102 protein-coding genes (1 of these 102 running past the window's edge) are annotated in these 113,833 nt (G+C 68.7%); 49 read left to right on the top strand and 53 right to left on the bottom strand.

Going from position 1 to position 113,833, the window contains the following annotated elements; translation table 11 throughout:
* The 4 genes in view from EV662_RS08770 to EV662_RS08755 are tightly spaced (at most 23 nt apart) and all read left to right on the top strand, a layout consistent with a single transcriptional unit that may run on beyond the window.
* Nucleotides 1-1,486, top strand: the 3' portion of a protein-coding gene (locus EV662_RS08770; protein ID WP_132461787.1) for a putative baseplate assembly protein. The gene continues 1,322 nt to the left of window position 1, outside the view; only the last 1,486 of its 2,808 coding nucleotides appear in the window; its start codon lies beyond the left edge, outside the window; its stop codon occupies nt 1,484-1,486.
* Nucleotides 1,483-3,657: a hypothetical protein gene (locus EV662_RS08765; protein WP_132461786.1), complete on the top strand. Its 2,175-nt coding sequence runs from the start codon at nt 1,483-1,485 to the stop codon at nt 3,655-3,657. The genes EV662_RS08770 and EV662_RS08765 overlap by 4 nt, the downstream gene beginning before the upstream one ends.
* Nucleotides 3,658-3,676: 19 nt before the next feature.
* The gene (locus EV662_RS08760; protein WP_132461785.1) at nt 3,677-7,057 is read left to right on the top strand and encodes a DUF6519 domain-containing protein; all 3,381 of its coding nucleotides are present in this window, start codon (nt 3,677-3,679) and stop codon (nt 7,055-7,057) included.
* 23 nt (nt 7,058-7,080) lie between these two features.
* On the top strand, nt 7,081-7,620 hold the full coding sequence (locus tag EV662_RS08755; protein ID WP_132461784.1) for a hypothetical protein: 540 nt from the start codon (nt 7,081-7,083) through the stop codon (nt 7,618-7,620).
* Nucleotides 7,621-7,656: 36 nt separating this feature from the next.
* Here the strand turns inward: EV662_RS08755 and EV662_RS08750 are convergent, their stop codons facing one another.
* Genes EV662_RS08750 through puuE form a run of 4 tightly spaced genes read right to left on the bottom strand, consistent with a single transcriptional unit; the run spans nt 7,657 to nt 11,841 of the window.
* Complete coding sequence (locus EV662_RS08750; protein ID WP_132461783.1) at nt 7,657-9,090, bottom strand: uracil-xanthine permease family protein; 1,434 nt, start codon at nt 9,088-9,090, stop codon at nt 7,657-7,659.
* A gap of 29 nt (nt 9,091-9,119) precedes the next feature.
* Nucleotides 9,120-9,599, bottom strand: coding sequence for an ureidoglycolate lyase (locus EV662_RS08745; RefSeq protein WP_132461782.1), 480 nt, complete (start codon nt 9,597-9,599; stop codon nt 9,120-9,122).
* Nucleotides 9,596-10,426, bottom strand: coding sequence for a bifunctional allantoicase/(S)-ureidoglycine aminohydrolase (locus EV662_RS08740; RefSeq protein WP_132461781.1), 831 nt, complete (start codon nt 10,424-10,426; stop codon nt 9,596-9,598). The genes EV662_RS08745 and EV662_RS08740 overlap by 4 nt, the downstream gene beginning before the upstream one ends.
* Nucleotides 10,423-11,841, bottom strand: a complete 1,419-nt coding sequence (gene puuE, locus EV662_RS08735; protein ID WP_132461780.1) for an allantoinase PuuE — start codon at nt 11,839-11,841, stop codon at nt 10,423-10,425. The genes EV662_RS08740 and puuE overlap by 4 nt, the downstream gene beginning before the upstream one ends.
* 145 nt (nt 11,842-11,986) lie before the next feature.
* On the opposite strand from puuE, the gene uraH reads away from it, so the two are divergent.
* Nucleotides 11,987-12,331 (top strand): hydroxyisourate hydrolase, encoded by a 345-nt coding sequence (gene uraH / locus EV662_RS08730; RefSeq protein WP_132461779.1) that lies wholly within the window; start codon nt 11,987-11,989, stop codon nt 12,329-12,331.
* Here uraH and EV662_RS08725 read toward each other — a convergent pair.
* The gene (locus tag EV662_RS08725; RefSeq protein WP_132461778.1) at nt 12,316-13,248 is read right to left on the bottom strand and encodes a LysR family transcriptional regulator; all 933 of its coding nucleotides are present in this window, start codon (nt 13,246-13,248) and stop codon (nt 12,316-12,318) included. The genes uraH and EV662_RS08725 overlap by 16 nt on opposite strands.
* 104 nt (nt 13,249-13,352) lie before the next feature.
* Between EV662_RS08725 and EV662_RS08720 the strand changes: the two genes are divergently transcribed.
* A complete protein-coding gene (locus EV662_RS08720; RefSeq protein WP_132461777.1) occupies nt 13,353-14,606 on the top strand; it encodes a urate hydroxylase PuuD in 1,254 nt (417 codons plus the stop codon).
* Between the two features lie 32 nt (nt 14,607-14,638).
* Here the strand turns inward: EV662_RS08720 and EV662_RS08715 are convergent, their stop codons facing one another.
* Both EV662_RS08715 and EV662_RS08710 read right to left on the bottom strand, forming a co-directional pair.
* The gene (locus EV662_RS08715) at nt 14,639-15,466 is read right to left on the bottom strand and encodes a GNAT family N-acetyltransferase (RefSeq protein WP_132461776.1); all 828 of its coding nucleotides are present in this window, start codon (nt 15,464-15,466) and stop codon (nt 14,639-14,641) included.
* Nucleotides 15,463-16,173 (bottom strand): GntR family transcriptional regulator, encoded by a 711-nt coding sequence (locus EV662_RS08710; RefSeq protein ID WP_425057003.1) that lies wholly within the window; start codon nt 16,171-16,173, stop codon nt 15,463-15,465. Before EV662_RS08710 ends, EV662_RS08715 begins: the two co-directional genes overlap by 4 nt.
* A gap of 241 nt (nt 16,174-16,414) precedes the next feature.
* Between EV662_RS08710 and EV662_RS08705 the strand changes: the two genes are divergently transcribed.
* The 5 genes from EV662_RS08705 to EV662_RS08685 all read left to right on the top strand — a co-directional run bounded on the left by EV662_RS08705 (nt 16,415) and on the right by EV662_RS08685 (nt 21,164).
* Nucleotides 16,415-17,398: an ABC transporter ATP-binding protein gene (locus EV662_RS08705; protein ID WP_132461774.1), complete on the top strand. Its 984-nt coding sequence runs from the start codon at nt 16,415-16,417 to the stop codon at nt 17,396-17,398.
* Nucleotides 17,399-17,426: 28 nt separating this feature from the next.
* Entirely contained in the window at nt 17,427-18,701 is a 1,275-nt protein-coding gene (locus EV662_RS08700) for an ABC transporter substrate-binding protein (RefSeq protein WP_132461773.1), read from the top strand.
* A gap of 110 nt (nt 18,702-18,811) precedes the next feature.
* Nucleotides 18,812-19,675, top strand: coding sequence for an ABC transporter permease (locus EV662_RS08695; protein WP_132461772.1), 864 nt, complete (start codon nt 18,812-18,814; stop codon nt 19,673-19,675).
* Between the two features lie 3 nt (nt 19,676-19,678).
* Nucleotides 19,679-20,518 (top strand): ABC transporter permease, encoded by an 840-nt coding sequence (locus tag EV662_RS08690; RefSeq protein ID WP_132461771.1) that lies wholly within the window; start codon nt 19,679-19,681, stop codon nt 20,516-20,518.
* Between the two features lie 7 nt (nt 20,519-20,525).
* On the top strand, nt 20,526-21,164 hold the full coding sequence (locus EV662_RS08685) for an aspartate/glutamate racemase family protein (protein WP_132461770.1): 639 nt from the start codon (nt 20,526-20,528) through the stop codon (nt 21,162-21,164).
* Between the two features lie 7 nt (nt 21,165-21,171).
* Here the strand turns inward: EV662_RS08685 and EV662_RS08680 are convergent, their stop codons facing one another.
* Nucleotides 21,172-22,788 (bottom strand): FAD-dependent oxidoreductase, encoded by a 1,617-nt coding sequence (locus tag EV662_RS08680; RefSeq protein ID WP_132461769.1) that lies wholly within the window; start codon nt 22,786-22,788, stop codon nt 21,172-21,174.
* A gap of 117 nt (nt 22,789-22,905) precedes the next feature.
* Between EV662_RS08680 and EV662_RS08675 the strand changes: the two genes are divergently transcribed.
* Genes EV662_RS08675 through EV662_RS08665 form a run of 3 tightly spaced genes read left to right on the top strand, consistent with a single transcriptional unit; the run spans nt 22,906 to nt 26,026 of the window.
* Complete coding sequence (locus EV662_RS08675) at nt 22,906-23,406, top strand: TRAP transporter small permease subunit (RefSeq protein WP_132461768.1); 501 nt, start codon at nt 22,906-22,908, stop codon at nt 23,404-23,406.
* Nucleotides 23,403-24,944 (top strand): TRAP transporter large permease, encoded by a 1,542-nt coding sequence (locus EV662_RS08670; RefSeq protein WP_243695810.1) that lies wholly within the window; start codon nt 23,403-23,405, stop codon nt 24,942-24,944. Before EV662_RS08675 ends, EV662_RS08670 begins: the two co-directional genes overlap by 4 nt.
* Nucleotides 24,945-24,961: 17 nt before the next feature.
* Nucleotides 24,962-26,026 (top strand): TRAP transporter substrate-binding protein, encoded by a 1,065-nt coding sequence (locus EV662_RS08665; RefSeq protein ID WP_132461767.1) that lies wholly within the window; start codon nt 24,962-24,964, stop codon nt 26,024-26,026.
* Nucleotides 26,027-26,137: 111 nt separating this feature from the next.
* Here EV662_RS08665 and EV662_RS08660 read toward each other — a convergent pair whose 3' ends face one another.
* The 4 genes from EV662_RS08660 to EV662_RS08645 all read right to left on the bottom strand — a co-directional run bounded on the left by EV662_RS08660 (nt 26,138) and on the right by EV662_RS08645 (nt 31,674).
* A complete protein-coding gene (locus EV662_RS08660; RefSeq protein ID WP_132461766.1) occupies nt 26,138-27,682 on the bottom strand; it encodes a tripartite tricarboxylate transporter permease in 1,545 nt (514 codons plus the stop codon).
* 9 nt (nt 27,683-27,691) lie between these two features.
* Entirely contained in the window at nt 27,692-28,123 is a 432-nt protein-coding gene (locus EV662_RS08655; RefSeq protein ID WP_132461765.1) for a tripartite tricarboxylate transporter TctB family protein, read from the bottom strand.
* 52 nt (nt 28,124-28,175) lie between these two features.
* A complete protein-coding gene (locus EV662_RS08650) occupies nt 28,176-29,165 on the bottom strand; it encodes a Bug family tripartite tricarboxylate transporter substrate binding protein (RefSeq protein WP_132461764.1) in 990 nt (329 codons plus the stop codon).
* Nucleotides 29,166-29,310: 145 nt separating this feature from the next.
* A complete protein-coding gene (locus tag EV662_RS08645; protein ID WP_132461763.1) occupies nt 29,311-31,674 on the bottom strand; it encodes a calcium-binding protein in 2,364 nt (787 codons plus the stop codon).
* 227 nt (nt 31,675-31,901) lie between these two features.
* Between EV662_RS08645 and EV662_RS08640 the strand changes: the two genes are divergently transcribed.
* From EV662_RS08640 to EV662_RS08620, 5 genes are all read left to right on the top strand, one after another.
* Nucleotides 31,902-33,413, top strand: a complete 1,512-nt coding sequence (locus EV662_RS08640) for a malonate--CoA ligase (protein WP_132461762.1) — start codon at nt 31,902-31,904, stop codon at nt 33,411-33,413.
* A 117-nt stretch (nt 33,414-33,530) separates the two neighbouring features.
* Nucleotides 33,531-34,190 (top strand): paraquat-inducible protein A, encoded by a 660-nt coding sequence (locus EV662_RS08635; protein WP_132461761.1) that lies wholly within the window; start codon nt 33,531-33,533, stop codon nt 34,188-34,190.
* Nucleotides 34,169-34,822 (top strand): paraquat-inducible protein A, encoded by a 654-nt coding sequence (locus tag EV662_RS08630; protein ID WP_243695809.1) that lies wholly within the window; start codon nt 34,169-34,171, stop codon nt 34,820-34,822. Before EV662_RS08635 ends, EV662_RS08630 begins: the two co-directional genes overlap by 22 nt.
* Nucleotides 34,819-36,903 (top strand): MlaD family protein, encoded by a 2,085-nt coding sequence (locus EV662_RS08625; protein ID WP_132461760.1) that lies wholly within the window; start codon nt 34,819-34,821, stop codon nt 36,901-36,903. The genes EV662_RS08630 and EV662_RS08625 overlap by 4 nt, the downstream gene beginning before the upstream one ends.
* Nucleotides 36,904-36,905: 2 nt before the next feature.
* Nucleotides 36,906-37,463, top strand: a complete 558-nt coding sequence (locus EV662_RS08620; protein ID WP_132461759.1) for a PqiC family protein — start codon at nt 36,906-36,908, stop codon at nt 37,461-37,463.
* A gap of 174 nt (nt 37,464-37,637) precedes the next feature.
* Here the strand turns inward: EV662_RS08620 and EV662_RS08615 are convergent, their stop codons facing one another.
* The 18 genes from EV662_RS08615 to EV662_RS08535 all read right to left on the bottom strand — a co-directional run bounded on the left by EV662_RS08615 (nt 37,638) and on the right by EV662_RS08535 (nt 59,950).
* Nucleotides 37,638-38,291 (bottom strand): nucleoside/nucleotide kinase family protein, encoded by a 654-nt coding sequence (locus tag EV662_RS08615; RefSeq protein ID WP_132461758.1) that lies wholly within the window; start codon nt 38,289-38,291, stop codon nt 37,638-37,640.
* A gap of 91 nt (nt 38,292-38,382) precedes the next feature.
* Nucleotides 38,383-38,823, bottom strand: a complete 441-nt coding sequence (locus tag EV662_RS08610) for a hypothetical protein (protein ID WP_132461757.1) — start codon at nt 38,821-38,823, stop codon at nt 38,383-38,385.
* Nucleotides 38,823-40,904, bottom strand: a complete 2,082-nt coding sequence (locus EV662_RS08605) for a glycosyltransferase (protein WP_132461756.1) — start codon at nt 40,902-40,904, stop codon at nt 38,823-38,825. Before EV662_RS08605 ends, EV662_RS08610 begins: the two co-directional genes overlap by 1 nt.
* Nucleotides 40,901-41,986 (bottom strand): glycosyltransferase, encoded by a 1,086-nt coding sequence (locus tag EV662_RS08600; protein WP_132461755.1) that lies wholly within the window; start codon nt 41,984-41,986, stop codon nt 40,901-40,903. The genes EV662_RS08605 and EV662_RS08600 overlap by 4 nt, the downstream gene beginning before the upstream one ends.
* Before the next feature lie 5 nt (nt 41,987-41,991).
* Nucleotides 41,992-42,327 carry a hypothetical protein gene (locus EV662_RS08595; RefSeq protein ID WP_132461754.1) on the bottom strand — a complete coding sequence of 112 codons (336 nt, stop codon included), beginning with the start codon at nt 42,325-42,327 and terminating at the stop codon, nt 41,992-41,994.
* Between the two features lie 72 nt (nt 42,328-42,399).
* On the bottom strand, nt 42,400-44,646 hold the full coding sequence (locus EV662_RS08590) for a hypothetical protein (protein ID WP_132461753.1): 2,247 nt from the start codon (nt 44,644-44,646) through the stop codon (nt 42,400-42,402).
* A gap of 193 nt (nt 44,647-44,839) precedes the next feature.
* Nucleotides 44,840-46,570, bottom strand: a complete 1,731-nt coding sequence (locus EV662_RS08585; protein ID WP_132461752.1) for an IlvD/Edd family dehydratase — start codon at nt 46,568-46,570, stop codon at nt 44,840-44,842.
* Between the two features lie 9 nt (nt 46,571-46,579).
* A complete protein-coding gene (locus tag EV662_RS08580) occupies nt 46,580-48,022 on the bottom strand; it encodes an NAD-dependent succinate-semialdehyde dehydrogenase (RefSeq protein ID WP_132461751.1) in 1,443 nt (480 codons plus the stop codon).
* Nucleotides 48,023-48,029: 7 nt separating this feature from the next.
* A complete protein-coding gene (locus EV662_RS08575; RefSeq protein ID WP_243695808.1) occupies nt 48,030-49,928 on the bottom strand; it encodes a thiamine pyrophosphate-binding protein in 1,899 nt (632 codons plus the stop codon).
* The gene (locus EV662_RS08570) at nt 49,903-51,435 is read right to left on the bottom strand and encodes a tripartite tricarboxylate transporter permease (protein ID WP_132461750.1); all 1,533 of its coding nucleotides are present in this window, start codon (nt 51,433-51,435) and stop codon (nt 49,903-49,905) included. The genes EV662_RS08575 and EV662_RS08570 overlap by 26 nt, the downstream gene beginning before the upstream one ends.
* Before the next feature lie 58 nt (nt 51,436-51,493).
* Nucleotides 51,494-52,003, bottom strand: a complete 510-nt coding sequence (locus EV662_RS08565; protein ID WP_132461749.1) for a tripartite tricarboxylate transporter TctB family protein — start codon at nt 52,001-52,003, stop codon at nt 51,494-51,496.
* A gap of 4 nt (nt 52,004-52,007) precedes the next feature.
* Nucleotides 52,008-52,970 carry a Bug family tripartite tricarboxylate transporter substrate binding protein gene (locus tag EV662_RS08560; RefSeq protein WP_132461748.1) on the bottom strand — a complete coding sequence of 321 codons (963 nt, stop codon included), beginning with the start codon at nt 52,968-52,970 and terminating at the stop codon, nt 52,008-52,010.
* Nucleotides 52,971-53,082: 112 nt separating this feature from the next.
* Nucleotides 53,083-54,015, bottom strand: a complete 933-nt coding sequence (locus tag EV662_RS08555) for a sugar phosphate isomerase/epimerase family protein (RefSeq protein WP_132461747.1) — start codon at nt 54,013-54,015, stop codon at nt 53,083-53,085.
* Between the two features lie 40 nt (nt 54,016-54,055).
* Nucleotides 54,056-55,072: a xanthine dehydrogenase family protein molybdopterin-binding subunit gene (locus EV662_RS20040; RefSeq protein ID WP_165915561.1), complete on the bottom strand. Its 1,017-nt coding sequence runs from the start codon at nt 55,070-55,072 to the stop codon at nt 54,056-54,058.
* Complete coding sequence (locus EV662_RS20035) at nt 55,072-56,949, bottom strand: molybdopterin-dependent oxidoreductase (RefSeq protein ID WP_165915560.1); 1,878 nt, start codon at nt 56,947-56,949, stop codon at nt 55,072-55,074. Before EV662_RS20035 ends, EV662_RS20040 begins: the two co-directional genes overlap by 1 nt.
* Nucleotides 56,942-57,835, bottom strand: a complete 894-nt coding sequence (locus tag EV662_RS08545) for an FAD binding domain-containing protein (RefSeq protein WP_132461746.1) — start codon at nt 57,833-57,835, stop codon at nt 56,942-56,944. The genes EV662_RS20035 and EV662_RS08545 overlap by 8 nt, the downstream gene beginning before the upstream one ends.
* Nucleotides 57,836-57,895: 60 nt before the next feature.
* On the bottom strand, nt 57,896-59,059 hold the full coding sequence (locus EV662_RS08540) for a zinc-dependent alcohol dehydrogenase (RefSeq protein WP_132461745.1): 1,164 nt from the start codon (nt 59,057-59,059) through the stop codon (nt 57,896-57,898).
* A gap of 54 nt (nt 59,060-59,113) precedes the next feature.
* The gene (locus tag EV662_RS08535) at nt 59,114-59,950 is read right to left on the bottom strand and encodes an IclR family transcriptional regulator (protein WP_165915559.1); all 837 of its coding nucleotides are present in this window, start codon (nt 59,948-59,950) and stop codon (nt 59,114-59,116) included.
* A gap of 183 nt (nt 59,951-60,133) precedes the next feature.
* Here EV662_RS08535 and EV662_RS08530 point away from each other — a divergent pair, with 183 nt between their 5' ends.
* Nucleotides 60,134-60,577, top strand: coding sequence for a BLUF domain-containing protein (locus tag EV662_RS08530; RefSeq protein WP_132461743.1), 444 nt, complete (start codon nt 60,134-60,136; stop codon nt 60,575-60,577).
* 21 nt (nt 60,578-60,598) lie between these two features.
* Here the strand turns inward: EV662_RS08530 and EV662_RS08525 are convergent, their stop codons facing one another.
* The gene (locus tag EV662_RS08525; RefSeq protein ID WP_132461742.1) at nt 60,599-62,008 is read right to left on the bottom strand and encodes a helix-turn-helix domain-containing protein; all 1,410 of its coding nucleotides are present in this window, start codon (nt 62,006-62,008) and stop codon (nt 60,599-60,601) included.
* A gap of 178 nt (nt 62,009-62,186) precedes the next feature.
* On the opposite strand from EV662_RS08525, the gene EV662_RS08520 reads away from it, so the two are divergent.
* The 5 genes from EV662_RS08520 (at nt 62,187) to EV662_RS08500 (ending at nt 67,936) form a co-directional block, all read left to right on the top strand.
* Complete coding sequence (locus EV662_RS08520; RefSeq protein ID WP_132461741.1) at nt 62,187-63,167, top strand: Bug family tripartite tricarboxylate transporter substrate binding protein; 981 nt, start codon at nt 62,187-62,189, stop codon at nt 63,165-63,167.
* Nucleotides 63,168-63,248: 81 nt separating this feature from the next.
* Nucleotides 63,249-63,740 carry a tripartite tricarboxylate transporter TctB family protein gene (locus EV662_RS08515; protein WP_132461740.1) on the top strand — a complete coding sequence of 164 codons (492 nt, stop codon included), beginning with the start codon at nt 63,249-63,251 and terminating at the stop codon, nt 63,738-63,740.
* Nucleotides 63,741-63,752: 12 nt separating this feature from the next.
* Complete coding sequence (locus tag EV662_RS08510) at nt 63,753-65,270, top strand: tripartite tricarboxylate transporter permease (RefSeq protein WP_132461739.1); 1,518 nt, start codon at nt 63,753-63,755, stop codon at nt 65,268-65,270.
* A gap of 46 nt (nt 65,271-65,316) precedes the next feature.
* Nucleotides 65,317-66,849, top strand: a complete 1,533-nt coding sequence (locus tag EV662_RS08505) for an acyl--CoA ligase (protein ID WP_132461738.1) — start codon at nt 65,317-65,319, stop codon at nt 66,847-66,849.
* 106 nt (nt 66,850-66,955) lie between these two features.
* Nucleotides 66,956-67,936: a 2-dehydropantoate 2-reductase gene (locus tag EV662_RS08500; RefSeq protein WP_132461737.1), complete on the top strand. Its 981-nt coding sequence runs from the start codon at nt 66,956-66,958 to the stop codon at nt 67,934-67,936.
* A gap of 75 nt (nt 67,937-68,011) precedes the next feature.
* On the opposite strand, the gene EV662_RS08495 is transcribed toward EV662_RS08500, so the two are convergent.
* The 7 genes from EV662_RS08495 to EV662_RS08465 all read right to left on the bottom strand — a co-directional run bounded on the left by EV662_RS08495 (nt 68,012) and on the right by EV662_RS08465 (nt 75,218).
* A complete protein-coding gene (locus tag EV662_RS08495; RefSeq protein ID WP_132461736.1) occupies nt 68,012-69,493 on the bottom strand; it encodes a DegQ family serine endoprotease in 1,482 nt (493 codons plus the stop codon).
* 159 nt (nt 69,494-69,652) lie between these two features.
* Complete coding sequence (locus EV662_RS08490) at nt 69,653-69,847, bottom strand: DUF2065 domain-containing protein (protein ID WP_132461735.1); 195 nt, start codon at nt 69,845-69,847, stop codon at nt 69,653-69,655.
* Entirely contained in the window at nt 69,844-70,749 is a 906-nt protein-coding gene (gene hflC, locus EV662_RS08485) for a protease modulator HflC (RefSeq protein WP_132461734.1), read from the bottom strand. The genes EV662_RS08490 and hflC overlap by 4 nt, the downstream gene beginning before the upstream one ends.
* A gap of 2 nt (nt 70,750-70,751) precedes the next feature.
* Entirely contained in the window at nt 70,752-71,888 is a 1,137-nt protein-coding gene (hflK, locus tag EV662_RS08480; RefSeq protein ID WP_132461733.1) for an FtsH protease activity modulator HflK, read from the bottom strand.
* An 87-nt stretch (nt 71,889-71,975) separates the two neighbouring features.
* The gene (gene gor / locus EV662_RS08475) at nt 71,976-73,337 is read right to left on the bottom strand and encodes a glutathione-disulfide reductase (RefSeq protein ID WP_132461732.1); all 1,362 of its coding nucleotides are present in this window, start codon (nt 73,335-73,337) and stop codon (nt 71,976-71,978) included.
* A 9-nt stretch (nt 73,338-73,346) separates the two neighbouring features.
* Complete coding sequence (gene rpiA, locus EV662_RS08470) at nt 73,347-74,129, bottom strand: ribose-5-phosphate isomerase RpiA (protein ID WP_132461731.1); 783 nt, start codon at nt 74,127-74,129, stop codon at nt 73,347-73,349.
* A 93-nt stretch (nt 74,130-74,222) separates the two neighbouring features.
* Nucleotides 74,223-75,218 carry a Hint domain-containing protein gene (locus EV662_RS08465; RefSeq protein WP_132461730.1) on the bottom strand — a complete coding sequence of 332 codons (996 nt, stop codon included), beginning with the start codon at nt 75,216-75,218 and terminating at the stop codon, nt 74,223-74,225.
* Between the two features lie 185 nt (nt 75,219-75,403).
* Between EV662_RS08465 and EV662_RS08460 the strand changes: the two genes are divergently transcribed.
* From EV662_RS08460 to EV662_RS08450, 3 genes are read left to right on the top strand one after another with little or no spacing between them, the layout of a single operon-like run.
* Nucleotides 75,404-76,780: an L-serine ammonia-lyase gene (locus tag EV662_RS08460; RefSeq protein ID WP_132461729.1), complete on the top strand. Its 1,377-nt coding sequence runs from the start codon at nt 75,404-75,406 to the stop codon at nt 76,778-76,780.
* A 49-nt stretch (nt 76,781-76,829) separates the two neighbouring features.
* Nucleotides 76,830-77,840 (top strand): asparagine synthase-related protein, encoded by a 1,011-nt coding sequence (locus EV662_RS08455; protein ID WP_165915558.1) that lies wholly within the window; start codon nt 76,830-76,832, stop codon nt 77,838-77,840.
* Nucleotides 77,841-77,845: 5 nt separating this feature from the next.
* On the top strand, nt 77,846-78,760 hold the full coding sequence (locus EV662_RS08450; RefSeq protein ID WP_132461727.1) for a DMT family transporter: 915 nt from the start codon (nt 77,846-77,848) through the stop codon (nt 78,758-78,760).
* Here the strand turns inward: EV662_RS08450 and EV662_RS08445 are convergent.
* Nucleotides 78,732-79,409 (bottom strand): thiamine diphosphokinase, encoded by a 678-nt coding sequence (locus tag EV662_RS08445; protein ID WP_132461726.1) that lies wholly within the window; start codon nt 79,407-79,409, stop codon nt 78,732-78,734. The two genes, EV662_RS08450 and EV662_RS08445, sit on opposite strands and share 29 nt — an antisense overlap.
* A gap of 140 nt (nt 79,410-79,549) precedes the next feature.
* Between EV662_RS08445 and EV662_RS08440 the strand changes: the two genes are divergently transcribed.
* On the top strand, nt 79,550-81,448 hold the full coding sequence (locus tag EV662_RS08440) for a hypothetical protein (RefSeq protein ID WP_132461725.1): 1,899 nt from the start codon (nt 79,550-79,552) through the stop codon (nt 81,446-81,448).
* Nucleotides 81,449-81,479: 31 nt separating this feature from the next.
* Here EV662_RS08440 and EV662_RS08435 read toward each other — a convergent pair whose 3' ends face one another.
* Nucleotides 81,480-81,734, bottom strand: a complete 255-nt coding sequence (locus EV662_RS08435; RefSeq protein WP_132461724.1) for a DUF2842 domain-containing protein — start codon at nt 81,732-81,734, stop codon at nt 81,480-81,482.
* The gene (locus EV662_RS08430) at nt 81,734-83,026 is read right to left on the bottom strand and encodes an adenylosuccinate synthase (protein ID WP_132461723.1); all 1,293 of its coding nucleotides are present in this window, start codon (nt 83,024-83,026) and stop codon (nt 81,734-81,736) included. The genes EV662_RS08435 and EV662_RS08430 overlap by 1 nt, the downstream gene beginning before the upstream one ends.
* Nucleotides 83,027-83,166: 140 nt before the next feature.
* On the opposite strand from EV662_RS08430, the gene EV662_RS08425 reads away from it, so the two are divergent.
* The 15 genes from EV662_RS08425 to EV662_RS08355 all read left to right on the top strand — a co-directional run bounded on the left by EV662_RS08425 (nt 83,167) and on the right by EV662_RS08355 (nt 96,679).
* On the top strand, nt 83,167-83,565 hold the full coding sequence (locus EV662_RS08425) for a DUF6524 family protein (protein ID WP_132461722.1): 399 nt from the start codon (nt 83,167-83,169) through the stop codon (nt 83,563-83,565).
* 114 nt (nt 83,566-83,679) lie between these two features.
* A complete protein-coding gene (locus EV662_RS08420; RefSeq protein ID WP_132461721.1) occupies nt 83,680-84,084 on the top strand; it encodes a DUF6524 family protein in 405 nt (134 codons plus the stop codon).
* A gap of 69 nt (nt 84,085-84,153) precedes the next feature.
* Complete coding sequence (gene secG / locus EV662_RS08415; protein WP_132461720.1) at nt 84,154-84,537, top strand: preprotein translocase subunit SecG; 384 nt, start codon at nt 84,154-84,156, stop codon at nt 84,535-84,537.
* Nucleotides 84,538-84,781: 244 nt separating this feature from the next.
* Nucleotides 84,782-86,425 (top strand): CTP synthase, encoded by a 1,644-nt coding sequence (locus EV662_RS08410; RefSeq protein WP_132461719.1) that lies wholly within the window; start codon nt 84,782-84,784, stop codon nt 86,423-86,425.
* Nucleotides 86,425-87,015 carry a hypothetical protein gene (locus EV662_RS08405; protein ID WP_132461718.1) on the top strand — a complete coding sequence of 197 codons (591 nt, stop codon included), beginning with the start codon at nt 86,425-86,427 and terminating at the stop codon, nt 87,013-87,015. The genes EV662_RS08410 and EV662_RS08405 overlap by 1 nt, the downstream gene beginning before the upstream one ends.
* A complete protein-coding gene (locus tag EV662_RS08400; protein WP_132461717.1) occupies nt 87,009-87,743 on the top strand; it encodes a hypothetical protein in 735 nt (244 codons plus the stop codon). The genes EV662_RS08405 and EV662_RS08400 overlap by 7 nt, the downstream gene beginning before the upstream one ends.
* 69 nt (nt 87,744-87,812) lie before the next feature.
* Nucleotides 87,813-88,259, top strand: a complete 447-nt coding sequence (locus EV662_RS08395) for a tellurite resistance TerB family protein (RefSeq protein WP_132461716.1) — start codon at nt 87,813-87,815, stop codon at nt 88,257-88,259.
* A gap of 175 nt (nt 88,260-88,434) precedes the next feature.
* A complete protein-coding gene (locus EV662_RS08390; protein WP_132461715.1) occupies nt 88,435-89,220 on the top strand; it encodes an ABC transporter ATP-binding protein in 786 nt (261 codons plus the stop codon).
* Between the two features lie 30 nt (nt 89,221-89,250).
* Complete coding sequence (locus EV662_RS08385; RefSeq protein WP_132461714.1) at nt 89,251-89,970, top strand: transporter substrate-binding domain-containing protein; 720 nt, start codon at nt 89,251-89,253, stop codon at nt 89,968-89,970.
* Between the two features lie 41 nt (nt 89,971-90,011).
* Nucleotides 90,012-90,893 carry an ABC transporter permease gene (locus EV662_RS08380; RefSeq protein WP_132461713.1) on the top strand — a complete coding sequence of 294 codons (882 nt, stop codon included), beginning with the start codon at nt 90,012-90,014 and terminating at the stop codon, nt 90,891-90,893.
* The gene (locus EV662_RS08375; RefSeq protein ID WP_132461712.1) at nt 90,890-91,735 is read left to right on the top strand and encodes an ABC transporter permease; all 846 of its coding nucleotides are present in this window, start codon (nt 90,890-90,892) and stop codon (nt 91,733-91,735) included. The genes EV662_RS08380 and EV662_RS08375 overlap by 4 nt, the downstream gene beginning before the upstream one ends.
* Nucleotides 91,732-93,063, top strand: coding sequence for a glutamine synthetase family protein (locus tag EV662_RS08370; RefSeq protein ID WP_132461711.1), 1,332 nt, complete (start codon nt 91,732-91,734; stop codon nt 93,061-93,063). Before EV662_RS08375 ends, EV662_RS08370 begins: the two co-directional genes overlap by 4 nt.
* A 277-nt stretch (nt 93,064-93,340) precedes the next feature.
* Nucleotides 93,341-94,018, top strand: coding sequence for a type 1 glutamine amidotransferase (locus tag EV662_RS08365; RefSeq protein WP_132461710.1), 678 nt, complete (start codon nt 93,341-93,343; stop codon nt 94,016-94,018).
* A 4-nt stretch (nt 94,019-94,022) separates the two neighbouring features.
* Nucleotides 94,023-95,378, top strand: coding sequence for a glutamine synthetase family protein (locus tag EV662_RS08360; protein WP_132461709.1), 1,356 nt, complete (start codon nt 94,023-94,025; stop codon nt 95,376-95,378).
* Complete coding sequence (locus EV662_RS08355; RefSeq protein ID WP_132461708.1) at nt 95,375-96,679, top strand: NAD(P)/FAD-dependent oxidoreductase; 1,305 nt, start codon at nt 95,375-95,377, stop codon at nt 96,677-96,679. The genes EV662_RS08360 and EV662_RS08355 overlap by 4 nt, the downstream gene beginning before the upstream one ends.
* Here the strand turns inward: EV662_RS08355 and phaR are convergent.
* The 3 genes from phaR to EV662_RS08340 form a co-directional block, all read right to left on the bottom strand.
* On the bottom strand, nt 96,676-97,236 hold the full coding sequence (phaR, locus tag EV662_RS08350; RefSeq protein ID WP_132461707.1) for a polyhydroxyalkanoate synthesis repressor PhaR: 561 nt from the start codon (nt 97,234-97,236) through the stop codon (nt 96,676-96,678). The genes EV662_RS08355 and phaR overlap by 4 nt on opposite strands.
* Nucleotides 97,237-97,386: 150 nt before the next feature.
* Nucleotides 97,387-97,839 (bottom strand): phasin family protein, encoded by a 453-nt coding sequence (locus EV662_RS08345; protein ID WP_132461706.1) that lies wholly within the window; start codon nt 97,837-97,839, stop codon nt 97,387-97,389.
* 126 nt (nt 97,840-97,965) lie between these two features.
* Entirely contained in the window at nt 97,966-99,765 is a 1,800-nt protein-coding gene (locus EV662_RS08340; protein WP_425057002.1) for a PHA/PHB synthase family protein, read from the bottom strand.
* Between the two features lie 101 nt (nt 99,766-99,866).
* On the opposite strand from EV662_RS08340, the gene phaZ reads away from it, so the two are divergent.
* Nucleotides 99,867-101,135, top strand: coding sequence for a polyhydroxyalkanoate depolymerase (gene phaZ / locus EV662_RS08335; protein WP_132461705.1), 1,269 nt, complete (start codon nt 99,867-99,869; stop codon nt 101,133-101,135).
* 137 nt (nt 101,136-101,272) lie between these two features.
* On the opposite strand, the gene EV662_RS08330 is transcribed toward phaZ, so the two are convergent.
* Nucleotides 101,273-102,022 (bottom strand): alpha/beta fold hydrolase, encoded by a 750-nt coding sequence (locus EV662_RS08330; protein ID WP_132461704.1) that lies wholly within the window; start codon nt 102,020-102,022, stop codon nt 101,273-101,275.
* 99 nt (nt 102,023-102,121) lie between these two features.
* Here EV662_RS08330 and EV662_RS08325 point away from each other — a divergent pair, with 99 nt between their 5' ends.
* The 3 genes from EV662_RS08325 (at nt 102,122) to EV662_RS08320 (ending at nt 103,927) form a co-directional block, all read left to right on the top strand.
* On the top strand, nt 102,122-103,228 hold the full coding sequence (locus EV662_RS08325) for a pyridoxal phosphate-dependent aminotransferase (protein WP_132461703.1): 1,107 nt from the start codon (nt 102,122-102,124) through the stop codon (nt 103,226-103,228).
* Nucleotides 103,229-103,275: 47 nt separating this feature from the next.
* On the top strand, nt 103,276-103,446 hold the full coding sequence (locus EV662_RS19505; protein WP_165915556.1) for a hypothetical protein: 171 nt from the start codon (nt 103,276-103,278) through the stop codon (nt 103,444-103,446).
* An 88-nt stretch (nt 103,447-103,534) separates the two neighbouring features.
* The gene (locus EV662_RS08320) at nt 103,535-103,927 is read left to right on the top strand and encodes a DUF6858 family protein (RefSeq protein ID WP_132461702.1); all 393 of its coding nucleotides are present in this window, start codon (nt 103,535-103,537) and stop codon (nt 103,925-103,927) included.
* Between the two features lie 267 nt (nt 103,928-104,194).
* Here the strand turns inward: EV662_RS08320 and EV662_RS08315 are convergent, their stop codons facing one another.
* The 7 genes from EV662_RS08315 to EV662_RS08285 form a co-directional block, all read right to left on the bottom strand.
* On the bottom strand, nt 104,195-105,973 hold the full coding sequence (locus EV662_RS08315; protein WP_132461701.1) for an SLC13 family permease: 1,779 nt from the start codon (nt 105,971-105,973) through the stop codon (nt 104,195-104,197).
* Between the two features lie 215 nt (nt 105,974-106,188).
* Nucleotides 106,189-107,001: a TIGR00282 family metallophosphoesterase gene (locus tag EV662_RS08310; RefSeq protein WP_132461700.1), complete on the bottom strand. Its 813-nt coding sequence runs from the start codon at nt 106,999-107,001 to the stop codon at nt 106,189-106,191.
* Between the two features lie 230 nt (nt 107,002-107,231).
* A complete protein-coding gene (locus EV662_RS08305; RefSeq protein WP_132461699.1) occupies nt 107,232-107,789 on the bottom strand; it encodes a 5-formyltetrahydrofolate cyclo-ligase in 558 nt (185 codons plus the stop codon).
* The gene (gene mgtE, locus EV662_RS08300; protein ID WP_132461698.1) at nt 107,786-109,171 is read right to left on the bottom strand and encodes a magnesium transporter; all 1,386 of its coding nucleotides are present in this window, start codon (nt 109,169-109,171) and stop codon (nt 107,786-107,788) included. Before mgtE ends, EV662_RS08305 begins: the two co-directional genes overlap by 4 nt.
* An 89-nt stretch (nt 109,172-109,260) precedes the next feature.
* Entirely contained in the window at nt 109,261-110,601 is a 1,341-nt protein-coding gene (locus tag EV662_RS08295) for an 8-oxoguanine deaminase (protein ID WP_132461697.1), read from the bottom strand.
* 3 nt (nt 110,602-110,604) lie between these two features.
* Nucleotides 110,605-111,405: a histidinol-phosphatase gene (hisN, locus tag EV662_RS08290; protein WP_132461696.1), complete on the bottom strand. Its 801-nt coding sequence runs from the start codon at nt 111,403-111,405 to the stop codon at nt 110,605-110,607.
* Nucleotides 111,406-111,494: 89 nt separating this feature from the next.
* Nucleotides 111,495-111,863 carry a helix-turn-helix domain-containing protein gene (locus EV662_RS08285; RefSeq protein WP_132461695.1) on the bottom strand — a complete coding sequence of 123 codons (369 nt, stop codon included), beginning with the start codon at nt 111,861-111,863 and terminating at the stop codon, nt 111,495-111,497.
* Between the two features lie 329 nt (nt 111,864-112,192).
* Between EV662_RS08285 and EV662_RS08280 the strand changes: the two genes are divergently transcribed.
* Entirely contained in the window at nt 112,193-113,155 is a 963-nt protein-coding gene (locus tag EV662_RS08280) for an NADPH:quinone oxidoreductase family protein (RefSeq protein WP_132461694.1), read from the top strand.
* Between the two features lie 6 nt (nt 113,156-113,161).
* Here EV662_RS08280 and EV662_RS08275 read toward each other — a convergent pair whose 3' ends face one another.
* A complete protein-coding gene (locus tag EV662_RS08275) occupies nt 113,162-113,629 on the bottom strand; it encodes a PaaI family thioesterase (RefSeq protein ID WP_132461693.1) in 468 nt (155 codons plus the stop codon).
* Between the last annotated feature and the right edge of the window lie 204 nt (nt 113,630-113,833).

The raw sequence follows: 113,833 nt of genomic DNA, 5'->3' as shown, positions 1-113,833 counted from the left end.
GATCGAGCTGGACACCAAGGTGCCCGACCTGCCCGAGGACCGTGTGGTCTATCTCAAGGGCCGCCGCGCGCAGGTCGAGGTCGCCATCGCCGAACTGACCGTGCTGCGTGGCGACGTGACGCTCGACACCCTGCCGCGCGGCACGCGGTTGACGGTGCAGGGCGCGCTGTTCTTCCCCGCCGCGCCGATGCTGGGGCTGTGGCTGGTGACCGATCCGGACGGCCAGCTTGCGCTGACATTGGCGTGGCGCGGTTGGCTGCCCGCGGTGGCCGCCGACGGCACCGCCCCCGAGATCAGCCAGCGCAATGAGGTCAAGGAGATCGACCAGACCGACCCGCTGCGCACCACGCTGACCCTGAAATCCGCGATCCTCGCACCGATGGACCGGGCCAGCACAGTGGTTCACGGAAACGTCGCGCGCGCCTCGCATGGCGAGGCGGCCTCGGAAATCCTGGGCGCGGGCGATCCCGCGCAGCCGTTCCAGCGCTTCACCCTGAAACAGGCGCCGGTCACGCACCTTGTGGCCTCGACCGAGAACGGGGTGGCCTCGACGCTGACGCTTCGGATCGACGGGGTGGAATGGACCGAGGTGCCCGACCTTTACCAGCGCGGCGCCACCGCACGGGTCTTCGCCACGACGCTGTCGGATACCGGCGAGACTACGGTGCGCTTCGGCGACGGCATTTCCGGCGCCCGCCCGCCCGCGGGCCGCGACAACATCGAGGCCGAGTATCGCAAGGGCCTGGGCAAGGCCGGCAACGTGCGCGCCGGGCAGCTATCGCTGGCCATCGACCGGCCACTGGGCCTCAAGGACGTGGTGAACCCGATGGCCGCGACGGGCGGTGCGGATGCCGAAACCTCGGACGCGGCGCGGCGGAACGCGCCGATCCATACCCTGACCCTGGGCCGCGTCGTCTCGATCACCGATTACCGCGACTTCGCCCTGGGATATCCGGGGATCGCGCGGGCCGATGCGCGCTGGGTCTGGCAGGGCGAAACCCGGCGGATCGTGGTCACAGTGGCGGGCGATGACGGCGCGGCGGTGCCCGCCACCGGGCCGGTCTTCAAGGCGCTGCGCGATGCCTACCGCACCTATGGCGACCCGCTGGTGGGCTTCGACCTCTTGTCCTTCGCCCCTGCGAGGTTCCACCTCGGGCTCAAGGTCGCAATCGATCCCGCGCATGAGGACGACACCGTCCTGGCGGCCGTCGAGGCGGCCCTGCGCGCGGCCTATGCCTTCGACCGGCGCGACTTTGCACAGCCCGTCGCGCTGTCCGATGTCGCCGCCACGGCCCATGACGTGCCGGGCGTCGTCGCCGTCGATATCGACCGGCTTTATCGCGAGACCGGCCCCCAGACCGAGGCGACGGATCACATGCTGCTGCAATCCCGCCCGGGCCGCACGGATGAGGATGGCGGGTTGCTGGCGGCCGAAATCCTGACGCTCTCACCTGCCCCCTTCGACACGCTGGAGGTGATGGCATGACCCGGATCACGCCCCAGGCACTCTACGAGTTGCTGCCCGCGATCTACCGCATCCGGGACGCCGAGGAAGGCGGACCGCTCCGGGCGCTGGTCGACGTTCTGGCCCGCGAGGGCGCGGTGGTCGAGGAAAGCATCGAGCAGTTGCTGGACGATCTCTTCATCGAGACCTGCGCGCCCTGGGCGGTGCCCTATATCGGCGGCATCGTCGGCTACAAGGCGCTCTACCCGGTCGAGGGGCTGGCCGCGGGCAGCCGCGCCGAGGTCGCCAACACCATCGCCTACCGCCGGCGCAAGGGCACGGCCGCGGTGCTGGAGCAACTCGCCCGCGACGTGACCGGCTGGCCCGCCTCGGCGGTGGAGTATTTCCAGCGCACCGCCACCTGCCAGCACATGAACGTCACCCGCCCCGAGGCGCGGACCACGGCGGACCTGCATGCGCCGCTGGAGCTGGAACGGCTGGGCGGCGCCTTCGACATGGTGATGCGCACGGTGGACGTGCGATCCATCACCCAAGCGCCGGGGCGCAACAGCATCGGCGGGCGGCACCACCTGCCGAACGTGGGCCTCCACCTGTGGCGACTGCAGGCGATGCGCCAGGCAAACGTGCCCGCCACCCGGGTAGACGGGCGGCGCTATCTGTTCGACCCGCTCGGCGCGCCCCGGCAATTGACCAACCGGCAGGAAGCCGAGCGCGACATCACCGCGCTGGCCGGCCCCGTCAACGTCCCCGGCGCGATCACGCGGCGGATGCTGGACGCGACGCCCTCGGCCTGGGTCCGGGGCGGCGCGCCGGGGGGCCTGCGCGCCTTCGAGATCTTCGTGGACGGAACGCCCGTGCCGGTCGACGAGATCGTCGCCTGCGACCTGTCGGACGACGGCGCGGGCTGGAACCACTCGCCCCATGCCGCCGAGCCCCCGGGCAGCAACCGGCCCGTCCGCGTCGACCCCGAACTCGGCCGCCTCACCTTACCCGAGCCCGAAACGGCCGAGGTGCGCGTCAGTTTTCACACCGCCTTTCCCGGCCCCATCGGCGGCGGCGAATACAACCGCGCCGCCAGCCTGCCGCCGCCCGACGGCGCGGGCACGCTGATCCGTTTCCCCGACAGCGGGCATGCCAGCCTGCAGGACGCGCTGAACGCCATCGGCCCGGCGGGCGGGATGGTCGAGATTACAGAAAACGACGTCTACGCCGCGCCCACCACGATCACCGCCGCCGAGGGGGCCGAGATCGGGCTGCGGGCCGCGGACGGGGTGCGGGCGATCCTGCGCGGCAGCGATCCGCTGGAAATCCGCGGTGCGGCGGACAGCCGGGTCACGCTGAACGGCCTCGTGCTCGACGGCTGCCCGGTTCACATCCTGCCCGATGGCGACGGCACCTCGCTCGCCTCGGTGGACCTCGCCCATGTCACGCTGATCCCCGGCCTGTCCTTCACCGAAACGGGCGGCCCGGCCAGCCCCGGCGCGGAAAGCCTGCGGGTCGAGACGAGAGGCGTCGAACTGTCAATCCTTCGGTCGATCCTAGGCCCCGTCCGCATGACCGACACGACCAACCTGCGGTTGGAAGACAGCATCGTGGACGCCGCCACGCCCGCCCCCGCCGACAGTCCCGAAGGGCTGGCCATCGCGGGGCTATCGGGCGAGGACGATCCTGCCGGCGCGCTGACGATCCTGACCTCGACCGTGATCGGCCGCATCCATGCCCGCGCGATGCCGCTGGTTTCCGACACGATCCTCTTCGCCCGCGCAGCCCCCGGGGGCGCGCCCGTGCGGTCGGAACGGCGGCAAGACGGATGCCTGCGGTTCTCCTACGTCCCCGACGGGTCGATCACGCCGCGTCGCTTCCGTTGCCAGCCGCAACTGGCCATCGACGAGGCCATCGCCGCGCGCGCCACGGAGCTCGGCGGCCCGGTGCCGCAGGCCGAAAAACAACTGATCCGGGCCCGCATTCTGCCCTGGCTGATACCTGCCTTCACCTCGCTGTCGGCCCGCGCGCCCGCCTATGCGCAACTGCGCCGCAGCGCGCCCGCGGAGATCCGCAAGGGCGCGTCGGACGAGGGCGAGATGGGCGCCTGGCACCTTAACCACGAGCCCCAGCGCGAAACCAACCTGCGCATAAGGCTCCACGAATACCTGCGGTTCGGCCTCGAGGCCGGGCTGATCTTCGAAACCTGACCCCGGGAGGACCCGAACCATGGGCGGCGATTACAGCAAGGACAGTTTCGATGCGCTGCGCGACTATGCCGGGGTGTTCCTGCAGCAGGGTCGGCCGGTGCTGGATTCGGACTGGAACGAGATGGTGCAGGTGCTGGAACGGCGCATTCGGGCGGGCACTGTCGACACGATCGGCCGCGCGGTGGTCCCGCGCGAGACAGAGAACGCCTTCCACATTCGCCACGGCGGTGGCGGGCTCGAGATCGGGCCGGGGCGGCTTTACCTTGACGGGATGTGCATCGAGAATCACGGCGACGGGGATTTCGCACGCACTGGCGACGGGCCCGCGCCGGTGTTCGACCGCGGCACGGGCGATGCAACCGATCCCCTCGGCGTGCTGGACGAGATGACATCGGCCCCCGAAGGATATCTGTCCTACGACGCGCAACCCTTCTGGCCCGTGCCCGAGACCCTGCCCACCAGCGGCGGGCCGTTCCTCGCCTATCTGGTCGCCTGGCAGCGCGAGGTGACGCCGGTCAAGGACCCGACACTTCTGGATCCCGCGCTGGGCGGGGTGGACAGCGCGACACGTTGGCAGACGGTCTGGCAGGTGCGGCTCCTGGGCGGCATCGGCGAGGGTGCCACCTGCGCCACCCCCGACGAGGACCTGATCGGCTGGCCCGAGACCGTCGCGCCATCGACCGCGCGGCTGACCACAGGCACGGTCGACGTGGACGACCCCGAGGACCCCTGCCTGGTGCCGCCGACCGACGGTTACACGGGGCTCGAAAACCAGTTCTACCGGGTGGAAATACACCAGACCGGCCAGAACGGCGACCAGACCGACGCCTGGTTCAAGTTCTCGCGCGAGAACGCGTCCGTCGCCGCCGCCATCGACAGCTTCGCCAGCCCCGCCGACACGATCACCGTGCGCAGCATCGGGCGCGACGAGATCCTGCGCTTTCGCCCCGGCGATTGGGTCGAGATCACCGACAACCGGCGCGAGTTCGACCACCGCTCGGGCCAGATCCTGCGCGTCTCGGTGGTGAACGAGGACACCCGCGAGATCGAGCTTGAGGGCACGGTCGACCCCGACCTGATCCCCACCGGGGTCGACGGCGATACCGCGCGGGCACGCCAATCCCGCCTGATCCGCTGGGACCAGAAGGGGATCATCCGCAACGCCGCCGACAATTCCGTGTGGTGGGATCTCGACGCCGCGAATCCCGGTTCGCCCGAGGGCGTGATCCCGGTGCCGCCCGCGGGGACCGTGCTGCTGCTGGAATCTGGGATCACGGTGGCGTTCTCCACCGCCGACGGGCCCGGCCGCTACCGCGAGATGGACGCCTGGCGGTTCTGGGCGCGCACCGCCGGCACCCAGATCCAGACCCTGACCCAGGCACCGCCCGACGCGGTGCAGCGCCACTATACGCGGCTCGCCATCCTCTCCTTCCCCGACGCGCCCCCCGACGATTGCCGCACCTTCTGGCCACCCGAGATCGCGCCCGGCGAGGGCTGCGCCTGTTCGGTCTGCGTCACGCCCGAAAGCCACAACTCCGGCGCGCTGACGATCCAGATGGGGATCGAGCGCGTGGCCGAGGCGGGCGGCGGCACGGTCTGCCTGGACCCCGGGCGCTATGAAATCGGCGCGCCGATCCGGATGGAGAACCTCTTCGGCGTCACGCTCAAGGGGCACGGGATCACCACCGTGATCTCCTACCGGGGCGCCACCGCCAGCGCCATCGAGGTCGATACCTGCATCGATATCCGCATCGAGGACCTGTCGATCCTTGTCACGCCAGAAAGCGCGGGCGGCACCGGACGGCTGCCCACACCGGGGCACGGGCTGACCGCGCTGCATACCGCGACACTGGCGCTGCGCCGCCTTGCCATCGTGGTCGGCGCAACCGGCGACACCCGCCGCGACCACGGCATCGCGCTGGAAGGGCTGGTGATCGGCGCCAAGATCGAAGAATGCCTCGTCGCCGCGCCCATCGGCATCGGCTCGCCCTCTGCCATCGCGGCCTATGGCGGCGCCGGCACGGCCGCCGCCGCCGAAGAACCAGAACCGGGCTGGCTGGGTCTGGCCGAGATCAGGCTTTTGGACAATGTCGTGTTCGCCGGCCGCATGGGCATCTGGCTGGGCGGGCTCGCCTTCAGCCTCGCGGGCACCACCATGGCGCGCAACATCATATTCGGGCCGGAATCGGGCGTCGCGCTGGACTGGTTCGAACTGCCCACCGGCGGCACGGGGCTGGACGGCAACACGATCCTGTCGAACGCCAACGCCGCCATCGTCGGGGTCAACGACATCCGGCTGGCCGATAACGAGTTCAGCGGCGGTGCGGCGGCGGGCGACGGGATCATCCTGTTTCCCAATGTAGTGCCCGGCGCCCTGATCACGGCACAGATCGTCGGCAACCGCATCTCGGACCTGGGGGGCGCAGGCATCCGGATCGCGGGCGATTACGACGCGATCCTGGCCAAGCGCAACGTCATCCAACGCTGTGGAATCGCGGGAATCCTGTCGCAACCGGGCTTCAGCGGGCGGCACCTGGCCATCGAGGACAACGTGATCGGCGACATCCGCGGCGGGCCAGACGGCATCGGCGCAGCCGGCATCGGCCTGACCGGCGTGGCCGAGGGGCAGGTCCGCGGCAACTCGATCCGGGGCATCGGCCGCGAGACACCCGAAGGTTCGCAGAACGCCGGGATCGCACTGCAAGGGGTCGTCAGCATGGCGATCGAGGGCAACGCGATCTACGAAATCGGCCCCGACACCCCCAATGCATCGGCCTGGGGCATCCTGGTGCGGCCGATCTGGTTCCAGCTCGATATCTCGGGCAACCGGATCGTCGGCACCACCGACCGCGACGCCGGTGCAAATGCCTGGCGGGCGATCGAGATCGGCCAGGTCGAGGATATCGAGGCGCTTGGCCGGCTGGATGAACCTCTGGGCGATTTCGCGGGCGTGTCGGGCAATATCACCGGCGCCGCCGCCGACGATCTGGGCTTTGCCTCGGTCGAGGGCCGCGTGCTGCGCCTGACCGCACGGCGCGGGATCGAGGTGGTGCCGCTTTTACCGTTGCAGCTGGGCCTGCGCGGCAACCAGGTGATCCACTTCGCCCCGCAGCTTCATCCCGCGATCAGCATCGCCGCCCGGGGCACGGCCATGGTCGATTTCAGCCAGAACCAGGCGGATCTGCTGGGCGGCGCGAACCTGCCCGCGCAGGTCGCCATCGCCGCCCAGCGCATCACCGCCAGCGCCAACAGCCTGCGCCACCTGCGCGATACGGGGTTGTCGCTGCTGATGACGGCGGCGGCGGCGACGCCGATGGGCAACATCACCTCGGGCGGGGTGCAACTGGCACCGGGGGGCCTCCAGCCGCCCTTCGTCGCGCTGAACATCACCGCCGTCTGAGACCGGGAAAAAGGAGACCCCCCATGGCCAACAGGATCGCCAAGCTGGGCCGCGAACGCAGCCTCAAGACGCTCGCCGAACGGCTGTTCGTGATCGAGGGACCGGGCGCGGAACGCAAGTTGCGCCATGCCGAGGCCGCGCTGTTGCGTGCCAATCCCGAACTTGCCACGCCCGAAGGCTTTGCCTCGGGCAAGACGGTGATCATCCCCGGCGATATCGGGTTGATCCCCACCGACCGGGTGATCGCGGCCCGGCAAAGCGCCGATGGCCTGCTCGACGAAACCGGCACCCGGCTGGACCTTGCCGGCAAGACACTGGCCGGCCGCTATGCCGAGGGCCGCAAGCAGGCCGAGGAAACGCTGGCCCGCGTGACCGACCGCCGCCTCGTCCAGCAGATCAAGCGGGTGCTGCCCGAAGGCACCGCGATCCTGTCCAAGGCGCGCGAGACGATCGGAAAGCAGGCCGAAGAGGACAAGACCCGCGAAGAGCGCTTTGCCAAGGCGATGGAGGAGGCGCAGGCGCGGCTTGCCGCGTTGCGCGCGCTGGCCGAACGCCAGCGCTGAACGCGGCCGCCCGCGGCGGGGCGGCCGCGCCCGGGCTCACTCGCCGGGCAGGCTGCCCCGGCCGTGGCCCGCCATGCCGCCGGACACCTCTTCCGTCGCCTCCGAGGCCAGTTCCTCGGGCAGGACAAGGTTCAGCACGATGGCGATCAGGGCCGCGGGCAACAGGCCGCTGGTCATCAGGATGCGGATCGTGTCGGGCAGGTATTGCACCGCCTTGGGGTCGAGCTGCAGCCCCAGCCCCACCGACAGCGCGATCGCAAAGATCACCATGTTGCGCCGGTTCCAGTTCACGTCCGACAGCATCGAGATACCCGCCGCGACCACCATGCCGAACATCACGATCACACCGCCGCCCAGCACCTCGATCGGGATGGTGCGGATCACCGCGCCAACCTTGGGCACCAGCCCGCAGAGGATCAGGAAGATCGCGCCAATGGTCACGACATGGCGGCTCATCACGCCGGTCATGGCGATCAGGCCCACGTTCTGGCTGAAGGACGTGTTGGGCAGCGCCCCGAAAATGCCCGCAACCGCGGTGCCGACCCCATCCGCATAGGTCGCCCCCTGGATTTCCTTGTCCGTCGCCTCGCGCCCGGCGCCGCCCTTGGTGATGCCCGACACGTCGCCCACGGTTTCTACCGCCGAGACAAAGGCCATCAGGCAGAACCCGATCACCGCCGCCAAGCTGAACTCGAACCCGTATTTGAACGGCAGCGGCACCTCGACCAGCGCCGCGCGGCCCCAGCTGGTGGTGATGGCCTCGACCGAAACCATGCCCATCACCAGCGCATAGAGATACCCCGCCAGAATGCCCACCACGACCGCCGAAACCGACAGCAGACCCCGGGCATAGAATTTCAACCCCAGCGTGACAAAGATCACCACCAGCGCCGCCGACCAGTTGAGCAGGCTGCCATATTCCGGCTGGTCGATGGCCGGCACCCCGCCCGCGGCATACTGGATGCCGACCTTGACCAGCGCCAGACCGATCATCGTGACCACAAGGCCGGTGACCAACGGCGGCAGGGCAAAGCGGATCTTGCCGATGAAGGTGCCGAGGAAGGCGTGGAACAACCCGCCCAGCAGCACGCCGCCGAACAGCGCGGGCAGCGCGTCCACACCCTTGCCCGCCACCAGCGGGATCATGATCGGGATAAAGGCGAAACTGGTACCCTGCACGATGGGCAGCCGCGCACCGACCGGGCCCAGGCCGATGGTCTGGAACAGCGTCGCGATACCGGCGAACAGCATCGACATCTGGATCATGTAGGTCATGTCCGGAAAGCCCTGCGCGCCCGCGTCCGAGCCGAAGCCGAACCCCGCCGCGCCCGCGATGATGATTGCGGGCGTCACGTTCGACACGAACATCGCCAGCACATGCTGGATGCCCAGCGGCACCGCCTTGTGCAGCGCGGGCGTATAATTGGGATCGCGGAGCTGTTCCGGCGTCCCGATGGAACTGTCTGCCATCGTCCTTCTCCCTGTTTTTGCGCGCCCCGTCAGGCGGTAACGCGGATGGGCCGGCCCAGGCGGTGCTCTTCCAGGTTTCCTCCCTCCCCGATGCGGTCGATGACCGCGAAGAGGCCGGAGCCGGCAATCGGGCACAGAACGCCATGCCAAGTGTTCCGTGCGATGTTCACGCTTTGGTGATCCTCGGCAACGAAGGCCACGGGCGTTCCCGGCGCCCCGCCCTCATCTGGCGCAACAATGATCAGAAATCGCGCGCCCTGCATCGGAATGAAGCATTGCGAACCCAAGGGGTGCCGCTCCAGCAGCCCACACTCGTAGGGCAGCGCACGAATTTCGGCGGCGAAAAGGCTAAGGCCATGCCGGCCATCAACGATGTCGAAGCGTGCCAGGTCGGTATAACGGCGGCAGGCGCCCTCGTTGATGGTCACAAAGGGGCCGCCCGTTTCGATCACCTCGCCGAAGGGGGCGAAGGCCGCGGCGGTCAGGGGCTGGGCGCGCAGATCGGTCATCCGCCCGGCGCCAGCGCGGGATGCCGGTTCACGTCCTTGTACAGCAGATACCGGAACCGCCCCGGCCCGCCCGCGTAACAGGCCTGTGGACAGAACGCGCGCAGCCACATGTAATCCCCCGCCTCGACCTCGACCCAGTCGCGGTTCAGCCGGTAAACGGCCTTGCCCTCCAGCACGTAGAGCCCGTGTTCCATCACGTGGGTTTCCTCGAACGGGATCGAGGCGCCCGGTTCCAGCGTGACGATGTTCACGTGCATGTCGTGGCGCAGGTCGTCGGGGTCGACAAAGCGGGTGGTGGCCCAGCGGCCATCGGTGCCCGGCATGCCCACCGGCGCCGTCTCGGAATCGCTGGCAAAGACAGGATCGGGGGCGTCGATCCCCTCGACCGCCTGGTAACGCTTGCGCAGCCAGTGGAACCGCGCGGGCGCCTCGCCCAGCGCGCGCAGGCGCCAGCCACAGCCCGGCGGCAGGTAGGCATATCCGCCCGGCTCGACCAGGTGCGCGATCTCGCCCAGCGCGATCTCGATGGCGCCCTCGGTGACGAAGATCACCGCTTGGGCCCCGGGGTCCGGCTCGGGCCGGTCACTGCCGCCGCCCGGCGCCACCTCCATCACGTAATGCGCAAAGGTTTCGGCAAAGCCGGTCATCGGCCGCGCGATGATCCAGGCCCGCGTCTGGTCCCAATGCGGCAGCGCGCTGGTGACGATGTCGCGCATCACGCCCCCCGGGATCACCGCATAGGCCTCGGTGAAGACGGCGCGCCCGGTATGCAGCGCGTCCTGCCCGGGCAGGCCACCCTTGGGCGCAAAATAGGTCGGATGGGTCATTCGGGCAGCATCTCCCTGAGGCGATGAAGGGCGATCCGTTCGACCTGGGCGCAGGCCTCGGCGAACTCGGTCTCGGCGTCGTTCTCCAGCCGCCGTTCAAAGGCCGCCAGGATCGACGCCTTGTCGTGGTCGCGCACCGCGATGATGAAGGGAAAGCCGAAGCGGCCGGTATAGCGGGCGTTCAGGTCCTGGAACCGGGCGCGCTCGGCATCGGTCAGGGCGTCCAGTCCCGCGCTGGCCTGTTCGGCGGTCGACTCGGGCGTCAGGCGGCGGGCCTCGGCCAGCTTGCCGGCAAGATCCGGGTGGGCCTTCAGCACGTCCAACCGCTTTTCGGGCGGCGCCATGCGGAAGATACGGGCCAGCGCATTATGCACCCCCAGAGCGCAATCATGCGCCGGTCCCAGTTCCAGCCCGTGCGCCTCTTCCGCGATCCAGGGCGAATGCTCGAACACGCCGCCGAACCGCGCGACGAAGGCCTCGCAATCCATCTCGGACGGCCGGTCCAAAGCCTGCGGCGGATGGGTCGCCGCCCAATGCCGCGCGATGTCGATGCGCCGCGCCACCCAGACATCCTCATGCCCCGCCACGTAATCCAGGAACCGCTTCAGCGCCTGCGCCCGGCCCGGCCGACCCACCAGCCGGCAATGCAGGCCCACCGACATCATCTTCGGCGCACCGGCGCGCCCCTCCTCCAGCAACAGGTCGAAACTGTCCTTGAGATAGGCGAAGAACTGGTCGCCCGAGTTGAACCCCTGCGGCGTCGCGAACCGCATGTCATTGGCGTCCAACGTGTAGGGCACGACCAGTTGATGCCGGTCGCCGACCCTCATCCAGAACGGCAATTCGTCGGCGTAACTGTCGGCAACGTATTCGAAACCGCCATCCTCGGCCGCCAGCCGCACGGTCTGCATCGAACAGCGCCCGGTGTACCAGCCACGCGGCGCCGCGCCGGTGACGGCCACGTGCAGGCGCTTGGCCTCTTCCATATGCGCCCGCTCGTCGGCCTCGGAATAATCCTTGTACTCGATCCATTTCAGGCCGTGGCTGGCGATCTCCCACCCCGCCGCTTGCATCGCCGCGACCTGTTCCGGCCCGCGCGCCAGCGCGGTGGCGACACCGTAGACCGTGACCGGCATGGCGCGTTCGGTGAACATCCGGTGCAGCCGCCAGAACCCCGCCCGCGCGCCATAATCGTAGATCGTCTCCATGTTCCAGTGGCGCTGGCCCTGCCAGGCCGCGGCACCGACGATTTCCGAAAGGAACGCCTCGGACGCCTCGTCGCCATGCAACAGGCAGTTCTCACCGCCCTCTTCGTAGTTGATGACGAATTGCAGCGCGAGCCGGGCGCCCCCCGGCCATTTCGGATCGGGGGGCGTCGGGCCATACCCCCGAAGGTCGCGCGGATAGCGTTTCATTGGTTCTTCCCTCGCATCACTTTCGCATATTCCAATAAGGCCCCGCCCGTCTTTCAAGGAAATCCTGAAAGTGTTTCGGGGACTGGGGCGTTTATATTGGCGTCAGGCTCGGCCATGACCGGTAAAACGGCAAGGGAGGCATTCGATGCCCGGATATCTGACGACCCATGTTCTGGACACCGCGCGCGGCTGCCCCGCGGCCGGCCTGCGGATCGAGCTGTTCCGGCTCGATGGCGAGACCCGCGCGCGCCTGGCCGAGATGCGCACCAATGCCGATGGCCGCACCGACGCCCCGATCCTGCCCGAAGCGGCGTTCGCCCCAGGCACCTATGAACTGGTCTTCCACGCAGGCGATTACCTGCGCGGGCTGGGGCTTGCCGCCGACTTCCTCGACGTGATCCCGCTGCGGTTCGCCATGGCCGCGGCGGATCACTACCACGTGCCGCTGCTGCTCTCGCCCTACGGTTACTCCACCTATCGTGGCAGCTGATAAACCCGCTCGCGGCGCTTCAGCTCGGCCTTGATCCGCTCGGCCATGAACTCGATGAACAACCGGCTTTTCGGGTCCTGGTTACGCTTGTGCGGAAACAGGCAGGCAAGCTGTGCATCGGGCGGCGGCGTCGACTCGGCGACCGGGACCAGCGCACCGCTTGCAAGGTGCTCGGCCACGTCGAAGGCGGGCTTCATCACGATCCCCCGCCCGTCCAGCGCCCATTCTGTCAGCACATCGCCATCGTCACAGGCATAAGGCCCTTTCACGTCGAATCTCCGCAACCCCTCGGGCGTTCTCAGCGTCCAGCGGAACTCGGTCGAACCGGGGAACCGCAGCAACAGGCATTCGTGACCGTCGGCCACCAGCTCCGCCCCGCTTTTCGGCATGCCCCGGCGCGCGATATAGGCGGGGGCGGCGCACAGGACCCGGGGGCAATCGGCCAGCATCCGAACGCGAAGCCCGGAATCGGGCAACTCCCCCAGCGCAAAGCTGACATCCAACCCCTCGCCCGTGACATCCACCTTGCGGTCCGACAGCCGCAGGCGCACATGCACCTCGGGGTAATTTTCATGGAACTGCGCGACGTTGGGCGCGATCAGGCGGCGGCCCACCCCCAGCGGCGCCGAAACGAAGATCGAACCCCGCGGGTTCAGCGTCACCTCGTGCACCGCCGCCTCGGCCTCTTCCAGCGCCTCGATCACCTTGACCGCCTTGGGGTAATAGATGCGCCCCTGCTCGGTCGGCTGGATCGACCGCGTGGTGCGGGTGAACAGCCGGATCCCCAGATGCCGCTCCAGTTCCGCGATCCGCGACGAGGCCACCGCGGCCGACACCTGCAGGTCACGCGCCGCCGCCGACATGTTTTCCAACTCGTAGACGCGGACGAACATGCGGATATTGTTGAGGCTGGTCATAACCGGATTGTTCGGATCTTTTTGAAACTGATCGGGATAATCAGGAATTATCAGAAAGCCCCGCCCGCGTATAGCGTCCCGGCAACACCGCAAGGAGTGCCCCCATGTTCGAAACCGCGATGATCCTCGACTGGCTGGAATTCGCCGTCCGCTGGCTTCACGTCATCACCGGCATCGCCTGGATCGGGTCGTCCTTCTATTTCATCGCGCTCGACCTTGGCCTGACCAAGGCCGCCCACAGCCCAAAGGGCGTGCTGGGCGAGGAGTGGCAGGTGCATGGCGGCGGTTTCTACCATATCCAGAAATACACCGTCGCCCCCGACCACATGCCAGACCACCTGACCTGGTTCAAATGGGAGGCCTACTCGACCTGGCTTTCGGGCTTTGCGCTGCTCGCGCTGGTCTACTGGCTTGGAGCGGAACTCTACCTGATCGACTACACCAGGATGGAGTTGGCCCAATGGCAGGCCATCGCCATTTCGGCGGGATCGCTGGCGCTGGGCTGGGTGCTGTATGACCTGCTGTGCCGCAGCCCGCTGGGCCGGAAACCCACCACGCTGATGCTGATCCTCTTCGCGATTCTCGTCGCGATGTCATGGGGATACACGCAAGTCTTCACCGGGCGCGCCGCCCTTCTGCACCTGGGCGCCTTCACCGGCACGATCATGGTGGCGAACGTCTTCCTGGTGATCATGCCGAACCAGCGCGTCGTCGTGGCCGATCTCAAGGCCGGCCGCACCCCCGACCCGAAATACGGGCAAATCGCCAAGCTGCGCTCGATGCACAACAACTACCTGACGTTGCCGGTGATCTTCCTGATGCTGTCGAACCATTACCCGCTGGCCTTCGCCACCGAGTACAACTGGATCATCGCCAGCCTGACCTTCCTGATGGGCGTGACGATCCGGCATTATTTCAACACGATGCACGCGCGCCAAGGCCGCCCGAACTGGACCTGGGGCGCGACGGCGGCGGTGTTCCTGGCCATCATGGCGCTGTCGGCGGCACCGATGACCAAGGACGCCGCGCCCATCGAAGACGCCGCCCTGCCCGGCCACCTGCAACCCGCCGTGGCCGCCCCCGGCTTCGACGAAGTGCGCGAGATCGTGGCCACCCGCTGTGCGATGTGCCACGCGGCCGAACCGCTCTGGCCCGGGCTCGCGACCGCGCCCAAGGGCGTGCATCTGGAAACCGACGCCCAGATCGCGGCCCAGGCGAAACGCATCTACCTGCAGGCCGGCGTCACGCATGCCATGCCGCCGGGCAACATCATGATGATCGAAGAGGCCGAGCGTGCCCGGATCGTCGCCTGGTATCGCCAGATCGGCGCGGCGCGTCAGATGGCCCAGGCACACTGACCAGGCCCGACGGCCGCATCCCGAACGCGCCCCTAGCCCAGTTCCAGCGTCGCCACCGCCGACACCACCTCGCCACGTGAGGGCGCCGCGCCGCGATACATCCGCGCTGTCTCGAAGACCGGCACCAGCCCCAAACCCGCGCAATGGGCCCCCAGCCAACGCTCGCCTTCGGGCACGTCGATCATCACCGGCGCCTCGCCGGTCGCCACGCCAGCCGCCTCGATCAGCGCCGCGGCGACCGCCTCGTTGCGCGCCACAAGCGGGCCGATCTTGAACCCTTCGCGGCATTTCCGCACCGTGACGAACCCCGTCGGCTCGCCCTCCTTGCGGGCCACCAGCGTCTTGCGCGTCGCGGTATCGGTCAGCCACGCGCCCAGGAACCGCGGCTTTTCGTACCCCGTCGCCCGCGCCTCCATCGCGATCAGGGCGCCGCGCTCGCGCGCGCCGACCGGACCGTTCCCGGAATGGAACGCACCGGGCAGCACGCCGGCATACCGCACCGTGCTGCCGGCCCGCACGAAACCCGACTTTCGGTAATTTTCCTGCTGCGCCGCGACCCCGTCCAGCCCCACGGCCCGCGCGCCGGCATGACCCAGCGCATGGGTCCAAAGCGCATGACCGATCCCGCGCCCGCGGTAATCCGGGTGGCACAGGTACAGGCCCAGGAAGGCCAGCGCATCGGTATGGTTGACCACCGAAATCGCCGCGACCGCGCGCCCCTCCACCTCGGCCACGAAGAACCCGCCCGCGTCAGTCGCGTGGAACGGGTCGGCATCGTCAAGCCCCGGGTTCCAGCCCTCGTCCGCCGCCCAGCCCAGCACCCGGTCAAGCTCGCGGCGGGTCATCTCGCGCAGTTTCATTCGCCCTCCAGCGCCTCTTTCAGCGACCGCGGCTGGGCCGGCGCCTCGCGCAGGTCCAACGAGGACAACAGGTCCAGAAGGTGGCCCTTCATCAACTCCTCGGCGCGCGGCCCGTCGCCATCAGCCAGCGCCCCGATCAGCGCGTCATGGGCGTGGCTTTCACACAAAGCATTGCGCCGCCGCCAATACAGCGCGATCACCAGCGACGACCTCGAAATCAGCTGACCGATGAACTCGGCGATGGTGGCCTGGTCGGCGATCCGCGCGATTTCCAGGTGGAACTGTCCCGACAGCCGCAGCGCCTGGCCGTCCCGCCCGTCCGCCAGCGCGGCATGTTCCTGCTCGATATGGCGGCGCAACTGCGCGATGTCCTCAGGATCGGCGCGCAGCGCCGCGGAATGGGCGGTGCGCGGCTCCAGCAGCGCGCGCGCCTCGAAAACCTCGCGCGCCTCGCGCACCGAGGGCTGCGCGACGAAGGCGCCGCGATGCGGTTCGATGGCAACCAGTTGATCATGGGCCAGTTGTTGCAGCGCGGCACGCACGATGGTGCGGCTGACACCGAAGATCTCGCCGACCTCGTCCTCGTTCAGCTTCATGCCGGGACCGAGGCGATGTTCATGGATCGCGCGCGTCAGGCTGTCGGCCACGTCCCGGGCCCGCGACGGCGCGCGGCTGTCCTTCCCGGCAATGGTTCTGACCTCGTTCACACCGAACTCTCCGTGACTGCCCTTCTTTTGGCGAAACCCGGTAGGGCGCACAAGATTCGGCAGGCCCGACCGGATTGCGGACAAGATCGTATACAATCCATGACCGATCATGAGACAAATCTGTCCACGTCTGCCCAATTCGCAGGCAGTCGCGCAGAAATCGCCGGGCCGCACCGGGCCGCCCCATTCCCTCCGGGGCCATCGCGGCGAAACGTAGGGCAGACACGCTGAGAGGACCCGCATGCGCTCGGACCTTGACCTGGAACTTGTCGCCCTGACCAAACGCTACGGCACCACCGTCGCGGTGGATGCGATTCAACACCTGTTCCATGCCGGCAGCTATGCCTGCCTGCTGGGGCCCTCGGGCTGCGGCAAGTCCTCCACGTTACGCATGATCGCGGGCCACGAAGAGGTCAGCGACGGCGCCATCGTGCTTGCCGGCCACGACATCGCCCACCTTCCCCCCGCCAAGCGCGGCACGGCGATGATGTTCCAGAACTACGCGCTGTTCCCGCATCTCAGCGTGATCGACAATGTCGCGTTCAGCCTGAAAATGAAGGGGGTCGAGAGGGCCGAACGTAGGCGCCGCGCGGGCGAGTTGCTGGACCTCGTGCACATGACCGATTTCGCCGAACGCCTGCCCGCACAGCTGTCGGGCGGCCAACAGCAGCGCGTCGCCCTGGCCCGTGCGCTCATCACCGATCCGCAGGTGCTGTTGCTGGACGAACCCCTCTCCGCGCTCGACCCGTTTCTGCGCGTTCGCATGCGCTCCGAGTTGAAGAAACTGCAACGCGAGCTGGGGATCACCTTCATCCACGTCACCCACGGCCAGGACGAGGCGCTGGCACTCGCCGATGAGATCGTGGTGATGAACAACGCCCGCATCGAACAGGCCGGCCCCGCGCGCGAGGTGTTCAACGCGCCGAGAACCGAATTCGTCGCCCGCTTCATGGGGGGGCACAACGTGATCGCCCTGCCCAAGGGGCATTTCGCGATCCGCTCCGACCAGGTGACGGTCACGCTCCCCGACCAGGGCAAGCTGGAAGGCCGCGTCACAGGCCTCGAATACCAGGGCGCCAGCGTCGCGCTGACCCTGATGACCGCAGGCGACCAGGAGATCACCGCCGTTATCCCCGAAGACCGGTATTTCGCCAAACCCATCCAGCCCGGTGACGGCGTGGGGCTGAGCTGGGACGACACCAACCTTCACGCACTGACCGCCTGACCTGACAGTCCAACACGGGAGACCACGCATGACCGACCAGACGAAACCCGGCCTCAGCCGCCGCAGCCTGCTGAAAGGCGCCGCCGCGGGCGTCGCCGCCTCTGCCTTCCCCGCGCCGATGATCTGGGCGCAGAACATCAAGGACATCACCCTGCGCCAGTTCGGCACCGGCGTGTCCAACCTCAACGAGGTGGCGCAGAAGGTGAAGGAGGACCTGGGCTTCACGCTGGAGATGACCGCGCTCGACTCCGACGCGGTGACCCAGCGCGCCGCGACCCAGCCCAACAGCTTCGACATCGCCGATATCGAGTACTGGATCTGCAAGAAGGTCTGGCCCACCGGCAACCTGCAGGCGATGGATACCAGCCGGATCAAGAACTATGACAAGATCGTCGGCATCTTCCGCGACGGGAAACTGACGCCCGACTCGACCATCGCCCAGGGCACCGCGCCCCATACCGTGGGCTTTACCTCCGGGCCCGGCGGCACCGATTTCGTGGCCGAAGAGTCGGGCTGGATGACCCTGATCCCGACGATCTACAACGCCGACACGCTGGGCATCCGCCCCGACCTGATCGGCCGCCCGATCGAAAGCTGGACGGAACTGCTGAACCCCGAGTTCAAGGGCAAGGCCTCGATCCTGGATATCTCGGCCATCGGCATCATGGACGCCGCCATGGTCTGCGAGGCGATGGGCGAGATCACCTATGGCGACAAGGGGAACATGACGCGGGAAGAGATCGACAAGACCATGGCGATCTTCACCGAGGCCAAGAAGGCCGGCCAGTTCCGCGCCTTCTGGAAGACCTTCGACGAGTCCGTGAACCTGATGGCCTCGGGCGAAGTCGTCATCCAGTCGATGTGGTCGCCCGCGATCACCGCGGTGAAATCGCGCGGCATCCCCTGCGTCTACCAGCCCCTGAAAGAGGGTTACCGCAGCTGGGGCGGCGGGATCGGCCTGTCCAAGAACCTGTCCGGAATGGAGCTGGATGCCGCCTACGACTACATCAACTGGTATCTCGACGGTTGGGTCGGCGGCTTCCTGATGCGCCAGGGCTATTACTCGGCCGTGCCGGAAACCTCCAAGAACTACATGACCGAGAACGAATGGGGCTATTGGTTCGAGGGCAAGCCCGCGACCGAGACCATCACCAACCCGTTCGGCGACCCGATGGCCCAGGCCGGAGAGGTCCGCGACGGCGGCTCGTTCTACGACCGGATGGGCGCCGTGGCCTGCTGGAACGCCGTCATGGACGAGAACCAGTACATGGTCCGCAAGTGGAACGAGTTCATCGCCGCCTGACGGCATGACCCAGCGGCCCGGCCGGGGCACGACCCTTCCGCCCCGGCCGGGCCTGCCCTTCCCCGTTTGTCGGGGAAGGGCGTCTTTTCCCGAACCAGACGGGGGCGGCCATGGCCACGCCACTCAAGAACCGACATCTGGCCGGCTGGCTGCTGGCCTCGCCGATGGCATTCGTTCTGTTGTGTTTCCTCGTGCTGCCGATCGTGATGATCGTGGTGGTCAGCTTCTGGGGTGCCACGGAATTCTCGATCTACCCGGCCTTCCAGTTCGACAATTACGAATTCCTGCTGACTTCGCCGGTCACGTACTCGGTCTTCCTCAACACCTTCAAATACGCGCTCGTCACCTGGGCCTTCACCCTCGTGATCGGCTTTACCGTCGCCTATTTCCTGGCCTTCCATGTCCGAAGCCTGACCTGGCAGGTCGCCCTGTTCCTGCTTTGCACGATCCCGTTCTGGACCTCGAACATCATCCGCATGATCTCGTGGATCCCGTTTTTGGGGCGCAACGGGCTGGCCAACTCGACGCTCATCTCCTGGGGGGTGATCGACGAGCCGCTGGACTGGCTGCTGTTCAGCGATTTCAGCGTGATCCTCGCCTTCGTGCATCTTTACACGCTGTTCATGGTGGTGCCGATCTTCAACACGATGATGCGGATCGACAAATCGCTGATCGAGGCCGCCTATGACGCGGGCGCCACGGGCTTTCAGACCCTGACCAACGTCATCATCCCGCTGACGAAACCCGGCATCATGATCGGGTCGATCTTCGTGGTCACGCTGGTGATGGGGGACTTCATCACCGTGCGGTTCATGTCCGGGTCGCAATCGGCCAACGTGGGCCGGCTGATCTCGAACGATATCGGGCTTTTGCAATATCCCTCGGCGGCCGCCACCGCCGTGATCCTTCTCATCACCGTCCTGATCGTGATCGCAACCCTTCTGCGCTTCGTCGACATCCGGAAGGAGCTGTAACCGATGGAGAAACGCTCCCGCGCCTTCTACGTCCTCGCCGCCTTCTTCGTGCTGTTCCTGCTGTTCCTCTACGGGCCCATCATCACCATCGGCATCCTCAGCTTCCAGGGGCCGCAGGGCGGGCTGACCTTCCCGATGAACGGGGTGTCGCTCTACTGGTTCCGCGACCTGTTCCAGGAACAGGCGGTGGGCGATATCTGGGGCAGTTTCCGCCGCTCCTTCGCGCTGGGTCTGATGGTGATGGTCACGACCGTCGTGGTCTCGGTCATGGGTGGGCTGGCCTTCCGCAAGCGGTTCGCGGGCTCGGCGGTGCTGTTCTACCTCGTCATCACGTCGCTGGTGATCCCCTCGATCCTTGTCTCGCTGGGGGTCGGGCTGATCTTCAGCCAGTCGGGTCTGGACGTGCATTGGGCCACCAGCGGGTTCGGGTCGCAGCTGACATGGACCCTGCCCTTTGGCCTGCTGATCATGTTCGCCGTCTTCAACCGCTTCGACAAAAGCTACGAGGAGGCCGCGCGAGACCAAGGGGCGTCGCCCTGGCAAACCATCCGCCACGTCGTCCTGCCGATCATCGCGCCGTCGCTGATCGGGGTGGCGCTCTTCGGCTTTACCCTCTCCTACGACGAATTCGCGCGCACCCTGCTGACCGCGGGCAGCTACAACACCCTGCCACTGGAAATCTACGGGATGACCACCAACGTCACCACGCCGGTGATCTTCGCGCTGGGCACGCTGACGACCGCGTTTTCCTTCCTCGTGATCGCGGTCTTCCTGCTGACCGTCTGGGCGATGAACCGGCGGCGGGCGCGGCAGGGCTCGGATGCCGGGCAGGGCATGGTCTAGACCGCCCATGCCCCTGGTCATCATCAACCCCAATTCGACCGTCGCGATGACGGAGTCGATCCTCGCCATGGCGCGGGCCACCCTGCCCGGCGCCGAAATCGAGGGCTGGACCTCGCATGACGGCCCGCCCGCGATCCAGGGCGAGGCCGACGGGCGGCTGGCCACGCCGCCGCTGCTGGACCTGGTGGGGCGGGCCAGCGACGTGGGCGCGTCGGGCATCGTGATCGCGTGCTTCGACGATACCGGGCTGGAGGGGGCACGGCGGCGCGCCGCCTGCCCGGTGATCGGCATCGGGCAGGCCGCGTTCCACACCGCCGCGCTGCGCGGCTGGCGGTTCTCGGTGGTGACCACGCTGGCGGTCTCGGTTCCGGTGATCGAGGCAAACCTGCACGCCTATGGCCTGATGCACATGGTCGGCCGGGTCCGCGCCAGCGAGGTGCCGGTGCTGGCCCTGGAACACGACCCCGACGCTGCCTGCGCCCGCATCGCCGAGGAGGCCGCCCGCGCCGTGGCCGAGGACGGCGTGGACGGCATCGTACTGGGCTGTGCCGGCATGGCGCGGATCACGCGCTATCTGCGCGGGCATCTGCCCGTCCCGGTCATCGACGGTGTCGAAAGCGCGACCCGGTTGGTTTCCGTGCTGTGACCCGCCCTCAGTCCGAGGCCGGCGGCCATTGCGCGCCGCGCTCTTCCATGTAGGGGCGGAAATATTCGCGGAACGCGGGAAAGCCGTCGGCCAGCATCATGAATTCCTCGCGGTTCATTACCAGAACCTTGGTGTCCTCGACCGCGCGCACGGTGGTCTTGCGCCGCGTGGCCCCCAGGATCAACCGTTCACCGAAATGCCCGCCGGGGCCGATGACACGCGTCACCGTCTCGCCGGTCTGCGGATTGACGCGGTCCATCTCGACCGCGCCCGAGACCACGGTAAAGAACCCGTCCGACCGGTCGCCCATGTTGTAGATGCGGTCGCCCGCCCGGTAATAGACATAGCGCAGCGGCGGTTTCGTATAGGCCTTGATCTGCACCAGGCTGCGCGCGCCCAGCATGTCCAGCGACCAGTTGACCATGACCTTGATCCGGGTGCCCATCCCCGGCAGCAGCGCCAGGTAATAAGACCGCCAGATCACCCAGGCCGGGAACCCGGTGATCTGAATGCCGAACACCTCGGCCACGCCGCGCTTGGCCCCCAGCGAGGCAAGCGAGCCGCGTGACTTGTAGGAAAACGGCTGCACCGGTTTGCCGGCCACGGCGGCGGCGATGTTCTTGGCGATCCGCTTGGCCTCGCGCACGGCGAACTGCGCGGTCGGCGGGGCGAAGTCGAACCGCTCGCTTGCCCCCTCCTTCAGCGGGATCAGCGCGCAATCGCCCAGAGCCCAGACATTGTCATACCCCGGAACGCGCAGCGTGCGATCGACGGCGATGCGGCCATGCTGGCTGGGCAGGCCCATGCGCGACACGACGCGCAGCGGCGCGTTGCCGATGGTGGCGACGATGGTGCGGGTGTCGATCACCTCGCCGTCACTGGTCACCAGCTGGCGCGCGGTGGCGCTGGCCACGCCGGTCTTCAGCTTCAGTTCGATGCCGTGTTTGCGCAGGTGCCCCGCGGCGTAATCCGCAAGCTTTTCCGGCATCTCGTTCAGGATGCGGGGGGCGTATTCCACCAGTAGGACGCGCACCTCGGACGGGTCGATCTTGGGATAGAAGGGCAGCGATCGGTCGATCAGCTCCTTCATCTCGCCCACGGTTTCCACCCCCGAGAACCCGCCGCCCACCACCGTGAAGGTCAGGGCGCCGCGCTTGGTATCCTCCAGCGGCGTCACCTGGGCATGTTCCAGTTGCTGGATCACGTGCTCGCGCAGGCGGCGGGCATCCTCCAGCGTCTTCATCTTCAGCGCGTGTTCTTCCAGCCCGGGCATGCGCGACAGGTCCACTCCCTGGCCCAGCGCGATCACCAGGTGGTCATAGGGCACCTCGACCGGCATCCGCTGGATGCCCTGGAACACGGTGATGACCTTGCGCGCGAAATCGACGCTGTCGACCGTGGCCTTGCGCACGAAGACGCCCTTCAGCAGGAACCGCAGCGGCGAGACCGCGTGGCCCGGCGTGATCGAGCCCGCGCCCACCTCGGGCAGCAGGGGCTGAAAGACGAAATAGTTCTCGGCATTGATAAGTTCGACTTCCGCAGCCCCGCGCAGCCGCTTCTTCAGCGCCCGCGCCGCGTACATGCCGCCGAACCCGCCCCCGAGAACCACGATCCGAACCGTCATCGGCCCCTCCTTCTTGCTGCGCCGCAGCATAACGCATCGACCGGCAAGGGCCAGCGCCATTCCACGCATGGCACGATTGCGCCCATCGCACGGCTGTGGCAAGGCCCGCCCATGCAGATGCGCCGCTCCCTTTCCGCCTATCTCGCGCTCTGCCGCTGGCTTGACCGGGCGGCGCTGGCCGCCTGCGTGGCGGCGGGGCTGTTCCTTGTGGGGGCGGTGCTGGCCATCGTGGTGCTGCGCTATGGCTTCGGCCTGGGTTTCATCCAGTTGCAGGATGCAGCCGGCTATGCCTTTGCGGTGCTGATGGTCCTCAGCCTGCCGGTGACGCTGGCGCGGGGCGGCCATGTCCGGGTCGAGGTCATCTCGGAACGCCTGCCCGCGGCCTATTTGCGCGCGGCCGACGCGGTGGCGCTGGTGCTGTTCCTGGTCCCCGTGTTCGGGCTGATGATCCGGGCGTTCTGGCCCGATCTTTCCTATGCCTGGTCGATCCGTGAGGGGTCCGTCGAAACCGGCGGCCTGCCGGGGCTCTACCTCGTCAAGACGGCGCTGCCGCTGGCCGCGATACTGATGATCCTGCAAGGCGTCGCGCAGGTTCTGGGCCGGAGGGCGGCGGAGTGACCGGGGCCGAGGGCTTTCTGCTGGCCATGGGCCTTGGCCTCTTCGCGGGTATCCTCAGCGGTATTCCGGCGATGCTGGCCATCGCGGGCGTGCCGCTGGTGACCGCGCTGATCGGCGCGGCGGCGGGCGTATTCGACCTGAATTTCCTCAACTTCTTCCCGGCACGGGTCTGGGGCGTGATGTCGAACCGCCTGCTGATGGCGGTGCCCCTTTTCGTGCTGATGGGGGTGCTGCTGGAACGCGCCCAGCTGGCCGAACGCATGCTGGGCGTGCTGGCGCGGATGACCGGCGGCTCGCCGCGCGGCATGGCGCTGGGCGTGCTGGCCTTTTCCACGCTGATCGCGGCGTCGACCGGCATCATCGGGGCCACGGTGGTGATGCTGGTGCTGATCGGCCTGCCCGCGATGCGCGGCGCGGGCATCGACAAGCGGCTGGCGGCGGGGCTGATCTGCGCCTCCGGCACGCTGGGCCAGGTGATCCCGCCCTCGATCGTGCTGGTCCTCCTGGGCGACCAGATCGGCAACGTTTACCTCGAGGCGCAGCAGGCGGCGGGCAATTTCGCCCCCGACGCGGTGTCGGTGGGCGACCTGTTCGCCGGCGCGCTGATCCCCGGGCTGATGCTCGTCGCCTTCTACGCCGCCTATGTCGCACTGCGCCTGCGGCCCGAACCGGGCCCCGCCCCGGCCCCCCGCGCACCTGTCGGCGCAGGCGAGATCGTGTTCACCTTCCTGCCGCCCGTCCTGCTGATCCTCGCCGTCCTCGGCTCGATCCTCGCGGGTGTGGCCACCACGACCGAGGCCGCGGGACTGGGCGCGGTGGGCGCGGCGCTTCTGGCGGCCCATGCCGCCGAACCGCAGCGCGCCGGGCGCTGGCTGATCGCCGCGGCGGGGCTGGCGGCACTTGCGCTGGTGGGCCTGGGCATGGCCGGGCTGGGCCGCGCCACCCCCGGCAGCCCTGCCGCGCTGGTCGCGCTGGGGGCGGCGCTGCTGATCGCGCTGGGCACGCTGTGGGCAAGTGGGCGGCTGTGGCGGGCGGGTGTGCTGGGCGGTGCGATGGTCGATACGGTGCGCATCTCGGGGATGGTGTTCGGCATCGTGGTCGCGGCCTCGCTTTTGTCGCTGGTGTTCCGCGGCTTCGGCGGCGACCACCTCGTGGCGCAGTGGATGGGGTCGCTGCCGGGCGGCACTCTGGGGGCGGTCGCGCTGGTGATGGCGCTGATCTTCCTGTTGGGCTTCATCCTGGAGGCGGTCGAGATCATCTATATCGTCGTGCCCCTGCTGGGCCCGCCCATCCTGGGCACCGACATCTCGCCGGTGTGGTTCGCCATCCTGATCGCGATGAACCTGCAGACCAGCTTCCTGACGCCGCCCTTCGGCTTTGCGCTGTTCTATTTCCGCTCGGTCGCGCCCGCCGATATCACCACGCTGGATACCTACCGGGGCGTGGTGCCCTTTGTCCTGTTGCAGCTGGCCGCCCTTGGGGTTCTGATAGCATGGCCCGCGCTGGCCACTTGGCTGCCGGACCTGATTTTCCGCTGAGACACGAGAGGACCGACATGGACCGCAGACGCTTCCTGAAAACCGGCGCGGGCGTGACCGCCGCCGGCGCGCTGGCCAGCCCCGCCATCGCCCAGGGCAAGATCACCTGGAACCTGCCCACGGCATTCCCCAAGAACGCGCCGGGCGTGGGCACCAACGTGCAGAATTTCGCGGCCCGCGTGGCGGCGATGTCGGACGGTCGGCTGAGCTTCACCGTCTACGGCGCGGGCGAACTGGTGCCGCCCTTCGGGGTCGAGGACGCGGTTCAGGCGGGCAACGCGCCCGTGGGCCACGGGCCGACCTATTACGCCGCCGGCAAGAACCCCGCGCTGCACTGGTTCACGGGCGTGCCCTTCGGCATGACCTCGAACGAGCATTTTGCCTGGCTGCGCTGGGGCGGCGGGCAGGAAATCTGGGATGAAATCTATGCCCAGCGGGGACTTAAGCCGATCTACTCGGGCAATTCGAACACCCAGTCGGGCGGCTGGTTCAAATCCGAGATCGGGTCCGTGGCGGACCTGTCGGGGCTGAACATGCGGGTCGCGGGGCTGGGTGGCGAGATCTACCGCAAGCTGGGCGTGAACGCGGTGCTGATGCCGCCGCCCGAGATCTTCCAGGCGTTGCAATCGGGGGCGATCGACGCGGCCGAATGGGTGGGGCCGATGCTGGACCAGGCCTTTGGCCTGCAGAAGCTGACCGACATCTGCTACGTGCCCGCCTTCAACGAACCGGGGGCGGGGCTGGCGGTGGTGTTCAACCAGGATGCCTGGGCCGAACTCAGCCCTGATTTGCAGGCGATTTGCGAGTCTGCCGCCCTGACCGCGGCGCTGGAGGTGCAGGCGCAGTTCGACTATTTCAACGCGCGCGCGATGGCCGATCTGAAGACGCAGGGGGTGCGGTTCCTGCCCTTCCCGGACGACGTGATCGCGGCGCTGAGAACCGCCTGGGGCGAGGTTCAGGACGAGTTGACCGCGGCGAATCCGGACGTGGCCAAGGTGCGCGAAAGCTATGATGCCTACCTGGCGGAGGCGCGCGATTATGCCGGGGCGATGACCCTGCCGCTTCTGGCGGGGCGGGTCTGAGGGGGCGGAAAACCCCGGATTCGGCGATATGAATTCCATATGAATCGCATATGAATCCCATATGACTTTTTTCGGACTCCGGCGGCGCCCCACGGCACCGCCGGGGCCGGGTCAGTCGCGGGTCAACCCGCCCTCGGAATCCTCGGGGATGCGCATCCGCCGCTTGAGCCGGGCGCCGAACAGGATCGGCAGCACGAAGCCCACCACCGCGATGGACCACAGCCCGATGGACAGCGGCGAGCCGACCAGCACCCCGTAATCGCCATTCGCGATCTCGACGGCGCGGCGGAAATTCACCTCCATCTCGTTACCCAAGAGCGTGCCGAGGATCACCGGCACCAAGGGCACGTCGAGCTTGCGCAGCACCCAGCCCAGAACCCCGAACCCGACCATCACCAACAGGTCGAAGCTGGACCCGGAAATCCCGTAGATCCCGACGAAGGAGATCATCGCCACGATCGGCATCAGGATGCGCGGCGGGACCAGCAGCACGCGGGTGAACAGCCCCACCATGGGAATGTTCATCGCCAGCAACATGAAGTTCCCGATGAACAGCGCCGCGATCAGGCCCCAGACCACGTCGGGGTTGTTGGTGAACAGAAGCGGCCCCGGCGTGACGTTCAGCGCCAAGAGAACCGCCAGCAGCACCGCGGTGGTCCCCGACCCCGGCACGCCAAGCGCCAGCATCGGCACCAGCGCACCGCCCGCGGCGGCGTTGTTGCCGGCCTCGGGCGCCGCGACGCCGCGCGGGTCGCCCGTGCCGAATGTCTTGTCCCGGTCGACCAGCCGCTTTTCCATCGTGTAGGAAATGAACGAGCCCAGCGACGCCCCCGCCCCCGGCAGCACCCCCGCGATGAAGCCCAGGATCGTGGTCCGCCCCATGGTGGGGATGCAGGACCGGATCAGCGACCAGGGCGGGATGATGCGGCCGATCTGGACCTTGGGTTTCGTGGAAATGTCGCGGTCGGTGCCGCGATGTTCGAGGAAGACGAACACCTCGGACAGGGCGAACAGCCCGACGATGGCCACGAGGAAGTCGATCCCGTCGTAAAGGTGCACCTCGCCGAAGGTAAAGCGCGGCACGCCGGTCTGGGTGTCGACGCCGACCATGGCAAGCCCCAGGCCCAGCGCCGCGGCGAAGGCGGATTTCGCCTGGTTGGTGGCCGAGATGCCGCCCAAGGTGGCGAAGGCCAGGGTGAAGAGCGCGAAATATTCCGCCGGGCCGAACAGCAACGCCACCTTGACCAGTTGCGGCGCCAGCAGCACCAGCCCCCAGGTCGCGAAGAAGGCGCCGACGAAGGACGCCACGCCCGAGAGCGCCAGCGCCTCGCCCGCGCGGCCCTTTTGCGCCATGGGATAGCCGTCGAGGCAGGTCATCATCGCCGGTTCGTCGCCGGGGATGTTCAAGAGGATCGAACTGATCCGGCCGCCATACATCGCCCCGAAATAGACCGAGGTCAGCAGGATCAGCGACGGCGTGGGGCCAAGCCCAAGGGTGAAGCCCAGCGGGATCAGGATGGCCACGCCGTTCGACGGCCCCAGCCCCGGCAGCGCCCCCATGATCGTGCCGAGGAAACAGCCCATCAGCGCGAGGCCGAGGTTCTGGAAGGTCAGCGCGACCGCGAAGCCGTCGGCGAGATTGGCAAGTGTGTCCATGGCCGCCCCCTAGAACCCCAACGGCCCGCGCGCCAGGCTGAGGCCCAGGATCAGCCGGAAGATGACGTAGATACCGAGAGAGGTGCCGACCCCGATCGCGATGCTTTCCAGCGGGCGCGAGCCCAGCCGCCAGGTCAGGTAGGCGGCGGCGATGGCGGTGGCGATGACGAAGCCCAGTTCGGGCAGCGCCAGCGCATAGGCGACCATCACAAGGGCGGCCATGGCGATTTCCGCCAGCCGGCCCGCGCGCGGCCAGTCGGGGTCGGGGTCGGGTTTCAGCAGGAACCACAGCGAGGAAATCCCCATCACCGCGGCGATGATCCACGGGAAGACCTTGGGCCCGACCGCATCTGTCAGGAAGCTTTCCTGGATGATCGCGGCCTGCCAGGCGAAGAAGATCGCCAGCACCAGCCCGATGCCGCCGAAGATGCGGTCGCTCATGGCCCCCTCCCTGTGGCGTGGGGGCGCCCGCGGGGGGCGCCCCCGTTTGGCGCTATTTCAGGATGCCGATCTCGCGCGAAAGGCTTTCGATGCTGGCGACCGAGTCGGCCACGAAGGCCTGGAACGCATCGCCCTGAAGGTCGAGGGGGGCGAGGCCGTTGGTCTCCATCACGGATTTCCACTCGGGGCTGTCGTAGAGCGTGGCGATCTGGGCCACCCAATAGGCATAGGCCGCGTCGGACATGGCCCCCGGCGCGTAGAAGCCGCGCCAGTTGGCGCCGATGGCGTCGATCCCCTGTTCGCGCGCGGTGGGGAAATCGGCGAATTCACCGGGCAGGCGTTCGGGGGCAAGCACCGCCAACACCTTGATATCGCCCGATTCGACGAAGCCCTTGGCCTCGGACAGGTCACCGGTAAAGGCCTGGAGCGAACCTGCCAGAAGTTGCGTGACCGCCTCGCCGCCGCCGGCAAAGGCGATGTATTTCACGGCGCGGACATCGGTGAGGCCGGCCTTTTGCGCGGCGATCAGCACCTTGAGGTGGTCCCAGCCGCCCACGGCGGACCCGCCGCCGATGGCGATCGAGGTGGGGTCGGATTTCATCTGGTCCATCAGGGCGGGCAGGCTGTCGATCTCGCTGTCGGCGGCAACGGCGATCACGCCGTAATCGGCCCCGACCGCGCCGATCCAGCGGACCTGGTCCATGGTGTTGCCCGGATAGGCGTTCTGCGCCAGCCGCGTGGCGGTGGCCGAGGACGCCGCCACGATCAGGTCGTTGTCGTCGTTACGCTTGTTGACCACCTCGGCATAGGCGACGCCGCCGCCCCCGCCCGACAGGTTCACGACCTGCATGGTGGACGGGATCAGGCCGAGATCCTGCAAGGTCTTGCCGACCTGCCGGCAGGTGAAGTCCCAGCCGCCGCCCGGGTTGGCGGGCGCGATGCATTCGGGGTTCTCGGGGGTGAAATCCTGGGCCTGCGCGGCCAGGGGTACGGCGGCAAGCGCCAGCACGGCCAGCCCGCGCCGGATCGTGTCGAGTTTCATCGGTGTCCTCCCATGTCGTCCGCCCTTGGGGCGGTCGGTTTTTTCGCGGGGCCGGGCACGCCTGCGCGCCGCCTCCCCCTGCCCCAAGTGTTAAGGCAAGCGGTTGCGCAGGTCCATGGGTTTGCGCGCGGCCGGGGCCGCGGGATCAGAGCAGGAAATCGGCCGCGGAGAGGTCGGCGGCGTCGAGCCCCAAGAGCGTGATGCTGCCGCCCGCCGCGTCGATCCGGGCGCCCTGGTCGGTGTCGGTCACGTGGGCGGCGAGGAAATCGGGGAAGCTCGTCCCCAGGGCCAGGCCCGACAGGTCGATCACGTCGAGCCCGGTTTCGAAATCGCCGATCCGGTCGGCGCCGAAACCGGCCGCGGCGAAGACGAAGACATCGGCGCCCGCGCCGCCGAACAGGTCGTCATCGTCGGCGCCACCGTCCAGCCTGTCGGCGCCCGTCCCGCCCGACAGCACGTCGTGCCCCGCCCCGCCCGAAAGCAGGTCGTCATCGGCGTCGCCCGCGAGAATATCGTTGCCGTCATCGCCCGACAGCACGTCATTGCCCGCGCCGCCATACAGAACGTCATAGCCGCCCTCGCCGATCAGCACGTCGTCGCCATCGCCGCCGAAGGCGGTGTCGCTGCCCAGCCCGCCATTGATCGTGTCGGCGCCCGCGCCACCGTCGATCCGGTCGTCGCCAATCTCGCCGAACAGCTGGTCGTCGCCGTCGCCGCCGTCGATCCGGTCGCGGCCCGTGCCGCCATAGACGATGTCGTTGCCGCCCTCGGCCATCAGCAGGTCGTCGTCGGCATTGCCATAAACCTTGTCGTCGCCCTCGCCGGCGAAAACGGTGTCGTCGCCCGCGCCGCCATAGATCTTGTCCTGGTCGTCGCCGCCCTCGATCCGGTCGGCGCCAAGGCCGCCGCGCAGCACATCGTTGCCGGTGCCGCCGTCCAGCATGTCGTCGCCATCGTCACCGATCAGCTTGTCGTTGCCGCCATGGCCGATCAGGATGTCCGCGCCAGTGGTGCCCGAGATCACGTCGGCGGCGGCGCCGCCCTCGACCGGGGTGGGGGCGGGCGGCGGGGCGGTCTTGGCAAGGCGCAGCATCACCACCTCGTAATCCATGCCCAGCGTGAAGGTAAGGGCGTCGCCCGTGACCTGGGGGGTGAAGCTTTGCAGATGCGCCTCTTCGTAGACCATCAGCTCCAGCCCCGTCGCATCGGGCGGGGTGTCCTGGGCCAGGACGGCGGTCAGGCGCACGGCCTCGAGCACGCTGGCCTGGTCGAGCAGGCCGAGGTCGAGCGTGATCCCCAGCCCGTCCGCGGCGATGTCGTTGGCGGCGACGAAGATCACCGCCTCGGCCGCGTTTTCCCACCCATAGGCCATGGCGAGGTCGTCGCGGGTGTTGGACTGGAACCCGTCGATCAGCTCCATCCCCGCGATGTTCTCGGCCATCAGTTTCAACAGCGCGCCGCCCGGGTCCAGCACCATGCCATCCGTGCCCTCGTAGGCAACGGCGTTATATTGCTTGCCCGCGATGCCCCAGATCGCGGCGGCGTCCATGCCGATGGACTGGTAGGTGGCGAAAAGTTCCAGATAGGCGCCCGCCGCGCGAAGGCCGTAATCCTGGTAGTTCAGATTCACGTCCTCGACGTCCTGCACCGCCTTGCCCACGTTCATCGCGGACATGAAGAGTTCGACGCCGTCGCCGCCGGCCGCCGCGATCGCCTGGCCCCAGTCGTCCAGGTAATCCTGCCGGTTCTGCCAGAGCGTTTCGCCGTAATCCTGCGCGTCGGCGTTCGGGTCGTCCTCGACCCGGTCGATGGCGTCGAAGTTGAAGGGCAACGCGTGCGCCACCAGGCTGTCGATCTGGGCCAGGTTCCCGGGCGCGATCTGGGCGCGGATGGCGGCGTCGTCGCTGGCGGTGTGGCCCATCTGGACGGCGATGGACAGGTCGGCGCCGATGCGGTTGATCTGGGGGTCGTCCAGCGCGTCGGTGATGACGGCGATGAAGCGGTCGGCGATCTCGCCATACAGCGCGGGGTCATCGGCGAACGGCGCCAGCCCCATGTATTCATTGCCGATTTCCAGCATGAAATCGGCCGGCAGCGCGCCGTAGGCCCCCGACAACAGGTCGGCGAGAAAGGCCGCGAGGTCGGCCTCGCCCTGGGCGATATCCTGGGCATAGCGCGCGGTGGGCAGGATCATGGAAAAGGACAGGTCGCCCTGAACGCAATAGGCCAGCGTGTCGGCCAGGTCGGGCCGGTCGCGGTCGGGGTTGGGATTGTACAGCTGGGTGCCGTCGAACAGGCCCGGAATGTCGAGGCCGTAAACGTCGGGGTCGGTTTCGGACAGCGTGCCGCCGGGCCAGCGCAGCGCGGACAGGCCCAGTTCCGCGAATTGTTCGTCGAACTCGGCAAAGGCCGAATAGCCGGTCTGGATGCCGCCGAACTGGTCGGAGGTTACGGTTTCGGCCCCCGCGACGCGGTCGCCGAAGGCGATGTCGATTTGCAGATTGTCCATGGTCTTGCCCTCGCTGCTGGCCGCTGCGTCGGGGCCAGATCACCCGGCAAAAGTTAACAGGGCCTGAATGGGCGGGGGCGCGGCGCCCGGTGTTTTCGGAAAATTCCTGTGGATAAGCGGCGCGGCCCGCGACCCCGCGCGGGCTTTACCCGGGCGCGGGGATGGCCCAGAAGGGCGCCGGCCCGTTTCGGGGCCTGGATGCGCAACGATGTCAGGGAGACCCGCCCGTGGCGAACCCGCTTTACGACCGGCTTTTCGGCCAGCATGCCGGCAAGGACACGCCGTTCCTGCACCTGCCCGATGGGCGCACCATCACCCATGACGCGTTCCTGCGCCAGGCGGCGCGGTTCGCGCATGCGATCCACGCGCTGGGGCTGGGCCATGGCGACCGGCTGGCGGTGCAGGTGGCGAAATCGCATCACGCGCTGGCGCTGTATGCGGCCTGCGTGCAGGCGGGGGTGATCTTCCTGCCGCTGAACACCGCCTATACGCCCGCCGAGATCAGCTATTTCCTGGAGGATAGCGGCGCGGGGCTGTTCGTCTGCGACGGGGCGCATGTGGGCACGCTGGCGCGCGTGGCCGAGGCGGCGGAATGCCGGTTGGCGACGCTGAACGCGGACGGGTCGGGCAGTTTCGCGGTGGCCGCGCACGACATGCCCGAGGCGTTCGACACCGAGCCGCGGGGCGAAGAGAACCTGGCGGCGTTCCTGTATACCTCTGGCACGACGGGGCGGTCGAAGGGGGCGATGCTGACGCAGGGCAACCTGTTGTCGAATGCCGAGGCGCTGGCCGGGCTGTGGCGGTTCACGGCGGATGACGTGTTGCTGCACGCGCTGCCGATCTTTCACAGCCACGGGTTGTTCGTGGCGACGAATGTCGCGCTGTTGACGGGCGGTGCGATGATCCTGTTGCCGAAGTTCGAGGTGAACGCGGTGATCGCGGCGCTGCCGCGGGCCACGGCGATGATGGGGGTGCCGACGTTTTACACCCGGCTGCTGGACGATGCGCGGTTCACCCGCGACCTGGTGGGGCATATGCGGCTGTTCGTGTCGGGGTCTGCGCCGCTGCTGGCGGACACCCACCGGCAGTTCGAGGCGCGCACCGGGCACCGGATCCTGGAACGCTATGGCATGACGGAAACCAACATGAACACCTCGAACCCCTACGAGGGCGAGCGGCGGGCCGGCACCGTGGGATTCCCGCTGCCCGGGGTGGAGGTGAAGATCACCGATCCCGAGACGGGGGCCGAGCGGCCCCGGGGCGAAACGGGGATGATCGAGGTGCGCGGGCCGAACGTGTTCAAGGGCTATTGGAACATGCCCGAGAAGACGCGCGAGGAGCTGCGCGAAAACGGGTTCTTCATCACCGGCGACCTGGGCCTGATCGACGGGGAGGGATACGTGCATATCGTGGGCCGGGCGAAGGATCTGATCATCTCGGGCGGCTACAACATCTATCCCAAGGAAATCGAGATGGTGCTGGACGATCTGCCCGGCGTGCTGGAAAGCGCGGTGATCGGGGTGCCGCATCCCGATTTCGGGGAAAGCGTGGTGGCCGTCCTGGTGCCCGAGCCGGGCGCGGCGCTGGACGGGGCCGCGATCGCCGCGGCGGTGCGCGAGCGGCTGGCGGGCTTCAAGCAGCCGCGGCGGATCGAGATCGTCGACGCCCTGCCGCGCAACACCATGGGCAAGGTGCAGAAGAACGCCCTTCGCGACCGGTTCGCCGACGCCTTCGCCTGAGACGTGTGCCGGAAAGCGCTGGATAACGCCGCGCTGGCCCCTATGCTTGGGGACGAGCGCGCGGGTGTGCATGCCCGCGCGCCGCGCCCGCAACCGGACGACCGGAAAACCGCCAGAATGAGCGCCGCCCGCCCCCTGCCGCCCCACCGCACCGCCGCCCTTTCGGCGGAGGATTTGGCGGGGCTGATCGCCTGCCCGCGCTGCGACGCGGTCTATCGCGCGGTGCAGCCCGGCCACGGCGAACGCGCGGTCTGCGCGCGCTGTGAAACCGTTCTGATCGCGCCGCGCCGGCGGGCGGGCCAGCAACTGATCGCGGTGGCGCTGGCCGTCGTCGTGCTGGTGGTGGCGGCGACCATGGCGCCGTTCCTGGCCATCGAGGCGGGCGGGCGGGCGCATGCCAGTTCGGTGCTGGACGCGGCGCTGGCCTTTGCGACCGCAGGCCCGGCGGCGTTCCTGGCGCTGGCGGTCGCGGCGCTGATCGTGTTCATCCCCGTCCTGCGCGCCCTGCTGGTGATCTATGTCCTGGCGCCCATCGTGGCGAACCGCCCGCCCGCGCCGCGCGCCGCCGCCGCCTTCCGGTTGTCCGAGGATTTGCGCCCCTGGTCGATGGCCGAGATCTTTGCCATCGGCTGCGCGGTGGCACTGGTCAAGATCGCGGACCTGGCGCAGGTTCATTTCGGCCCGGCCTTCTGGATGTTCGCCGCCCTCGTCGGGCTGGTGGTGGTTCAGGACGGGTTCATGTGCAGGTATTCGGTATGGAAATCGCTGGAGCGCTGAGAACCGCGCGCGAGATGGGCCTGGTGGCCTGCACGCGCTGTACCCGGGTCTGGCCCGGCGGCACGGCGCGTTGCGGGCGCTGCGGGCACCGGCTGCATTCGCGCGAGCCCAAGGCGCTGCAACGGGTCTGGGCGTGGTGGGCGGTGGGGCTGATCGCCTATCTGCCCGCGAACCTGTGGCCGATGCTGGAAACCCGCACGTTGGTCTTGTCGCAGGAAAGCACCATCGTGGGCGGCGCCGTCGACCTGGCGCGGCACGGCAACTGGGGTATCGCGCTGGTGATCCTGGTGGCCTCGGTCGCGATCCCGGTGGGCAAGTTCCTGGCCATCGCCAGCCTGGCATTGGGCGTGCGGGGCGGCAGTGCCCTGCCCCGGCACCGGCGCCAGCAACTGTATGAAGTGGTGGAATATATCGGGCGCTGGTCGATGATCGACGTCTTCGTGGTGGCGATCCTGGCCTCGCTGGTGCAGCTGGGCGCGGTGGCGCAGGTCAGCCCCGGCCCCGCCAGCCTGTTCTTTGCGCTGTCGGTGATCTTCACCATGCTGTCGGCACAGGCCTTCGACAGCCGGCTGATCTGGGACGAGGACCCCGCGCCGCTGGCCCCGCCCCTGCCCGAGGGCCGCCCCGCATGACCGAGATGCCGCCCGAAACCCCCGTCGAACCCGCCCGCAAGAGCCTTTTGGAGCGGCTGTCCATCGTCTGGGTGATCCCGGCCGCGGCGCTGGTGATCGCGCTGGGGGTGGCGTGGAACAGCTATGCCGAACGCGGGCCGCTGCTGGAGTTGAGCTTTCAGACCGCCTCGGGCATCCGCGCGGGCGAAACCGAGCTGCGCTATCGCGACGTGACGGTGGGGCTGGTGGAAAGCGTGGCCTTTACCCAGGGGCTGGGACAGGTGCTGGTGGGCGTGCGGCTGGACCGCGACGTGGCCGAGTACGTGGATGACGACGCGCAGTTCTGGGTGGTGCGCCCCGAGGTGACGCCGCAGGGCGTGTCGGGCCTGGAAACCGTGCTGTCGGGCACGTTTATCGAGGGCATCTGGGACGAAACGCCCGAGGGGTTCATCGCCCGCCACGCGGCCGAGGCGCAGGCGCCGCTGAACCGCGAGGGGCGGCCGGGGCTGACGCTGCGGCTGCGGGCGGCGGGCATGGCCTCGCTGACCGAAGAGGCGCCGATCATCTATCGCGGGATCGAGGTCGGCCGGATCGGCCGGGCCGAGGTGTCGCCCGATGGCAGCACGGTCGAGGCCCGCGCCATCGTCTTTGCCCCGCATGACCGGATGATCTCGTCGGCGACGCGGTTCTGGGACACCTCGGGGTTCCGGTTTTCGCTGGGGCCCGGCGGGGCGCGGCTGGATTTCGATTCCATCGCCTCGCTGGTCTCGGGGGGGATCACCTTTCGCACGGTGGTGTCGGGCGGCGCGCCGGTGTCGGCCAATGCGCTGTTCACCGTCTATCCCGACGAAGCCGCGGCGCGCGCCAGCGTGTTCGGCGCCGAAACCGGCGAGACGCTGGTTCTGACCGCGATCTTCGAGGAAAACGTGGGCGGGCTGGCCGTCGACGCGCCGGTGGACCTGGGCGGGTTGCGCGTGGGGCGGGTAACCGCGCTGACCGGCATCGTGGATGCCGAACGGTTCGGCGACGACCGGGTGCGGCTGGCCGCGACGCTGGCGATCCAGCCCGGCCAGCTGGGCCTGGAGGACGGCGCGGGCCCCGAGGCGGCGCTGGCCTACCTGGAATCCCGCGTGGCCGAGGGGCTGCGCGCGCGGCTGGTGACGGCCTCGCTGCTGACCGGCGGGCTGAAGGTGGAACTGGTCGAGGTGGCGAACGCGGCCCCCGCCACGCTGGAAACCGACGCCGTGCCGAACCCGGTGATCCCCACCGCGCCCGCCGACATCGCCGATGTCGCGGCCACCGCCGAGGGTCTGTACAACCGGATCAACGCCCTGCCCATCGAACAGGTGATGGACAGCGCCATCGCCGCGCTGGACAACGTCGCGCGCCTGACCGGCAGCGAGGATATCCGCGCGGTGCCCGGCGAGGTGCGCGCGCTGCTGGGCGAGGCGCGGGGGCTGGTGGGATCCGAGGACACCCAGGCCCTGCCCGCGCGGCTGTCGGCGGCGGTGGGCGAGCTGGAAACGCTGGTGGCCCGCCTGAACGAAAGCGACACGGCCGGGCGGCTGACCGCGGCGCTGGACGCCGCGGCGGAGGCGGCGGCGGGCGTCGATACGGCACTGGCCGGGGTGCCCGGCCTGGTCGACCGGCTGAACGGGATCGCGGCGAATGCCGAAACCGTGCCGCTGGACGAGCTGGCCGGACGGCTGTCGGCGCTGCTCGACGCCGCAGACCGGCTGATCGACACGGATGCCGCACGCGCCCTGCCCGCCGACCTGTCGGCGGCGCTGGAGGAACTGCGCGCGGTGCTGGCCGAATTGCGCGAGGGCGGCGTGGTGGAAAACGCCAACGCCACGCTCGCCTCGGCGCGGTCGGCCGCCGATGACATCTCGGCCGCGGCGCAGGACCTGCCCGCGCTGCTGGCCCGCGCCCGCGCGGTGCTGGACCAGGCGGCGGCCACGATCCGCGGCTATGACGCCAGCCGCGGCGTGGGCCGCGACCTCGGCCCCGCGATCCGCGAGGTGGAACGCGCCGCCCGTGCTGTCAGCGCGCTTGCCCGCACGCTGGAACGCAACCCCAACTCGATCCTGTTCGGACGCTAGCGATGAACTACGCCCCCCTTGCCCTTGCCGCCCTGCTGGCCGCCTGTTCAGCCAGTCCCGCCCGCTATACCGTCCCCGAGGTCGAGGTGGCCGGGCCACGGGTGCCATCGATCTACGGCACGGTCGCGCTGCGCGAGGTGGCGCTGCCGGCCTACGCGGCCTCCGAGGAAATCCATTTCCGGGGGCCGGACGGCGCCCTGGCCTCGGCACCCGATGTGCTGTGGGCCGACGATCCGACACGGGCGATCACCGGCGACCTGGCGCGCGCACTGGGCCGGATCACCGGGGCGACGGTCGCCGCCGAGCCCTGGCCGTTCTTCGACCGCCCCGCCGCGACGGTCGAGATCCGCGTGTCGGACATGCTGGCCGAGGCGGACGGACGGTTCCGGCTGACGGGCCAGTATTTCGTGGCGCCCGAGACCGGGCGCCGCACCCGGTCAGGCAGCTTCGCCCTCGAGGCCCCGATCGCTGCCCCCGGCGGCCCGGCCCCGATCGCTGCCGCCCGCGGCCAGGCGGTCCGCGACCTTGCCACGCTGATCGCCCGGGACGGGCTGCGCTGACGGCCGCGATGCGGGGGGGGCTCTGCCCCCCGTCCTTCGGACTCCCCCCGGGATATTTCAAGCCAGAAGAAAGGGCGAGGTCTTCTTCTGGCTTGAAATATCCCCGGGGTCTGGGGGCGGAGCCCCCAGCCGGTCGCCTTGGCGAAGCCAAGGCGAAACCCGGAAGCGGGCACCTCAACGGATCGTGCCGTCGCGACCGATCACGCAATCCACCGGGCCGCGGGCCGCCACCACCCGGCGCGCGTTCGGGATGTCGTTGCCCAGCGCGCGTGCGCGCGCGGCGTCCGGCGCCAGCCCGTGGTCCAGCCAGCGCTGCACCAGGCGGCGCTCCAGTTCCGCCAGCGGCACGTCGAGGAAGACCGAGTGGTCCCAGAGCGCCGAAAGGCGCCGCCAGGGGGCCTCGTCGAGGCAGAGGTAGTTGCCCTCGACCACCACGATCCGGGTTTCGGGCGCGATTTCGGCGGCGCCGGCGATGGCGATGTCGCGGGCGCGGTCGAACACTGGCAGGATCACCCGCGCCTCGCTGCGCACGCGGGTCAGCATGGCCGCGAACCCCTCGAAGTCGAAGGTTTCGGGCGCGCCCTTGCGGGGCAGCAGGCCGCGCGGTTCCAACAGGCGGTTGTCCAGGTGGAACCCGTCCATCGGCAGCAGGACCGCCTGTTCCCCGCGGGCGGCCAGCGCGGCGGTGACCGCCGCGGCCAGGGTCGATTTTCCGGCCCCGGGCGGGCCCGCGATGGCCACGAGGCGTCGGGGCGCGGCTGGTGACAGCGCCGCGATGCGGGCGGCCAGGGCCGTCGCGGTGGCGGCGATGCGGGCGTCGGCGGTCATGGCGTCTGGTCTCCGTGTCGCGGGGCCGCCGATGGCCGCCGCGGCGCCACGAAACACCATCCGCTGCGGCCCGTCCAGCGCCCGGCCGCCCCTAGCCCAGGATGTCGATATCGCGGCCGTCGACGATGATCGCGAGGTTCCAGAACTTCTTCAGCTCGGCCTCGGTGGCCAGGGCCGCCGCCTCGTCGTCGGGGGGCACGCGTTCGACGCGGAAGCCCAGCCGTTCGAACCCAGAGGCGTCGAGGCGCGACAGGATCACCGGGATCACCCGGCGTTCGACCGCCACGGCGGCCAGGCGCAGCGCGGCGCGGGCGGGGTCGGCGAGCGGCCGGGTGATGCGGATGCCGATGCGCGACAGCGTCTCGTCCTGTGCGTCGCGCGCCCAGAGCGCGGCCGAGGGCGGCACCTGGCCCGCGGGCGCCAGCATCTTGCCGCGGGGGCGCGGGGGGTGGCCATCGAGGATCAGGTCGTCGATGTCCTCGGGGCGGGCCGGGGTGATGCGGGCGAGAATGGCGCTCCAGGCCGGGTCCATCAGGCGTCCCCCCCGGTTTCGGCGATCAGCCGGGCGGCCTGCCCCGCGCCCGGGGCGGGCAGGTCGACCGCGGCCAGGGCGGTGCGGAACCGCTCGGCCGCGCCGCCGTCGAGGCAATCGGCCAGCACCCGGTCGAGCCGCATCAGGTCCGCCTCTTCGATCATCTCGGCGAGGCCGCGCTCGGCCAGGGCCTGGGCGCGGCGGGTCTGGTCGTCGAGATAGGGCGCGCTTTGCGGGATCAGCACCGCGGGGATGCGGTGATACAGGATCTCGTGCACGGAATTGTAGCCCGCGGCCGAGATCACCAGGTCGGCGGCGAGGCAGAGCGAGAGCGCCTCGAAGGTCTGCACGACGCGGGTGTTGGGCCAGGCGTACAGCCCCGACGGGACATTGGCGCCGGGCCAGACCACCACCAGGTGCAGCACATCGGGCCGGGGCGCCAGCATCCCGGCGATGGCCTGGAGCTGGGCGGTGCGGTCGGAGGCCACGCCGCCCCCCAGCATCGAGATCACCAGCCGGTCGAACGGGCGGGCGAAGCGGTCGGCGAGGCGTTCGCGGAGCCCGGCGCGGTCGGCATCGGCACGTTGACCCATGCGCAGCACCGGCCCGACCGGATGGATGCGCGGGCCGACCCCGTAGGCGTCGTTGAGTTCGGGGAAGGCCTCGGTCGGGACGATGACGCGGGCGAAGATGCGCTCGCGGTCCAGCGCGATGTCGCTGGAGCTGCCCTGCGGCCACAGCCCGCGGCGGATCCAGACCGCGGGCAGGTCGCGTTCCAGCACCGTGCGGAAGATCGAATCGAACACGTAGCCGCCGTCGAAGACCAGCCGGTCGCCGGGCGCGAGGGTCCGCCCCAGCCGCAGGTAGGTGAGCACGTCATTGGCGTAGGGCTCGGGGTGAGCCTCGCTTTTCTGCACCAGCGGCAGGCAGTCATAGCCGCGGCGCTGGATCATCGGCACGCAGGACGGAAAGGCGGCGAAGGCGGCGGTCTCGCCTTCGGGCAGGGCGTCGGCGATCACCGTGCAGCGCTGGGCGTGGCCCAGCCCCACGCCGTTCGTCGGCAGGAACAGCGTGCGGCGGGGGCGCGTCGGGGCGGCGGGGGCGAGCATGGGCGCGGCGGGCGGGGGCGCCAGCCCCGCCGCGGTTTCCAGCCGCGCGATGTCGGCCGCCGCGACCCAGGGCGAGGCGGCCATCTGCGCACCGATCTGGGCGAGGTTCACGAAGACCGCGTCGGTCAGGTAGGGTTCGAGCGCGGCCGGATCCTCGGGGCCGCGCAGCACCGGCGCCCCCTGGGACAGGAACGCCCGGTCCTCGGTGCAGTCGATCACCACGCCGCCCGCGGCCATCAGGCAGGTCGCCAGTGCCGCCATCCGTTCGCCCGGCACGCCCTGGCCATAGACCGCGAACACGTCCGTTCCGGCGGCCAGCGTCACCGGCGAAAGCTCGGTGAAGGTCACCACCGGCAGGTCGTGGTAGCGCGAGGCCTTGATCAGGTCCTTTTGCCCGGCATTGGCGATCAGCTGGAAGCCGAAGGTGGCCCGGCCCGCCATCTGCGCCAGCCGCGCCAGCGCCCCCGGCGCATCGAGCGCGGAGCCGCCCAGCGCCACGGTCAGCATCGGCACCCGGCCCAGCGGGCGGGGCCGCGGCGCGCGCGCGGCCACCAGCGGCGTGATCGCCCGCGCGATCAGCGGGCGCGGCTGGCTTTCGCCGAGGTCGATCACGCGCGGCTCGCGGCCCAGCGCATAGGCAATCTTGCCCCGCGCGCCCAGATAGGCCTGGTGATCGGCGAACCGCCCCGTGGCCAACACCGGCACCTCGGGGCCCAGCGCGCGGTCGCGCAGCGCGGCCAGCACGCGGTCCTCGATCTCGTCGGCGCCCAACAGGATCAGCGCCGTGACGGCCAGGTCCTCGGGGTCGACGAGGAAAGGCGCGGCCTCGTAGGTGCGGCCACGGTCCAGGTCGGCGGGCAGCCCCGCGGCGTCGATGGCCACGTGATGGCCGCGCGCGGCCAGCTGCGCGGCAAAGATCAGTTGCGCGTCATAGGCGCGCTGGCTGCGGCTGGCCGCCTCGACCAGGATCATGCCGCCCGGCCCCGCGCCACGCCGGCGATCAGCGCCGCAAGCCGGGTTGCGAATTCGCCCGTGGAAAAGCCCGCCAGCACCGCCTGCCCGCGCGCCGCCTGCGCGCGGTAGGCGGCCGGGTCCGCGACCAGCCGGGCGATGGCGGCGTCCACCTCGGCGGGGGTGCAGGCCAGAACGCCCGGCCCGAAGGCCGCGCCGGTGTCGGGATCGGTCAGCACGACCTTGCCCGCGGCCAGCGCCTCGGCGATCACGCGCCCGAAACTTTCGCGCCAGGTCGGCGCCGTGAAATACACAAGGAAATCGATCATTCCGAAATACGCCTCGACCTCGACCGACCGGAACGGCAGCATCGTCCAGTGCGGCCGCACCACCTGGGCGGCGATCAGCATGTCCGCCCCGAGGATCACGTTGGCCTCGGCATGGGGGGGAAAGCAACGGTCGAGATCGGCCAGGGCGGGGAATTTCTCGAAACCGGGGCGGGAATGGCGCCCGCGCCGGTCGCGGGGGGCGTCGGTGGGGGGCACGGGCGCCATGTCGCAGATGTTGAACCAGTCGCTGTCCAGCACGTCCCAGCGCAGCGCGGCGGGATTGGCGGCCAGCCAGGTTTCGACCGTGGCGCGGTTATGGGCCGAGACGGGCGCGATGGATTTCCTGAGCGCGAGCGACGCCCGGTCGATGCGGGCCAGGCAGGCGCCCACGTCGAACCCCTCGACCCCGCCGGGGCGCAGGAAATTCTCGTGCGCGACGACGACGAGGTGGCGGGCCAGGATGCGGCCGCCGAATTCGGGCTGGAACTTGAGGAAGGCGGGGTTGTGCAGGATCACCAGCTCGGCCGCGATCTCGGGCGCGTCCCAGACCAGCGGCAGGCCCAGCTCGTCCAGCACCTCGCGCAGGGCGGGGGCGACCTGGTGATCGGCGCCGAACATGGCAGACCGGCGGGCATGGACCGTCACCCGGCCCATCCCGGCCGCGACGCGCAATTCGGCCGCCACCGCCGCGGACGTTCCCCCGGCAAAGCGCGGGTCGATCACATAGGCCAGGCGCGGGCCCCGGGCCCCGGTGGCGTCGAACGCGGCGGCCATCGGGATCAGTAGATCCCGGGGAAGGCGGCGGCGCTCGCGGCCGAACTGCTGACCTGGGGTTGCCCGTCATAGCGCGGCGCGGGCACGTAATCGGCGCGCAGCCGGCCGCCGCTGATTTCGGTGGCGAAGCGGCGCAGTTCCACCGCCAGTTCGTCGTCGCCGGACAGCAAGTCCGGGTTGTCGAGCAGGAAGGACAGCAGCGCGCGGGTGTCGTTGCGGGTCAAGAGCTGGTCGATGGTCCGCAGCTGTTCCAGCGTGGGTTCGGCCGCGCGCGCGCCCCCCAGCCCGCCCATGATCAGCATCAGCCCCGTCACGATGGCCATCAGTCGTCTATCGGGCATGGTTTCCCCTCGATCCCCAATGGGTCGTCCGGCCCGCCCCCACGGGCCGGTTCCTGGTGTTGCGGCATCCGGTCATTCGGCCCTCGCCTGGCGAAGCTTCCGGATCAGCCGGGTCTTCAGGTCCGCCGCGGTGGGGGGCGTGCCGGGTCGGGCGGCCGACCTGGCCGCGCGCACCGTGCCCTGCCCGTCGCCGGCGACCCACAGTTCCACCCGGCCGGGCGCCGGCCGGCGCCGCGCATCGGTGAAATCGCGCGCGACCGCGCCCAGCGCGCGGGCCAGCGCGCGCGCGGCCGGGGCGTCGCGGTGGTGGTAGTAGCGGATGTTCGTGCGGCCGATGGCAAAGCGCACCCGTGCGGGCGCGGCCATCCGGTACCCGGCCCCCGACAGCGTGGTGGCGATCTGTTGCACGGTCTCGTCCGGGACGGTGTCGGGCACGTAAAGCGCGACGAAGGCCCCGGCGCCGGGCGGTGCAGGCGGGGGCGGCGCGGCGGCGGGCTGTGGGTCGGGCGCGATGCCGGCCCCGGGCGCGGGGGCCGCCGGTAGGGCCAGCGCCAGCCGCAGCCGCCCGGCCGCGTCTGGGGCGGCCAGGGCGGGCGCGGGATCGAGGCCGGGCACCACCGGCGCGGCGGTCCCGGCCCACGGTGCCGGAGCGGCCACGCGCGCCAGCGGTGCGGGCGCCGGGTCGGCGGCGGCCGGGCGCGGCGGGCGGGCGGCGGGGACGGACCGGGCCGGCAGGGCGGCGGCGGCCATCGCGACCAGCCGCGGCGCGGGATCGGCGGGCGGCGGGACAGGCACCGCCAGCGCGGCCGCGACGCGCGGCGCCGACAGCGCGGGGCCGACCGGCGCGGGGTCGCTGTCCAGCCGGGGCAGAACGGCGGGCCGGGCCGCGGGCACCGCCAGCCCCGGCCGCCCCCCGAGCGATGCGATGCGGACCGCCGGGGCGGCCGGAGCCGCCGCCGGCAGGGCAAAGGGCGCCAGTTCGGCCAAGACCGAGGGCAGCGACGGCGCAGGCGCCGCAGGCGCGGCCAGCGGCAGGCCCGGCTGGGGCCGCGGCGCGCGTAGCGCCGGCAGGCCGGGCAGCGCGACCGTCACCCGGGGCGCGGGCGCGGTCAGGTCGACCGGCGGCGCGTCCGGGGGCAGGATCGGCGCGGCGATGTCGATCACGCCCGGGGCCGGCGCCGGCGCGGGGCGCAGCGCCGGTTCGGCAGGCGCGGGAACGCCCGGCATGACCGGGCGTCCGGGCAGACGGTGTTCGGCCGATGGCAGCCGCCCCGCCACCGCGGCGGTCATGGCGGCCAGGGCGGACGCACTCGCCGGATCGCTGCCATCGGCCGGGATCGCGGGCGCGGGCGCCCCGCCCGCCTGCGCCGGAACCGCGCTGTCCCAGACCACCGGATCTGCGCTGACCGGGCGCGCGGCGGCGGCATCGGCCGTGCCGGGCGCGGGCTGTGCCGGCATCGCCGCCGGGACGGGCATGGACAGCGCGCCGAACTCGGTCGCGATGGCCGGCGCGGGAGCGCGCAGCGGCTCCAGCGCCTCGACGCCACTGTCGGCCAGGGATGGTGCGGGCAGCGGCGCGGGCCGCGCCGGCCGCGGGCGGTCACCGGCAGGCAGGGGCGCGGCGGCGGGCGTCTCGGGTACAAGCGCCAGCGGGACGGCGGCGGGATCGGCCGCGGTGCCGCGATCGAACAGGCGGGGAAGCTGGGTGGCCCCCACCCCGACCGTCAGACCCAGCGCAAAGGCACCGGCGACGAAGGCGCGCCATTGCCCGCGCGGGGGCGTGCGCAACGCCTCGCGCGCCCCGCCCCTGCCCCCGCCCCCCCGCGCGCGGGCCAGCGCGGTTTCCAACCGCGGCGGAGACGGTGCGCCGCCGGACGGTTCGGGCAGCGATGAGGGCAAGGGCGGGCTGCGGTGCGGCACCGACGAGGGCCGATTCGGCATCGGGCCGGCATCGGCAAGCGGCCCCGGCGCGGGCTGGGCCACGCGGCGCGTGGCAACGTGGATCGGCGGCAGGGGGGCCGCCCCCGGCGCCCCGCCCGCGCCGCGCGCGGCGCGCAGCGCGGCGACGACGCGCGCCGCGCCGGATCCGGGCGCGACGGGCGGATCGCGGCGGTCGGCCCGGGGGGCGCTGGCGGGATCGCGCGCGGATGGGACGCCCCTAGCGGCCTTTTCGGCAAGGGCTTTCTCGCGCTGGCGGCGCGCCTCTTCGAGGCGCTTTTCCCACGCCTCGGAGTTCAGAAGTTCCGCGATCCTGGCGTGGTCACCCCCGACCGCGTCGGAACCCGACAGCGATGGCCCCGCACCCGTCCTTTCGCCCATGCGCGCCCACCCCCCAACGTGGGACAATCCGGCAAACGGATAAATTCAATTCGTGCGGCTGATCCACCCCGTTGCCACGGCGTGGCAGCCCACACCCCCATGGCACATGTTAATCAAACGGGCCCAACGGAACAACGCCACAATTCCGCCACAGATCGTTGACGGCCCGCGCGGGGGCGCGGCGGGCGGGCGTTCAGCCCGCCGTGCCGGGCCCCTGTTGCGGCTTGAGAAAGGTGAAATCGCAGCCCTCGTCGGCCTGTAGCACGTGTTCGGCATAAAGCCGGTCATAGCCGCGGCGCTGGTCGGGGGGGACGATCTCGCTGGTCCATTCGGCGCGGCGACGGTCGAGTTCGGCCTCGTCGACGAGGAGTTCGATGCGCTTGTTCGCCACCGACAGGCGAATCCGGTCGCCGGTGCGGACAAGAGCCAGCGGCCCGCCGATGGCGGCCTCGGGGGCGACATGCAGGACGATAGTGCCGAAGGCGGTGCCCGACATGCGCGCGTCCGAGATGCGGATCATGTCCTTGAGGCCCTTGGAGGACAGCTTTTTCGGGATCGGCAGATAGCCCGCCTCGGGCATGCCGGAGGCACTTTTGGGGCCTGCGTTCTGCAGCACCATGATGTCGTCGGGTGCGATGTCGAGATCGGGGTCGTCGATGCGGGTGGCGAGGTCTTCGAGCGAAGAAAAGACCACCGCCCTGCCCTCGTGTTCGAACAGGCTTTTGTCGGCGGCCGAGCGTTTCAGGATCGCGCCGCGGGGCGCGAGGTTGCCGAAAAGCGCGACAAGGCCGCCCTGGGGTTCGAGGGGCTCCCCGGCGCTGGCGATCACGGTGCGGTCGACAAAGCCGGGGTCCTGCTCCAGCCGGTCGCCCAGCGTTTCGCCGGTGACGGTCAGCGTGTCGAGATGCAGAAGCGGTTTCAGTTCGCGCAAGACGGCGCCCACCCCGCCCGCGAAGAAGAAATCCTCCATGTAATGGTTGCCGACGGGTTTCAGGTTCACCAGCACGGGGGTTTCGTCGGAGAGTTCGTTGAGGCGGGCCAGAGGGATGTCGAGGCCCAGCCGCCCGGCGACGGCGGTCAGGTGGATGATCGCGTTGGTCGAGCCGCCCAGCGCCAAGAGGACGCGCAGCGCGTTCTCGACGGATTTCTCGGTGATGACCTGGCTGGGGCGGATCGGGGTGTCGATCATTCGGGCGGCGGCGAGGCCGGACGCCTCGGCCGCGCGCAGGCGGTCGGCGTGGACGGCGGGAATGGCCGCGGTGCCGGGCAGCGCGATGCCCAGCGTTTCGGCGATGCAGGCCATGGTGGAGGCCGTGCCCATCACCGCGCAGGTGCCCGCGGTGGTGGCCAGCCGCCCCTCGATCTCGTTGATCTCCTCGGTCGAGATCTCGCCCGCGCGGTACTTGCCCCAGAACCGCCGGCAATCGGTGCAGGCGCCCAGCCGCTCGCTGCCATGGCGCGAGGTCATCATCGGCCCGGCGACCAGTTGCACCGCCGGAAGGTCGGCGGAGGCGGCCCCCATCAGCTGCGCGGGCACGGTCTTGTCGCAGCCGCCCACCAACACGACCGCATCCATCGGCTGGGCGCGGATCATCTCCTCGGTGTCCATGGCCATGAGGTTGCGGAATTTCAGGCTGGTGGGGTTCAGGAACACCTCGCCCAGCGAGATGGTGGGAAAGTCGATGGGCAGCCCGCCGCCGAGCAGCACGCCGCGTTTGACCGCCTCGATCAGTTCGGGGAAATGGCGGTGGCAGTTGTTGAAGCCCGACGCGCTGTTGGCGATGCCGACGATGGGTTTCTTCAGCACCTCGCGGGAATAGCCCATGGAGGCTGCGAAGGAGTTGCGCAGGTAGACCGAGAAATCGCGGTCGCCGTAGTTGGTCAGCCCGCGGGCGAGGCCGCGCGCCTTGGTTTCGTCACTCATTATAACCCCTTACCGCGCGAGCTTCATCTTGACGTATTTCGGGTCGAGATAGTCGTGGATCCCCAGCGATCCGCCCTCGCGGCCCATCCCGCTTTCCTTGATGCCGCCGAAGGGCGCCTCGGCGGTGGCGAGCAGCATCTCGTTCACGCCGATCATGCCGCATTCGAGATCCTCGTAGGCCTTGGTGGCGGTGGTCAGATCGTTCGAGAAGACGTAGCCCGCCAGCCCGAAGGGCAGCGAATTGGCCCGCTCCATCACCTCGTCGTAGTCGCGGAAAGGGGTGATGGGGGCGATCGGGCCGAAGGGTTCCTCGTGCATCACGCGGGCGTCGTCGGGGACGTGGCCCAGCACGGTCGGCGCGTAGAAGAAGCCGCGGTTGATGCCCTCGGGGCGGCGGCCGCCGGCGAGGATCTCGGCGCCCTTGTCGACCGCGTCGGCCACGAGGTCCTGGATGGTGGACAGGCCGCGGGCATTCGCCATCGGCCCCATCTGCACGCCCTCGTCCAGCCCGCGGCCCAGTTTCAGCCCGTTGGCCACCTCGGCGAAGCGTTTGGAGAAGCGGTCATACTGGCTTTCGTGGACGTAGAACCGGGTGGGCGAGATGCAGACCTGGCCGCAATTGCGGAACTTGGTGGCGGCGCAGGTTTCGGCGACCTTCTCGGCGTCCACGTCGTCGAAGATCAGCACGGGGCCGTGGCCGCCCAGTTCCATCGAGACGCGTTTCACGCCGTCGGCGGCGAGCCGCAGGATCTCCTTGCCCACCGGGACCGAGCCGGTGACCGAGACCTTGCGCACGATGGGCGAGGCGATCAGCCGTTCGGCGATCATCCCCGAATTGCCGGTCAGGAAGTTGACCGCGCCCGGCGGCACGCCCGCGTCGTGGCAGGCACGGACCAGCGCGGCGCAAGAGGCCGGGGCCTCGCCCGCCGGTTTGATGATGATCGCGCAGCCCGCGCCCAGCGCGGCGGCGATCTTGCGCGCGGGCAGAAGGGCGGGGAAGTTCCAGGCGCTGAAGGCCGCGACCACGCCTACGGGTTGATAGATCACGGCCATGCGGGAGTCGGGGGTGCGGGCCTCGATGATCTGGCCGTAGATGCGCTTGGTTTCCTCGGCATACCATTCGAACTGGTCGGCGGCGGCGCCGGTTTCGCCCTTGGCCTCGGCCAGCGGCTTGCCGGTTTCCAGCGACATCAGCGTGGCGATTTCATCGGTGCGGGCGCGGATCAGGTCGGCCACGCGGCGCAGCACCGCGCCCCGGTCCCATGTGCCGGTCTGGCGCCACCGGGCGAACCCGTCGCTGGCCGCCTGAAGGGCCGCGTCGATATCGGCCTCGGTCGCCACCGCGATGGTGCCGAGCCGTTCCTCGGTCGCGGGGTCGTGGACGCCCTTTTTCGCGCCGTCGCTGGCCGCGCGCCAGTCGCCGCCGATGAACAGGTCCAGGTCGTGATACATGTGTCCCTCAGATCTTCTGTTGCAGGTAGCGCGACTGGACGTCGTCGACCCAGTTGCCGACATTCCAGCTGCCATAGGCGCCCATTTCCGAGACCGGATCGCGCCCGTTGTAGACGGGGATGTGCACCAGCGAGAGGCCGTCATGGGCGTGGGCCGCTTTCAGCGCGGCCTCCAGCTCGCTGAGGCTGTGGCCGCCATGGACGGCCTTGACCCCCGCGACCGATCCGGCCATCTGCACATAGTCCACCGCCACGCTGTCATTGGTGGCGAATTCCACGCCGTATTGGGCGTATTGCAGGCCGGTGATCGCGGCCATCCGGCGGTTGTCGAAGAGCGCGATCATGCCCTTCACCCCGTGCTCCACCGCGTCGATCAGCACCTGCGGGTTCATCATGAAGGACCCGTCGCCGGTAAACGCGATGGCGTATTTCGGGTCGCGCGCGCCCGCCGCCCCCATCAGCGCCGAGACCGCGAAGCCCATGTAGGAGGCGCCGGTTTCGGTGAAGGTTTCGCCGGGCGCGTCATCCTCGACGATCTGGAAGCCGTTGGCCTGCACGTCGCCCGCGTCGAAGAACTTGATGGCATTGTGGGCCTTGGCGAAGCGGGCGACCGCGCCGATGGCGGCCGGCTGGGTCAGGCAGGGCCGGTCGAAGGCGGCGTCGTGCATCGGCGGGGCCGACAGGCGGCTGGCCTTGAAGGCGGCCCATTCGGCTTTCTTCGCCGCGCAGGCGGCCAGCCAGTCGGGGCGGTCGGCGCGCTCGGTCGCGGCGATCAGGCGTTCGGCCACCGCGCCCACATCGCCCGGCAGGCAGTTCGTGTTGGCATAGTGGGACACGTCGTCCAGATCGCCGTTGATGTTGATGACGGCGCGCGCGTTGGGATAGCCCACGCCCGAGCAATCGGCCTGGCACACCCCGCGCGAGCCCGCGAAGATCACCAGGTCGGCCTGTTCCATCGCGAAATTGCCGCTGATCGAACCCTTGGAGCCGCCGACATGCATGTTCTGTGGATGCGCGTCGGGCAACACGCCGGTGGAGCCGGGCGACAGCACCACCGCTGCGCCCAGGTGTTCGGCCAGACGGCGGATCGCGGCGGGGGCGCCACGGGTGCCGCCGCCGGCCTTGATGACCGGGCGTTGGGCCTTGGCAAGCAGCGCGCCCGCCCGTTCGAACACCCCGCTGCCGCCCGCGGGGGCCATGCGGGGCATGTCCAGCCGGCCGGGCAGCGTGGCGAGGTTCAGTTCGGCCTGCTGCGGCTGGGTGTTGATCGGCAGAAGGATGAAGAACGGCCCGGCCTTGAAGGGGTGGTGCGTGCAGGCGGTGCCGCGGCGCAGGCATTCGCGCAGCGCCTCGGGCGTGTGGAGCGTGTAGGACTGACCCATCAGCGCGGTGATCCGGCCGAACATGCCCTGTTCGGGCTTGGGCACCTGCTGCATGTTGTAGCCTTCGCCCCGCGTCGTCTCGTCGCCGTAGATGTGGTAGACGCCCACCCCGTTGGACGCCGCCGCGAGCGAGCCCGCCATCGCCTGCAGCGCGCCCGGCCCGATCGAGGTCACCACGGCGGGGGTTTCGCCATAGACCCAGGCGTGCGCCGTGGCGGCGTGCGCCATCTCGACCTCGTTGCGGCAGTGGATCACGCTCACCTGCCCCTCCTCGGCATAGACGCGCAGGACGTTGCCGAGATCGGTGGAGCCATGGCCGAAGATCGCGAAGAAGGTGCGCACGCCCTGGCGCAAGAGGCCAAGCACCAGCCCTTCGGAGAGCGTCAGCGTGGCCTGCGCGGGCAGGCGGCCGGCCTCCAGCGCCTGCGCCACGCCCCCGGTTTCGGCCAGCGCGCGGGCGCGTTCGCGCATCTGCGCCTCGAGCGGTGTGTCGGGGCGGTCATTCGGATGGGGTGACTGAAGCACGGGACTTCTCCTCCGTTCTGCGGGCGGAAAGCGTGGCGCGGGCGGCGCGCAGCACCTGGGCGCCGACGACAAGCGCGGCGAGGCCCAGGAAGACGGCCCCCGGGATGCTGGCGACGAAAACGGACGGGTCGCCCTCGGACAGGATCATCGCGGTGCGGAATTCACGCTCGATCGACGGGCCGAGGACGAGGCCGAGGATGATCGGGGTCAGCGGGATGCCGACGCGCGTCAGCCCGTAGGCCATCGCCCCCAGCACCCCGACCGAGACCACGTCGAAGACCGAGTTGCGGATCGCGAAGGCGCCATAGGCGCACATGATGATGATGCCGACCGCCAGCAGGTGGGCAGGCACGCGCAAGACCTGCACGAAGAAGCGGATGCCCAGAAGCTGGATCGCGACGACGGCGATATAGGCCACGATGATCGCGAGGTAGATCTGGTAGATCTCGCCGGGGTTCTGAAGAAACAGCATCGGCCCCGGGATCAGCCCGTGGATCAAGAGCCCCGACAGAAGGATCGCGGTGGCCGGGTCGCCCGGGATGCCCAGCGACAGAAGCGGGATCATCGCGCCCCCCGTCACCGCGTTGTTCGCGGTCTCGGGGGCCACGACGCCGGCCATCTCGCCCTTGCCGAAGCGTTCGGGGCGTTTCGACGATTTCCGGGCATGGGCATAGGCGAGGAAGGCCGCGATGGGCCCGCCGGTGCCGGGGATCGCGCCGATGCCGGTGCCCAGAAGCGCGCAGCGCAGCATCAACCAGAAATCGCGCAGGATGTCGCGGATGGTGGGCAGTTCGGCGCGGACATCGGCCACCGCCTCGACCTTGCGCTCGCCGGTATAGTATTTCACGAAGGCGTCGATCACGTGCGGCACCGCGAACAGCGCGATCATCGCCACCAGCAGGCTGACGCCCTGTTGCAGGACGATGGTGCCGAAGGTCAGGCGCTGGACGCCCTCCATCTCGTCGATGCCGATGGTCATGACGAGCAGGCCGAGGATGCCCGAGATCAGCCCCTTGACCAAGGATTTCTGCGCCAGCCCGCAGATGGTGGACAGCCCGAAAAGCAGAAGCCCGAAGGTTTCCGCCGGGCCGAACCGCAGCGCCAGTTTCGCCACCATGTCGACCGAGACGACCATGACGATCAGGCTGACGATGCCGCCGAAGGCCGAGGCCACCACCGCGGTGCCGAGTGCGAGCGACGCCTTGCCCCGGCGGGTCAGTTGATAGCCGTCCAGAACGGTGGCCGCCGCCGATGGCGTGCCCGGAATGCCCACCAGGATCGCCGAGACCGACCCGCCGGTCATCCCCCCGATATAGGTGCCCAAGAGCAGGCCGATGGCCGGCGCGGTGTCCAGCGAGAACGACATCGGCACCACCAGCGCCATGGCGACGGTGAAGGTCAGCCCCGGGATCGCGCCGAAGACCACGCCCAGCAGCGTGCCCGCCACCACCGCCAGAAGGGCGGCGGGCGCAAGCGCGACCTGGGCTGCGGCAAGCAATAGGTCCATTGGGTCCATCCCGTCCGTCGAAGGGCCGGCCCCGGGGATCGGGGCCGGGTTTGCGCCCCTAGAAAAGTGAAATCCAGGTGCCGCGCGGCATGTAGGCGCCCAAGACCTGGCCGAAGGCGAGCCAGGCGCCCAACGCGATGCCCAGCGCCATGCCGCCCACCACCAGCGGACGCCGTTCGCCCAGCACGAAGACCAGCGTGCCCGCCACCGTCAGCACCGTCGCGGGCACGAAGCCGATCTTCTGCATGAGGACGCCGTAGCCCGCGATGATGCCGCAGACCGCCGCCACCAGACCCAGCCGAAGCAGGATCGGCACCGCCGCCCGGGGCAGGTCTTCGGCGTCGGGGGCCTCGGGCGCGTAGCTGCCGCGCAGGCCCTTGGCCAGCAACAGCGCCGACAGCACCGCCAGCGCCACGCCCAGCCAGAACGGAAAGGCACGCGGGCCCACGCCATAGCCTTCGGGCACGGTCAGCCAGACCGCCCCCGTCCAGCCCAGCGCAAAGACCAGCAGGAGCCCGCCCGCGATGACGTCGAGGCGGCGTTCGGTGTCCTCGGGGCGGGCGGGCATGGCGTTACTGCGCCTTCATGCCAAGCTGGCCCATCAGATCGGCGATGGCCTTGTCGTCGCGCGCGATCAGTTCGCCAAAGGCCGCGTGGTCGGCGAAGTCGATCTCGAATCCGATGGTCTGGGCGGCCTGCTTGAACGCGTCGCTTTCGGCGGCGGCCTTGGCGGCGGCCTCCAGCTTGACGATCACGTCCTCGGGCGTGCCCGCGGGCGCGGCGAGGCCCCGCCACATGACGATATCCATGCCGTCCGCCCCGCTTTCGGCGCAGGTGGGGATGTCGGGCAGCTGGCTGATCCGCTTGGCCGAGGTGACGCACAGGATTTTCAGCGTGCCCGCCTCGTGGTGCGAGATGAACTGGCCCGGCCATTGCAGCGCGGCATCCAGCCGCCCCGCGATCAGTTCGACCGGCGCGCGGCCCTGGTCATAGGGGACGTGCACGGCCATGTCGGACAGGCCCATCGCGGCGAGAATCGCCTCGGTCGTCAGGTGCGTGAAGGACCCCTTGCCCGAGGCGCCGATCTTGAGTTTCTGGCCGGAGGCCTTGATGTCGGCGGCCATGTCGGAAAGCGAGTTCCAGCCGGAATCGGCGCGCACGGCGAAGGCCGGGACCTCGACGCTGATCTTGGCGATGGGCTGGAAGGCATTGAAATCGAAAGGAATACCGCCATTGTGGTAGCCCGTGCTGATCGAGTTCGAGTTCCAGACGATATTGTAGCCATCCGCGGGCATGCCGTGGACATATTGATAGCCCACCGCGCCGCCGCCGCCGGGGCGCGAGACCGGCACCACCGGTTCGGGCATGTGCTTGGACATCAGGTCGGCGAGCAATTGCCCGATGGTCTGGGCGGTGCTGCCGAACAGGATGGTCATCTCGACCGGCTTTTCCGGGAACTCGGCGCGCGCCTGTCCCCCGATCCCCACGGCCATCGCCGCGACAAGCGCGACGGATGCGAAAATCCGCGTGTTCATCGTCGTTTTCCTCCCTCTCGAATGCCACCCGGTGGGCGGCGCGCGGCAGTCCTCCACTGCCAGTCGGTCCAGTCTGCGCGGCCACCCCTCCCCCGGGCGACCTGCCTTTTCGTCAGTCGGGCCGCTGCGACAGCGCCCAGGCGTCGCGGATCACCCGCTTGGCGTTGGCCATGATGACCTCGGAAACCTCGCCCGCCAGAACCGGGCGCACCTCGGCGCTGACCACCGGGCGCACCGGCTTGTCGAAGAAGCCGTTCTTGCGCAGTTCCCTGAAGAACGTCACCACCTCGGGCGTATCCGTCTCGCCGCCGGGGATGCCGAAGCGGGGCTGGATATCGCCATAGGCCGGGTGCGACTTGTCGCGGAAGGCGCAGTTGCCCAGGTGGACGGCGTCCAGCCATTCGGCCATCTGCGGGATGCTTTCCTCGGGCGTTTCGTCCAGCAGCGGGAAATGGCTGAGGTCGGTCAGCAGGCCGAAATTCGGGTAGTCGGGGCGGATCGCGCGGGCGATGTCGACGGCGTCGCCCACCGGGCCGATCAGGTTCTTCTTGTCGATGCCGCGGTCGAAGATTTTCAGCGTGAAGGCCAGCCCGTCCTTTTCCTCGGCCGCGTAGTCGAGGATCTGGTGCAGCGAGTCGATCAGCAGCTTCTTGGCCTCTTCGCGCCTTTCGTCACCCGGATCCTTGCCCGCGATGAGGCGGACCACCTCGGCGCCCAGTTGCCGGGCCTCGTCCACGGCGCTTTTTATCGCCTCGACGGCCTTGGCCCGTTCGGCCTGATCGAAATGGTTCAGGTTGAACTTGTTGCTCAGCACCTTGGGCTGGGTGGCATAGGCGACCGACAGGTGGCTTTGGTCCAGCAGGTGGCGCGCGGTGTTGCGCACGCGGTAATCCTTCATCCAGCCCACCTCGACGGCGGTCCAGAACTCGTCGGCGCAGATCTTTTCCAGCGTCTCGACGATGGGCCCGGCCCCGGTTTCGATGCCCGGGAAGGCCTTGAAATGAACGATGCCCACCCGCATCGCGCTGTAGATCGAGCTTTCCATCATGTTCCTCCCTCTGCGCCCGGTTCCGGGGCGCCCCTCGTTACTCGGCCGCCTCGCGCGCAGCGTCGCGCGCCTCTTTCTCTGCTATCGCGGCCAGCACCTTTTCCGGTGTCGCGGGCAGCGACTTGATGCGCACGCCGATCGCGTCGTGGATCGCGTTCATGATCGCGGGCGCGGTCGGCACCAGCGCGGGTTCGCCGATCCCCTTGGCGCCCAGCGGGCTGAGGGGATCGGGATCCTCCACCAGCACGGATGTGATTTCCGGCACGTCCAGCGCGGTCGGCAGGATGTATTTCGCGAAGCCGTGCGTCGTGGTGTGACCCTGTTCGGTCCGGTAATCCTCCATCAGCGCCTGGCCGAGGCCCTGCACCACGCCGCCCTCGATCTGGCCTTCGACGCCGCGGGGGTTGATGACGCGGCCCACGTCATGGGCGGCCCAGAGGCCCAGTACCTGCACCTCTCCGGTCAGGGTGTCGACCTCGACCTCGGCCACCTGGGTGCCGAACACATAGGCCTGCCAGGGCGCGCCCGAGCCGTCGACGGGGTTCAGCCCCGTGCCATGCGCGGTGAAATGGCCCGCGCCCACCGGCACGACGCCGCGTTTCTTGGCGATGTCCACCGCCTCGGCCATGGTCATGGCAAGGTTGGTGCCGTGGGCCTTCAACGCGCCGTCGAAGGCGACCAGCGTGCCCGCGTCCACCTCCCAATGGGCGGCGATTTCGGCGAACAGCCGGGATTTCGCCTCGCGGCACGCGAGCGCCACCGAATTGCCGATCATGTAGGTCTGGCGCGTGGCGCCCGCATGGGCCGCCTCGGGCGAGCGCGCGGTGTCGTTGTCGCCGATGGTCACGTCCTCGGGGCGGATGCCCAGTTCCTCGGCCGCGATCTGGGCCAGAACGGTCAGGATGCCCTCGCCGATCTCGGTCACGCCGGTCACGACCTTGGCGGTGCCGCCGTCATCCAGTTCCGCCCAGGCGCCCGCGCGGTCCACCGTGGCGGTGCGCGCGATGCCGTACCAGCTTGCCGCGACGCCGCGGCCGCGCATTTTCCGTTGCATCAGGCGACCCTTTCCTTGCCGTCCTTCGATGCCTCGAACCGGGCGCCCAGGGTGCAAGGGGCGCGGGTACCGGGGCCGCCAAGGTCGCCACGCTCGGGACCCCGCATCCGCGGCGCCCCGGGCTCCCAGCGCGACGCCGCCTCGGCGGCCGCCAGCACCCGGCCGATCGAGGCCGAGTCGAGTTTCTGTTGGGTATGGGTCAGCGAACCCGCCCGCATCATGTTGCGCCGCCTGATCTCGAACGGATCGAGGCCGAGCCGTTCGGCGGCGATGTCGATCATGCTTTCGGTGGCGAATTGCGCCTGCATGCCGCCGAAGGTGCGGAAGGCGCCCGATGGCGTGTTGTTGGTGTAGACGGCGGTGGTGTCGACCTGAAGGTTTTCCACCTCGTAGGGCCCGCAGGACAGGATCGCGGCCTTGCGCATCACGCCCTCGGACGACATGCCATAGGCGCCGCCGTCGGACAGCATGTCGAACTTGATGGCGGTGATGCGGCCCTCCTTCGTCAGGCCCATGCGGTATTTCACCCGGCTGGGGTGCCGCTTGGCCGAGGCGATGATCGACTCCTCGCGGGTAAAGACCAGCCGCACCGGGCGGTAGGTCTTCATCGCCGCAAGGGCCAGCATGCCCTGGTAGATCATGTCCTCCTTGCCGCCAAAGCCGCCGCCGACGGGGGACATGATGAAGCGCACCTTGTTGATGGGCCTGGCGATGATTTCCGACAGCATGTGGCGGTGATGGGTGATGTTCTGGCTGGGCGAGATCACCGTCACCACGTCATCGGCGTCCACATAGGCCAGCCCCGCCTCGGGTTCGAGATAGGCATGTTCGACCTGCTGGGTGGTGAATTCGTCCTCGAGGATCAGGTCGGCGGCGGCGAAGCCCGCCTCGATGTCGCCCTTCCGGATCGGGATGTGTTTCACCACGTTGTCGGGGGCATAGTCGTGGATCACCGGCGCGCCGGGCTGCAACGCATCCTCGGGATCGTAGAGGCCCGGCAGTTCGCGGTACTCGACCTTGATCTTCTTCAGCGCGCGACGGGCGGTCGCCACGTCCTCGGCCGCCACCGCGGCCACGGCCTCGCCAACGTGGCGGACCTTGCCGCGCGCCATGATCGGCTGGTCATGGACGAAGACGCCGAAGCCGTCCTTGCCCGGCACGTCATCGGCGGTGATGACGCAGGCCACGCCGTCCATGGCTTCCGCCTCGGAGGTGTCGATGGACAGGATCTCGGCATGGGCATGGGGCGAGCGCAGGACGGCCATGTGCAGCATGTCGGGCATCACCATGTCGCCCGCGTATTTCAGCCGGCCCGTCACCTTGGAGGGCGCATCCAGCCGCCGGACATTGTGGCCGATGAAGCTGTCGCCCACCGTTTCGGGGTCCAGCGCGGCGGGGCTGGCGCGGCCCGTCACCACGTCGCGGGCCAGGGCCACCGCCTCGATGATCTTGGAATAGCCGGTGCAGCGGCAGATATTGCCGCCCATGCGTTCCTTGATCTCGTCGAGGCTGGCCTCGGGCGCCTCGCGCAGGATGGACGTTGCGGCCATGACCATGCCGGGGATGCAATAGCCGCACTGGCTGGCCCCGGTCTTGTGGAACGCCTTCTGGATCACGTCCAGATCGCCCGGCCGCGCCAACCCCTCGACGGTCTGGATATCCGCGCCTTGCGCCTTGGCGGCGGGCATAAGGCAGGATTTCACCAGCTTGCCGTCGACGAACACGGAACAGGTGCCGCATTCGCCAGCGCCGCAGCCTTCCTTGGTGCCGGTCAGGTTCAACTCGTCGCGCAGGAAATCCAAGAGGCGCTGGCCGGGGTCGGCGCGGCGCGTCACCTTGCGGCCGTTGACCTGCAGTTCCAGTTTCATATCAGGCATGGGCGGCCTCCTTCCGGGCGCGGTCGGCGGCCTCTTCCAGGGCTGCGCGGACAAAGCCCGGCACCACGCGGCGGCGGTATTCGATGCGGCTGCGCGAGGCGACGCGGGCCGCCGTGGCCGCGGCCGCGTCCGCGATCAGGCGGGCGTCGACCGGTTCGCCCTTCAGCCGGTCCTCGATGTCGCGCAGGCGTTCGGGCACGGGGCCGACGCCGCCAAGGGCAAGGCGCACATCGGCGAAGCGGGTGCCGGTCTCGTCCAGTTTGACCAACGCGGCGACGCAGGCGACGGAAATGACCAGGGAACGGCGCTGGCCGACCTTCTGGAACGACGCGCCATAGCCGTCGGCGCAGTCGAGCGTCACGGAGTTCACCAGTTCGCCGGGGGCAAGCCGCGTGGCGCCGGGGCCGGTCACGAAATCCTCGACCCGCATGGTGCGGCACAGGATGTGGTCGCCCGCCCAGCGGCAGAGTTCGAGTTCTCCGTTCAGCGCCAGAACGGGGGGCGTGCCGTCGGCGGCGGGTGAGGCGTTCACCAGGTTGCCCGCGAGCGTGGCCTGCTGGCGGATCTGGTCGTCGGCGAACCAGACCGCGCAATAGGGCATCACCGGCAGCCAGCGCGCGAGTTCCGGGGTATCGAGAAAATCCTGCCAGACCACGTTCGCGCCCAGCCGCACCCGGCCCCCGTGGCGTTCATAGCCCTGCAATTCCGCGACGCGGGACAGGTCGATGCCCAGCGGCAGGTCCACGTCGCCCGCGCGCCCCTCGCGCGCCCAGGGCAGGATGTCGGTGGCCCCGGCCACCAGCCGCGCGCCCGCGGGCGCGTCCGCCCAAAGGGCCAGCGCCTCGGGCAGTGTCGCGGGCATTTCGTATCGGTCGAATGTCAGCATGTCCCTGGCCCCTCCCTTGGCCATGGACGGGGCCGCCCCTTTCCGGGCGGCCCCGGTTCGTTACTCGGCGGCCACCCTCCGGGCTTCGGAATGGGGGTTCTTGACCACCACCTTGATCGCGTCCTCGACCCGGTCCTTGGCGTAGCGGATCGCCTCTTTCAGGTCGTCCATCTCGAAGGTGTGGGTGTGGATCAGCGTGGCGTCGAACCGCTTTTGCCGCATGAAGGCCTCGGCCCGGTGGGTCGCGGATTTCCCTTCGCCGCGAATGCCGTAGACGTAGATGTTGTTGCGCACCAGATGCGCCACGTCGACCTGCGGCGGCTCGCCCGGGAAGGCGGCGAGGCAGACCTTGCCGCCCCGGTTCACCATCTGGCAGGCCTCGTTGATCGCGTTGGCGGCGGCGGAACATTCCAGCACGTAATCGACGCCGATCCCGCCGTTCAGCCGCTTGACCGCCTCGACCGGGTCCTCGTTGCGGACGTTGACCACGTGATCGGCGCCCAGCTTCTTGCCCATTTCCAGCCGGTTGTCGCGGGTGCCGGTCAGGATGACGGGCTGTGCGCCCAGCGCCTTGGCAACCGCGACACCCAGAAGGCCGATCGGACCGGGGCCGGTGACGACCACGCTTTCGCCGGCGACCAGCCCGCCCAGTTCGGTCAGGCCGTACATCGCGGTGCCGGCGGTGACGACCAGCGTGGCCTCTTCGTCGGACATGGTGTCATCGACGTGGATCAGCGTGTTGATGTTGTTGACCTGGTATTCGCAGAAGCCCCCGTCGGTGGTGAAGCCGTTGGCGCGGTGGCCCTTGTCCACGTCGCCGTAGTTCTTGCCGTAATTGTGGCAGGAGGTGTACATGCCCTGCCGGCAGCGCTTGCACTGGCCGCAGCCGGCGTGGATTTCCACCGTCACCCGCTCGCCGATCTTGTACTCGTCGACGCCCGGGCCCAGCGCCACGACGGTGCCCATGTATTCATGGCCCGGGGTGAAGTTCTTGTTGAACGGCTGGCCGCCCTCGATCTGGGCGGGCGGGCCGTGATAGATGATTTCCAGGTCGGTGGCGCAGATCGCCACGGCGTCGATGCGGACCAGCACCTCGGCCCTTTTCGGCACCGGCACCGGTTTTTCGGCGAGCCGCAATTCGCCCGGATCGCCCAGCACCCAGGCCTTCATCTTTTCGGGGATCGGATAATTGCGATCCGTCTTTACACCCGCTGGCATTCCCATCTCGACTTCCTCCCTGAAGTTCCCGTTTTCGCGTGCCGTTTCCCCCGGCCGCCCCTACCCCCGGCTGAGGCGCAGCCGGTCGGACAGCTTGCGCGCGCAGGCGACGACCTCGTGCATGACGTGGTCGCGGCAGCTTTCGGTGGCCAGCGCCACCGGCATCGAGGCCGAGATCGAGGCGATCACCGCGCCCTTGGCATCCCTGAGCGCCGCGCCGTAACAGACCACGCCGCGTTTCAGTTCCTCGTTGTCGACGGCGAAGCCGTTGCGGCGCACCCAGCGCAGATCCTCGGTCAGGTCCGCGATGCTGGTAATGGTGTGATCGGTGAACCGCGTCAGCCCGTGCTCCGAGATGATCTTGAGCGTCTCGGGTTCGGGCAGCCAGGCCAGGATCGCCTTGCCGGTGGCGGTGGCGTGGGCGGCGCGCATCTTGACCACCTCGTCGGCCTCGATCACGTGGGTTTCGGCGACATTGGCCTTGAAGCGCGTGACCAGCGCGGTCCCCTCCATCTCGGCCAGCTGCACGGACAGGCCCAGCCGCCCCGACAGGTCGATCAGGTCGGTGCGCGCGAAATCCGACAGGTCGGCCTTGCGTTCGCTCATCCCGGTCAGTTCCTGCAGCCGCGAGGACAGAAGGTAGCCCCGGTTGCGCCCGGCGTTCAGCACATAGCCGCGGTCGACCAGCGTCGCGATCAGGTGGTGGCAGGTCGACAGGTTCAGCGCGGCGCGATCCGCGATCTCGCCCAGCGCCAGCGCGTCGGGCGCGGCGGCGAGGATTTCCAGGATCGTCAGCGCGCGTTCGACCGACTGGATGCGGCGCACGGGCTTTTCGGCCGGGGCGCCGGTCTGCGCGGTGCCGTGCTGCACGGCTGCACCTGTGCTTGCCCTGTTCACCGATCTTTCCTCCCTCGGGGTAAGGCTGTCGCATGGCTGGATTCGCGTCAAGTCATTTTCCAAATATCGAAGTGTTTTTGACATTATGAAATAATGGATGGATACCGCGCTTGACTCATCGCCTGACAAGGCTATACCGCCCCGCAAGGGAGGACGACGTCACCCCGAACCGGAGCGCCGCACGTGAGTACGCATTACATCGTCTATGTCAGCCAGGCGGATGCCGGCCTGACGCCGAAGGACCTGGAAGACATCCTGGAGGAATCGCGCAGCTACAACCCGCGGCACGGGATCACCGGGATCTTGCTGTTCGCCGAGGGCGAGGGGCGCTATCGTGGCAGCTTCATGCAGCTGATCGAGGGCGACGAGGCGGAACTGGAAAAGCTGCGCAAGCGCATCTTCTCGGACCGGCGGCACCACACCAAGGTGGTGCTGGAGCGCGGCCAGAAGGACAAGCGCGACTTTCCCGACTGGTCGATGGCGTTCAAGACGGTGGCGAAATCCGACCTGCGCGGCCACCCGACCTTTGCCGAACTGGGCGAGGCGCATTTCCAGGAACGCTGCGCCACCGAGGGGATGCAGGGCGCGCTGTGCTTCCTGTGCGATTTCTGGCAAGAGGCCGCCTGAGCCCGCCCCCCCCTGCCCCGGTCAGCTTTCGTAGCGCGTGGTGCCGCGCCGGTTGGTGTCGATCGGCAGGTCCATGTGCATCGGCTGGTGGGCGCGCTGGGAACAGGCCTGGCGCGGGCAGAACTGGCAGCCGATCCCGATCCGCGCGATGGTGCCGCTGTCGCGATCCAGGTTGACCGCGCGGGCATAGCCGATCCGGTGCGCGTCGCTGCGTTCGCAGCCCAGCGCGACGACCAGGCGGTTGTCCTGCAGATCGCGGCTGACCACGGGGCGGCGGGTGGTGCGGCTGATGGTGAAGAACTGCGCGCCGTCCGGCATCTCGACCAGTTGCGGCAGGATCACGTCGGGCGTGGTAAAGGCGTTGTGGATGTTCCACACCGGGCAGGACCCGCCCTTTTCGGCCAGGGCGAAGGGCGTGGCGTTCACCCGCTTGGTCACGTTGCCGGCCCGGTCGATCCTGAGCAGGAAGAACCCGATCCCGCGCGCCCCGTCGCGTTGCAGCGTGGTCAGCCGGTGGCCCACCTGTTCGAAGGTCATCCCGAAGGCCGCCGCCATCCGGTCGATGTCGTAGGCGGTCTTTTCCGCGAGGTCGAGGAACGGGCCATAGGGCATCAACAGCGCGGCGGCGAAATAGTTCGCCAGTTCCACCCGGCAGCGGGCGCGGGCCTGTTCGGGGCCGATCCCGCTGGCCGCGATCAGTTCGTCCAGCAGGTCGGGCAGTTCGACCAGCGCCAGCATGTGCGCCACCTGAAACACCCGGTTGGGATGGTCCAGCGCCTCGGACAACAGCACCCGCCCGCCGCGCGCATCGAACAGGCGCAGCGTGTCGGGCATTTCCTCGATGCTGACCTGGCGCACGTCGATCTGGAACTTCATCCGCAGATAGCGCTTGAGCAGCGCGTACATGTCGTCGGGGGCGCCCACGATCTGGCGCCGGATCTCGTCGGCGGCGGCCTCGAGCGGGTCGAAATAGTTGGAGTTGTCGCGGAAGAAATCGTGGATCGCGGTCTCGGGCGAGGTGCGCAACAGATCGTCGCCCGAAGCGGAATCACCCAGCCGGGCCAGCCGTTCGACCGCGCCGCGATGGCTGCGGTACAGTTGCAGGAACAGGTCGACCAGCCGCGGCGCGTGATCGACCGCCCCGCGCAACTCGGGCAGGTCGGGGCGATCCTTGGCAAAGGCGGGATCGGCCACGGCGGACCGTATCTCGGCCAGGCGCGCGGCGTCGCGGTCGCTGAGAAGTTCCCGCATATCAACGCCATAAGCCTCGGTCAGGGCCATCAGAACAGGCACTGACAGGGCGCGCTGGTTGTTTTCGAGCAGGTTCACATAGGCCGGGCTGATCTTCAGCCGGCGGGCCATTTCGGCCTGGGTATGGCCGTGGTCGCGGCGCAACTGCCGCAGCTGGGATCCGATCAGGGCCTTCCGCATCTTTACAACATTACAAAAACACAGGTCTGTTATCACCACCTTTATCACAACAACCTTTTTCAGTGTGGAATTTTCTGTCCCGGCGGTATCTCTCGGGGTGGGAAAAGTTGCGAGGCGTTGTCACCCGGTCAGGGCGGCCATGCGCAGCGCTCAAGGCTAACGTCAAAGGGAGGACGACATGATCAACACATTCACACGCCGCACCGCGATGGCCCTGATGGCTTCGGCCGCGCTGGCCGTGGCCACGCCGGTGGCCGCCGAGGGCTGGACGCCGAACAAGCCGGTGGAAATGGTCATCATGGCCGGCCAGGGCGGCGGCGCGGACCGCCTGGCGCGGCTGTTCCAGTCGATGATCCAGACCGAGAACCTGTCGCCGATGCCGATCCTGCCGGTGAACAAGGGCGGCGGGTCGGGCGCCGAGGCGCTGCGCTATCTCAAGGACAAGGAAGGCGACGCCACCACGGTCATGGCGACGCTGAACAGCTATTACACCACGCCGCTGCGCACCGATATCGGCGTCGATATCGAGGAATTCACCCCGATCGCGCGGATGGCCATCGACAACTTCATCCTGTGGGTCAACGCCGACAGCGACATCCAGACGCTGGACGACTATATCGCCGCGGTGAAGGAAGCCGGCGGGTCGTGGAAGATGGGCGGCACCGGGTCGGGCCAGGAAGACAGCCTGGTGACCGCGATGCTGGAAGAGGAATTCGGCGTCAAGTACACCTACGTGCCCTTCGACGGCGGCGGCACGGTGGCCAAGAACCTGGTCGGCAACCACATCGACTCGACGGTGAACAACCCGTCCGAGCAGATGGGGTTCTACAAGGCGGGCAAGTCGCGCCCGATCGCGGCCTTCTCGGAAGAGCGCCTGGAGGCGTTCCCGGACGTGCCCACGATGCGCGAACTGGGCCATGACCTGGTCTATACCATGCAGCGCAGCTTTGTCGGGCCCAAGGACATGCCCGCCGAGGCCGTGGCCTTCTACACCGACATGTTCACCAAGCTGTCGGAAACCGCCGAATGGCAGAAATACGCCGCCGACGAGGCGCTGGACGCCAAGCTGCTGACCGGCGACGCGCTGCAGGAATTCCTGCTGAACGGGCGCGAAGTGCACCGCAAGATCCTGGACAGCATGGGCGAACTGGGCTCGTAAGCCCGCCCCGTCCTGTCGCTGCCGGGCGGGCCCACGGGTCCGCCCGGCCTTCCGTGTTTCGAGAAACGCACTGGATCAGCCATGCTTGCCGCCGACCGCATCATCGCCTTGGCCCTGATGGGCCTGTCCCTTTACTTCATGTGGCACGCCACCGTCTTGCCCATCGGCTGGACCGATGGGTCCGGCCCCGGCGGCGGGGCCTTTCCGTTCTGGCTGTCGGCGGTCATGCTGCTGGCCTCGGGCGGTATCCTGTTGCGCAGCATCCTGGCGCATCCCCACGAGGGCGAGAAATTCTTTCCCGATGCAGACGCGATCCCGCAGGTGGCCGGTGTCGCGGGCCTGCTGATCGCGACCATCGCGGCGACCCATGTCGTCGGCGCCTATGTCGCGCTGATGGCGTTCATGGTGATCTACCTGCGGCTGTTCGGTCGGCATGGCTGGGGCCTGATCGGGATCCTGACGCTGGCCACGCCGGTCTTTTTGTTCTTCTTCTTCGAGGTCACGCTGAAGATCCTGCTGCCCAAGGGGATCACCGAACCCCTGTTCATTCCGCTTTACGCGAAATTCTTCTGAGGAGGGGCGAGCATGGAAATCTTCGGACTTCTTGCCGACGGGTTCGCGACCTCGCTGTCGCCGCTGAACCTGATGATCGTGATCCTGGGCGTCACCGCGGGCCTTTTCATCGGGGCGATGCCGGGCCTGGGGTCGGTGAACGGGGTGGCGATCGTGCTGCCCTTGACCTTCATCGTGCCGCCCTCTTCGGCGATCATCCTGCTGGCCGCGATCTATTACGGGGCGATGTACGGGGGGGCGATCAGTTCGATCCTGCTGGGGATTCCCGGCGCCTCGACGGCGGTGGCCACCACCTTTGACGGCCGGCCGATGGCCCGCCAGGGCAAGGCGGGGCTGGCGCTGATCGCCGCGGCCGTGGCGTCCTTCGTGGGGGGCACGATCTCGGTCGTGCTGTTCACGCTGTTCGCGGTGCCGCTGGCCGACCTGGCGCTGGCCTTCGGCCCGGCCGAGGAATTCGCGCTGGTGCTGATGGCGTTCACAACCTTCGTGGGGCTGGGCGGCGACGACGTGCTGAAGACCATCGTGATGATCTGCCTTGGCCTTGTGCTGTCGACGGTGGGGCTTGACCTGATCTCGGGGCAGCCGCGGCTGATCTTCGGTGATCTGCCGGGGTTCTACTCGGGCATCTCGTTCCTGGTGCTGGCGATCGGCGTCTATGGCGTGGGCGAGATCCTGTACACGATCGAAACCTCGCGCACCTCGCCCTCTGTCACGCCGGCCAAGCTGAGCTTTCGCGCGCTGGGCGAGGGGCTGCGCGAGATGAACAAGCTGTGGAAGACGATGAGCTTTGGCTCGGTCATGGGCTTTTTCGTGGGCATGCTGCCGGCGGCCGGGGCGACGCCCGCAGCCCTGATGAGCTATGGCATGGCCAAAACCTTTTCGAAAAAGCCCGAGACATTCGGCCGGGGCAATATCGAGGGCGTGGCCGCGCCGGAAACGGCGAACAACGCCGCCTCGACCGGGTCGCTGTTGCCGATGCTGACGCTGGGCATTCCCGGTTCGCCCACCACCGCGCTGCTGTTGGGCGGCATGGTGATGTGGGGGCTGGTGCCGGGGCCGATGCTGTTCATCGAGCAGCCCGATTTCGTCTGGGGCCTGATCTCGTCGCTTTACACGGCGAATGTCGCGGCGGTTCTGATCAACATCGCGCTGATCCCGCTGTTCGTCTGGGCGCTGCGGATGCCGTTCACGGTGCTGTGCGCGCTGGTGCTGGTGCTGTGCATCGTGGGCGGCTATGCCCCCAGCCAGAAACTGCACGACGTGTGGCTGATCGCGCTGTTCGGCATCGGCGGCTACCTGCTGCGCAAGGACGACTATCCGCTGGCGCCGCTGGTGCTGGCGCTGGTGCTGGGGCCGCTGATGGAGACAAGCTTTCGCCAGGCGCTGATCAGTTCGCAGGGCAACGTGTTCACCTTCGTCGAGCGGCCGCTTTCGGGGCTGTTCATGGCGCTGGCCGCGCTGTTCTTCGTGCTGCCGCTGCTGAAACTGCTGCGGCAGCGCAAATCGAAACCGCCGGCGGTGGCCGAATAGGCCGGGCCGCGCGTTCGAACCGACAAGACAAGGAAAGGGTATACAAGTGACCACCATCAAGGCACTGCTTCAGGGACATGACGACGACCGCCCCGCGATCGGCGCGCCGGGCCGCGACTGGCTGAGCTATGGCGGGCTGCGGGCGCTGACCGACAAGGTGGCGGGCCAGTTGCACGCCGCCGGTATCGGGCGGGGCGACCGGGTGGCGATCGTGTTGCCGAACGGGCCCGAGATGGCGGCGGCCTTCGTCACCATCGCGCAATCCGCGACCACGGCGCCGCTGAACCCCGCCTATCGCGAGGATGAATACGCGTTCTACCTGGAGGACCTGAAGGCCAAGGCCATCGTGCTGGCGGACGGCTATGACGGCCCGGCGCTGGCCGCGGCGAACCGGTTCGGCCTGACGGTGCTGCGCCTGAAATTCGACGAGGCGGGGCCCGCGGGCACGTTCGACCTGGTGGCCGAGGGCGGCGGCGGGGCCTGCGACGCGGGCGCGCCGGCGCCGGACGACGTGGCGCTGATCCTGCATACCTCGGGCACCACCTCGCGGCCCAAGATCGTGCCGCTGTTGCAGTCGAACGTCTTTGCCTCGGCGGGCAACATCCGCGAGTCGCTGGCGCTGACGGCGGAGGACCGCTGCCTGAACGTGATGCCGCTGTTCCACATCCACGGGCTGATCGCGGCGGTGTCGGCCTCGCTGGCCGCCGGCGCCTCGATCTGGTGCGCGCCGGGCTTCGACGCGCTGAAATTCTTTGGCTGGATGAAGGACGCCCAGCCCACCTGGTACACGGCGGTGCCGACCATGCACCAGGCGATCCTGAGCCGGGCGGGCCGCAACAGGGACATCATCGAGGCCACCAGGCTGCGCTTCCTGCGCTCGTCCTCGGCCTCGCTGCCGGCGCAGGTGATGACCCAGCTGGAGGAAACCTTCGACGCCCCGGTGGTCGAGGGCTATGGCATGACCGAGGCCACCCACCAGATGTGTTCCAACCCCCTGGGCAAGGGCACGCAGAAGCCCGGATCGGTCGGCGTTCCGGCGGGCCCGGAGGTGCGCATCGCGCATGAAACCGAGGACCGGCTGGTGGACGGCACCGGCGAGGTGGTGATTTCGGGGCCCAACGTGACGCCCGGTTACGAGGGCAATCCCGACGCCAACGCCAAGAGTTTCTTCGAGGCGGATGGCAAGCGCTGGTTCCGCACGGGAGACCAGGGCGCGTTCGACGAGGACGGCTATCTGCACCTGACGGGCCGCCTGAAGGAGATCATCAACCGCGGCGGCGAGAAGGTGAGCCCGCTGGAGGTGGATGGCGTGCTGATGGACCACCCGGCGATCGCGCAATGCGTGACCTTCGCCCTGCCCCACCCCAAGCTGGGCGAGGAAGTGGCCGCGGCCGTGGTGCTGAAGGACGGCGCGGAGGCGACCGAGCGCGAGATCCGCGATTTCGCCGCCGCGCGCGTGGCCGATTTCAAGGTGCCGCGCAAGGTGGTGATCCTGGACGAGATCCCGAAGGGTGCCACCGGCAAGATGCAGCGGATCGGCCTGGCCGAGAAGCTGGGCCTGGTCGAAGGCGCGGCCTGACAGGGGGGCCCGGCCTTTGGCCGGGCTGCCTCCGGCGGGGATATTTGAAGCCAGAAGAAGCTGAAAGCGGCGGGTGCGGGTCCGCGGCGAAGCGAGGGATTAGGCGATGAAGATTTGTGTGTTCGGTGCCGGTGCCATCGGTGGTTACATGGGCGCGAAACTGGCGCAGGCGGGGGCCGAGGTGAGCCTGGTGGCGCGCGGGCCGCACCTGGCGGCGATGAAGGAGAACGGGCTGCGCCTGATCGAGGAGGAGAGCGGGACGGATGTGACCGTGCCGGTCAATGCCTCGGACAATGCCGCGGACCTGGGGCCGCAGGATTACGTGATCGTCACGCTGAAGGCCCATTCGGTGCCGCCGGTGGTCGACAGGATGCAGCCGCTGATCGGCGAGAACACCACCATCGTGTCGGGCGTCAACGGGGTGCCGTGGTGGTATTTCCACAAGATCGGCGGGCCGCTGGAGGGCACGCGGCTGGCCTCGGTCGATCCGGGCGACGCGCAGTGGAACGGGTTCGGGCCCGACCGGGTGCTGGGCTGCGTGGTCTACCCCGCGGCCGAGGTGATCGAGCCGGGCGTGGTCAAGCATATCGAGGGCAACCGGTTCTCGCTGGGCGAGCCGGACGGGTCGAAATCGGACCGTGCGATGGCCTTGTCCAAGGCGCTGTCGGCGGCGGGGCTGAAGGCGCCGGTGCGGCCCAAGCTGCGCGACGAGATCTGGGTGAAGCTGTGGGGGAACCTGTCGTTCAACCCGATCTCGGCACTGACGCATGCGACGCTGGACGTGCTGTGCACCGATCCGGGCACGCGCGACGTGGCGCGCAACATGATGCTGGAGGCGCAGGAGATCGCCGAGAAGCTGGGCGTGAAATTCCCCATCGACGTGGATCGGCGGATCGACGGCGGCGCGGCGGTGGGGGCGCACCGGACCTCGATGCTGCAGGACCTGGACCAGGGGCGGCCGATGGAGATCGACGCGCTGGTGGGGTCGGTGCAGGAACTGGGCCGGGTGACCGGGACGCCCACGCCGACCATCGACACGGTTCTGGCGCTGGTCGCGCTGCGCGGCAAGGTGGCGGGGCTGTACTGACGCCCATCCTATCGCGACGGAAAAAAGGGGCGCCCCGGTTGGGCGCCCCGTTTTCGTTCCGGTCCGGTCGGGCGGTCAGTCCTCGGCCACGGACAGCGCCACGAAGCGCGGGTCGCCCTGGCGGCGGACCAGCAGCAGGAGCGACTTGCGCCCGGCCTCGCGGGCCTCGTCGATCCGGTCCTCGAGATCCTTGACCGAGGTCACCTTGCGCTGGCCGGCCTCGGTGATGACGTCGCCGGCGCGCAGGCCCTTTTCATAGGCCTCGCCTATCTCGTCGATATCCTTGACCACCAGGCCCTCGGCGTTCTTGCCGAGTTCCAGCTGGTCGCGCAGTTCGTCGGTGAGCGGCGAGAGGGTCATGCCCAGCATCTCGGTCTCGGCGGGGGCCTGCGGCGCGCCGGGGGTGGCCACGGCGGGCACGGCCTCTTCGGCGGTTTCGCGGCGGCCCAGCGTCACGTCGAGCGTGCGGGTCGCGCCGCCGCGGTAGACGGTGACCGGAACGGTCTTGCCGACCTGGGTGTTGCCGACCTGGCGGACGAGGCCGCGGGTGTCATCCACGTCCACCCCGTCGAAGGACAGGATCACGTCGCCGGTTTCCATCCCCGCGTCGCGCGCGGGACCCTCGGGCACGTCGCTGACCATCGCGCCGCGCGCCTGGTCGAGGCCCAGCGCCTCGGCCATCTCGTCGGTGACGTCCTGGATGCGCACGCCCAGCCAGCCACGCCGCGTCTCGCCGTATTCCTGCAGCTGGGCGACGACATTGGTCACCACGGTCGAGGACATCGCGAAGCCGATCCCGATCGAGCCGCCATTGGGCGACAGGATCGCGGTGTTCACGCCGACCACCTCGCCGTCCATGTTGAACAGCGGCCCGCCCGAGTTGCCGCGGTTGATCGCGGCGTCGGTCTGGATGTAGTCGTCATAGGTGCCAGAGAGCGCCCGGCCGCGGGCCGAGACGATGCCCGCCGAGACCGAGAAGCCCTGGCCCAGCGGGTTGCCCATGGCCATCACCCAGTCGCCCACGCGCATCGCGTCGGAATCGCCGAAGGGGACGAAGGGCAGCGGGTCGTCGCTTTCGACCTTGAGAAGGGCGATGTCGGTATTGGGATCGGTGCCGACCACGGTGGCATCCAGCACCTGGCCCGAGAAGAACTCGATCTCGATCTCGTCGGCCTTCTCGATCACGTGGTTGTTGGTGACGATGAAGCCGTCGGGCGAGATCACGAAGCCCGAGCCCAGCGCCTGGCTGCGGCGCGGCGGGCGCTGGCCGTTCTGGCCGTCGGGGTTCATGAAATCGCGGAAGAAATCCTCGAAGGGCGAGCCTTCGGGGACCATCGGGTTCACGCCCGAGTGGCCCGCGATCGTCGTCGAGGTCGTGATGTTCACCACCGCCGGGCTGACCTTGTCGGCAAGGTCGGCGAAACTTTCGGGGGCGGCGCGTGCCAGCGCAAGGCTGGCCTGCGCCAGCAGCAGCACGGCCGCGAGGGCCAGCGCCCAGGCCGGGCGCAGGCGCGCCGGGTCGGGCCGGGCGGAAAGAGAAATGGCCTGCGATGTCACGAGTGGGTCCTCCTGAAGTCATCCATGGCGGGTCCGCGCGCCCCTTGGCAGGCGGGCCCTGCTGCCCTGAGATATGAATCTAGGGGCGGGCTTGTGCAACTCAACGCCCGTCGCGCCCTGTCAACTGGGCGTGAAGGCACGGCGATCAAGGTCAGTGTTTCACCCCGCAAGGCTTTGGGCAAGCCAAACGAGGGCGGTGCCCAGCGCCACCGCGGCCAGCCCGATCAGCCGGCGCGTTTCGGGCGGGATGCGGCGGATCAGGTCCACCACCTCGTCCAGACGCGAAGGGGCCAGTGCGAACACCAGCCCCTCCACCACCAGAACCAGCCCTATGGCCAGAACGACGAAGCTCATTGCGCGGGCGCGGCCCCCGTCTCGGGGCGGGACCGGTCCGCCTGCTTGAGATAGTCGAAGAACTCGCTGTCGGGCGTCATCACCATCGACGAGTTCCCGCCCATCAGACCGGTCTCGTAGGCCCGGAGCGAGCGGTAGAAGGCGAAGAACTCGGGGTCGGCACCGAATGCCTGGGCGTAAATGGCGTTGCGCTCGGCATCGGCCTCGCCTCGGGTGATCTGCGCCTCGCGTTCGGCGTCGGACACCAGTTCCACCACGGTCCGGTCGGCCAGCGCGCGCACCCGCTGCGCGGCCTCGTTACCGCGGGCGATCTCGTCGGCGGCCTCGCGTTCGCGCTCGGCCCGCATCCGGGCAAAGGTCGCCTCGAGGTTCTGCGCGGGCAGGTTGGTCTGCTTGAGCCGCACGTCGACCACGTCCAGGCCAAGACTGCGCGCCAGCACGCGCGACTGGTCGCGGATGCGGGTCATCAGCACGCGGCGGTCTTCGGACAGGATGGTATCGGACGTCACCTGGTCGGCCCCCAGCACCTCGCGAATCTGGGCGTTCAGGATCGAGGACAGCCGGTCCTCGGCCGCGCGCAGCCCGCCGACGCCGACGGCCTGGCGGAACTGAACCACGTCGGCGATGCGGAAGCGCGCAAAGGCGTCGACCACCAAGCGGCGGTCATCCGACGGCGTGACCTCGATCACGTCGGTGTCCAGCGACAGGATCCGGTCGTCGTATTTGACGACTTCCTGGATCAGCGGGATCTTGAAGGCGAGCCCGGGCTCTTCCTTCACGGCCTTGATCTGGCCGAATTGCAGCACCAGCGCCTTTTCACGCTCGTCCACGACGAAGACCGAGGACAGCACGAGAAGCAGCGCCACGAAGAGGATCGGCAGAAGAAACAGGGATTTGCGCATGATCAGTTCCCCCCGCCTGCGGTGCCGCGGCGCAGCTCGTTCAGCGGCAGGTAGGGCACGACGCCCTGGCCGCCTTCGCTGCCGATGATCGCGTTGTCGAGAATGGTCTTGTCCACCTCGCTCATCACCTTTTCCATGGTTTCCAGGTAAAGCCGCTTGCGCGTCACCTCTGGGGCCTTGGTGTATTCGGTCAGAACCGCGCTGAAGCGGCTGGCCTCACCCAGGGCCTCGTTGACGACGCTGGCGCGATAGCCTTCGGCCTCTTCGATGATCTGGGCGGCGTTACCGCGCGCCTCGGCGACCACGCGGTTGGCATAGGCGTCGGCCTGGCGCTGCAGCCGGTCGCGTTCCTGTTCGGCGGCCTGCACTTCGCGGAAGCTGTCGATCACCTCGGCGGGCGGGTCGGCCTTGTCGAGGTTGACGCGCACGATGGTGATGCCGCTTTCGTATTCGTCCAGCGTCGCCTGGATGCTTTCGCGGGCGGTGTCGGCGATCAGGCCCCGGTCGCGGTTCAGGATCGGCGCCAGGGTCGAGGCGGCGATGATCTCGCGCATCACGGATTCGGACACGGCCTGCACGGTCAGCTGCGGATCGCGGATGTTGAACAGCACCTTGGCGGGGTCGTTGATGTTCCAGACCACCTGGAAGTCGATATCGACGATATTCGCGTCGGTGGTCAGCATCAGGCCTTCTTCGACATTGCCGCGGCGCACGCCGATATTCTCGGTCCGTTCGCTGGTGACGTTGATGACCTCGGCGGTCACGAACGGCCAGGGGGCGAAGTTCAGGCCCGGATTGCCGGTCGCGCTGTACTTGCCCAGGAAAAGTTCCACCGACTGTTCTTCGGGTTTCACGGTGTAGAAGGACGACAGCGCCCAGACCACACCGGCCGCCAGAACGCCCAGCGCGATCCCGCCCTTCGTCAGCTTGGGCCCGCCGCCGCCGGGGCCGCCCTTGCCGCCCATCAGCACGCGCAGCTGTTCCTGCCCGCGGCGCATCAGCTCGTCGATTTCGGGGATCTGGGGCGGCTCGCCGCCCGGGCCGCGGCCACCGCCGCCGCCTCCGCCAGAGCCGCGGTTCCCGCCGCCGCCCTGGCCCGAGCCTCCGCCCCCCCAGGGACCGCCACTATTTCCAGCCATCCAGGTGTTACCTCTTCTGTTGCTCTTCTCGCTCGGCATGCAATCTCGTGTGTCCTAACTGGTTGCCCGGGGACCGAATTCAACCCGTCATCCGACGGTCCGCACCGGTGCCTTGAGCGTGACCAGTTCCTCGGCCATGGTGGGATGCACCGCGACCGTTCGGTCGAAATCCTCTTTCGTGGCGCCCATCTTGATCGCGATGCCGGCCAGCTGGATCATCTCGCCGGCGTGATCGGCCACGATATGGCAGCCCAGAACCTTGCGCGTCTCGGCGCAGACGACCAGCTTCATCAGCACCCGGTCGGACCGCCCGGCAAAGCCCGACTGCATCGGCCGGAAGGCGGTGGCGTAGATCTCGGCGGGGCCGCGGGCAGCGGCCTCTTCCTCGGTCAGGCCGACGGTGCCGAATTCGGGCCGGGTGAACACCGCGCCGGGCACCAGCGCGTGATCGGCGCGCGTGGGGTTGCCCTTGAACACGGTTTCCACGAAGGCCGCGCCCTCGCGGATCGCCACGGGGGTCAGGTTGATGCGGTCGGTCACGTCGCCCACCGCATAGATCGAGGGCACCGAGGTCTGGGAATAGCCGTCCACCTCGACCGCGCCGCTGTCCCGCAGACGCACGCCCGCATGTTCCAGCCCCAGCCCGTCGGTATTGGGCACCCGGCCGGTGGCATACAGCACCTGGTCATAGACCGCGTCATGGCCGTCGGTCGATTTCACCCACAGCCCGTCCTCCACCCGGTCGATGCGCTGGACGTTGCAGCCCAGCCGCAGGTCGATGCCCTGGTCCTGCATCGCGCCCGCGATATGGCCGCGCGCCTCTTCGTCGAAGCCGCGCAGGATTTGCGCGCCGCGGTAATACTGCGTGACCTCGACCCCCAGCCCGTTGAGGATGCAGGCGAATTCGCAGGCGATGTAACCGCCGCCGACGATCAGGATCCTTTTCGGCAGCGCGTCGAACCTGAACACCTCGTTCGAGGTGATGACATGTTCGGAGCCCGGGAAATCGGGCACGAAGGGGCGCCCGCCCACCGCCACCAGGATGTGGCGCGCGGTCTTTTCGGTGCCATCGGCCAGCCGCACGGTATGGGCATCGGCCACGGTGGCGCGGGTGTCGAAGATCTCGACCCCGGCCTTTTCGAGGTTGGTGCGGTAGATGCCTTCCAGCCGGGTCAGTTCGGCGTCCAGCTTGCCCCGGAAGGCCGTCCAGTCGAACCCGCCCGCATTCACGTCCCAGCCATAGGCGCGCGCGTCCTGCATCGCGTGGGCGAAGCCCGAGGCGAAGACCATCAGCTTTTTCGGGACGCAACCGCGGATCACGCAGGTGCCGCCCATGCGGTATTCCTCGGCCAGGCCCACGCGGGCGCCGGCCTCGCTGGCCGCGAGCCGGGCGGCGCGCACCCCGCCCGAGCCGCCGCCGATGACGAAAAGATCGTAGTCGAAGGCCATCGCGCGCACTCAGATATCGGAGAACAGGTTGTCGTTGTCGGCGAAGGCGACGCGGTCCTCGTCGAACGTGCCCGCGGTGATGTCGCGGATTTCCACCCGCCCGTCGCCATGGCCGATCACGACCACGTCGCAGATGTCGATGAACAGCCCGTTCTCGACCAGGCCGGGGATCTGGTTGAGCACCAGCGACAGCTGGCGCGGGTTGCCGATGCGTTTCAGGTGCAGGTCCAGGATATGGTTGCCCTCGTCGGTGACGAAGGGCGCCTCGCCGTTCATCCGAAGCGCGGTTTCGCGGCCCAGCACGTCCATCCCTTCCAGCGCCTCTTCGACCAGGGTGCGGGTGGCCTTCCAGCCGAAGGGGATCACCTCGACCGGCAGCGGGAAGGCGCCCAGGTGCGCGACCTCCTTGGCGGGGTCGGCGATCACGATCATCCGGTCAGAGGCGGTGGCGACGATCTTTTCCTGCAGATGCGCACCGCCGCCGCCCTTGATCAGGTTCAGGTCGGCGTCGAACTCGTCTGCGCCGTCGATGGTCAGGTCCAGCCAGCGCGCCTCGTCCAGCGAGATCACCTCGATCCCCACCTCGCGGGCCAGGTCGGCGGTGCGCGTCGAGGTCGGCACGCCCTTGATCCGAAGGCCTTCGTCGCGCACCCGCTCGCCCAGGCAGCGCACCATCCAGGCCGCGGTCGACCCGGTGCCCAGCCCCACCTTCATGCCGCTTTCGACGAACGCGGTCGCGCGCTTGGCGGCGGCGAACTTGGCCTTGTCGATGGGGGACAACTCTCCGGTCATGGGCAGGTCTCCGTTCTTGGGTCCGTGCCCTTATAGGCAAGATGGATCGGGGCCGCGAGGGGCAATTCGCCGGGGCCAGCCCCCGCCACGCCCCTAGAAAGTCGTCGCCCCGGCGGTCATCCGGCGCCACTGGCCGGGGCGGACAAGGGGCCGGGCGGGCGGCCAGACCGCGCCCCGGGCGAGATCGGGGAACAGCGCGAGGATCGCCGCGCGCTGCAAGCCGCCCAGCGCGGCCAGCGCCATCGGCCCGGGATACATGCTTTCGACCGCTGCGCCCTCGGCGAAAATGACGTGATGGGCGCCCAGCAAGAGGTGGTGATAGGCGATGCGCGGCACGGTCATCCGCGCGATCCCCGGCCGCCCGATCAGCGCCTTGACCGGCAGCAGGATGTCGTCGGCATCGGCCACCAGCAGCACCCGGTGCTGCGGCGAGAGGATCAGCGGCGCAGTATTGCCCAGCGCGCCGGGGGCGATGCGCACCGGGGCAACGGCCCCGCGGCCGGGCACGACCTGCCGCCCGACCCAGGCCGGCGGCTGCGCGCCCGCGTCCCGCGTTTCGACCAGGTCGCCGGGGCGCAAGGCCTGGACCGGGCGGGGGCCGTCCGGGGTGGCGATGCGCGTGCCCTCGGCAAAACAGATCACGAGGTCGGAATAGGACGCCTCGGGCGAGCTGTCGCCCGAGATGATCTCGTAGGGGACGTCACGCTGAAGGCCGGCGGTGGCGGTGATGCCCTCGACGCTGCCATTGTCGAATTGCAGCACGTAGATCGTGATTTCCTCGGCCGGGTCGGTCGAACCGACGGGCCGGATCACGTAGCTGTACTCGTTCTCGACGTCGATGCCCGAAGGCCAGCTGGTGCCGTTGAAATCCGCCGGCGCGGCAAGGCCCTGGTCGGTATCCTCGAACGGGGTCGCGCCGCCATCGGTGTCGTCGATCAGCAGTTCCGTCCATTCCGCCCCCGAGGGCAGGGTAATGGTCGACCTGGCCGAAATCGCGTCGGAGCTGGTCGAGGTGTTCGAGGCGAACGGCTCCGGTCCCGAGACGATCAGATCGCCCAGCGCCACCGCCTTGAGCGTGTAGGTCGCCATCGCCTGCCCCTGTCCTGCCGCCGGCGGGCGCGGGCGCGCCTCGGCGCCCGGCGGCCGGTGCCGGCACTTTCCCGCGAGAAGGTGAACAAAGGCTTTCACCGCGCGCCCGCGCGGCGCGAATGGTCGTTTTCGGGATGGAAAACCGCCGCCCAGGTGCCACCTTTGGAACAGGGAGGAGGCCACCCATGTACCTGTCCGTTTTCGACATCTTCAAGATCGGCATCGGCCCGTCATCCTCGCACACGATGGGTCCGATGGTGGCCGCAGCGCGGTTCCTGGGGCTGCTTGCCGCCTCGCCGTTCCACGCCCGGGGCCTGCGTGCCACGCTGCACGGGTCGCTGGCCTTTACCGGCGTGGGACATGCCACCGACCGGGCGGTGATCCTGGGGCTGGATGGCGTGACGGCGGAAACCTACGATGCCGAGGCGGCCGAGAGCGCGCTGGCCCGCATCCGGCGCGAACGGCAGGTGCGCCCGCCGGGGCTGGGGGCGCTGGACTTCGATCCTGACAGCGACCTGGTGTTCGACTATGAAACGCCCCTGCCCGGCCATGCCAACGGCATGGTGCTGTCGGCCACCGACGCGCAGGGCGACGTGATCCTGACCGAGACCTATTATTCGATCGGCGGGGGTTTCGTCCGCACCGCGGCCGAGATGGCGGCGGGCGGCACCGAGGAAGAGGCCGGCGCCCCCGTGCCCTACCCGTTCCACAACGCCGCCGAGATGCTGGACATGGCGGCGCGCTCGGGCAAGAGCATCGCCCAGATGAAACGCGCGAACGAGGCCACGCTGCGCAGCCCCCGCGCGCTGGACGACGGTCTCGCGGCGATCTGGGCGGCGATGGCGGCCTGCATCGACCGCGGGCTGGCGACCGGCGGCACCCTGCCCGGCGGGCTGAACATCCGCCGCCGGGCGCATGACATCCACGAACGCCTGAAGGCCGAGCGCGGGCTGAACCTGACGCCGCCGCACACGATCAACGACTGGATGAGCGTCTATGCCATGGCCGTGAACGAGGAGAACGCCGCCGGCGGGCAGGTGGTGACGGCGCCCACCAACGGGGCGGCGGGCGTGGTGCCCGCCACGATCCGCTACTGGCTGGACCACGTGCCCGGCGCGCAGCCGTCCCAGGTGGGGGATTTCCTGCTGACCGCGGCGGCGATCGGCGGGATCATCAAGCGCAACGCCTCGATCTCGGGGGCGGAATGCGGCTGCCAGGCCGAGGTGGGGTCGGCCGCGGCGATGGCGGCGGGCGGGCTGGCCGCGGTGCTGGGCGGCAGCCCGGCCCATGTGGAAAACGCCGCCGAGATCGCGCTGGAGCATCACCTGGGCATGACCTGCGACCCGGTGAAGGGGCTGGTGCAGGTGCCCTGCATCGAGCGCAACGGGCTGGGCGCGATCAAGGCGGTCTCGGCCGCCTCGCTGGCGTTGCGGGGCACGGGGGAACATTTCATGCCGCTGGACAACTGCATCGAGGCGATGCGCCAGACCGGCCGCGACATGAGCGAGAAATACAAGGAGACCGCGCTGGGCGGCCTCGCGGTGAACGTGCCGAATTGCTAGGCTGCCGCGGATGCCGATGCAAAGGCGGCCGGGGACAGGGGCGCGGCCCATGGGACAGGAACTGGACATCGACTGCGACCTGGCCATCGACCGCCTGGTCGAGGCGCTGCGCGCGCGGGTGGCACAGACCGGCGGCGAGGGCCTGCTGCTGGGGCTGAGCGGGGGTCTCGATTCCTCGGTGCTGGCCGCCCTTGCGGTGCGGGCGCTGGGGCCGTCGCGGGTCCATGTCGCCTATCTCTACGACCGCGACAGCGACCCCTTGATCGGGGCGCATGCGCGCGACGTGGCCGAAGGACTGGGCCTGCGGCTGGAGCGCCGCGACATCACCGCGGCGATGCGGGCGCAGGGAATCTACAAACCGCTGTTCATACGCCTTCTGTCGCTTTGGGCGCCGCTCAACCCGCTGATCCAGCGCAGCTATGCCCTGCTCACCGGGGAAAGCGCCTTCAAGGCGACGCTGCGGGTGGGCGCGGGGGAAACCTTGCGGCCCTGGCCGCGCCGGGCGCTGTTCGCGGCGACGATCGCCCATGTCGACCGCGGGTTTACCGCCCGCCACGTCTTTCGCCGAACCCTTCTGGAACAGCGCGCGGCCGAAGAGCGGCTGACCCTTGTGGGCGCCGCCAACCGGTCGGAACTCGAGGTGGGGTGGTTCGTCAAGGGCGGGATCGACGACCTGCCGTTCCAGCCGATGACCGGCCTGTTCAAGACGCAGGTGCGGCAACTGGCCTTCGCGCTCGGCCTGCCGGACCGGGTCTGCCGGCAGACCCCGTCCCCGGACATGGCCAAGGGCATCACCGACGAGATCGGGATCGGCCACCTGTATGACGTCGTGGACCTCATCATAGACGCGGATGACCGCGGATTGCCCGACGAGACCCTGGAACGCGCCGGCATCCCCGCGGCCGAAATCGCGGATGTGCGCGCGCTGCGGCGGCTTTCGGGCTGGAAGCGCGCGGGCATGCAGGAACCGCCCCCGGTGAGCGGCCGGTTCGACGGCCCGCTGCGCCGGGGCGGCGGGACGGGACCGCGGGCGGCGGCCGGCCTTGCGACCCCGGCGTGACGGCCATGCCGCAGGGACAGGACCGCATCGTTCCCGGCATCCTGCTGATGATCGGTTTCACCGTCACGGCCCCGGTGATGGACAGTTTCGCCAAGCTGGCCGCCCCCGAGATCCCGGTGGGCCAGATCGTCGCCGCGCGCTTCGGGATACAGGTTCTGCTGCTGTTCCCGGTGGCCTGGGCGCTGGGCAGCCTGGCGCGGCCGACCCTGCCCGAGGCGGGGCTGCACCTGGGGCGCGCCGCGCTGATCATCGCCGCGACCTCGGCCTTTTTCGCGGCGCTGGGCGCGATGCCGCTGGCCGATGCGATCGCGATCTTCTTCGTCGAACCGTTCATCCTGACGCTGCTGGGGGCGCTGCTTTTGGGCGAGTCGGTGGGCTGGCGGCGCATCCTGGCCTGCGTGGTCGGGTTCGGCGGCGCGCTTCTGGTGATCCGGCCCAGCTTTGCCGCCTTCGGGCCGGTCGCGCTTTTGCCGCTGATGACGGCGTTCTTCTTCGCCAATTACGTGATCCTGACGCGCAAGGTCGCGCGCAGCATGGCGCCGCTCGCGCTTCAGGCCTGGACGGCGCTGGCGGCCTGTTTGCTGGTGTTCCCGGCGCTGGCGCTGTTCCGGGGGTCGGGCGTCGGGCCGCTGGACCCGGTGATGCCGCAGGGCATCTTCTGGGTCTGGCTGGCCGGGGTGGGCATCGCCGCCACCGTGTCGCACCTGTTCATCAGCGCCTCGCTCAGGCTAGCGCCGACCGCGGTGATCGCGCCGCTGGGATACCTGGAAATCGTTTCGGCGACGGCGCTGGGCTATCTGATCTTCGGCGACCTGCCCGACGCGCAGGCGCTGGCGGGCATCGCGATCATCATGGGCGCGGGGCTTTACGTCTTTCTGCGCGAACGCCACCTCAGCCGTCCGCCGCCGCCCCCGCCATGAGTGCCGCCGCGGTGGCCTCCAGTTCGGCCTCGGGCAGGATCGCCACCATCGCGCCGGTCTCGATCCGCAGGCGCACAGGGCCGGTCACCTGGTTCGAGGTGCCCACCCGCCCCTCGGTTGCGAAATCGATGCCGCCGATCGGCCAGCGCAACCCCGTGCTGTGGCCGCGCACCGGGCCGAACGGGAACAGCGACAGCCGCGACCCGAGAGGCGGGGCCAGGGTCAGCACCGGCGGGCAGAGGAAACAGATATCGGCCGCGCCCAGCAGGATGCAGCGCCGGTCGGGGTGGCGCGCCAGCACGTTCATCGCGGCCAGCGCGTGGTCGATCCGTTCGCCCAGGAACCCCAGCCCCAGGATCAGCGGCGCCTTGACCGCGCGCAGGCATTTCTCGAAATCGGTGCTGTCCTGCTCGGCCACGTGGTGCAACCGGTCGGCGGGCAGCGCCGCGCGCGACGCCGGCGAGATCGAGTCGAAATCGCCCACCACCAGCCGCGGCGTCAGCCCCGCGGCCAGCGCATGATCGGCCCCGCCATCGGCCGCCACCACCTCGCCGGCCAGCGCGCGCACACGCGCAAGATGATTCGGGTTAACGAAACCTCCCCCGACGAGCGCGATTGTGGCGGGACTCTGGAACAAATGCGGCGACATCGTGGCAGCAATGCGGCAAGAACCGGGCCAACTCAACAGAAACGCTGAAAAATCCCCTAAAAAACCGCTTTCTGTTCATCTTTGAGAACCACACTATGGTAAATATCAGGACATTGGTGCGGGGAGAAAGCGAGCGGCATATGCACGGTGCGAGCAAGATTCTCACAGTGTCCTACGGCACCTTCTCGTGCACGTTGGAGGGATTCGAGGATTCTTTCGGCACGATGAAGGCGATCGCGGAATATTTCCGTGACCTGGCGGCGGATGACCGGTTCTTCGGGGCCGAACCGCCAACCCCCGATGCGGAGATGCTGCAACGCATCGCCGAGCGAGAGATCCGCAAGCGGGTCGAGGCGCGCATCGGCGAGGATGGCATCGTGTTGCGCCCCGCGGCGATCACGTCGGAGGACGCCCCCCCGATGTTCGCGGAGCGGACCGCGCGCCCCGAGGCGCCGATGGCGCGCGCCGATGCCGGCGACCGCGGTGCGGACGAGCCCGAATCCGTCGCCGCCAAGCTGGCCCGGATCCGCGCGGTGGTCGAAACCGCGCGCGCCGCCGCCCCGGCCCCCGGACCGGAGGGCCACCCCGACCCAAAGTCGCCTGATCCGGTCGCAGAAGCACCGGAAATGCCCCACGCCCGTCCGGCCGCAGAACCGCGCGCCGCGACCGGCACCCCGGCGGATGGGCCGGGCGATGCGATGGCCGCCGCGGCCCCGGCGGCCGAGGCAGCGATGGAACCTGCCACGGCGGAGCCAAGCGCCGAGGATGCGCCCGAAGATGCCACCGCGCGCGTGCTTGCCGCGCTGGGCCGGCCCGCGCCGAGGACGCCGCAGCCGGCCGCAGCACCTGCACCGGCGCCCGCACGGGCGCGCGCCCGCGTCCTGAAGCTCAAGCGCGAGGACCTGGCCGTGCATTGGCCCGGCGCCGAGGCCGGCCCCGCACAGCCCGAGGCCGCGCGCCCCGCCGCGGAACCGGCCGAGAACGACGCCAGCCTGCCCGATGCGCTGGAAGCGGAATTGCAGGCCGAGCTTGCCGCGGCGCGCGCGGCATTCGACAGCCCGGCCGCGGCCGAAACCGTGGGGGACGGCGCGGCCGAGACCGTCACCGCCCCCGACATGCCCGCCCCGAAGACCCATGCCGCCGAAACCGCCGAAGCGGCGGAGGCCCCCGTGCGCGGCGACGTCGAACAAACCGAAACCGCCGAGGATACCCCCCTGGACACCACCGCCCAGCCCGCAGAACAGACCGACGCGGACACCCCCGCCCCCGAGGCCGCGCGGAACGGCGGCGATGCGGCGCCCGTCACCGCCCCCATGCCCGCCCCCGACCCCGAGCAGGTGGAAACCGCGCTGCAGCGGCTGTGGGACGAAACCAATACCAAGCTGGACGGCGCCGAGCAGAAACGGCGCCGCGCCTCGATCGCGCATCTCAAGGCCGCCGTCGCCGCGACCTTCGCCGACCGCAAGAGCGGATCGGGCACCGCGGGCACTGCCGAGGACGAACGCGCGCGCCGCCCCTACCGCCAGGTCCTGGCCAAGGTGGTGCGCGGCAACCGCGACAAGGCATCCGCCCCCCGCCCGGGCGAGAGCGGCCGGCTGGCCCCGCTGATGCTGGTGTCGGAACAGCGCGTCGATGCCGACCGCCCCGAGCCCGCCGCGCCGGGCGATGCGATCCGCCCCCGGCGCGTCAACACCGAGGCCGAGCCGGGCGAAGACGCCGCGCAGGCGACCACCTCCGCCGCCGAGCCCGGGTTCGCCGCGTTCGTCGCCGCGCGTGAGCCGGCCGGGATCGCCGGTGTGCTGGAAACTGCCGCCACCTACGTGCAGACCGTCGAGGGGCAAAAGGATTTCTCGCGCCCGCAGGTGCTGCGCCTGGCGATGGAGCATCTGGGCCCCGATACCTCGCGCGAGGAGGTGCTGCGCGCCTTTGGCGGGCTGCTGCGGGCCGGTACCTTCAAGAAGGTCAAGCACGGCAATTTCGTGATGACCACGATCGACGCGGGCGGCACCGCGCCCGAGGCCGAGCGCCGCCACGCCTGACGCCCGCGCATCGCGCCCCCGTCCCGAGGCGTCAGCGCCCTGGCGCGTCGTCCTTTGCGGGGGGCTGCGGCGTGGCGTCCGGGTCGGGCTGCCCGATTCCCCGGAACACGAAGCGGAACGGCAACGCCCAGACGATGCCCAGCGCGACATAGACCAGAAGTTCCACCCAGAAAGGCGGCCGGTCGAACAGGTTCACCACGCTGATCGCGACCACGATATAGGCCGGCAGGCCGATCAGAAGGATGACGAGCGACCAGCGGCGGCGGGCTTTCCAGGACAGCTGCATCAGTCTGCGAAGGGGTCCGTTACAAGGATGGTGTCGTCGCGTTCGGGCGAGGTGGACAGTAGCGCGACCGGGCACTGGATCAACTCTTCGACCCGGCGGACATACTTGATCGCGTTCGCGGGCAGGTCGGCCCAGCTGCGGGCGCCTTCGGTCGATTCCGTCCAGCCCGGCAGTTCCTCGTAGACCGGCACACAGCGCGCCTGCTGGTCGGCGGCGGTGGGCAGATAGTCCAGCCGCACGCCGTCGAGGTCATAGCCGGTGCAGATTTTCAGCGTCTCGAACCCGTCGAGCACGTCGAGCTTGGTCAGGGCGATGCCCGACACGCCCGAGGTGACGCAGGTCTGGCGCACCAGCACCGCGTCGAACCAGCCGCAGCGCCGCTTGCGGCCCGTGGTGGTGCCGAATTCATGGCCCCGCTCGCCCAGCCGCTGGCCGTCGGCGTCGTCGAGTTCCGTCGGGAACGGACCCTCGCCCACCCGCGTCGTGTAGGCCTTGACGATGCCCAGGACGAAATCGATGGCGCCCGGGCCGATGCCGGTGCCGGTCGCGGCCTGGCCCGCGATGGTGTTGGACGAGGTGACGAAGGGATAGGTGCCGAAGTCGATATCCAGAAGCGCACCCTGCGCGCCCTCGAACAGGATGCGCTTGCCCGCGCGGCGGGCCTCGTTCATCACCTTCCAGACGGGGGCGGCATATTGCAGCAGGTCGGGCGCGATGGCGCGCAGATCGGCGATGAGCGCGTCGCGGTCGATCTCGGCCAGGCCGAGCCCCGCGCGCAGCGCATTGTGATGGACCAGCGCCCGGTCGACACGCAGTTCCAGCGTGGCGTCGTCGGCGAGATCCGCCACCCGGATCACCCGGCGGCCGACCTTGTCCTCGTAGCAGGGGCCGATGCCGCGGCCCGTGGTGCCGATCTTGGCCACCGTGTTCTGGCCCTCGCGGGCGCGGTCCAGTTCCCCGTGGAACGGCAGGATCAGCGGCGTGTTCTCGGCGATCATCAGGGTATCGGGCGTGATCTCGACCCCCTGCCCGCGCACCGTCTCGATTTCCTTCAGCAGGTGCCAGGGGTCCAGCACCACGCCATTGCCGATCACCGACAGCTTGCCGCCGCGCACCACGCCCGAGGGCAGCGCGTGCAGCTTGTAGGTGACGCCTTCGATCACCAGGGTGTGGCCCGCATTGTGGCCGCCCTGGAAGCGCGCGACGACGTCGGCACGCTCCGACAGCCAGTCGACGATCTTGCCTTTCCCCTCGTCGCCCCATTGGGCGCCGACGACGACGACATTGGCCATGGCAGGCTCTCCGAGATGGTGATTGCAAACCCGCGCCGGTATATCGGACTGCGACGACGCGGCAAGGCAATTTTCGCCGCAAGCCCGGCCGGGCGAGGCTAAAGTACGGGCCGAGTCGCCCCGGAACAAGGACATCCCCGATGCTCGGATTGCTGCTGCGCTGCCTGATCGCCTTCGTCTTGCTGGCCGCGACCTACAACCCCACGCCGTGGAATTTCGTCGGCTGGGCCGGGCGCGCCTGGTCGCAGGACATGCCGATGGTGGTGCTGGCAGGGCTGTTGCTGTTGACCGGCTATGTCATCTACCTGCGCGCCACACTGCGTTCGATCGGGGCGTTCGGGATGGCGCTGGTGGCGGCGCTGGTCGGCGCGCTGGTCTGGGTGCTGGTCGACCGCGGCTGGCTGCGGCTGGACGACCCGGGGCTGAACACCTGGATCGGGATCGCCGCGCTGTCGCTGATCCTGGGGGTGGGCCTGTCCTGGAGCCTGGTGCGCCGCCGCCTGTCGGGCCAGGCCGATGTCGACGACATCGACGAGTAGGCCGCGCCCCCGCCTGCGACGATGAGGCAGCCCATTTTTCGCCGCAGTCGGTCTATCCAGAGTTAGACTCTGCCGCGAGTCGGCACCTTAAAATATAACCACGGAGGACGAAACATGTCCGGATTCCTGCTGCGCTGGGTGTTTGCCGCCATTCTGCTGGCAGCCGCCTACAACCCGACCCAGTACAACTACATCACCTGGGCCCAGGCCAATTACGAAACCGACCAGAAGGCGCTGGTGATCGGGCTGGGCGCGATGCTGGCCATCGCGTTCCTGATCTATGTCTTCGGCACGCTGCGCTCGATCGGCCTGATGGGGCTGGTGCTGATCGTCGTGATCTTCGGCCTTCTCGGCTATATCCTGGTCGACAAGGGCATCATCCAGCCCGGCATGACCGCGATGAACATCTGGGGCGGAATCGCCATCCTGTCGTTCATCCTGGCCGCCGCCATGGGCTGGCGCCGTCCCGCGCGCAGCAGCGCGGGCAAGACCAAGAAAACGGCAACCGCCGCCGCCTGACGGCGGGGGTTGCGGGGGCGGCCCGTTGGGCTTAGGTAGACCGCCAGACCAAGCCCGGGGCCGTCCTCTATGGAAAACGTCATCCTCATCATCCACCTTGTCCTGGCACTTTGCCTGATCGGTATCGTGCTGTTGCAACGCAACGAAGGCGGTGGGCTGGGCATGGGCGGCGGCGGTGCGATCACCGGCCGGGCCGCCTCGACGCCGCTGGGCAAGCTGACCTGGTTCTTCGCGGCCTGCTTCATCGGCACCTCGATCACGCTGACGATCCTGGCCGCGCAGAACGCCGCGGGCACCTCGGTCGTCGACCGCATCGGCAACGCGCCCGTTCCGGCCGAGGACAGCGCCCCGGCCGAGACCGCGCCCGGGCTGCCCTCGGGGCAGGACCTGCTGCCGCCGGCGCCCGTCGCACCGGGCGGCGATGCGCCGCTGATGCCGCCGCGCGCCGACTGAACCACCAAAACGCCTTGTCCTGCCGGACGGCCGCAGCGCGGGCCGCGCCGCCGTAAGGCATTCGCACATGGGCAAAATGCACCAATACAAGTAGTTGATGCACAACCGAAATCCTTAACAGCATCTAGCGGTCCTGTTGCGGGATCAGGCCGAATCCTCTATAGCTTGAATCCCGTGATACCGCGGCGCCGGCGCGCCGAATCGGGCAGTCAACAAAACCAAGATCACGGGGGTCGCCAGCCATATGGCACGGTTCGTATTCATCACAGGCGGGGTCGTCTCGTCCCTGGGCAAGGGGCTGGCCTCGGCCGCGCTGGGCGCGCTGTTGCAGGCGCGCGGATTCTCGGTCCGGCTGCGCAAGCTCGACCCCTATCTGAACGTCGATCCGGGCACGATGAGCCCGTTCGAACATGGCGAGGTGTTCGTCACCGATGACGGGGCCGAAACCGACCTGGACCTGGGCCACTACGAACGCTTTACCGGCGTCGCGGCGCGGTCGACCGATTCCGTCAGCTCGGGGCGCATCTATTCCACCGTGCTGGAGAAGGAACGCCGGGGCGATTACCTGGGCAAGACGATCCAGGTGATCCCGCACGTCACCAATGAAATCAAGGATTTCATCGCCATCGGCGAGGACGAGGTCGATTTCATGCTGTGCGAGATCGGCGGCACGGTCGGCGATATCGAGGGGCTGCCCTTCTTCGAGGCGATCCGCCAGTTCAGCCAGGACAAGCCGCGCGGCCAGTGCATCTTCATGCACCTGACGCTGTTGCCCTATATCCGCGCAAGCGGAGAGTTGAAGACCAAGCCCACCCAGCACTCGGTCAAGGAATTGCGGTCCATCGGGATCGCGCCCGACGTGCTGGTCTGCCGCTCCGAAGGCCCGATCCCCGAGAAGGAACGCGAAAAGCTGGCGCTGTTCTGCAACGTGCGTCCCGACAGCGTGATCGCCGCGCAGGACCTGAAATCGATCTACGAGGCGCCGCTGGCCTATCACCGCGAGGGGCTGGACCAGGCGGTGCTGGACGCCTTCCAGATCAGCCCGGCGCCGAAACCCGACCTGTCGAAATGGGAGGACGTGGCCGACCGCATCTTCAACGCCGAGGGCGAGGTGCGGGTGGCCATCGTGGGCAAGTATACCCAGCTGGAAGACGCCTACAAATCCATCGCCGAGGCGCTGACCCATGGGGGAATGGCGAACCGCGTGCGGGTCAAGGCCGAGTGGATCGACGCCGAGATCTTCGAACGCGAGGATCCGGGCCCCTGGCTGGAAGGATTCCACGCGATCCTGGTGCCCGGCGGCTTTGGCGAGCGCGGCACCGAGGGCAAGATCAAGGCCGCCCAGTTCGCCCGCACCCGCGACGTGCCCTACCTGGGTATCTGCCTGGGCATGCAGATGGCGGTGATCGAGGCGGCGCGCAATGTCGCCGCGTTGTCCGATGCGGGGTCCGAGGAATTCGACCACGAGGCCGGGAAAAAACGTTTTACGCCCGTGGTCTATCACCTCAAGGAATGGGTGCAGGGCAACGCCACCGTCCAGCGCAAGGTCGAGGACGACAAGGGCGGGACGATGCGGCTGGGCAGCTATACCGCGCACCTGGCGCCCGGCTCGCGGGTGGCGGAAATCTATGGCCAGACGGTGATCGAGGAACGCCACCGCCACCGCTATGAGGTCGACATCAAGTATCGCGACAAGCTGGAGGCCTGCGGGCTGGTGTTTTCCGGCATGTCGCCCGATGGCCGCCTGCCCGAGATCGTCGAGTGGAAGGATCACCGCTGGTTCATCGGCGTGCAGTTCCACCCCGAGCTGAAATCGAAACCTTTCGCGCCGCACCCGCTGTTCGCCGATTTCATCCGGGCGGCGGTGGAAACCTCGCGGCTGGTGTGATGGACATAACACCGGAGAATTTGGGACTTGGACTTGGATTGCTCGGCTTGCTGGCGACGTTTGTGGGCACATACTTTACATATATTTCCTTCATAAACCCATCCGCCCGATTAACACGACTAATCCGCAACCACGGTAGCTGGTCACGGATCGAAGGAGCTGGCCACAACATTCAAGTCTTTCGACATGAGCGCTTCACCCAGTACTCAATCGAGATTGACGACAACGAAGTACTCGCTGAAGATTTCTATGAGGATTGGATGGAAAAGCTTTATCGCCCCAATCCTCGCTCACAGTCAACTTACGTTAGAGTCCTTTGGAGTGGATCTGTCTTGAGATCGGAACTATTCGTCTATATTGATGAGTTTCGAAACTTTGTGCCAGTTCCAAGGGTCAAGACAGTCGGCGACAAGCACTTATTTTTCGTTGACAGTTTCCAGATGAATCTCGCGCAGATCGTGGGACGCAGTTACGTCGATAGTGTTGAAATTTATTTGAAATCCAGCGAGCGGGTGAGGTTTTGCCGACGCAATGATTTTTGGGGAAAAGTTGGTCGCTTGTTGGGAGTAGTCAAATATTCAGCATGGTGAAAATAGCCGTTTTTCTTGCATTTTTATGCATTGGCCAACCTATTAAATCCGATACTATTCTGAAAATACCGGAAGAAACACTCTTAGAAGTTGTACCCTATGACGATATCGCCGCGACGACGCGCGGCCGCGTCGATTTCGAGACCCTGTCACCCCGGCCCGAACCGGGGCACGACCTGCATTTCGGCTATGCCTTCGCGGGCGGGCGGATCGGCGAACGTTTTGCCGGGCAGGCGCTGGTGGAGCGCGCGGAAGGCGGCGACCGGTTCGATGCCATCGCCGCCGGCGCGCCGGACGCACCGCTGGCGCTGGAACCCGGCGCGCCGGGGCACGGGCTGTCGGTGTCGTTTCACCGGGCCTTCGGGTCGAACGCGCTGTATCCGCTGGGCCCGGTGGGCTGGCCCGCGCCCGAGGGCCGGGGCGAAGGCGCCGCGGCGATCCTGTTCGACGCCGACAGTTGCGCCGTGGCGCTGCGCATCCATACCGAATACACCGACGCCCTGGGCACGCGGGCCGATCACCGGGGCGCCGTCACGCTGGCGTTTTTCGCGCGCTCGGGCCAGTTGATCGGGCGGGTCGCGCTGTCGCTGCCCGCGGGGATCAGCGACCTGGGAGTCGTGCGCGACGGGCGGGCCGCCGATATCGCCGGGGTTCTGATCACCAATACCGACCCGGGCGGCGTGTCGCTGGACGATATTCGGTTCGGTTGTCCGGTTCCCGTCGGATAGCGCCCGTCACCCAGGCGTGATGCGCAAGACCGCTTTCCCAGCGCGCCGCAAGATCCTATATCTGCGGACATGTTCGCCGATTTCCTGTCCCGCCTGATTCAGCCCGACCCGCAACGCCTGCCCGATACCGACGCGCGGCTGGCGCTGTCCGCCCTTCTGGTGCGGATCGCGCGGTCGGACGGGGAATACGCCCATGAAGAGGTCGACCGGATCGAGCGTATCCTGGCCACCCGCTATGGGCTGGACGCGCCCGGCGCGCGGGCGCTGCGCCGGCAGGCCGAGGCGCTGGAGGACGAGGCGCCCGATACCGTCCGCTTTACCCGCGCGATCAAGGACGCCGTGCCCTACGAGGACCGCGAGGCGGTGATCGAGGCGCTGTGGGAGGTGGTGCTGGCCGACGGCATCCGCGACGAGGAAGAGGACAGCCTGCTGCGGCTGGTGGCGAACCTTCTGGGGGTGAACGACCGCGACAGCGCGCTGGCCCGCCACCGCGCCGAAGCCAAGCGCAAAGGCTGAGCCCGGGGCCGCGGGCCGCAAGATTTTCCCCGAACCTGTTCAAGGAAAACCTCTGGGCGAGCGATCCCGCCGTTTCTGCCCAAATCCTGGGCATTCGCCCGGGTTCGCGCCAGTTCCCCGTTGCAATCGCATCGGTTTTGCGCCCTACTCCGGGGCCGTTAAGCAATCTTGCCGGATGCCCGTGACAGACCCCAACCCACCCGTTCTGGAAATCCGCGACCTCCACAAGAGCTATGGCGCGCTGGAGGTGCTGAAAGGCGTCAGTATCGCCGCGAAAAAGGGCGATGTGGTCTCGCTGATCGGGTCGTCGGGGTCGGGCAAGTCGACGCTTCTGCGCTGTGCCAACCTTTTGGAGGACAGCCAGCAGGGCGAGATCCTGTTCGAGGGCGAACCCGTCACCTGGCGCGGCAAGGGGCCGGGCCGCCACCCTGCCGACCGCAAGCAGGTGATCCGTATCCGCACCAACCTGTCGATGGTGTTCCAGCAGTTCAACCTGTGGGCGCACATGACGATCCTGCAGAACGTGATGGAGGCCCCGGTCACCGTGCTGGGCGAGGATCGGCACGAGGTCGAGACCCGCGCCCGCGCCCTTCTGGACAAGGTGGGCATCGGCGACAAGTGCGATGTCTTCCCCGCCCAGCTTTCGGGCGGCCAGCAGCAGCGCGCCGCCATCGCGCGCGCGCTGGCGATGCAGCCCCGCGCGCTGTTGTTCGACGAACCCACCTCGGCGCTGGACCCGGAACTGGAACAGGAGGTCGTGCGCGTGATCAAGGCGCTGGCCGAGGAAGGCAGGACCATGATGCTGGTCACCCACGACATGCGGCTGGCCGCAGACGTGTCGGACCACGTGGTGTTCCTGCACCAGGGCCTGATCGAGGAACAGGGCCCGCCCGACCAGGTGTTCGGCGCCCCGAAATCCGAACGCCTGCAACAATTTCTGAGTGCAACCGTGGCGGCCTGACCCGCCGATCCAACAAACGGGAGAGTAAGAATGAAGAAGCTGATCCTTGGCACCGCGGCGCTGGCGCTGTCGGCCGGCATGGGCCTTGCGCAGGATGTCGTGCGCCTGGGCACCGAGGGCGCCTATCCTCCGTACAACTTCATCAACGACAACGGCGAGGTCGACGGGTTCGAGCGCGAACTGGGCGACGAGCTGTGCGCGCGCGCCGAACTGACCTGCGAATGGGTGACGAACGACTGGGATTCGATCATCCCGAACCTGGTGTCGGGCAACTATGACGCCATCATCGCGGGCATGAGCATCACCCCCGAACGCGACGAGGTGGTGGATTTCACCCAGAACTACACCCCGCCCTCGCCGTCGGCCTATGCCGCGATGTCGGAGGATGCCGATATCGAGGGCGGCGTGATCGCGGCCCAGACCGGCACGATCCAGGCCAACCACGTGGTCGATACCGGCGCCACGCTGCTGGAATTCCCCAACCCCGACGACACGGTCGCGGCGGTGCGCAACGGCGAGGCCGACGCGGTGATGGCCGACAAGGACTTCCTCGCCCCGGTGGTCGAGGAAGGGGACCTGGTCTTCGTCGGCGAGGATATCCCGCTGGGCGGCGGCATCGGCATGGCGTTCCGCGAATCCGACCCCGAGCTGCGGGGCAAGTTCGACGCCGCGATCCAGACCATGAAGGACGACGGCACGCTGAACGAACTGATCGTCAAGTGGCTCGGCGAAGACTCGCCGCGCTTCTGATGACCTGACGGGGGCGGTGTCCGCGCCGCCCCCTTTTGCCCATGTTCGCGTCCTGCGCCGATCCCTCCACGCTCGAAGGCCTGAACTGGCTTGCCTGCTACCTGACCAGCGGCAAGCACATGGCGTTCTATGCCTCGTTCGGGACGGTGATGGTTCTGCTGGCCGTCACCGCGCCTGCGGCGCTGTTGTTCGGCTTCGGCGGCGCGATGGCGGCGCGCTCGCGCATCTGGCCGGTGCAATGGCTGGGCCGGGCCTATACCGCCATGGTGCGCGGCGTGCCCGACATCATCTTTTTCCTGTTCGTGCCGGTCGCGCTGGACCAGGCGTTCGAATGGCTGCGGCACAAGGCGAAATGCCCCGACTGGACGGAACCGATCCGGCAGGGCAGCGATTTCGTGGTCTGCACCCAGGCCAAGCTGCCGCTGTCGACCAGCCCGCAATGGGTGCATGAAACCTATGGCTTCGCGCTGGCGGTCCTGGCCTTTGCGGTGGTGTTCGGGGCCTTTGCCGCGAACGTGCTGTATGGCGCGATGCGGGCGGTGCCGCGGGCGCAGATGGAAACCGCCGAGGCCTATGGCATGACGCCGCGCCAATCCTTCTGGCGCATCCTCGTGCCGCAGATGTGGGTCTATGCCCTGCCCGGCCTGTCGAACCTGTGGATGATCCTGATCAAGGCGACGCCCCTGCTGTTCCTGCTGGGGGTCGAGGATATCGTCTACTGGGCGCGGGAACTGGGCGGGTCGAAGACCTCGATCTACGCCTATCCGCATCCCGACTGGCGGCTTTACTACTTCCTTGCGCTGCTGGTGTTCTATCTCGGCCTGACCAAGCTTTCGGAAATGGTGCTGGGCCGGCTGACGGTGCGGCTGAGCCACGGGCAGGCGACGCTGGCGGGCGAAGCGCAGCGAAAGGCGGGCGGATGAGCTGTATTCAGACCATCCAGGATTACGCGCTGCGCTCGGTCGGGATCGGCGAGCGGCTGTTGCCGCGCAGCGATTTCACGCTGTGCGAACAGGCGACGCTGATCGGCTCGGGGCTGATCTGGAACGTCTATTTCGGCGCGCTGGCACTTCTGGCCGGGTTCTTCCTGGCGACCGCGGTGGCGCTGGCCCGGCTCAGCCCGCTTTGGGCGGTGCGCAAACCGGCGGAATGGTTCATCTTCCTGTTCCGCGGCTCGCCGCTGTTCATCCAGTTCTTCCTGGCCTACGAAGCGTTCGTCCTGCTGCCGAAATCGGGGATCGAGATCGACCTGTTCTTCGTCCAGATCTCCGCCGAGACGCGCTGGCTGACGCGGGCCTGGGCGGGGGGGCTGATCGTGCTGTTCCTGAACACCGCCGCCTATTCGGCCGAGATCTTCTATGGCGCGCTGCGCTCGGTGCCCAAGGGCGACCTGGAGGCGGCGGATGCCTATGGCCTGTCGGGCTGGGCCAAGTTCCGCCGCGTGGTCTGGCCGACGATGCTGCGGCTGGCCTGGCCGGCCTATACGAACGAGGCGATCTTCCTGTTCCACGCCACCGCGCTGGTCTATTTCTCGGGCTTCCCGGCCTGGCAGCAAAAGGGTGATGCGCTGTATTACGCCAAGTATTTCGCCGACAAGACCTTCAACCCGTTCATCGCCTACCCGATCGCCGCGGCCTATTTCATCCTGCTGACGCTGGCGATCATCGCGGTCTTCGGGCTGATCAACCGCCGGCTCAACCGCCACCTGCCCCGGGACAGCCGCCCCCGGCTGCGCCTGCGGCTGCTGATGCAGCTGGTCCGATGACCGCCTGGCTGCACGATCACCCCGAGGTCCGCACGATCCGGGTCGCGGCCTGCGACCTGAACGGTCAGGCCCGCGGCAAGCGCCTGCCCACCCGCTTTGCCGGCAAGGTCGCCGAGGAAGGCACGCGCTTTCCGCTTTCGGTGCTGAACCTCGACATCTGGGGCGAGGATATCGAGGACAGCCCGCTGGTGTTCGAAACCGGCGATGCCGACGGGGTGCTGCGGCCCACCGGGCGCGGTTTCGTGCCGATGCCCTGGCTGGAGGCGCCGACCGCGCTGTTGCCGCTGTGGATGTTCACCGAGGAAGGCGCGCCCTTCGACGGCTGCCCGCGCCAGGCACTGGCCCGCGTGCTGGACGCCTATGCCGCGCGCGGCTGGCGCCCGCAGGTCGCGACCGAGCTGGAATTCTACCTCGTCGACGATTCGGGCGAGGGCATCCGCGCGCCGCGCTCGCCGCGCTCGGGCAAGCGGCGCGAGGCGGCGGAAATCCTGTCCCTGCGCACGCTGGACGCGTTCGACGCGTTCTTTACCGATCTGTACGACGCCTGCGAGGCGATGGACATTCCCGCCGATGCCGCGATCAGCGAAAGCGGGATGGGCCAGTTCGAGGTGAACCTGATGCACGGCCAGGCGATGACGGCGGCTGACGACGCATGGCTGTTCAAGATGCTGGTTAGGGGGCTGGCGCGGCGCCACGGTCTGGCCGGAAGCTTCATGGCCAAGCCCTATCCCGACCACGCCGGAAACGGGCTGCACATGCATTTCTCGGTGCTGGATGCCAAGGGCGCGAACATCTTCGACGACGCCCGCCCCGACGGGCCCGACCACCTGCAGCGGGCGGTCGCGGGCTGCCTGGCCGCGCTCCCCGACATGACGCTGATCCTCGCGCCGCATGCGGGCAGCTATGACCGGCTGGTGCCCGGCGCGCATGCGCCCACCGGCATCTGCTGGGCGCAGGAGAACCGCACCGCCGCGATCCGCATCCCCGGCGGCAGCCCGCGCGCCCGCCGGATCGAGCACCGGGTGGCGGGCGGCGACATCAACCCCTACCTGCTGATCGCCGCGGTGCTGGGCGCGGCGCTGCAGGGCATCGAGGACGGCTTGAGCCCGCCGCCGCCGATCACCGGCAACGCCTATGACCAGGACCTGCCGCAGATTCCCACCTGCTGGCAGGGCGCGATCAAGGCCTTCGAGGCCAGCCCGCGAATCGCGCGTATCTTCCCTGCCGGGTTGATCCGGAATTACACGATGACCAAGCGCCAAGAGGCCCGCCGCATCGCTGACCTCGACGAGGACGCGCGCCTCGCGCTTTATCTCGATACGGTCTAGCACTGCCGCAAGACCGTTGTCGCGCGCCCTGACCCTCGGGTTTCGCCTTGGCTTCGCCAAGACGATCCGCTGGGGGCTCCGCCCCCAGACCCCCCGGGATATTTCCAGCCAGAAGAAGACCTCGCCCCTTCTTTTGGCTGGAAATATCCCGGGGGGAGTCCGCAGGACGGGGGGCAGAGCCCCCCTGTGCCGCGTCCGCCGTGCGCGCTGTGCGAGGGGGCTTGCCCGGCCCCGGGACGCTGGCTACCTTGCCACTGGACAATCCACGGATCCCCCCATGAAGATCGGCATTCTGCAGACCGGCCACGCGCCCGACGCGCTTCGGGCGGCACTTGGCGATTACCCCGACATGTTCGTGCGCCTGCTGGCCGGGCATGGCTTCGACTTCACCACCTGGGATGTCGAGAACATGGACTTTCCTCATTCGCCGCAGGCCGCCGAGGGCTGGCTGATCACCGGGTCGAAACACGGGGTCTACGAGGACCACCCGTTCATTCCCCCGCTGGAGGCGTTCATCCGCGATGCTGTCGCGGCAGACATCCCCGTGGTCGGCATCTGTTTCGGCCACCAGGTCATCGCCCGGGCGCTGGGCGGGCGGGTCGAGAAGTTCCGGGGCGGCTGGTCGGTGGGGCCGACGCGTTACCGGATCGAGGGCCGGACCTGCACCCTGAACGCCTGGCACCAGGACCAGGTTGTCATCCCACCCGAGGGGGCCGAGACCGTCGGCCATAGCGATTTCTGCGCCCATGCGGCGCTGCGCTATGGCGACCGGGCCTTTTCGCTTCAGCCGCACCCGGAATACGGCCGCGCGATGATCGAGGGGCTGATGGCCCATCGCGGGCCTGGCGTGGTGCCCGAGGACCGACTGGCCGACGCCCGCGCGCGGCTGGACCAGACCACGGATTCCCCCGCGATGGCCGAGCGCATCGCGCGCTTCTTCACCGAAAGGCGGTAACCCAATGTCCGACTGGCTCGACCAGCTTCCCGAGGCGGCAGGCGCCTATCTCGACGGCCGCAAACCCGACGAGGTCGAATGCATCGTCGCCGATATCGCCGGGATCGCCCGCGGCAAGGCGATGCCCGCGGCCAAGTTCGCCACCCAGACCCGGTTCTACCTGCCGAACTCGATCTTCCTGCAGACGATCACCGGGGACTGGGCCGACATTCCCGGCCAGGCGTTCACCGAGCCCGACATGATCCTGACGCCGGATTTCTCGACCGCGAGCGCGGCGCCCTGGACGGCGGACCTGACGCTTCAGGTGGTCCATGACGTCAAGGACCAGGCCGGCGCCCCGGTGCCGATCGCGCCGCGCAACGTGCTCAAACGCATCATCGAGCTGTATAACGCGCGGGGCTGGAAACCCATCGTCGCCCCCGAGATGGAATTTTTCCTGGTGGCGCGCAACACCAACCCCGCCGAGCCGGTCGAACCGCCCATGGGCCGGTCGGGCCGGCGGGCGGCCGCGCGCCAGGCCTATTCGATGAGCGCGGTCGACGAATACGGCCCGGTGATCGACGACATCTACGATTTCGCCGAGGCGCAGGGCCTGGAGATCGACGGGATCCTGCAGGAGGGCGGCGCCGGCCAGATCGAGATGAACCTGCGCCATGGCGACCCCGTGCGGCTGGCCGACGAGATCTTCTTCTTCAAGCGGCTGATCCGCGAGGCGGCACTCAGGCATGATTGCTATGCCACCTTCATGGCGAAACCCATCGAGGACGAGCCCGGATCGGCGATGCATGTGCACCATTCGGTGGTGGAGACGGCGACCGGTCAGAACATCTTTTCACAGCCCGATGGCAGCGAAAGCGCGGCCTTCCTGCATTTCATCGCGGGGCTTCAGACGCACATGCCCTCGGTGATCGCGCTGCTTGCCCCTTACGTGAACAGCTATCGCCGCTATGTCCCGGATTTCGCCGCGCCGATCAACCTGGAATGGGGGCGCGACAACCGCACCACGGGGCTGCGCGTGCCGGTGTCGGAACCCGAGGCCCGGCGCGTCGAGAACCGGCTGGCGGGGATGGATTGCAACCCCTACCTGGGCATCGCCGCATCGCTGGCCTGCGGATACCTGGGGCTGGTCGAGGCGGTGGAACCGAAGCCGGAATTCAAGGGCGATGCCTATTCCGGCGACGAATCGATTCCGCGCAACGTGGGCGAGGCGCTGGACCTGTTCGCCGCCGCGCCCGCCGTGCGCCAGGTGCTGGGCGAAGAGTTCTGCACCGTCTACGAAACCGTCAAATCCCTGGAATACAAGGAGTTCCTTCAGGTCATCAGCCCGTGGGAACGCGAACATCTGTTGCTGAACGTATGAACCTGTTGTTCGCAAACGACGCGCGCGGGGCCTATCCGGCCAGCTGGTATGCCGAAACCACGCCGCCGCTGCCGCCTTTCGCGCCGCTGGCGGGCGACCGGCGGGCGGATGTCTGCGTGGTGGGCGGCGGCTATACGGGGCTGTCGGCGGCGCTGCACCTGGCGCAGGCGGGCGCCGACGTGGTGCTGGTCGAGGCGCACAGGGTCGGCTTCGGCGCCTCGGGGCGGAATGGCGGACAGGTGGGATCGGGGCAGCGGCTGCACCAGGACGCGCTGGAGCGGATGCTGGGCGACGGGCCGGCGGCGCGCCTTTGGCACCTGGCGGAGGACGCCAAGGCCCTGGTCGCCGACCTGATCGCGGCGCACGGGATCGGCTGCGACTATCGCCCCGGCATCGCCTATGCGGAATGGTCCGACCGCGGCGTGGCCGAGGCCCATGGCTATGCCGAAAAGCTGTTGCGCGATTACGAATACGACCTGGTCGAGCCGCTGACGCGGGACGAGATGCAGGCGCTGGTGGGCGCGCCCGGCTATCGCGGCGGCGTGGTGGATTGGGGCGCGGGGCACCTCAACCCGCTGGCCTTCGCGCTGGGCCTGGCGCGCGCGGCAGCCACGGCCGGGGCCAGCCTGCACGAGGGCACGCTGGTCGAGCGGATCGAGCCGGGCGCCCGGCCCGTGGTGGTCACCGACCGGGGCCGGGTGACGGCGGACAAGGTGATCCTGGCCGCGAACGGATACCTGGGCAGGCTGGCCCCCCAAGTCGCGGCGCGGGTCATGCCGATCAACAATTTCATCGCGGCGACCGAACCGCTGGGCGAGCGTGCGGCATCGGTTCTCACGCGGGACATCGCGGTGGCCGACAGCCGGTTCGTGGTGAATTACTTCCGCCTGACCCCCGACAGGCGGCTGCTGTTCGGCGGGGGCGAAAGCTATGGCTATCGCTTCCCGTCCGATCTTCGCGCCAAGGTGCGCAAGCCGATGCTGGAGGTGTTCCCGCAACTTGCCGATGTGCCGTTGACCCATGCCTGGGGCGGCACGCTGGCGATCACCCGCAACCGCCTGCCGCACCTGTCCAACCCCGCGCCGGGCGTGCTGTCGGCGGGGGGGTATTCGGGGCACGGGGTGGCGTTGGCCACGCTGGCGGGCCGGCTGCTGGCCGAGGCCAGCCGCGGGCCCAGCGCGGGGTTCGAAGCGATGGCCGCGCTGCCCTGCCCGCCCTTTCCGGGCGGCCCGGCCCTGCGCACGCCGATCCTGGCGCTGGCGATGGCGTGGTTCGCGCTGCGCGACCGGCTGGGCGTCTAGCCGTTCATTTTGGACAGTTTCTGCTGCAGCTCGGAAAGCTGGCGGCGGATATCGTCCAGATCGTCACGGTCGCCGCCGTCCTCGTCCGCGTCGGAGGATGGCCCGGATCCCCCCGCCCAGCCGCCGGTCATCGCCTTGAGAAACGCCTCTTGCTGGGCTTTCATCGCCTCGAAGCCGGGCATGGCCGCCGCGGCCATCGGGTTCATCCGGCCCATGTTCTCCATCATCTTGGACTGGCTTTCGCGCAGCGCCTCGAAGCTTTGCGCCAGGAATTGCGGCACGATCGAATGGGCCGAGGTGGTATAGCTGCGCACCAGATCGGTCAGCACGTTGATCGGCAGCACGCTTTCGCCCTTGCTCTCGTGCTCGGCGATGATCTGCAGCAGGTATTGCCGGGTCAGGTCATCGCCGCTTTTCAGGTCGACGATCTTGACCTCGCGCCCCTCGCGGATGACCTTGGCGATGTCTTCCAGCGTGACGTAATCGCTTGTCTCCGTGTTGTAGAGACGGCGACTGGCATAGCGTTTTATCAGCAACGGCTCTTTCGCGTCGGTCACGTGCTGGCCCTCCCTCGATGGCAATGCCGCAATTGCAGCGCCGGGCAGCTTATGCGCTGCAATCGCAAAAAGAAAGGGCGGGCACGAGGCCCGCCCCAGTCATTGACCATTCGACAGGGAGGAGGAGTCGAGGTCAATTCGAAATTCTGATCAGCTCGCCGCGGCGGTGGTGGCCTTCTTGACGGTCTTGGTCGCCGTCGTGGTGGCCTTTTTCATCGCGGTGGTGGCGTCCTGGCTGAAATCCTTGCCGGCGGCCAGCATCAGCTCGACGGTTTCCATCTGCACCTTCTTGGCGACTTCGGCGAAGGCGGCCATGTTCTCGGCGGCCATTTCAGCCGAGGAAGACGCGAAATCGGTCAGCGACTTGGTGTAGTCGGTGGGTTCGTCCTTGACGGTGGCGACTTCGCCGAACTTGGCCAGGGTGTCCTTGGTCCATTTCGCCGAAATCTCGGTCGATTTCTCGGCGGCCTCGAGGGCGACTTTCGACATTTTCTCGGCCAGGCTCGCCTGGGTCTTGAAGGCGTCCTGCATCGCGGTCGGGTCCATCGAGAACGCCGACATCATGTCCTGCATCATCTTGGTGAAATCTTGGGTGTCAGCCATGGGGGTCTCTCCTGTTCCGGGCGCCGTGCCCGTCTGCTGTGTTGCTGACAAGAAAGATACGTGCCGCGCCGCAGCATTTCAAGATTTTTTGCTGCGGCGCAGCATTTTTCCATCACCCCATTGGATTCAAACGGGTTTCCCGGCCAGGACATAGGTTCCTGGGGCATCGCACAGCGCCTTGAGCGGACCTTCGCCGGGGATTCGGGCGGGCACCTGCTTGCCCGAACGACGCTTGAGCCAGGCATCCCAGCGCGGCCACCAGGACCCTTCGTGGAACTCGGCCCCCGCGCGCCAGGCCTCGGCGGGGGTGTCCTTGAGCGGGGCCTCGTTGGTGTAATGGCCGTACTTGTTCTTGCTGGGCGGGTTCACGATTCCCGCGATATGGCCCGACTGCGACAGGATGAAGGTCTTGTCCCGGCTGCCCATCTTGCGGATGCCCTCGTAGGAGGACGCCCAGGCCGCGATATGGTCGGTTTCACAGGCCACCGCGCAGAGCGGCACCTTGACCTCGGAAATCCGCACCGTCTCGCCGCAGATCTCGAACCCGTCGCGGGCGAACCGGTCCGACTGGCAAAGCCCGCGCAGGTATTCGACCACCATCTTGCCCGGCAGGTTCGTCGAATCGCCGTTCCAGAACAGCAGGTCGAAGGCGGGCGGGCGTTCGCCCATCATGTAGTTGCGGATCGCCGGCCGGTAGATCAGGTCGTTCGAACGCAGGAACGAGAACGTCCGCGACATGAAGAAACTGTCGAGATAGCCGCTTTGGTTCACCTCGCGTTCGATCCCGTCGACGAAATCGTCGTCAAGGAACACGCCCACCTCGCCCTGGTCCGAGAAATCGGTGAGCGTGGTGAAGAAGGTGGCCGAGCGGATCGACTTGTCGCCGCGTTTGTGCATCAAGGCCAGCGTCAGCGACAGCGTGGTGCCCGCGATGCAATAGCCGATGACGTTGACCTTGTCCTCGCCACAGATCGCCTTGGCCTGTTCGATGGCCGTCAGGTAGCCCTCTTCGACGTAATCCGACATGCCGATGTCGGCATAGCTGGCGTCGGGGTTCACCCATGAGACGACGAAGACCGTATAGCCCTGGTCAACCACCCACTTGATAAAGGATTTCTGGGCGTTCAGGTCCAGGATGTAGAACTTGTTGATCCAGGGCGGGAAGATGATCAGGGGCGTGGCATGCACCCTTTCGGTGCTGGGCGCATACTGGATCAGTTCCATCAGGCGGTTGCGGAACACCACCTTGCCCGGGGTCGTGCCAAGGTTCTCGCCCACCTTGAACGCCTCGCGGTCGGCCAGCGTCACCAGGATCTCGCCGTCATTGGCCTCGATGTCGCGCACCAGGTTTTCCAGCCCGTCGACCAGCGATTGCCCATCGGTTTCCACCGCCTTTTCCAGCGCCTCGGGGTTGGTGCCCAGGAAATTCGCCGGCGACATCAGGTCGACGATCTGCTGGGTAAAATATTCCAGCCGCTTGGCATCCTTGGGCGACAGGCCCTCGACCCCCTTGACCGCGTTGGCGATCGCCTCGGCGTTCATCAGGTATTGCTGCTTGACGTAGTTGAAATAGGGATGCGTCTGCCACAGCGGGTTGGCAAAGCGCGGATCGGGCGGGGTGTTGTCCTCGGGCGCGCGCAGGTTGCCGCGGGCCAGCGCCTCCTGCGCCTCGACGAAATGCTTCAGCGACTTGCCCCAGTAGGCGACCTGGTGCTCGATCAGCTTGGAGGGGTTGCGCATCATCTCGGTCATGTAGGCGGCGGCGGCCTTCATGTAGAGATCGTGCCCCGGCCCCTGCAGGTTGGGGTCGATCCGGCGCTTGCGGGACATCGCCGTCATCAGCCGCTCGGTCAGCGCCTCGAGCTTGCCGAGGTTTTCGTTCAGTTTGACCAGATTCGTAGCCGGCGCTTGATCTTCAGTTGTCACGACGCGGTTTCCCCCCTACTTTTGCAGGCGCAGCATCGCCGGGCTCGATCGGCGCGGGCTGTCCCTGCGTGTCCGATACTGTATCGGAAAAGGAGCGGCGAATGAAATACATGGCGACCTACGACCTGATGGAAACGGCGCGCACCACGAACCAGTGGCTGGGCGCGACCGCGCAGGCGCTGGGCTCCTACCCCGCGGTCAGCATGGTCCCCAACCCGTTCTTCAAGCTGGTCGCCGCCTGGGGCGAGGTAACCGAGCGCACCTTCGCGCGCATGGTCGCCAAGCCCGACTGGAACATCAACACCGTGGTCGGCGCCGATGGGCGCGATCACATCGTGTCGGTCGAGAAGGTGGTCGAACGCCCCTTCGGCGACCTGATCCAGTTCCAGGTGCACGGCCGCCCCCCCAAGGCCCGCCGGGTTCTGCTGGTCGCGCCGATGTCGGGGCATTACGCCACGCTGCTGCGCTCGACCGTGGCAAGCCTACTGCCCGATTGTGAAGTGTTCGTGACCGATTGGCACAACGCGCGCGATATTCCGGTGTCTGCGGGCAAGTTCGATGTCGAGGATTACACGCTGTACCTGGTGGAGTTCCTGCGCCATCTCGGCCCTGACACCCATGTGATCGCGGTCTGCCAGCCCGCGCCTCTGGCGCTGGCCGCGACCGCCTATCTGGCCGCAGAAGATCCCGACGCGCAGCCCCGTTCGCTGACGCTGATCGGCGGGCCGATCGACCCCGATGCCGCCAAGACCGACGTCACCGATTTCGGCCGCCGCGTGACCATGGGCCAGTTGGAGCAGATTGCGATCCAGCGGGTCGGCTTCAAGTACCAGGGCGTCGGGCGGCTGGTCTATCCGGGCCTGTTGCAGCTTGCCTCCTTCATGTCGATGAACGGCGACCGCCACAGCCGCGCCTTTTCCGAACAGATCCTGCGCGCCGCCAAGGGCGAGGCCGCCGACCACGACAAGCACAACCGATTCTACGACGAATACCTGGCGGTGATGGACATGACCGCGGAATTCTACCTGTCCACCGTGGAACGCGTGTTCAAGCGGCGCGAGATCGCGCAGAACGTCTTCGAGGTGGATGGCCGCCGGGTGGATATCGCGGCGATCACCGATGTCGCGGTCAAGACCGTCGAAGGGGCGAATGACGATATCTCGGCGCCGGGGCAATGCATCGCCGCCCTGGACCTGCTGACCGGCCTGCCCGACGAGAAGAAGGCCAGCCACCTGGAACCGGGCGCGGGCCATTACGGCATCTTCGCGGGCAAGAGCTGGCGCAACAACATCCGTCCGCTGGTGCTGGACTTCATCGACGCGAATTCGGGCACGCCCGGATCGGGCCGCGCGCGCCTGCGCACCGTCTGAGCGCGCCCCCGCGCGGCGGCAGGGGTATTTGGACCAAGAAGAAGGCCCGATTGTCGGGAAAGTGAAAGACGCCCGGGCGTGGCGGCGTGATATAGCGCCGTTTTTGTCCCGTCATGTCGAAAAAGTACAAGCGAGGTTCAGCGCGTCAGGACCTCGGAAATCGCGGTTTCGATCAGCGCCAGGGTGTCCGGCTCGGAAAACCGGTGATCGGCGCCCTTGACCAGGGTCAGCCGGATATCGGCACCCTCGGCATGCTCGACCAGGCGCAGCGGCACCGACAGGTCGACATCCGCATCCGCCGTTCCCTGCAACAGCCGCACCGGGAAGGGCAGCGGCAGGGCCTCGCGCAGCACCAGGTTCTCGCGCCCGTCCTCGATCAGCCGCCGGGTGATCGTGTAGGGCGTGTCGCCATAGTCGGTCGGGATCTCGATCCGGCCCCGATCCAGGACCTCGGCGCGCTGGGCCGGGGTGAAACCCGCCCACATGCTGTCCTCGGTGAAATCGGGGGCGGCCGCGATGCCCACCAGGCCCGCCACGCGGTCTGGCATCGCGCGCGCCAGCAACAGCGCGATCCATCCCCCCATCGACGATCCGACCAGCACCTGCGGCCCCTCGGTCAGCGCGGTGATCGCGGCCGCCGCATCCGCCGCCCAGTCACCGATGCACCCGTCCGCGAAGGCACCCGCGCTTTGCCCGTGGCCCGAATAGTCGAACCGCAGGAAGGCCCGGCCCTGCGCGCGCGCCCATGCCGCGAGGTGGACGGCCTTGGTGCCCTCCATGTCGGACATGAAGCCCCCCAGGAACACCACCCCCGGCCCGGCGCCGGGGCTTTGGTGATAGGCCAGGCGGCGGCCCTGGGGCGTGGTCAGGAACTGGGGTGCGGTCATGGTGAACTCTCCTTCGGCCGGGCGAGCCTAGGCAGGGGGGCGCCCGCCCGCAAGACCGCCCCCTTGCCCGATCCCGCGATTTCGGCTTTGGTCGCGGCCATGACCGGACCCCGTTACACCGACCTTGTCACCGGGCTGCCCGCAAGCGTGCCCTTCGTCGGCCCCGAGACGCAGGAACGCGCCCGCGGCCGCCCGTTCCGCGCGCGCCTGGGCGCGAACGAAAGCCTGTTCGGCCCCTCACCCCGGGCCATTGCCGCGATGCAGGACGCCGCGCGCGAGGCGTGGAAATACGGCGACGCGCAGAACCACGACCTGCGCGTGGCGCTGGCCGAGGACCTGGGCGTCGCCCCTGAAAACGTCATGGTCGGCGAGGGGATCGACGGGCTTCTGGGCTATCTGGTGCGGATGCTGGTGGCCCCGGGCGATGCGGTGGTGACCTCGGCCGGCGCCTATCCGACCTTCAACTACCATGTCGAGGGGTATGGCGGGGTGCTGCACAAGGTGCCCTTCGCCGGCGATCACGAGGACCCGGACGCGCTGATCGCCAAGGCGCGCGCGGTCGGCGCGAAGCTGGTCTACCTGTCGAACCCCGACAACCCGATGGCCAGCTGGCATCCGGCGGAGCGGGTGCAGGCGATGATCGACTCCGTGCCGGACGGCACGCTGATGATCCTCGACGAGGCCTATATCGAGTTCGCCCCCGCGGGCACCGCGCCGCCGATCGCCGCCGACGACCCCCGCGTGATCCGGTTCCGCACCTTTTCCAAGGCGCATGGGCTGGCGGGCGCGCGGGTGGGCTATGCGATCGCCGCCGCGCCGCTGATCGCCGCGTTCGACAAGGTGCGCAACCATTTCGGCATGTGCCGGATCAGCCAGGCGGGCGCGCTGGCCTCGCTGTCCGACCGGGCGTGGCTGGCCGAGGTGCGTGCACGGGTAAGCGCCGCGCGTGACCGCATCGCCGAGATCGCACGCGGGAACGGGCTGACGCCCCTGCCTTCGGCCACCAATTTCGTCACGGTCGATTGCGGCGCCGATGGCGATTTCGCGCGCCGGGTCCTGGCCGAACTGGCCGCGCGCGACGTTTTCGTGCGGATGCCCGGGGTGGCGCCGCTCGACCGCTGTATCCGCATCTCGGCCGGACCCGGGGATCAGCTGGACGTGCTGGCCGAGGAATTGCCCCGCGCGCTGGAGGCCGCGCGCGGCTGAGGCAGGTTTTTCCTCGCGACGGGCCGATTCCGTGGCAGGATAGGCGGATGTCGGACCGCCCTGTGAAACGCGTCGAGGATTACACCCGCCCGTTCCTGGTGACGGGGTTTTTCGCGCTTTTCACGCTTCTGTTCCTGATCTGGGCGGCCTGGGGCTATCATCGCGCGCTGGCGCTGGGGGCGGCGCTGTGGCTGGTGCTGCGGCTGCGCGCCCGGTGATTAGGTCACATACAGGCCCCGCCCGATCGGCTAGGCAGGCGCCATCCCGCGGGGCAAGGCCCCGCCCCACCCCCATGCAGGAACGGACATGAAACAGACCCTTCTGATGGAGAAATACCCCGTCTTCGACATGGACCTGCCGAAGTCGGAAACCAGCTGCGGCAGCGTCGACGACATCATCGCCGCCTTCAAGGCGAAGATCGACGCCCACCCCAAGGTCGCCTTCATCGCGACCTTCGACCATTACAGCCATACCTGCGCGATCGAGGGCACCATCGCCCCCGAGATCAAGGACGCCAAAAACATCGTGTTCTGCTTCGGCATCGCGCTGCCGAACGCGCATGTGCTGGCGGTCCGGCCGCGGTCGATCGGCGTGGCGGACCTGGGCGACCGTTTCCACATCTCGTTCATGGAACCGCCCATGGAAATCGCTACCAAGGAAATGGAAGCCTGGTGCAAGGCCCTGGCCGACAAGGCCTGAACGCCGCCCGAACAGCCGGGCCGGCCGCGCATCGCGCTGACCGTCACACGGGCAGCGCGGTGCGGGTGAACCGACCCCCGCTTCGGATGGCAGGGGGCTCTGCCCCGGTCCTTCGCAGGCCCCCGGCGGATTTCAGCCAATAAAAAGGTACCGTCCCTTCTTCTGGCCGAAAATATCCCGGGGGGTCTGGGGGGCAAGGCCCCCCAGACGGTCGCCTTGGCGACAGCCAAGGCGAAACCCACACCCAGGCGCAACAGTCCCGCGCGATCAGAGCGGCCAGAGCAGCGGGATGAGCGCCGAGGCCAGCAACCCCATGCTCAGGTTCAGCGGGATCCCCACGCGCAGGAAGTCCGTGAAGCGATAGCCGCCCGGGCCATAGACCATCATGTTGGTCTGATAGCCGATGGGCGTGGCGAAACTGGCCGAGGCCGCGATCATCACCGCGACGACCAGCGGCCTTGGATCGACCCCCAGCGCCTGGCCCAGCCCGATGGCGATGGGGGTGACCACGACGGCCACCGCGTTGTTCGACACCATCTCGGTCAGCACCGAGGTCAAGAGGTAGATCGCCCAGACCACGAAGAAGGGCGGCAGCCCGCCCATCCAGGGCGCGACCCCTTCGACGATCAGCCGCACCGCGCCCGAACTTTCCAGCGCCGCGCCCACCGCCAGCATCGAGAAGACCAGCGCCAGCAGGCGCCCGTCGACGAAGGAGAACGCCTCTTCGGCATCGATGCAGCGGGTCAGCAGCACCACCGCGACCGCAAGGATCGACAGCACCAGGATCGGCGCCACGCCAAGCGCCGCCAGTGTCACGATGCCGAACAGCGCGGCGATGGCGATCGGCGCATGCGCCCGGCGATAGGCGCGCCCGGCGGGATGCGAGATGTCGACAAGCCCCTGTTCGCCGGCCAGCCGCTTGATGTCGCCGGGCGCGCCCTCCAGCAGCAGCGTATCGCCCACCTTGACCACCAGGTCGTCCAGCTTGCGGCCGATATTCTGGTTCCGCCGGTGCGCGGCCAGCACGTAGACACCGTATTTCCGGCGCAGCCGCAGCTCGCCCAGGGTCTGGCCGATCATCTTGCAGCCCGGCGAAATCAGCACCTCGACCGTCTGGGTTTCCACCGCCGAAAGCTGGTCGACACGCCTGAGCGACTTGTTGCGCTGCAGCGACAGCAGTTCCGTCACCTGGGTGCGCAGCACCACCCGGTCACCCACCTGAAGCGTCACGCCGTCCAGGTTGCGCCGCAGCGATTCGTTGCCGCGGATCACGTCGATCAGCCGCACGCCCTCGCGCTTGAACAATTGCACGCCCAGAACCTCGCGGCCGACGAGGTTGCTGTCGGGCGGGATCACCGCCTCGGTAAAGAACTTCATCCGCGACTTGTCCGACAGAAGGTCCGCCATGCTGTCGCGGTTGGGCAACAGGCGCCGCCCGAACAGCCAGAGATACAGCATCCCCCAGGCCACCAGAACGATGGCCAGCGGCGTCACCTCGAAGATGGTGAACGGCGCCAGCCCGTGGCTGCGCGCCACCCCGTCGACCAGAAGGTTGGTCGAGGTGCCGATCAGCGTCAGCGTGCCGCCCAGGATCGCGCCGTAGGACAGCGGGATCAACAGTTTCGAGGCCGACACGCCCAGGCTGCGTGCAAGCTGCACGAAAACCGGGATCATCACCACCACGACCGGCGTGTTCGACACGATCGCCGAGGCGCCCACGACAAAGGCCATCAACGCGGCAATCGCGGGTTTCGGGCGCAGGCGGACGTTGCGCTCGGCCGCCTGCGTCACCCAGTCAAGCGCGCCCGTGCGCACCAGCGCCCCCATCACCAGGAACATCGCCGCGATGGTCCAGGGCGCGGGGTTCGCCAGGACCTGAAGCGCCGTCTCGTAGGGCAGGATGCCGGTAACCAGCATCACGGTGGCCCCCGCGATGGCGATCACCTCGGCGGGGTAACGTTCACGCAGGAACAGAACGAACATCGTCGCGACCACGGCAAGCGACAAGACCGCCATACCGGTGGGAGAAAGCGGAAGCGCGATCATCTGGGGCCCTTTCGCGGCATCACCGGACATGTTTAGCGCCCCGCCGCGCCGGCACAAGGGCCTGCCGGGCCGTGCAAAACAGCCCCGGAAGGTTCGCGCCCCTTCACCGCATGCCGAAAGAGCGGATCGCGGGCAACGTCACACCCCGCCTGCGCATGCCCCACGATGCATGAACCGGCGCGGGGCCGAAAGCGCGTTGCCGCGCTGGCCGGATGTCATGGGCCGGACTGTTCCAGCCGGCCGCCATCACGGACCATGGCGATCCGCATGGCGCGCCCGGTGCGGTCGTCGGTTTCCACATAGACCCCCGACAGCGTGACCGCCCCCATCGCCGGTGTAAAGCGGCCCTTGGCCATGCCGGTGATGAACCGGCGCATCGGCTCGGCCTTTTCCATGCCGATGACAGAATCGTAATCACCGCACATGCCCGCATCCGACAGATAGCCGGTGCCGCCGGGCAGGACCTGCGCATCCGCGGTGGGCACATGGGTATGGGTGCCGACGACCAGGCTGGCGCGCCCGTCGCAGAAATGGCCCATCGCCATCTTTTCCGACGTCGCCTCGCAATGCATGTCGATGATCGCAGCCTGGGCCAGCCCGCCGAGGGGGTGGGATTTCAGCACCGGCTCGATCGCCGAGAACGGATCGTCGAAAGGCCGCTTCATGAACACCTGCCCCAGAACCTGCGCCACCAGAACCTTGCGCCCACCGCGGGCCTGGAACAGCCGCGCGCCCTTGCCCGGCGCACCCTTCGCGAAATTCAGCGGGCGCAGAACGCGCGGTTCCTGCTCGATGAAGGTCAGCATGTCCTTCTGGTCGAAGGCATGATCGCCCAGCGTCAGGCAATCGGCACCGGCGTCGAGCAGGGCGCGGGCATGGGCGGGCGTGATCCCCGCCCCCGAGGTCGCGTTCTCGCCGTTGACCACGACGAAATCCAGCGCCCAGGCCTCGCGCAGCGCGGGCAGGCGCGCGGCCACCCCGTCGCGGCCCGCCCGGCCCATGACATCTCCCAGGAACAAAAGCTTCATGCCGCCAGCCCTAGGGCCCCGCGCGCAAAAGGGCAAGATGGACCGGTCGCGACGGCGCGTGGCAGGCAAAGCCCCTCGCCCTGTCGCTCGGAGCGATGGCGCCCGATGGCGCCTCCCGGAATACTTTCACCGGGCAAAAGACAGGCCGGGTCTTCTTCTGGCCGCAAATATCCCGGGGGGCGTCCGAAGGACGGGGGGCAGAGCCCCCTCTTGCGGGGGCCTCTCGCCCGTCACACCGCGACGCGGATCACCTCGTGCTCGGTCACGATCGCGTCCAGACGCTGGTCCGTCGGCTCGACCGGCACGCGCGCCACTTCTTGCACCGCGTAGGCGAACCCGATGGCCAGCACCGGGCCATGGGCGCGCAAGGCCTCGATCGTGCGGTCGTAGAAGCCGCCGCCATAGCCCAGCCGCGCGCCCGTCCGGTCAAAGGCCAGAAGCGGCACGATCAGCACCTCGGGTCGCATCGGCACACCGGCCTCGGGCACCCGTGCGCCGAACGGCCCGGGACGCATGGCAGAGGTCGGGGTCCACAGGTGAAAGGCCAGCGGCGCGGCATGGGCCAGGATCACCGGCACGCCGACCGGGCCGCGGGCGGCCAGCACCGCCATCGCGGGCAACGGGTCGATTTCGCTGCGCATCGGCATGTAGCCCGCGGCGGGGCGGCCAAGATGGGGGGCGAGGATCTCGACAAGCCGGGCGGTTGCCGCCGCGCCGCGGTCGGGGTCGTGCACCCCGTCCCGCGCCGCCTGCGCCGCGGCGCGCAGCGCGGCCTTGTCATCGCTCACAGCAGCACCGCCGAGGCCAGCCCGAGGAAGGCGAAGAAGCCCACCACGTCGGTCACCGTGGTCACGAAGGTTCCCGAGGCCAGCGCCGGGTCGATGCCGAACCGGTCCAGCGTCACAGGGATCAGGATGCCCGCCAGCGCCGCGACCCCGAGGTTGATGATCATGGCGGCCGCGATCACCCAGCCCAGCGTCGCCGAGCCGAACCAGACCAGCCCCACCAGGCCCATGACCACCGCGAACACCGCGCCGTTCACCAGCCCCACCGCCACCTCGCGGCGCACCACCCGCCAGACGTTCGAGCCGGTCAAATCCTTGGTCGCCAGCGCCCGCACCGCCACCGTCAGCGATTGCGTGCCAGCGTTGCCCCCCATCGAGGCGATGATCGGCATCAGCACGGCCAGCGCCACGACCTGGGCGATGGCCTCTTCGAACTGGGCGATCACCAGCGAGGCGACGATCGCGGTCAGTAGGTTGACGAACAGCCACGGGAACCGCTGGCGCGTCGTTTCGACCACGCGGTCGTTCAGGCTGCCCTCGCCCACCCCGGCCAGGCGCAGGATGTCTTCCTCGTGCTCTTCGTCCAGCACGTTCATGGCGTCGTCGATGGTGATCACGCCGACCAGCCGCCCGCCATCGTCGACCACCGGGGCCGAGATCAGGTGATACTGGTTGAAGGCATAGGCGACCTCGGATTCGGGCTGGGTCACGGGGATGGTGCGGAAACTGTCCTCGAACAGCCGGGTCAGCTTGACCGAGCGTTTCGAGGACAAGAGCTTGCCCAGGGTGACATAGCCCACCGGCCGGATCCCGGGATCGACCACGATGACGTGGTAGAACTGGTCGGGCAGCGTCTTCTTGTGGGCGCGCAGATGGTCGATGGTCTCGCCCACGGTCCAGTGTTCGGGGGCGCGCACCACCTCGCGCTGCATCAGGCGGCCGGCGGAATAGTCCGGATAGGTCAGCGCCTGTTCGACGGCGACGCGGTCGGTATCCTCCAGCGCGTCGAGGATCGCCTCCTGCTGGGGCGCCTCCAGGTCCTCGAGCAGGTCGACGACGTCGTCCGATTCCAGCTCGCGCACCGCCTCGGCCAGGACCTCGGGCGGCAGGAAGGTGATGACCTCCTCGCGCAGGCTTTCGTCCAGTTCCGACAGCACCTCGCCGTCGAAAAAGCTTTTGCCCAGAAGCAGGATCTCGCGCCGCCGCCCGCTGTCGACCTGTTCCAGAAGGTCGGCGATGTCGGCGGGGTGCAGCGGTTCCAGCAATTCGCCCAGCCGCACGGTATCGCCCGCGGCCACGGCCAGCAGGATCGCCGACACCCTGCGATTGTCGAGCCCATAGCCCTCTTCTTCGGGGGCGGCGGTTTCTACCGTCTCTTCCGTCATGCCCAGCCCTGCCGTCGCCTGTCTCGGGCCAAGTCTAGCCAATGCGGCGGGCGGGCGACAGGGCCGACGCGCAACCGCGGGGCGGTTTCTCAGGCGCCGGCGTGCTGCCTGGCCAGACGGGTCTGGGCCTCGATCGCGCAGGCCAGGTCCAGCGTGGCCAGGTGCCCGCCCCGCACCACCTGGCGGCCCTCGACGAACAGGTCACGCACGCGGGTGGGCCCGGCCAACAGGATCGCGGCGCGGTCCCAGTTGCCCGCCGCCTCGATCCCGCCCATGTCCCAGATCGCCACGTCGGCGCGCTTGCCCACGGCCAGTTGCCCGCAATCGGACCGGCCCAGAACCTCGGCCCCGCCGCGCGTGGCGATTTCCAGCGCCTCGCGCGCGCTCATCGCATCGGCGCCGGACGCGACGCGTTGCAACAGCATGGCCAGCCGCGCCTCGGCCACCAGGTTGCCGGAATCGTTGCTGGCCGATCCGTCGACCCCGATCCCCACCGGCACGCCGGCATCGCGCATGGCGCGCACCGGCGCGATGCCCGATCCCAAGCGGCAGTTGGAACAGGGGCAATGGGCCACGCCCGTGCCCGATTGGGCGAAAAGCGCGATTTCCCGGCCGTCCAGCTTGACGCAATGGGCGTGCCAGACATCGTCGCCGGTCCAACCCAGTTCCTCGGCGTATTGGCCGGGACGGCAGCCGTAATGCGCCAGCGAATAGGCGATGTCCTCGTCGTTCTCGGCCAGGTGGGTATGCAGGCGCACGCCCTTGTCGCGCGCCAGGATCGCCGCATCGCGCATCAACTCGCGGCTGACGGTGAAGGGCGAACAGGGCGCCACGGCCACCTGCACCATGGCCCCCTCGCGCGCGTCGTGAAACGCGTCGATCACCCGGATGCAATCGTCCAGGATCGCGGCCTCGTCCTCGACCAGGGCATCGGGCGGCAGGCCCCCCTTGGACTCGCCGATGCTCATGGCGCCGCGGGTGGCGTGGAACCGGATGCCGACCTCGACCGCCGCGCCGATCGTGTCGTCCAGCCGCGCGCCGTTCGGAAACAGGTATTGGTGGTCGGACGACATGCTACAGCCCGACAGCGCCAGTTCGGCCAGCGCCACCCGCGCCGAGACGCGGAATTCCTCGGGGCCGAAGCCCGACCAGATCGGATACAGCGTCTTGAGCCAGCCGAACAGCAGCGCATCCTGCGCGCCGGGCACCGCGCGGGTCAGGGATTGCGACAGGTGGTGGTGCGTGTTCACCAGCCCGGGCGTCACCAGGCAGCCCTGGGCCTGCACGATTTCGGCCCCGTCCGGGTCCAGCCCCGTGCCGATCTCGGCCACCACGCCGCCGCGCAGGCGCAGGTCGGCCCCGGCCAGTTCGCGCCGGTCGTCATCCATCGTGACGATCAGGTCGGCGCCGCGGATCAGCACATGCCCCATCGCCTAGCCCTCCACCCCGGCCAGCACCTCCAGCGCCTCGGCATGGACCGCGCGGTTGGCCGCCGCGATCACCCGCCCGCCGCCATGGGCCGGGCGGCCCTGCCAGTCGGTGACGACCCCCCCGGCCGCCTCGATCACCGCGATGGGCGCCTGGATGTCATAGGAATTCAGCCCCGCCTCGACCACCAGGTCGACCTGGCCCAGCGCCACCAGCGCGTAGGCATAGCAATCCATGCCGTAACGGGTCAGCCGGGCGCGTTGCGCCAGCGCGGCAAAGGCGCGGCCCTCTTCGGGGGTGCCGACCTCGGGGAAGGTGGTGAACAGCGATGCCTCGGCCAGCGGGCGGGGGGCGCGCGCGGCCAACGGGCGCGTCCCGGCCGGCCCCGCGAACTCGGCCAGGCCAAGCCCGCCGACGAACCGCTCGCCGATATAGGGCTGGTCGATGACGCCCAGGATCGGCCCGGTTTCGTCGGATACTGCGATCAGTACGCCCCAGGTGGGGGTGCCGCACATGAACCCGCGGGTGCCGTCGATCGGGTCGATCACCCAGGTCAGCCCGCTGCGGCCCGCGACATGGTCCAGTTCCTCGCCTAGGATCGCGTCGTCGGGGCGACGCGCGGCCAGGACCGCGCGCATCGCCGCCTCGGCCTCGCGATCGGCCAGGGTGACGGGGTCGAACCCGGCCGCGGCCTTGTTCTCCACGCCCAGAGCCGCCGCCCGGAAATGGGCAAGCGTCGCCGCACGCGCGGCATCGGCCAGCGCATGGGCGGTGGCAATCAGGTCTTCGGCGTCGAAATGGGGCATTCTGCCTCCGGGCGGCGTTGCGGGACGGGGGCGCATGGCCCCTTGACCCGGGCGCTATCCGCCCGGCCGGGTCCCGTCAAGCGCCGGCGTCAGGCGACGTCGCTCAGCACCCGCGCCAGCTCGAACAGACGGCGCCGCTGATTTTCCGGGATCGCGTAGTAGGACCGCACAAGTTCCAGCGCTTCCTTGTCGGACAGAAGATCGTCGGGCATGCCCTGCCCCGCGACCTCGGCCGACTTGCCGTCGAGCCCTTCGAAGAAGAAACTGACCGGCACATCGAGCGCATCGGCGATATCCCAAAGGCGGGACGCGCTGACCCGGTTCATGCCGGTTTCGTATTTCTGAATCTGCTGGAACTTAATCCCGACCTTCTCGGCCAGTTGCTGCTGGGTCATGCCAACCATCCAGCGGCGATGTCGGATCCGTTTGCCAACATGAACGTCTACAGGGTGTTTCATCGGTGAACTCCTCTAACACCCATCATAAAGCAAGTTGCGTGCCAAATTATGGTCGGCGGCTGCGACTGCGTGCATATTCCCACCAAGCCTTTGCGGAAGATAGGAAAATATTTTCGGGAAATCCACCGAAAGCACTTAATCCCCGGTAAAGCAGGCCGACTCACGCTCGCGCGGGGGTTGCAGAGCGCAAAAATCCGCCGAATGCTTCGCAATTTGCAAATGTTAACGCGACTGAAACTTTTGCATATTGCGAAATTCGCCCGCTGGCGCCCGGTTTCCGTGCCCGTTACCCTCGCCGCGGAATCACCCCCCACGAGGAGACCCGGCCCATGCGCGCCTTCCGCATCGCCGAATTCGGAGCCCCGCCCCAGCTTGACGACGTTGCGCTGCCCGACCCCCGCCCGGGCGAGGTACGGGTCCGCATCGCGGCCTGCGGGCTGAACTTCGCGGATTTGCTGATGATCGAGGGGCGCTACCAGGAGCGCCCGCCCCTTCCCGTCACGCTGGGCATGGAACTGGCCGGCACGGTCGAGGCGCTGGGAGAGGGCGCGGACCCCGCCCTGATGGGCCGCAGGGTGGCGGTGTTCGCGGGCGCGGGCGGGCTGGCCGAGGCGGGTTGTTTCCCGGCCGCGCGCTGCGTGCCGCTGCCCGAGGCGATGCCGTTCGAGGACGCGGCCGCCTTCCAGGTGGCCTATGGCACGTCCCACGTCGCGCTGGACCACAAGGCGCGGCTGCAGCCGGGCGAAACGCTGCTGGTGCTGGGGGCGGCGGGCGGTGTCGGACTGACGGCGGTCGAGATCGGCAAGCGGATGGGCGCCACGGTGATCGCTTGCGCCCGCGGGGCGGACCGGCTGGCCGTCGCCCGCGATGCCGGCGCCGACCACCTGATCGACAGCGACGCGGACGACCTGCGCGAGGCGGTGCTGGCGCTGGGCGGCGCGGATGTCGTCTATGACCCGGTGGGGGGCGAGCTGTTCACCGCCGCGATGCGTGCCTGCAACCCCGAGGCCCGCCTTCTGGTGATCGGGTTCGCCAGCGGGGACGTGCCGCAGATCAAGGCCAACCACCTGCTGGTGAAGAACCTGACCGTGATGGGGCTTTACTGGGGCGGCTACCTGGCCTTCCGGCCCGAGGTGCTGACCGGCAGCCTGGCCCGGCTGTTCGACTGGTATGCCGAGGGACGGTTGAAACCCCATGTCAGCCACTGCCTGCCGCTGGAGCGCGCGGCCGAGGGGCTGGAGCTGCTGCGCGCACGCAAGGCGACCGGCAAGGTCGTCATCACGATGGGCTGAGGGGCCTCACCCCTCCAGCACGATACAGGTGGTCGACCCGGTGGCGTAAAGCTTGCCATCGGCCAGCCCCCGCACCTCGCCCATGGCGACCCCGGTGCGCCGCCCGCCATGCTGGACCCGGCCCACCGCCTCGACCTGCAGGCCCGGACGGACGACGCGGGTGACGTTGACCTTGTATTCCAGCGTCGCATGGGTGGCGCCCACCGGAACGGTCGTCATCACCGCACACCCCATCGCCGCATCCAGAAGCGTGCCGTACCAGCCGCCATGGATCGTGCCCGTGACATTGCCATGCTCGCGGCACGGGGCGGCGTGGAAGGTCACCGCGCCCGGTTCCACCCGCACCAGCCGCAGCCCCATCACCGCCCAGATCGGCGGCGGCGAAACCTCACCGGCCAGCATTGCATGCAGGTAGTCGAGACCGGTCATCGCGACCAGCCGGTCGCGGTCGAACGGTATGGGGTCAGGTGCCATGGCTCTGGCGTGCGATCCCCACGCGGCGATGTCAATGGGCAATGACCGGGCGGTGCGGCCGGAAGAGAACCCGAGGTTTCGCCTCGCTTGCGCGAGGCGACCGGGGGGGGCGGGGGGGGGGGGGGGGGGGGGGGGCGCGCGCCCCCCCCCCCCCCCCGCCGCCCCCCCCCCCCCCCCCGGGGACAACCACGCGCGGCGGCCGGG

Source organism: Rhodovulum marinum (assembly GCF_004343075.1).
Classification (GTDB): domain Bacteria; phylum Pseudomonadota; class Alphaproteobacteria; order Rhodobacterales; family Rhodobacteraceae; genus Rhodovulum; species Rhodovulum marinum.
Note: the sequence above shows the minus strand (reverse complement) of the source record. Positions and strands in the feature narration are given on the sequence as shown.

Excerpts from the sequence above, each read along its gene's own strand:
- EV662_RS08765 (WP_132461786.1), top strand. The coding sequence starts at position 1,483 with ATGACCCGGATCACGCCCCAGGCACTCTACGAGTTGCTGCCCGCGATC.
- EV662_RS08760 (WP_132461785.1), top strand. The coding sequence starts at position 3,677 with ATGGGCGGCGATTACAGCAAGGACAGTTTCGATGCGCTGCGCGACTAT.
- EV662_RS08755 (WP_132461784.1), top strand. The coding sequence starts at position 7,081 with ATGGCCAACAGGATCGCCAAGCTGGGCCGCGAACGCAGCCTCAAGACG.
- EV662_RS08750 (WP_132461783.1), bottom strand. The coding sequence starts at position 9,090 with ATGGCAGACAGTTCCATCGGGACGCCGGAACAGCTCCGCGATCCCAAT.
- EV662_RS08745 (WP_132461782.1), bottom strand. The coding sequence starts at position 9,599 with ATGACCGATCTGCGCGCCCAGCCCCTGACCGCCGCGGCCTTCGCCCCC.
- EV662_RS08740 (WP_132461781.1), bottom strand. The coding sequence starts at position 10,426 with ATGACCCATCCGACCTATTTTGCGCCCAAGGGTGGCCTGCCCGGGCAG.
- puuE (WP_132461780.1), bottom strand. The coding sequence starts at position 11,841 with ATGAAACGCTATCCGCGCGACCTTCGGGGGTATGGCCCGACGCCCCCC.
- uraH (WP_132461779.1), top strand. The coding sequence starts at position 11,987 with ATGCCCGGATATCTGACGACCCATGTTCTGGACACCGCGCGCGGCTGC.
- EV662_RS08725 (WP_132461778.1), bottom strand. The coding sequence starts at position 13,248 with ATGACCAGCCTCAACAATATCCGCATGTTCGTCCGCGTCTACGAGTTG.
- EV662_RS08720 (WP_132461777.1), top strand. The coding sequence starts at position 13,353 with ATGTTCGAAACCGCGATGATCCTCGACTGGCTGGAATTCGCCGTCCGC.
- EV662_RS08715 (WP_132461776.1), bottom strand. The coding sequence starts at position 15,466 with ATGAAACTGCGCGAGATGACCCGCCGCGAGCTTGACCGGGTGCTGGGC.
- EV662_RS08705 (WP_132461774.1), top strand. The coding sequence starts at position 16,415 with ATGCGCTCGGACCTTGACCTGGAACTTGTCGCCCTGACCAAACGCTAC.
- EV662_RS08700 (WP_132461773.1), top strand. The coding sequence starts at position 17,427 with ATGACCGACCAGACGAAACCCGGCCTCAGCCGCCGCAGCCTGCTGAAA.
- EV662_RS08695 (WP_132461772.1), top strand. The coding sequence starts at position 18,812 with ATGGCCACGCCACTCAAGAACCGACATCTGGCCGGCTGGCTGCTGGCC.
- EV662_RS08690 (WP_132461771.1), top strand. The coding sequence starts at position 19,679 with ATGGAGAAACGCTCCCGCGCCTTCTACGTCCTCGCCGCCTTCTTCGTG.
- EV662_RS08685 (WP_132461770.1), top strand. The coding sequence starts at position 20,526 with ATGCCCCTGGTCATCATCAACCCCAATTCGACCGTCGCGATGACGGAG.
- EV662_RS08680 (WP_132461769.1), bottom strand. The coding sequence starts at position 22,788 with ATGACGGTTCGGATCGTGGTTCTCGGGGGCGGGTTCGGCGGCATGTAC.
- EV662_RS08675 (WP_132461768.1), top strand. The coding sequence starts at position 22,906 with ATGCGCCGCTCCCTTTCCGCCTATCTCGCGCTCTGCCGCTGGCTTGAC.
- EV662_RS08665 (WP_132461767.1), top strand. The coding sequence starts at position 24,962 with ATGGACCGCAGACGCTTCCTGAAAACCGGCGCGGGCGTGACCGCCGCC.
- EV662_RS08660 (WP_132461766.1), bottom strand. The coding sequence starts at position 27,682 with ATGGACACACTTGCCAATCTCGCCGACGGCTTCGCGGTCGCGCTGACC.
- EV662_RS08655 (WP_132461765.1), bottom strand. The coding sequence starts at position 28,123 with ATGAGCGACCGCATCTTCGGCGGCATCGGGCTGGTGCTGGCGATCTTC.
- EV662_RS08650 (WP_132461764.1), bottom strand. The coding sequence starts at position 29,165 with ATGAAACTCGACACGATCCGGCGCGGGCTGGCCGTGCTGGCGCTTGCC.
- EV662_RS08645 (WP_132461763.1), bottom strand. The coding sequence starts at position 31,674 with ATGGACAATCTGCAAATCGACATCGCCTTCGGCGACCGCGTCGCGGGG.
- EV662_RS08635 (WP_132461761.1), top strand. The coding sequence starts at position 33,531 with ATGAGCGCCGCCCGCCCCCTGCCGCCCCACCGCACCGCCGCCCTTTCG.
- EV662_RS08630 (WP_243695809.1), top strand. The coding sequence starts at position 34,169 with ATGGAAATCGCTGGAGCGCTGAGAACCGCGCGCGAGATGGGCCTGGTG.
- EV662_RS08625 (WP_132461760.1), top strand. The coding sequence starts at position 34,819 with ATGACCGAGATGCCGCCCGAAACCCCCGTCGAACCCGCCCGCAAGAGC.
- EV662_RS08620 (WP_132461759.1), top strand. The coding sequence starts at position 36,906 with ATGAACTACGCCCCCCTTGCCCTTGCCGCCCTGCTGGCCGCCTGTTCA.
- EV662_RS08615 (WP_132461758.1), bottom strand. The coding sequence starts at position 38,291 with ATGACCGCCGACGCCCGCATCGCCGCCACCGCGACGGCCCTGGCCGCC.
- EV662_RS08610 (WP_132461757.1), bottom strand. The coding sequence starts at position 38,823 with ATGGACCCGGCCTGGAGCGCCATTCTCGCCCGCATCACCCCGGCCCGC.
- EV662_RS08605 (WP_132461756.1), bottom strand. The coding sequence starts at position 40,904 with ATGATCCTGGTCGAGGCGGCCAGCCGCAGCCAGCGCGCCTATGACGCG.
- EV662_RS08600 (WP_132461755.1), bottom strand. The coding sequence starts at position 41,986 with ATGGCCGCCGCGTTCGACGCCACCGGGGCCCGGGGCCCGCGCCTGGCC.
- EV662_RS08595 (WP_132461754.1), bottom strand. The coding sequence starts at position 42,327 with ATGCCCGATAGACGACTGATGGCCATCGTGACGGGGCTGATGCTGATC.
- EV662_RS08590 (WP_132461753.1), bottom strand. The coding sequence starts at position 44,646 with ATGGGCGAAAGGACGGGTGCGGGGCCATCGCTGTCGGGTTCCGACGCG.
- EV662_RS08585 (WP_132461752.1), bottom strand. The coding sequence starts at position 46,570 with ATGAGTGACGAAACCAAGGCGCGCGGCCTCGCCCGCGGGCTGACCAAC.
- EV662_RS08580 (WP_132461751.1), bottom strand. The coding sequence starts at position 48,022 with ATGTATCACGACCTGGACCTGTTCATCGGCGGCGACTGGCGCGCGGCC.
- EV662_RS08570 (WP_132461750.1), bottom strand. The coding sequence starts at position 51,435 with ATGGACCTATTGCTTGCCGCAGCCCAGGTCGCGCTTGCGCCCGCCGCC.
- EV662_RS08565 (WP_132461749.1), bottom strand. The coding sequence starts at position 52,003 with ATGCCCGCCCGCCCCGAGGACACCGAACGCCGCCTCGACGTCATCGCG.
- EV662_RS08560 (WP_132461748.1), bottom strand. The coding sequence starts at position 52,970 with ATGAACACGCGGATTTTCGCATCCGTCGCGCTTGTCGCGGCGATGGCC.
- EV662_RS08555 (WP_132461747.1), bottom strand. The coding sequence starts at position 54,015 with ATGGAAAGCTCGATCTACAGCGCGATGCGGGTGGGCATCGTTCATTTC.
- EV662_RS20040 (WP_165915561.1), bottom strand. The coding sequence starts at position 55,072 with ATGCAACGGAAAATGCGCGGCCGCGGCGTCGCGGCAAGCTGGTACGGC.
- EV662_RS20035 (WP_165915560.1), bottom strand. The coding sequence starts at position 56,949 with ATGCCTGATATGAAACTGGAACTGCAGGTCAACGGCCGCAAGGTGACG.
- EV662_RS08545 (WP_132461746.1), bottom strand. The coding sequence starts at position 57,835 with ATGCTGACATTCGACCGATACGAAATGCCCGCGACACTGCCCGAGGCG.
- EV662_RS08540 (WP_132461745.1), bottom strand. The coding sequence starts at position 59,059 with ATGGGAATGCCAGCGGGTGTAAAGACGGATCGCAATTATCCGATCCCC.
- EV662_RS08525 (WP_132461742.1), bottom strand. The coding sequence starts at position 62,008 with ATGCGGAAGGCCCTGATCGGATCCCAGCTGCGGCAGTTGCGCCGCGAC.
- EV662_RS08520 (WP_132461741.1), top strand. The coding sequence starts at position 62,187 with ATGATCAACACATTCACACGCCGCACCGCGATGGCCCTGATGGCTTCG.
- EV662_RS08515 (WP_132461740.1), top strand. The coding sequence starts at position 63,249 with ATGCTTGCCGCCGACCGCATCATCGCCTTGGCCCTGATGGGCCTGTCC.
- EV662_RS08510 (WP_132461739.1), top strand. The coding sequence starts at position 63,753 with ATGGAAATCTTCGGACTTCTTGCCGACGGGTTCGCGACCTCGCTGTCG.
- EV662_RS08500 (WP_132461737.1), top strand. The coding sequence starts at position 66,956 with ATGAAGATTTGTGTGTTCGGTGCCGGTGCCATCGGTGGTTACATGGGC.
- EV662_RS08490 (WP_132461735.1), bottom strand. The coding sequence starts at position 69,847 with ATGAGCTTCGTCGTTCTGGCCATAGGGCTGGTTCTGGTGGTGGAGGGG.
- hflC (WP_132461734.1), bottom strand. The coding sequence starts at position 70,749 with ATGCGCAAATCCCTGTTTCTTCTGCCGATCCTCTTCGTGGCGCTGCTT.
- hflK (WP_132461733.1), bottom strand. The coding sequence starts at position 71,888 with ATGGCTGGAAATAGTGGCGGTCCCTGGGGGGGCGGAGGCTCGGGCCAG.
- gor (WP_132461732.1), bottom strand. The coding sequence starts at position 73,337 with ATGGCCTTCGACTACGATCTTTTCGTCATCGGCGGCGGCTCGGGCGGG.
- rpiA (WP_132461731.1), bottom strand. The coding sequence starts at position 74,129 with ATGACCGGAGAGTTGTCCCCCATCGACAAGGCCAAGTTCGCCGCCGCC.
- EV662_RS08465 (WP_132461730.1), bottom strand. The coding sequence starts at position 75,218 with ATGGCGACCTACACGCTCAAGGCGGTGGCGCTGGGCGATCTGATCGTC.
- EV662_RS08460 (WP_132461729.1), top strand. The coding sequence starts at position 75,404 with ATGTACCTGTCCGTTTTCGACATCTTCAAGATCGGCATCGGCCCGTCA.
- EV662_RS08455 (WP_165915558.1), top strand. The coding sequence starts at position 76,830 with ATGGGACAGGAACTGGACATCGACTGCGACCTGGCCATCGACCGCCTG.
- EV662_RS08450 (WP_132461727.1), top strand. The coding sequence starts at position 77,846 with ATGCCGCAGGGACAGGACCGCATCGTTCCCGGCATCCTGCTGATGATC.
- EV662_RS08445 (WP_132461726.1), bottom strand. The coding sequence starts at position 79,409 with ATGTCGCCGCATTTGTTCCAGAGTCCCGCCACAATCGCGCTCGTCGGG.
- EV662_RS08440 (WP_132461725.1), top strand. The coding sequence starts at position 79,550 with ATGCACGGTGCGAGCAAGATTCTCACAGTGTCCTACGGCACCTTCTCG.
- EV662_RS08435 (WP_132461724.1), bottom strand. The coding sequence starts at position 81,734 with ATGCAGCTGTCCTGGAAAGCCCGCCGCCGCTGGTCGCTCGTCATCCTT.
- EV662_RS08430 (WP_132461723.1), bottom strand. The coding sequence starts at position 83,026 with ATGGCCAATGTCGTCGTCGTCGGCGCCCAATGGGGCGACGAGGGGAAA.
- EV662_RS08425 (WP_132461722.1), top strand. The coding sequence starts at position 83,167 with ATGCTCGGATTGCTGCTGCGCTGCCTGATCGCCTTCGTCTTGCTGGCC.
- EV662_RS08420 (WP_132461721.1), top strand. The coding sequence starts at position 83,680 with ATGTCCGGATTCCTGCTGCGCTGGGTGTTTGCCGCCATTCTGCTGGCA.
- secG (WP_132461720.1), top strand. The coding sequence starts at position 84,154 with ATGGAAAACGTCATCCTCATCATCCACCTTGTCCTGGCACTTTGCCTG.
- EV662_RS08410 (WP_132461719.1), top strand. The coding sequence starts at position 84,782 with ATGGCACGGTTCGTATTCATCACAGGCGGGGTCGTCTCGTCCCTGGGC.
- EV662_RS08405 (WP_132461718.1), top strand. The coding sequence starts at position 86,425 with ATGGACATAACACCGGAGAATTTGGGACTTGGACTTGGATTGCTCGGC.
- EV662_RS08400 (WP_132461717.1), top strand. The coding sequence starts at position 87,009 with ATGGTGAAAATAGCCGTTTTTCTTGCATTTTTATGCATTGGCCAACCT.
- EV662_RS08395 (WP_132461716.1), top strand. The coding sequence starts at position 87,813 with ATGTTCGCCGATTTCCTGTCCCGCCTGATTCAGCCCGACCCGCAACGC.
- EV662_RS08390 (WP_132461715.1), top strand. The coding sequence starts at position 88,435 with ATGCCCGTGACAGACCCCAACCCACCCGTTCTGGAAATCCGCGACCTC.
- EV662_RS08385 (WP_132461714.1), top strand. The coding sequence starts at position 89,251 with ATGAAGAAGCTGATCCTTGGCACCGCGGCGCTGGCGCTGTCGGCCGGC.
- EV662_RS08380 (WP_132461713.1), top strand. The coding sequence starts at position 90,012 with ATGTTCGCGTCCTGCGCCGATCCCTCCACGCTCGAAGGCCTGAACTGG.
- EV662_RS08375 (WP_132461712.1), top strand. The coding sequence starts at position 90,890 with ATGAGCTGTATTCAGACCATCCAGGATTACGCGCTGCGCTCGGTCGGG.
- EV662_RS08370 (WP_132461711.1), top strand. The coding sequence starts at position 91,732 with ATGACCGCCTGGCTGCACGATCACCCCGAGGTCCGCACGATCCGGGTC.
- EV662_RS08365 (WP_132461710.1), top strand. The coding sequence starts at position 93,341 with ATGAAGATCGGCATTCTGCAGACCGGCCACGCGCCCGACGCGCTTCGG.
- EV662_RS08360 (WP_132461709.1), top strand. The coding sequence starts at position 94,023 with ATGTCCGACTGGCTCGACCAGCTTCCCGAGGCGGCAGGCGCCTATCTC.
- EV662_RS08355 (WP_132461708.1), top strand. The coding sequence starts at position 95,375 with ATGAACCTGTTGTTCGCAAACGACGCGCGCGGGGCCTATCCGGCCAGC.
- EV662_RS08345 (WP_132461706.1), bottom strand. The coding sequence starts at position 97,839 with ATGGCTGACACCCAAGATTTCACCAAGATGATGCAGGACATGATGTCG.
- phaZ (WP_132461705.1), top strand. The coding sequence starts at position 99,867 with ATGAAATACATGGCGACCTACGACCTGATGGAAACGGCGCGCACCACG.
- EV662_RS08330 (WP_132461704.1), bottom strand. The coding sequence starts at position 102,022 with ATGACCGCACCCCAGTTCCTGACCACGCCCCAGGGCCGCCGCCTGGCC.
- EV662_RS08325 (WP_132461703.1), top strand. The coding sequence starts at position 102,122 with ATGACCGGACCCCGTTACACCGACCTTGTCACCGGGCTGCCCGCAAGC.
- EV662_RS19505 (WP_165915556.1), top strand. The coding sequence starts at position 103,276 with ATGTCGGACCGCCCTGTGAAACGCGTCGAGGATTACACCCGCCCGTTC.
- EV662_RS08320 (WP_132461702.1), top strand. The coding sequence starts at position 103,535 with ATGAAACAGACCCTTCTGATGGAGAAATACCCCGTCTTCGACATGGAC.
- EV662_RS08315 (WP_132461701.1), bottom strand. The coding sequence starts at position 105,973 with ATGATCGCGCTTCCGCTTTCTCCCACCGGTATGGCGGTCTTGTCGCTT.
- EV662_RS08310 (WP_132461700.1), bottom strand. The coding sequence starts at position 107,001 with ATGAAGCTTTTGTTCCTGGGAGATGTCATGGGCCGGGCGGGCCGCGAC.
- mgtE (WP_132461698.1), bottom strand. The coding sequence starts at position 109,171 with ATGACGGAAGAGACGGTAGAAACCGCCGCCCCCGAAGAAGAGGGCTAT.
- EV662_RS08295 (WP_132461697.1), bottom strand. The coding sequence starts at position 110,601 with ATGGGGCATGTGCTGATCCGCGGCGCCGACCTGATCGTCACGATGGAT.
- hisN (WP_132461696.1), bottom strand. The coding sequence starts at position 111,405 with ATGCCCCATTTCGACGCCGAAGACCTGATTGCCACCGCCCATGCGCTG.
- EV662_RS08285 (WP_132461695.1), bottom strand. The coding sequence starts at position 111,863 with ATGAAACACCCTGTAGACGTTCATGTTGGCAAACGGATCCGACATCGC.
- EV662_RS08280 (WP_132461694.1), top strand. The coding sequence starts at position 112,193 with ATGCGCGCCTTCCGCATCGCCGAATTCGGAGCCCCGCCCCAGCTTGAC.
- EV662_RS08275 (WP_132461693.1), bottom strand. The coding sequence starts at position 113,629 with ATGGCACCTGACCCCATACCGTTCGACCGCGACCGGCTGGTCGCGATG.